Source organism: Nonomuraea sp. NPDC049725 (assembly GCF_040674795.1).
Taxonomy (GTDB): Bacteria; Actinomycetota; Actinomycetes; order Streptosporangiales; family Streptosporangiaceae; genus Nonomuraea; species Nonomuraea ceibae.
In genome coordinates, this window is sequence record NZ_JBFANJ010000003.1 from 394,794 (window position 1) to 510,136 (window position 115,343).

Annotated in this window: 93 protein-coding genes and 1 riboswitch (2 of these 94 cut by a window edge); of the genes, 59 read left to right on the plus strand and 34 right to left on the minus strand. The window is 74.8% G+C overall.

What is annotated here, in order from left to right:
• The 3 genes in view from AB0J53_RS09885 to AB0J53_RS09895 are tightly spaced (at most 1 nt apart) and all read left to right on the plus strand, a layout consistent with a single transcriptional unit that may run on beyond the window.
• A protein-coding gene (locus AB0J53_RS09885; protein WP_364170618.1) for an extracellular solute-binding protein crosses the window boundary here: on the plus strand, positions 1-1,094 show its 3' portion. 211 nt of this gene lie to the left of the window's left edge; only the last 1,094 of its 1,305 coding nucleotides appear in the window; the start codon falls outside the window, past its left edge; it ends in the stop codon at positions 1,092-1,094.
• The gene (locus AB0J53_RS09890; RefSeq protein ID WP_308125910.1) at positions 1,091-1,972 is read left to right on the plus strand and encodes a sugar ABC transporter permease; all 882 of its coding nucleotides are present in this window, start codon (positions 1,091-1,093) and stop codon (positions 1,970-1,972) included. Before AB0J53_RS09885 ends, AB0J53_RS09890 begins: the two co-directional genes overlap by 4 nt.
• Before the next feature lies 1 nt (position 1,973).
• Entirely contained in the window at positions 1,974-2,813 is an 840-nt protein-coding gene (locus tag AB0J53_RS09895) for a carbohydrate ABC transporter permease (protein WP_364170621.1), read from the plus strand.
• A gap of 33 nt (positions 2,814-2,846) precedes the next feature.
• Here AB0J53_RS09895 and AB0J53_RS09900 read toward each other — a convergent pair whose 3' ends face one another.
• Positions 2,847-3,686, minus strand: a complete 840-nt coding sequence (locus tag AB0J53_RS09900; RefSeq protein ID WP_364170623.1) for a PaaX family transcriptional regulator C-terminal domain-containing protein — start codon at positions 3,684-3,686, stop codon at positions 2,847-2,849.
• A gap of 109 nt (positions 3,687-3,795) precedes the next feature.
• Between AB0J53_RS09900 and AB0J53_RS09905 the strand changes: the two genes are divergently transcribed.
• Entirely contained in the window at positions 3,796-5,109 is a 1,314-nt protein-coding gene (locus AB0J53_RS09905; protein ID WP_364170625.1) for an MFS transporter, read from the plus strand.
• Here AB0J53_RS09905 and AB0J53_RS09910 read toward each other — a convergent pair.
• The 6 genes from AB0J53_RS09910 to AB0J53_RS09935 all read right to left on the minus strand — a co-directional run bounded on the left by AB0J53_RS09910 (position 5,102) and on the right by AB0J53_RS09935 (position 10,170).
• Complete coding sequence (locus AB0J53_RS09910) at positions 5,102-6,577, minus strand: long-chain fatty acid--CoA ligase (RefSeq protein WP_364170627.1); 1,476 nt, start codon at positions 6,575-6,577, stop codon at positions 5,102-5,104. The two genes, AB0J53_RS09905 and AB0J53_RS09910, sit on opposite strands and share 8 nt — an antisense overlap.
• On the minus strand, positions 6,570-7,457 hold the full coding sequence (locus AB0J53_RS09915; protein ID WP_364170629.1) for an amidohydrolase family protein: 888 nt from the start codon (positions 7,455-7,457) through the stop codon (positions 6,570-6,572). Before AB0J53_RS09915 ends, AB0J53_RS09910 begins: the two co-directional genes overlap by 8 nt.
• A 291-nt stretch (positions 7,458-7,748) precedes the next feature.
• Positions 7,749-9,005, minus strand: coding sequence for a sigma-70 family RNA polymerase sigma factor (locus AB0J53_RS09920; RefSeq protein WP_364170631.1), 1,257 nt, complete (start codon positions 9,003-9,005; stop codon positions 7,749-7,751).
• A gap of 2 nt (positions 9,006-9,007) precedes the next feature.
• On the minus strand, positions 9,008-9,313 hold the full coding sequence (locus tag AB0J53_RS09925; protein WP_364170633.1) for a YciI family protein: 306 nt from the start codon (positions 9,311-9,313) through the stop codon (positions 9,008-9,010).
• A gap of 5 nt (positions 9,314-9,318) precedes the next feature.
• Positions 9,319-9,675: a YciI family protein gene (locus AB0J53_RS09930; protein WP_357588153.1), complete on the minus strand. Its 357-nt coding sequence runs from the start codon at positions 9,673-9,675 to the stop codon at positions 9,319-9,321.
• A 159-nt stretch (positions 9,676-9,834) separates the two neighbouring features.
• Positions 9,835-10,170 (minus strand): rhodanese-like domain-containing protein, encoded by a 336-nt coding sequence (locus AB0J53_RS09935; protein ID WP_219508445.1) that lies wholly within the window; start codon positions 10,168-10,170, stop codon positions 9,835-9,837.
• Positions 10,171-10,206: 36 nt separating this feature from the next.
• Here AB0J53_RS09935 and AB0J53_RS09940 point away from each other — a divergent pair, with 36 nt between their 5' ends.
• On the plus strand, positions 10,207-10,848 hold the full coding sequence (locus tag AB0J53_RS09940) for a helix-turn-helix domain-containing protein (RefSeq protein ID WP_364170636.1): 642 nt from the start codon (positions 10,207-10,209) through the stop codon (positions 10,846-10,848).
• On the opposite strand, the gene AB0J53_RS09945 is transcribed toward AB0J53_RS09940, so the two are convergent.
• Positions 10,834-11,451, minus strand: a complete 618-nt coding sequence (locus AB0J53_RS09945) for a TetR family transcriptional regulator (RefSeq protein WP_364170638.1) — start codon at positions 11,449-11,451, stop codon at positions 10,834-10,836. The two genes, AB0J53_RS09940 and AB0J53_RS09945, sit on opposite strands and share 15 nt — an antisense overlap.
• 55 nt (positions 11,452-11,506) lie before the next feature.
• On the opposite strand from AB0J53_RS09945, the gene AB0J53_RS09950 reads away from it, so the two are divergent.
• Positions 11,507-12,652 (plus strand): FAD-dependent monooxygenase, encoded by a 1,146-nt coding sequence (locus tag AB0J53_RS09950; RefSeq protein WP_364170640.1) that lies wholly within the window; start codon positions 11,507-11,509, stop codon positions 12,650-12,652.
• An 80-nt stretch (positions 12,653-12,732) separates the two neighbouring features.
• Positions 12,733-13,182 (plus strand): hypothetical protein, encoded by a 450-nt coding sequence (locus tag AB0J53_RS09955; RefSeq protein WP_364170642.1) that lies wholly within the window; start codon positions 12,733-12,735, stop codon positions 13,180-13,182.
• Positions 13,183-13,215: 33 nt separating this feature from the next.
• Here AB0J53_RS09955 and AB0J53_RS09960 read toward each other — a convergent pair whose 3' ends face one another.
• Positions 13,216-13,749, minus strand: a complete 534-nt coding sequence (locus AB0J53_RS09960) for a DUF2165 domain-containing protein (RefSeq protein WP_246645691.1) — start codon at positions 13,747-13,749, stop codon at positions 13,216-13,218.
• 335 nt (positions 13,750-14,084) lie between these two features.
• On the opposite strand from AB0J53_RS09960, the gene AB0J53_RS09965 reads away from it, so the two are divergent.
• Entirely contained in the window at positions 14,085-14,507 is a 423-nt protein-coding gene (locus AB0J53_RS09965; RefSeq protein ID WP_364170644.1) for a hypothetical protein, read from the plus strand.
• On the opposite strand, the gene AB0J53_RS09970 is transcribed toward AB0J53_RS09965, so the two are convergent.
• From AB0J53_RS09970 to AB0J53_RS10005, 8 genes are all read right to left on the minus strand, one after another.
• Positions 14,494-18,384 carry a hypothetical protein gene (locus tag AB0J53_RS09970; RefSeq protein WP_364170646.1) on the minus strand — a complete coding sequence of 1,297 codons (3,891 nt, stop codon included), beginning with the start codon at positions 18,382-18,384 and terminating at the stop codon, positions 14,494-14,496. The two genes, AB0J53_RS09965 and AB0J53_RS09970, sit on opposite strands and share 14 nt — an antisense overlap.
• Before the next feature lie 657 nt (positions 18,385-19,041).
• On the minus strand, positions 19,042-20,037 hold the full coding sequence (locus AB0J53_RS09975) for a helix-turn-helix domain-containing protein (RefSeq protein ID WP_364170648.1): 996 nt from the start codon (positions 20,035-20,037) through the stop codon (positions 19,042-19,044).
• A 126-nt stretch (positions 20,038-20,163) separates the two neighbouring features.
• Positions 20,164-21,939, minus strand: a complete 1,776-nt coding sequence (locus AB0J53_RS09980; RefSeq protein ID WP_364170650.1) for a hypothetical protein — start codon at positions 21,937-21,939, stop codon at positions 20,164-20,166.
• Between the two features lie 186 nt (positions 21,940-22,125).
• Entirely contained in the window at positions 22,126-23,346 is a 1,221-nt protein-coding gene (locus tag AB0J53_RS09985; protein ID WP_364170652.1) for an NAD(P)/FAD-dependent oxidoreductase, read from the minus strand.
• A gap of 102 nt (positions 23,347-23,448) precedes the next feature.
• Positions 23,449-25,884, minus strand: coding sequence for a protein kinase (locus AB0J53_RS09990; RefSeq protein WP_364170654.1), 2,436 nt, complete (start codon positions 25,882-25,884; stop codon positions 23,449-23,451).
• Positions 25,885-25,963: 79 nt separating this feature from the next.
• Positions 25,964-27,694 (minus strand): ABC transporter ATP-binding protein, encoded by a 1,731-nt coding sequence (locus AB0J53_RS09995; protein ID WP_364170656.1) that lies wholly within the window; start codon positions 27,692-27,694, stop codon positions 25,964-25,966.
• Positions 27,691-30,327, minus strand: coding sequence for an ATP-binding cassette domain-containing protein (locus tag AB0J53_RS10000; RefSeq protein ID WP_364170658.1), 2,637 nt, complete (start codon positions 30,325-30,327; stop codon positions 27,691-27,693). Before AB0J53_RS10000 ends, AB0J53_RS09995 begins: the two co-directional genes overlap by 4 nt.
• 103 nt (positions 30,328-30,430) lie before the next feature.
• Positions 30,431-31,783, minus strand: coding sequence for a S41 family peptidase (locus AB0J53_RS10005; protein WP_364170660.1), 1,353 nt, complete (start codon positions 31,781-31,783; stop codon positions 30,431-30,433).
• 88 nt (positions 31,784-31,871) lie between these two features.
• On the opposite strand from AB0J53_RS10005, the gene AB0J53_RS10010 reads away from it, so the two are divergent.
• The 7 genes from AB0J53_RS10010 (at position 31,872) to AB0J53_RS10040 (ending at position 37,809) form a co-directional block, all read left to right on the plus strand.
• Positions 31,872-32,525: a response regulator transcription factor gene (locus AB0J53_RS10010; RefSeq protein ID WP_364170662.1), complete on the plus strand. Its 654-nt coding sequence runs from the start codon at positions 31,872-31,874 to the stop codon at positions 32,523-32,525.
• Positions 32,522-33,595 (plus strand): ATP-binding protein, encoded by a 1,074-nt coding sequence (locus AB0J53_RS10015; protein WP_364170664.1) that lies wholly within the window; start codon positions 32,522-32,524, stop codon positions 33,593-33,595. Before AB0J53_RS10010 ends, AB0J53_RS10015 begins: the two co-directional genes overlap by 4 nt.
• Before the next feature lie 6 nt (positions 33,596-33,601).
• The gene (locus AB0J53_RS10020) at positions 33,602-34,288 is read left to right on the plus strand and encodes a pentapeptide repeat-containing protein (protein WP_364170666.1); all 687 of its coding nucleotides are present in this window, start codon (positions 33,602-33,604) and stop codon (positions 34,286-34,288) included.
• A 33-nt stretch (positions 34,289-34,321) separates the two neighbouring features.
• Entirely contained in the window at positions 34,322-34,927 is a 606-nt protein-coding gene (locus AB0J53_RS10025) for a sugar O-acetyltransferase (protein WP_364170668.1), read from the plus strand.
• Positions 34,924-35,493 carry a TetR family transcriptional regulator gene (locus AB0J53_RS10030; protein WP_364170670.1) on the plus strand — a complete coding sequence of 190 codons (570 nt, stop codon included), beginning with the start codon at positions 34,924-34,926 and terminating at the stop codon, positions 35,491-35,493. Before AB0J53_RS10025 ends, AB0J53_RS10030 begins: the two co-directional genes overlap by 4 nt.
• A gap of 37 nt (positions 35,494-35,530) precedes the next feature.
• On the plus strand, positions 35,531-36,730 hold the full coding sequence (locus tag AB0J53_RS10035) for an MFS transporter (RefSeq protein WP_364170672.1): 1,200 nt from the start codon (positions 35,531-35,533) through the stop codon (positions 36,728-36,730).
• An 86-nt stretch (positions 36,731-36,816) separates the two neighbouring features.
• The gene (locus AB0J53_RS10040) at positions 36,817-37,809 is read left to right on the plus strand and encodes an alpha/beta hydrolase (RefSeq protein WP_364170674.1); all 993 of its coding nucleotides are present in this window, start codon (positions 36,817-36,819) and stop codon (positions 37,807-37,809) included.
• A gap of 24 nt (positions 37,810-37,833) precedes the next feature.
• Here the strand turns inward: AB0J53_RS10040 and AB0J53_RS10045 are convergent, their stop codons facing one another.
• On the minus strand, positions 37,834-38,340 hold the full coding sequence (locus AB0J53_RS10045) for a DinB family protein (RefSeq protein ID WP_364170676.1): 507 nt from the start codon (positions 38,338-38,340) through the stop codon (positions 37,834-37,836).
• Between the two features lie 92 nt (positions 38,341-38,432).
• Here AB0J53_RS10045 and AB0J53_RS10050 point away from each other — a divergent pair, with 92 nt between their 5' ends.
• Entirely contained in the window at positions 38,433-39,011 is a 579-nt protein-coding gene (locus tag AB0J53_RS10050; protein ID WP_364170678.1) for an XRE family transcriptional regulator, read from the plus strand.
• A 7-nt stretch (positions 39,012-39,018) separates the two neighbouring features.
• Here AB0J53_RS10050 and AB0J53_RS10055 read toward each other — a convergent pair whose 3' ends face one another.
• Entirely contained in the window at positions 39,019-39,981 is a 963-nt protein-coding gene (locus tag AB0J53_RS10055) for an alpha/beta hydrolase (protein ID WP_219508469.1), read from the minus strand.
• A gap of 122 nt (positions 39,982-40,103) precedes the next feature.
• Between AB0J53_RS10055 and AB0J53_RS10060 the strand changes: the two genes are divergently transcribed.
• The 9 genes from AB0J53_RS10060 (at position 40,104) to AB0J53_RS10100 (ending at position 48,725) form a co-directional block, all read left to right on the plus strand.
• Complete coding sequence (locus AB0J53_RS10060; protein ID WP_364170680.1) at positions 40,104-40,301, plus strand: hypothetical protein; 198 nt, start codon at positions 40,104-40,106, stop codon at positions 40,299-40,301.
• Positions 40,302-40,370: 69 nt separating this feature from the next.
• Entirely contained in the window at positions 40,371-40,718 is a 348-nt protein-coding gene (locus tag AB0J53_RS10065; protein ID WP_219508471.1) for an NADH-quinone oxidoreductase subunit A, read from the plus strand.
• Positions 40,715-42,190, plus strand: coding sequence for a hypothetical protein (locus tag AB0J53_RS10070; protein WP_364170682.1), 1,476 nt, complete (start codon positions 40,715-40,717; stop codon positions 42,188-42,190). Before AB0J53_RS10065 ends, AB0J53_RS10070 begins: the two co-directional genes overlap by 4 nt.
• Entirely contained in the window at positions 42,187-43,089 is a 903-nt protein-coding gene (locus AB0J53_RS10075; RefSeq protein ID WP_364170684.1) for an NADH-quinone oxidoreductase subunit H, read from the plus strand. Before AB0J53_RS10070 ends, AB0J53_RS10075 begins: the two co-directional genes overlap by 4 nt.
• A complete protein-coding gene (locus tag AB0J53_RS10080) occupies positions 43,089-43,592 on the plus strand; it encodes an NADH-quinone oxidoreductase subunit J (RefSeq protein ID WP_219517880.1) in 504 nt (167 codons plus the stop codon). Before AB0J53_RS10075 ends, AB0J53_RS10080 begins: the two co-directional genes overlap by 1 nt.
• 9 nt (positions 43,593-43,601) lie before the next feature.
• Positions 43,602-43,907 carry an NADH-quinone oxidoreductase subunit NuoK gene (gene nuoK / locus AB0J53_RS10085; protein WP_364170687.1) on the plus strand — a complete coding sequence of 102 codons (306 nt, stop codon included), beginning with the start codon at positions 43,602-43,604 and terminating at the stop codon, positions 43,905-43,907.
• Positions 43,904-45,874, plus strand: coding sequence for a proton-conducting transporter membrane subunit (locus tag AB0J53_RS10090; RefSeq protein WP_364170689.1), 1,971 nt, complete (start codon positions 43,904-43,906; stop codon positions 45,872-45,874). Before nuoK ends, AB0J53_RS10090 begins: the two co-directional genes overlap by 4 nt.
• Entirely contained in the window at positions 45,871-47,352 is a 1,482-nt protein-coding gene (locus AB0J53_RS10095; RefSeq protein WP_364170691.1) for an NADH-quinone oxidoreductase subunit M, read from the plus strand. Before AB0J53_RS10090 ends, AB0J53_RS10095 begins: the two co-directional genes overlap by 4 nt.
• Positions 47,349-48,725 (plus strand): NADH-quinone oxidoreductase subunit N, encoded by a 1,377-nt coding sequence (locus tag AB0J53_RS10100; protein ID WP_364170693.1) that lies wholly within the window; start codon positions 47,349-47,351, stop codon positions 48,723-48,725. Before AB0J53_RS10095 ends, AB0J53_RS10100 begins: the two co-directional genes overlap by 4 nt.
• A gap of 4 nt (positions 48,726-48,729) precedes the next feature.
• Here the strand turns inward: AB0J53_RS10100 and AB0J53_RS10105 are convergent, their stop codons facing one another.
• Complete coding sequence (locus AB0J53_RS10105) at positions 48,730-49,671, minus strand: serine hydrolase (RefSeq protein ID WP_364170695.1); 942 nt, start codon at positions 49,669-49,671, stop codon at positions 48,730-48,732.
• A 12-nt stretch (positions 49,672-49,683) separates the two neighbouring features.
• Positions 49,684-49,834, minus strand: a riboswitch (cyclic di-AMP (ydaO/yuaA leader).
• A 56-nt stretch (positions 49,835-49,890) separates the two neighbouring features.
• Positions 49,891-50,463: a TetR family transcriptional regulator gene (locus tag AB0J53_RS10110; RefSeq protein ID WP_364170697.1), complete on the minus strand. Its 573-nt coding sequence runs from the start codon at positions 50,461-50,463 to the stop codon at positions 49,891-49,893.
• Between the two features lie 75 nt (positions 50,464-50,538).
• Here AB0J53_RS10110 and AB0J53_RS10115 point away from each other — a divergent pair, with 75 nt between their 5' ends.
• Positions 50,539-51,453 (plus strand): SMP-30/gluconolactonase/LRE family protein, encoded by a 915-nt coding sequence (locus AB0J53_RS10115; RefSeq protein WP_364170699.1) that lies wholly within the window; start codon positions 50,539-50,541, stop codon positions 51,451-51,453.
• On the opposite strand, the gene AB0J53_RS10120 is transcribed toward AB0J53_RS10115, so the two are convergent.
• On the minus strand, positions 51,446-54,637 hold the full coding sequence (locus tag AB0J53_RS10120; RefSeq protein ID WP_364170701.1) for a GH92 family glycosyl hydrolase: 3,192 nt from the start codon (positions 54,635-54,637) through the stop codon (positions 51,446-51,448). The two genes, AB0J53_RS10115 and AB0J53_RS10120, sit on opposite strands and share 8 nt — an antisense overlap.
• Before the next feature lie 195 nt (positions 54,638-54,832).
• Here AB0J53_RS10120 and AB0J53_RS10125 point away from each other — a divergent pair, with 195 nt between their 5' ends.
• Positions 54,833-56,266, plus strand: coding sequence for a carboxyl transferase domain-containing protein (locus AB0J53_RS10125; RefSeq protein ID WP_364170703.1), 1,434 nt, complete (start codon positions 54,833-54,835; stop codon positions 56,264-56,266).
• A 1-nt stretch (position 56,267) separates the two neighbouring features.
• On the opposite strand, the gene AB0J53_RS10130 is transcribed toward AB0J53_RS10125, so the two are convergent.
• Positions 56,268-58,973 (minus strand): AAA family ATPase, encoded by a 2,706-nt coding sequence (locus AB0J53_RS10130; protein WP_364170705.1) that lies wholly within the window; start codon positions 58,971-58,973, stop codon positions 56,268-56,270.
• Positions 58,974-59,118: 145 nt separating this feature from the next.
• Positions 59,119-60,957 carry a 2-isopropylmalate synthase gene (locus AB0J53_RS10135; RefSeq protein ID WP_364170707.1) on the minus strand — a complete coding sequence of 613 codons (1,839 nt, stop codon included), beginning with the start codon at positions 60,955-60,957 and terminating at the stop codon, positions 59,119-59,121.
• Positions 60,958-61,235: 278 nt separating this feature from the next.
• On the opposite strand from AB0J53_RS10135, the gene AB0J53_RS10140 reads away from it, so the two are divergent.
• Positions 61,236-62,156, plus strand: a complete 921-nt coding sequence (locus AB0J53_RS10140) for a UbiA family prenyltransferase (protein WP_364170709.1) — start codon at positions 61,236-61,238, stop codon at positions 62,154-62,156.
• Between the two features lie 156 nt (positions 62,157-62,312).
• Here AB0J53_RS10140 and AB0J53_RS10145 read toward each other — a convergent pair whose 3' ends face one another.
• Positions 62,313-62,501 (minus strand): hypothetical protein, encoded by a 189-nt coding sequence (locus tag AB0J53_RS10145; RefSeq protein WP_219509608.1) that lies wholly within the window; start codon positions 62,499-62,501, stop codon positions 62,313-62,315.
• A gap of 45 nt (positions 62,502-62,546) precedes the next feature.
• On the opposite strand from AB0J53_RS10145, the gene AB0J53_RS10150 reads away from it, so the two are divergent.
• Positions 62,547-63,332, plus strand: a complete 786-nt coding sequence (locus AB0J53_RS10150; protein ID WP_219509609.1) for a sensor histidine kinase — start codon at positions 62,547-62,549, stop codon at positions 63,330-63,332.
• Positions 63,322-63,981 (plus strand): response regulator transcription factor, encoded by a 660-nt coding sequence (locus tag AB0J53_RS10155; RefSeq protein ID WP_364170712.1) that lies wholly within the window; start codon positions 63,322-63,324, stop codon positions 63,979-63,981. Before AB0J53_RS10150 ends, AB0J53_RS10155 begins: the two co-directional genes overlap by 11 nt.
• Here AB0J53_RS10155 and AB0J53_RS10160 read toward each other — a convergent pair.
• The gene (locus tag AB0J53_RS10160; protein WP_364170714.1) at positions 63,957-64,922 is read right to left on the minus strand and encodes an aldo/keto reductase; all 966 of its coding nucleotides are present in this window, start codon (positions 64,920-64,922) and stop codon (positions 63,957-63,959) included. The two genes, AB0J53_RS10155 and AB0J53_RS10160, sit on opposite strands and share 25 nt — an antisense overlap.
• Positions 64,923-65,202: 280 nt before the next feature.
• On the opposite strand from AB0J53_RS10160, the gene AB0J53_RS10165 reads away from it, so the two are divergent.
• On the plus strand, positions 65,203-65,913 hold the full coding sequence (locus AB0J53_RS10165; protein WP_219509612.1) for a 4'-phosphopantetheinyl transferase superfamily protein: 711 nt from the start codon (positions 65,203-65,205) through the stop codon (positions 65,911-65,913).
• Entirely contained in the window at positions 65,910-66,746 is an 837-nt protein-coding gene (locus AB0J53_RS10170) for a TIGR03621 family F420-dependent LLM class oxidoreductase (protein WP_364170716.1), read from the plus strand. The genes AB0J53_RS10165 and AB0J53_RS10170 overlap by 4 nt, the downstream gene beginning before the upstream one ends.
• Here AB0J53_RS10170 and AB0J53_RS10175 read toward each other — a convergent pair.
• Positions 66,727-68,223, minus strand: a complete 1,497-nt coding sequence (locus tag AB0J53_RS10175; protein WP_364170718.1) for an NDP-hexose 2,3-dehydratase family protein — start codon at positions 68,221-68,223, stop codon at positions 66,727-66,729. The genes AB0J53_RS10170 and AB0J53_RS10175 overlap by 20 nt on opposite strands.
• Before the next feature lie 24 nt (positions 68,224-68,247).
• On the opposite strand from AB0J53_RS10175, the gene AB0J53_RS10180 reads away from it, so the two are divergent.
• Genes AB0J53_RS10180 through AB0J53_RS10190 form a run of 3 tightly spaced genes read left to right on the plus strand, consistent with a single transcriptional unit; the run spans position 68,248 to position 70,678 of the window.
• Entirely contained in the window at positions 68,248-68,844 is a 597-nt protein-coding gene (locus AB0J53_RS10180; RefSeq protein ID WP_364170720.1) for a DUF1707 domain-containing protein, read from the plus strand.
• Between the two features lie 10 nt (positions 68,845-68,854).
• Positions 68,855-70,075 (plus strand): class I SAM-dependent methyltransferase, encoded by a 1,221-nt coding sequence (locus tag AB0J53_RS10185; RefSeq protein WP_364170722.1) that lies wholly within the window; start codon positions 68,855-68,857, stop codon positions 70,073-70,075.
• Positions 70,076-70,078: 3 nt separating this feature from the next.
• Positions 70,079-70,678 carry a dTDP-4-dehydrorhamnose 3,5-epimerase family protein gene (locus AB0J53_RS10190; protein WP_364170724.1) on the plus strand — a complete coding sequence of 200 codons (600 nt, stop codon included), beginning with the start codon at positions 70,079-70,081 and terminating at the stop codon, positions 70,676-70,678.
• Here AB0J53_RS10190 and AB0J53_RS10195 read toward each other — a convergent pair.
• Positions 70,650-71,750: a DegT/DnrJ/EryC1/StrS family aminotransferase gene (locus AB0J53_RS10195; protein WP_364170726.1), complete on the minus strand. Its 1,101-nt coding sequence runs from the start codon at positions 71,748-71,750 to the stop codon at positions 70,650-70,652. The genes AB0J53_RS10190 and AB0J53_RS10195 overlap by 29 nt on opposite strands.
• A gap of 171 nt (positions 71,751-71,921) precedes the next feature.
• On the opposite strand from AB0J53_RS10195, the gene AB0J53_RS10200 reads away from it, so the two are divergent.
• Both AB0J53_RS10200 and AB0J53_RS10205 read left to right on the plus strand, forming a co-directional pair.
• On the plus strand, positions 71,922-73,109 hold the full coding sequence (locus AB0J53_RS10200) for a macrolide family glycosyltransferase (RefSeq protein WP_364170728.1): 1,188 nt from the start codon (positions 71,922-71,924) through the stop codon (positions 73,107-73,109).
• On the plus strand, positions 73,109-74,524 hold the full coding sequence (locus AB0J53_RS10205; RefSeq protein WP_364170730.1) for an AfsR/SARP family transcriptional regulator: 1,416 nt from the start codon (positions 73,109-73,111) through the stop codon (positions 74,522-74,524). The genes AB0J53_RS10200 and AB0J53_RS10205 overlap by 1 nt, the downstream gene beginning before the upstream one ends.
• A 17-nt stretch (positions 74,525-74,541) precedes the next feature.
• On the opposite strand, the gene AB0J53_RS10210 is transcribed toward AB0J53_RS10205, so the two are convergent.
• On the minus strand, positions 74,542-76,179 hold the full coding sequence (locus AB0J53_RS10210; protein WP_364170732.1) for an FAD-dependent oxidoreductase: 1,638 nt from the start codon (positions 76,177-76,179) through the stop codon (positions 74,542-74,544).
• A gap of 161 nt (positions 76,180-76,340) precedes the next feature.
• On the opposite strand from AB0J53_RS10210, the gene fabG reads away from it, so the two are divergent.
• From fabG to AB0J53_RS10300, 18 genes are read left to right on the plus strand one after another with little or no spacing between them, the layout of a single operon-like run.
• A complete protein-coding gene (fabG, locus tag AB0J53_RS10215) occupies positions 76,341-77,069 on the plus strand; it encodes a 3-oxoacyl-ACP reductase FabG (RefSeq protein WP_308125978.1) in 729 nt (242 codons plus the stop codon).
• Between the two features lie 40 nt (positions 77,070-77,109).
• A complete protein-coding gene (locus tag AB0J53_RS10220) occupies positions 77,110-77,400 on the plus strand; it encodes a phosphopantetheine-binding protein (protein ID WP_219509622.1) in 291 nt (96 codons plus the stop codon).
• Positions 77,397-77,873 carry a 3-hydroxyacyl-ACP dehydratase FabZ gene (fabZ, locus tag AB0J53_RS10225; RefSeq protein WP_219509623.1) on the plus strand — a complete coding sequence of 159 codons (477 nt, stop codon included), beginning with the start codon at positions 77,397-77,399 and terminating at the stop codon, positions 77,871-77,873. The genes AB0J53_RS10220 and fabZ overlap by 4 nt, the downstream gene beginning before the upstream one ends.
• A 2-nt stretch (positions 77,874-77,875) precedes the next feature.
• Positions 77,876-78,940 carry a glycine cleavage T C-terminal barrel domain-containing protein gene (locus AB0J53_RS10230; protein ID WP_364170735.1) on the plus strand — a complete coding sequence of 355 codons (1,065 nt, stop codon included), beginning with the start codon at positions 77,876-77,878 and terminating at the stop codon, positions 78,938-78,940.
• 31 nt (positions 78,941-78,971) lie between these two features.
• Positions 78,972-81,536: a beta-ketoacyl-[acyl-carrier-protein] synthase family protein gene (locus tag AB0J53_RS10235; RefSeq protein ID WP_364170737.1), complete on the plus strand. Its 2,565-nt coding sequence runs from the start codon at positions 78,972-78,974 to the stop codon at positions 81,534-81,536.
• Positions 81,533-82,261: a nitroreductase family protein gene (locus AB0J53_RS10240; protein ID WP_219509626.1), complete on the plus strand. Its 729-nt coding sequence runs from the start codon at positions 81,533-81,535 to the stop codon at positions 82,259-82,261. Before AB0J53_RS10235 ends, AB0J53_RS10240 begins: the two co-directional genes overlap by 4 nt.
• A complete protein-coding gene (locus tag AB0J53_RS10245) occupies positions 82,258-83,502 on the plus strand; it encodes an FAD-dependent oxidoreductase (protein ID WP_364170740.1) in 1,245 nt (414 codons plus the stop codon). The genes AB0J53_RS10240 and AB0J53_RS10245 overlap by 4 nt, the downstream gene beginning before the upstream one ends.
• Positions 83,499-84,368: an alpha/beta fold hydrolase gene (locus AB0J53_RS10250; RefSeq protein WP_357588069.1), complete on the plus strand. Its 870-nt coding sequence runs from the start codon at positions 83,499-83,501 to the stop codon at positions 84,366-84,368. Before AB0J53_RS10245 ends, AB0J53_RS10250 begins: the two co-directional genes overlap by 4 nt.
• 12 nt (positions 84,369-84,380) lie before the next feature.
• The gene (locus AB0J53_RS10255; protein WP_364170742.1) at positions 84,381-85,286 is read left to right on the plus strand and encodes an ACP S-malonyltransferase; all 906 of its coding nucleotides are present in this window, start codon (positions 84,381-84,383) and stop codon (positions 85,284-85,286) included.
• Positions 85,283-85,819, plus strand: a complete 537-nt coding sequence (locus AB0J53_RS10260) for a phosphopantetheinyl transferase (protein WP_364170744.1) — start codon at positions 85,283-85,285, stop codon at positions 85,817-85,819. The genes AB0J53_RS10255 and AB0J53_RS10260 overlap by 4 nt, the downstream gene beginning before the upstream one ends.
• The gene (locus AB0J53_RS10265) at positions 85,819-86,661 is read left to right on the plus strand and encodes an ester cyclase (RefSeq protein WP_364170746.1); all 843 of its coding nucleotides are present in this window, start codon (positions 85,819-85,821) and stop codon (positions 86,659-86,661) included. The genes AB0J53_RS10260 and AB0J53_RS10265 overlap by 1 nt, the downstream gene beginning before the upstream one ends.
• An 11-nt stretch (positions 86,662-86,672) precedes the next feature.
• Positions 86,673-87,458 (plus strand): alpha/beta hydrolase, encoded by a 786-nt coding sequence (locus tag AB0J53_RS10270; RefSeq protein ID WP_364170748.1) that lies wholly within the window; start codon positions 86,673-86,675, stop codon positions 87,456-87,458.
• Entirely contained in the window at positions 87,455-87,991 is a 537-nt protein-coding gene (locus tag AB0J53_RS10275) for a hypothetical protein (protein ID WP_364170750.1), read from the plus strand. The genes AB0J53_RS10270 and AB0J53_RS10275 overlap by 4 nt, the downstream gene beginning before the upstream one ends.
• A complete protein-coding gene (locus tag AB0J53_RS10280; protein WP_364170752.1) occupies positions 87,982-88,998 on the plus strand; it encodes a right-handed parallel beta-helix repeat-containing protein in 1,017 nt (338 codons plus the stop codon). The genes AB0J53_RS10275 and AB0J53_RS10280 overlap by 10 nt, the downstream gene beginning before the upstream one ends.
• Positions 88,995-89,933, plus strand: coding sequence for an ABC transporter ATP-binding protein (locus AB0J53_RS10285; RefSeq protein ID WP_357588059.1), 939 nt, complete (start codon positions 88,995-88,997; stop codon positions 89,931-89,933). The genes AB0J53_RS10280 and AB0J53_RS10285 overlap by 4 nt, the downstream gene beginning before the upstream one ends.
• 1 nt (position 89,934) lies before the next feature.
• Entirely contained in the window at positions 89,935-91,113 is a 1,179-nt protein-coding gene (locus AB0J53_RS10290) for an ABC transporter permease (RefSeq protein ID WP_357588057.1), read from the plus strand.
• Positions 91,110-92,267: an ABC transporter permease gene (locus tag AB0J53_RS10295; protein ID WP_364170755.1), complete on the plus strand. Its 1,158-nt coding sequence runs from the start codon at positions 91,110-91,112 to the stop codon at positions 92,265-92,267. The genes AB0J53_RS10290 and AB0J53_RS10295 overlap by 4 nt, the downstream gene beginning before the upstream one ends.
• 17 nt (positions 92,268-92,284) lie before the next feature.
• The gene (locus tag AB0J53_RS10300) at positions 92,285-93,265 is read left to right on the plus strand and encodes a hypothetical protein (protein WP_219509635.1); all 981 of its coding nucleotides are present in this window, start codon (positions 92,285-92,287) and stop codon (positions 93,263-93,265) included.
• Here AB0J53_RS10300 and AB0J53_RS10305 read toward each other — a convergent pair.
• The 3 genes from AB0J53_RS10305 to AB0J53_RS10315 are packed head-to-tail and all read right to left on the minus strand — an operon-like array spanning position 93,252 to position 96,964.
• Complete coding sequence (locus AB0J53_RS10305) at positions 93,252-94,430, minus strand: cysteine desulfurase family protein (protein WP_364170757.1); 1,179 nt, start codon at positions 94,428-94,430, stop codon at positions 93,252-93,254. The genes AB0J53_RS10300 and AB0J53_RS10305 overlap by 14 nt on opposite strands.
• Before the next feature lie 4 nt (positions 94,431-94,434).
• A complete protein-coding gene (locus AB0J53_RS10310; protein ID WP_364170758.1) occupies positions 94,435-95,325 on the minus strand; it encodes an LPD16 domain-containing protein in 891 nt (296 codons plus the stop codon).
• A gap of 4 nt (positions 95,326-95,329) precedes the next feature.
• Positions 95,330-96,964, minus strand: a complete 1,635-nt coding sequence (locus AB0J53_RS10315) for a condensation domain-containing protein (protein WP_364170759.1) — start codon at positions 96,962-96,964, stop codon at positions 95,330-95,332.
• A gap of 176 nt (positions 96,965-97,140) precedes the next feature.
• On the opposite strand from AB0J53_RS10315, the gene AB0J53_RS10320 reads away from it, so the two are divergent.
• Positions 97,141-97,410, plus strand: a complete 270-nt coding sequence (locus AB0J53_RS10320; protein WP_219509639.1) for a phosphopantetheine-binding protein — start codon at positions 97,141-97,143, stop codon at positions 97,408-97,410.
• 20 nt (positions 97,411-97,430) lie between these two features.
• Here AB0J53_RS10320 and AB0J53_RS10325 read toward each other — a convergent pair whose 3' ends face one another.
• Together AB0J53_RS10325 and AB0J53_RS10330 are read right to left on the minus strand one after the other, a co-directional pair.
• Positions 97,431-98,963: an AMP-binding protein gene (locus AB0J53_RS10325; RefSeq protein WP_364170760.1), complete on the minus strand. Its 1,533-nt coding sequence runs from the start codon at positions 98,961-98,963 to the stop codon at positions 97,431-97,433.
• A gap of 24 nt (positions 98,964-98,987) precedes the next feature.
• Positions 98,988-100,352, minus strand: coding sequence for a condensation domain-containing protein (locus tag AB0J53_RS10330; protein ID WP_364170761.1), 1,365 nt, complete (start codon positions 100,350-100,352; stop codon positions 98,988-98,990).
• A 264-nt stretch (positions 100,353-100,616) separates the two neighbouring features.
• Between AB0J53_RS10330 and AB0J53_RS10335 the strand changes: the two genes are divergently transcribed.
• The 3 genes in view from AB0J53_RS10335 to AB0J53_RS10345 are tightly spaced (at most 28 nt apart) and all read left to right on the plus strand, a layout consistent with a single transcriptional unit that may run on beyond the window.
• Entirely contained in the window at positions 100,617-109,187 is an 8,571-nt protein-coding gene (locus tag AB0J53_RS10335; RefSeq protein ID WP_364170762.1) for a type I polyketide synthase, read from the plus strand.
• Between the two features lie 28 nt (positions 109,188-109,215).
• On the plus strand, positions 109,216-114,591 hold the full coding sequence (locus AB0J53_RS10340) for a type I polyketide synthase (RefSeq protein ID WP_364170764.1): 5,376 nt from the start codon (positions 109,216-109,218) through the stop codon (positions 114,589-114,591).
• Positions 114,592-114,595: 4 nt separating this feature from the next.
• A protein-coding gene (locus AB0J53_RS10345; RefSeq protein WP_364170766.1) for a type I polyketide synthase crosses the window boundary here: on the plus strand, positions 114,596-115,343 show its 5' portion. 4,559 nt of this gene lie beyond the right edge of the window; 748 of the gene's 5,307 nt are visible here — the first part of the coding sequence; the start codon lies at positions 114,596-114,598; the stop codon falls past the right edge of the window.

Sequence of the window (115,343 nt, forward strand, 5' to 3'; positions counted from 1 at the left end):
ACGACGCCTACAAGGCCAAGATCAAGACGGCGATCGGCGCGGGCCAGGCGCCCACGCTCATCTGGGGCTGGGGCGGCGGCACGCTGCGCAGCTACGTCCAGGCCGGGCAGGTCGAGGACCTGACGCCGTGGTTCGGCGAGAACGCCGCCGTCAAGGACCGGCTGTTCCCCTCCTCCTTCGGCGCGGCCACCATCGACGGCAAGATCTACGCGATGCCGTGCGAGACCGTCCAGCCGATCGTCCTGTTCTACAACAAGAAGCTGTTCGACAAGATCGGCGCCGAGCCGCCCCAGAGCTGGGGCGACATCATGGCCCTGGTGCCGAAGTTCAACGCGGCCGGCATCGCGCCGTTCTCGCTCGGCGGGCAGTCGCGCTGGACGAACATGATGTGGCTGGAGTTCCTCTTCGACCGCATCGCCGGCCCCGAGGTCTTCCAGGCCGTCTTCGACGGGCAGAAGGACGCCTGGTCCAACCCGGCCGCCATCGACGCGCTCACCAAGATGCAGGACCTGATCAAGGCCGACGGCTTCATCAAGGGCTTCTCCTCGATCACCGCCGACTCCAATGCCGACCAGGCCCTCCTCTACACCGGCAAGGCCGCCATGATGCTGCACGGCTCGTGGACGTACGGCATGATGGCCGCCGACGGCGGCGACTTCGTCTCCGGCGGCAACCTCGGCTTCATGAACTTCCCGCCCGTCGAAGGCGGCAAGGGCGACCCCTCCAACACCGTCGGCAACCCCGGCCAGTACCTGTCGATCTCCTCCAAGGCGACCGCCGAGCAGAAGGAGATCGCCAAGAAGTTCTTCGCCACCGGCGTGCTCGACGGCGAGGAGGTGAAGGGCTGGGTCGGCACCGGCGCGGTGCCGATCGTCCAGGGCGCCGACAGCAACTTCGCCGGCTCCAAGGACGCCGACTGGCTCAACTTCGTCTACGGCGTCGCCAGCAAGGCCGGCAGCTTCCAGCAGTCGTGGGACCAGGCCCTCAGCCCGACGGCGGCCGAGACGCTGCTGGACAACATCGCCAAGCTCTTCCAGCTCTCGGTGACGCCGGAGGAGTTCGCCACCAACCTGAACGCGGTCATCGGCAAGTGAGCGCACCCCCGCGGCACGGCTCGCTCGCGTGGCTGGCCGTGCCCGCGTTACTGCTTTTCGGCGCCTTCGGCGTGGTCCCGCTCGTGGGCGTGCTCGTGCTCAGCTTCACCTCGTGGGACGGGCTCGGCGACATCCACTTCACCGGCCTGGAGAGCTGGGCCGCGGTGCTCGCCGACCCGGGGCTGCCGCACGCCCTGTGGGTGACGTTCCTGGTCATGGCCGTCTCCTGGCTGGTGCAGACCCCGGCCAGCATCCTGCTCGGCGTGTTCCTGGCCGGTCACCAGCGCTACCGCGCGGTGCTGTCGGTCGTGTACTTCGTGCCGCTGCTGCTCAGCTCGGCCGCCATCGCGATCACGTACAAGGCGCTGCTCGACCCGAACTTCGGGCTCGGCGCCGGGCTCGGGCTGGAGATCCTCGCCCAGGACTGGCTCGGCGAGCCCGCACTCGCCTTCGGCGTCGTCATCTTCGTGGTGTCCTGGCAGTTCATCCCGTTCCACTCGCTGATCTACCAGGGCGGCGCGCGGCAGATCCCGCGCTCGATGTACGAGGCCGCCGAGCTCGACGGGGCCGGCCGGATCCGCAAGTTCTTCAGCATCACCCTGCCGCAGCTCAAGTACACGATCGTGACCTCCTCGACGCTCATGGTCGTCGGGTCGCTGACGTTCTTCGACCTGATCTTCGTGCTGACGGCGGGCGGGCCCGGCGACGCCACCCGGGTGCTCGCCCTCGACATGTACAAGCGCGGTTTCCAGGCCAACCTCATGGGCCCGGCCAGCGTGATCGCCGTCATCCTCGTCCTGGTCGGCCTCGCCCTGGCCCTGCTGCTGCGCCGGCTCGGCGGCGGGACCGGCAGCGACAGCAGGCTGGAGGGAGCCTGACATGGCCACCAGAACCCCCGGGCGCGAGCGTCCCAACTGGGTCGCCGGCGCCGTGAGCCTGGTGTGGCTGGCGATCGTCGTCATCCCGATCTACTGGATCGTCATCACCAGCTTCAAGACGCAGAGCAACTACTACGCGACCAACCCGCTGGCGCCGCCGACGGAGCCGAACCTCGACGCCTACCGGCTGGTCATCGAGTCGGACTTCGTCCTGTACTTCGCCAACAGCCTCATCGTCACCGCCGGCGCGGTCATCCCCGCGGTCACGGTCTCGTTCATGGCGGCGTACGCGATCGTGCGCGGCGGCAACGGCAGGTTCCTGCGCTCGGTCAACTGGCTGTTCCTCATGGGGCTGGCCATCCCGCTGCAGGCGACCGTCATCCCGATCTACCTGATCATCATCCGGCTGAGCCTGTACGACTCGCTGCTGGCGCTGATCCTGCCGTCGATCGCGTTCGCGATCCCGCTGTCGGTGCTGATCCTGGCCAACTTCATCCGCGACGTGCCCAAGGAGCTGTTCGAGTCGATGCGGCTCGACGGCGCCAGCGAGTGGGGCACGCTGTGGCGGCTGGCCTTCCCGCTGACGCGGCCGGCCGTGGTCACGGTGACCGTCTACAACGCGCTGACGATCTGGAACGGGTTCCTGCTGCCGCTGATCCTCACCCAGAGCCCGGACAAGCGCGTGCTGCCGCTGGCGCTGTGGAGCTTCCAGGGCCAGTACAGCATCAACGTCCCCGCGGTGCTCGCCTCCGTCGTGCTGACTACGCTGCCCATCCTGGTCCTGTACGTGGTCGGCCGCCGCCAGCTCCTCAGCGGGCTGACGGCGGGCTTCGGCAAGTAGGCGCCGCCGCCGGGTAGGTGTCCGGCCTGACCTTCACTGGCCGACGGGCAGCTCGTCCAGGACGGCGGCGGCCAGGGCACGGGCGGGCTCCTCCCAGGCGCGGGCCAGCTCGTGGAAGGCGCGTTCGGCCCGGATGGCGGGCCAGTCGGCCGGCAGGTGCTCGGCCGGCAGGTGCGGGTCCTGGCGGACGAGCCCCAGCCAGTCGGTGTGGAGCAGGAGCTGCCGGGCCAGGTCGTCGGGCAGCCCGAGCCGCGTGCCGCCGTCGTGCCAGCGGTCGAGGAAGGCGCGGTAGCGCTCGGCGATGCGCGGCGTGTCGAAGGCCCGGACCAGGTCGGCCGACTCGGTCGGCTTGAGCGCCCGCGCGGCCAGCACGGTCACGTGCTCGTGCAGCCCCAGCTCCGTCACCGTCTCCGTCACGTCCTTGACGCCGGGAGCGATCCAGAGCCCGCTCTGCAGGAGCCCGAACCCGGCCCACACGAGCCGTGAGCGCAGGTCGTGGCGGGCGCCGCGCAGGCTGTCGGGCAGCGAGAACCCGACCAGGGTCCAGGTGCCGTCCCAGTCGCGGTTGACGGCGCCGGTCTCCCAGACGCGGCGGCGGCCGTCCTCCAGCACGCCGGTGGCCTTGGGCGTGAGCCCGAAATAGGTCTTGCGGCCCTGCCGGTGGCGGGCCAGCAGCCCCCGGTTGACCATGCGCGTCAGCGTGGAGCGCACCGCCTCCTCGGTCACGCCGAGGCGCGCGAACACGTCGATGACGCTGCCGGAGTAGACGGCGACGCGGCGGCCGAGCACGTAGACGCCGAGGAAGCTGAACATCAGCGACTGGGGGCGCGGTGAGGAGGAGTGCGCGGCGCCGTCCCCGTCGTCGGAAGTCACGAGTAGAGGGTAGACGGGTCCCATTTGTTGGGCAAAGCTATGACGCAGATCGGGAGTTTGCCCCGCGTTCAATGGTGTTCCGTCACCCCCCTGCGAAGGAACCAACGCCATGACCGAATCGCCGGCCTCCGCGCAACCCGTCCAGCTCCGCCGCGCCGTCGCCTCCAGCTACCTGGGCAGCGTCATCGAGTACTACGACTTCCTGCTGTACGCCACCGCCTCCGCCCTGGTGTTCGGCAAGGTCTTCTTCTCCGGGCTGCCCCCGCTCGCGGCCACCGTCGCCAGCCTCGGCACGTTCGCCACCGGCTACCTGGCGCGCCCGCTCGGCGGCGTGATCTTCGGCCACTTCGGCGACCGGCTGGGCCGCAAGCGCATGCTCATCCTCACGATGGTCCTCATGGGCGTGGCCAGCTTCCTCATCGGCCTGCTGCCCACCTACGAGCAGATCGGCAGCCTCGCCCCCATCACGCTCGTCCTGCTCCGCGTCGTCCAGGGCGTCGCGGTCGGCGGCGAGTGGGGCGGCGCGGTGCTGATGTCCGCCGAGCACGCCACCGGGCGGCGCGGCCTGTGGGCGAGCTTCACCAACGCCGGAGCGCCCTCCGGCATGCTGCTGTCCACCGCCGTGCTCAGCGGGAGCGCCGCCGTCCTGGGCGAGCGGGAGTTCCTCAGCTGGGGCTGGCGCGTCCCGTTCCTGATCAGCATCGCGCTGCTGGGCGTCGGCCTGTTCGTCCGCGCCCGCGTCGAGGAGACCCCGGTCTTCACGGCCGCCCGGCGGCAGGACGCCTCCGCGCCGCTGCTGGACGTGCTGCGCCACCACCCCAGGACGCTCCTGCTCGGCGTCGGCGTCGGCCTGTCCGCGTTCGTCCTGCAGGGCACGCTCACCACGTTCCTGCTGGCCTACGGGGTGGAGGCCGGCTTCGCCCGGCAGGAGGTGCTCAACGGGCTGACGCTCTCCTCGGGGCTGGCGATCCTCGGCATCCTCGGCTGGTCGGCGCTGTCGGACCGGGTGGGCCGACGGCCCGTCGTCCTGGCCGGCGCCGTCCTCGCCGCCGTCTACAGCTTCCTGCTCTTCCCGGTGGCCGACACGGGCAGCGTGGCCCTGCTCACGCTCCTGCTCGTGCTCGGCCAGTCGGTCATCCACCCGATGATGTACGGGCCGCTCGCCGCCCTGTACGCCGAGCTGTTCTCCACCCGCAGCCGCTACACCGGCGCCTCGCTCGGCTATCAGCTCGCCGGGCTCGGCGCGGGACTCGCCCCGGTGGTCTTCGCGCAGATCCGGGCGGCGAACGATGGCGGCGGCACGATGGTCATCTCCGCCGTCATCGCCGCCTTCTGCCTGCTCACGGTCGGGTGCGCGCTGGCGCTGCGCGAGACCAGCCGCACCGACCTGGCGGAAGGGCCGATCAGCGAGGGCGTCAGGTAGCCGTACGCGACCGGCCGGCCCCGTGGAGGGCGCGCAGCGCGGGTTTCACGATCTTCCCCGAGGCCGTGCGCGGGATGCTGTCGGCCCAGACGACCGACCGGGGGATCTTGTACCGGGCGAGCCGCCCGTCCAGGTAGTCCAGCAGGTCCCCGGCCTCGGCGCCCGGCTCGCGGACGACGATCGCCAGGCCCGTCTCGCCCCACGTCGGGTCGGGGACGCCGATCACGGCGCAGTCGGCGACGCCCGGATGGGTCGCGATCACCGCCTCGACCTCGGCCGGGTAGACGTTCTCGCCGCCGGAGACGTACATGTCCTTGATCCGGTCGACGATGTAGGCGTAGCCGTCCGCGTCGGCGCGGGCGACGTCGCCGGTGCGCAGCCACCCGTCCGGGGCGGCAGGGGGACCGCCCCAGTAGCCGGTCATCACGTTCGGGCCCCGGACCAGGACCTCGCCGGGCTCGCCCGGCGCGGCGTCGCGGCCGTCGGGCAGCGCGATCCGCACGTCGGTGAAGAAGTGCGGCACGCCCGCCGAGCCCGCCCTGGCCACCGCCTGGTCCGGCGGCAGATACAGCACGCCGGGGGAGGCCTCGGTCATCCCGTACCCCTGGCTGAAGGCCAGCCCGCGCGCCAGGTACGTCTCGATCGTGCGGAGCGGGACGGGCGCGCCGCCGCAGTTGAGCGTGCGCAGGCTCGACAGGTCCGCCCCGGCCCAGCCGGGGTGCGCGGCCAGCGCGTCGTACATCGTGGGCACCCCGAACAGGTACGTGACCCGCTCGGCGGCGATCGTCTCCAGCACCCGGCCGGGGTCGAACGCGTCCATGAGCACCACCCGGCCGCCCTTGAGCAGCGTCGGCAGGCACGTCATGTTCAGCCCCGCGGTGTGGAACAGCGGCGCGACCACCAGCGTCACCTCGTCGGCGGCCAGGTCGACGTCCACGAGCACGTTGAGGCTGTTCCAGGTGACGTTGGCGTGGGAGAGCACCGCGCCCTTGGGCCGCCCCGTCGTGCCGGACGTGTACATGATCATGCACGGGTCCTCGGCGGAGACGGCCTCGCCGGCCGCCTCGGGTTCCGCCTCGGCCAGCAGCTCCTCGTAGTCGCCGAGCGGGATCCGGCACGGCACGTCCAGCTCCGCCGCCGGCGGCGCGTGCACGAGCGCCGCCGCGCCGCAGTCGGACAGCACGTGGGCCAGCTCGGGAGCGGCGAGCCGGACGTTGAGCGGCACGAACACCGCCCCCAGCGTCCCGGTGGCGAACAGCGTCTCCAGGAACGCCGGATGGTTCGCCCCCAGGTACGCCACCCGGTCGCCGCGCCCCACGCCCCGCCCGCGCAGCACGCGGGCCAGCCGCAGCACCCGCTCGTGCAGCTCCCGGTACGTGACGCGCCGCCCGCCGTGGACGACGGCCACCCGGTCCGGCGTCCGGCGGGCCCGGCGCTCCGGCCAGGAGCCGACGCCGCCGTCACGCATCGCTCTTGTCCAGGTCGAGCAGCCGGGCCGCGTTGTCCTTGAGGATCAGCGGCCGTACCTCCGGCTTGATGTCCAGCTCGGCGAAGTCGGCCAGCCACCGGTCCGGGGTGATCACCGGATAGTCGGAGCCGAACAGCACCTTGTCCTTCAGCAGCGTGTTGGCGTAACGGACGAGCTGCGGCGGGAAGTACTTCGGCGACCAGCCGGACAGGTCGATGTGCACCGACGGCTTGTGCGTGGCCACCGCCAGCGCCTCGTCCTGCCAGGGGAACGACGGGTGCGCCAGGATGATCGTCAGGTCCGGGAAGTCGGCGGCCACGTCGTCGACGAGCATCGGGTCGGAGTGCTTCAGCCGGATGCCGCCGCCGCCCGGCACGCCCGCGCCGATGCCGGTCTGCCCGGTGTGGAACAGCGCGGGCACGCCCAGCTCCTGCAGCGCCTCGTACAGGGGGTAGGCCATCCGGTCGTTCGGGGCGAAGCCCTGCAGGCTGGGGTGGAACTTGAAGCCGCGCACGCCGTGCCCGGCCACCAGGCGGCGGGCCAGCCGGACGCCCGCCCGGCCCCGCCACGGGTCGACGCTGGCGAACGGGATCAGCACGTCGGGATGCTCGGCGCAGGCGGCGGCGACCTCCTCGGACGGGATCGGCGGGTGCCCGGTCGCGTGCTCGGCGTCCACGGTGAACACCACGGCGGCCATCTTGCGCTCGCGGTAGTAGGCCGCGATCTCGGGGATGGCGGGCTCGCGGGCGCCGCGCACCTTGAAGTAGGCGGCGGAGGCGGCCGACAGCTCCGGGCTGAGCGACGGGTGCCCGGAGGCGGAGATCTCGGCGTGGGTGTGGACGTCGATGGCGGTGAGTTCGTCCAGGTCGAGCGCCGTCATCGGGACTCCTTCCGCGAATCGGGGCTGCCGGGGCCGGCCCTGCGGCCGACGTTAGACAGATTCGCGTCGCCGGTCAACAATGTGCGCCAGGTTGGATCTGTCCGTGAATCTGGCCACGCTTGACCGGGGGATTACGCCGGGCGGGGTAGCAATACGGCGAGGTCAGAGCCGCGCGGAGGCTGACGGCGATGACCGGGCGGCCGTTCGCCTATCGGGGGGTTGGCGAACGGAACGCCGGACGAGAAGGTGGGGCCGGGCGGCGCTGTCCGCCCGGCCCCCTTGGCGTCCCGGTCAGCCCGCCTCGCCGTGCGCCTCGGCCTTCTGCCGCAGGTAGCGCTGCTCGGGCAGGCTCGTGGTGAGCCGGGCGGCCAGCCGGTAGTTCTCCCGCGCGGCGTCGTGCTCGCCGGCCAGGTCCTGCAGATGCGCCCGGACGGCGTGCAGCCGGTGGTGGCGGGCCATCCGGGGATCGTCGTCGAGGCTCTCCAGCAGGTCCAGCCCGGCGCGCGGGCCGCGCGTCATCGCCACCGCGATCGCGTGGTTGAGGGTCACCATCGGGTTCGGCGCGATCCGGCCGAGGACCCCGTACAGGATGCGGATCTGCTCCCAGTCGGTGTCCTCCGGGAGCGGCGCCTGCACGTGCAGCGCCGCGATCGCCGCCTGGAGCTGGTACGGGCCCAGGGGCGAGGTCGACATCGCGGCGGTCACCAGCGCCGTGCCCTCCTCGGCCAGGGCCGCGTCCCACAGGCCGCGGTCCTGCTCGGCCAGCGGCACCAGGCCGCCGTCCGGGCCGGTGCGGGCCGGCCGCCGGGCCTCGGTCAGCAGCATCAGCGCCAGCAGCCCGGCCACCTCGCCGTCGCCCGGCAGCGACCGGTGCACCAGCCGCGTGAGCCGGATCGCCTCCGCCGTCAGCTCGCCCCGGTGCAGCTCCGGGCCGGAGCTGGCGGTGTAGCCCTCGTTGAAGATCAGATAGAGCGTGTGCAGCACCGCGTCCAGCCGGTCGGCCCGCTCGCCCGGCGGCGGCAGCTCGAACGACGCGCCCGCCGCCTTGATCCGCTGCTTGGCGCGGCTGATCCGCGGCGCCATCGTCGCCTCCGGCACCAGGAACGCCCGTGCGATCTCGGCCGTGGTGAGGCCGCTGACGGCCCGCAGCGTGAGCGCCACCTGCGACGCGGGCGTCAGCGCCGGATGGCAGCACAGGAACAGCAGCGTGAGCGTGTCGTCCCGGTCACCCGGCCCCTCCTCGCCCGGCGCCGGGGCCAGGTCGGCGTCCGGCGCCTCCCGCACGGCCGCGGCCACCTCCCGGCGCCGGCGCGCCTGCTCGCTGCGTACGTGATCGACCAGGCGGCGGGAGGCGACCGTGATCAGCCAGGCGCGCGGGCTGTCCGGCACGCCCTCGGCGGGCCACTGGGACGCCGCCGCGAGCAGCGCCTCCTGGACCGCGTCCTCGCACTCCTCGAACCCGCCGTAGCGGCGCATGAGCACGCCGAGGACCTGCGGCGCCAGCTCGCGCAGCAGGTCCCCGAGCCGTTCTGTGGCGCTCGCGTCCACCTTCACATCTCCAGTCCGGCCGGGTCCATCAGCGGGCGCACCTCCACGCCGCCCGGCAGCAGCGCGGCCAGCTCCAGCGCGCGCTCCCGGCTCTCACAGTCGACAACGTACTGGCCGGTGACGTGTTCCCCGGCGCCCGCGTACGGGCCCTCGGTCACCGCCGGCACGCCGTCCACCACCCGGACCACGGCGCTGAGGGACGGGTCGGCGAGCGCGTGCCCGCCGACCAGCTCGCCCGCCTGCCGGGCCGCGGTCACGAACGCCTCGTGGCCCGCCGCGTCCCCGTAGAGGCTCAGTAAGAACTTCATCGCGCTCAGCCCGAGAAGACGACCGGCCGCACCTCGATGCCGAGGCCCGGCACGCCGGCGTCGGGGATGAGCGCGGCCAGCTCCAGCGCGCGCTCCCGGCTCTCGCACTCGACGAGGTAGTAGCCGCCGAGGTACTCCTTGGCCTCCAGGTACGGGCCGTCCGTCACGGCCGGGACGCCGTCGCGCACCCGGACGACGGCGCTCTGCGCCGGCTCGGCCAGCGCGGTGGTGCCCAGCAGCTCGCCGGACCGCTTCACGGTGTCCATGAAGGCGCCGTGGCCGTTCATCACCTCGTCGCGTTCCTCCTCGGTCAGCGAGTCCCAGATCAGCGGGTTCACATGCATGATCAGCAGAAATTTCATGACATCTCCTTCGGTGGCCAGGGCGCCCGGTGGCGCCCTCCGACTGATGGTCGGAGCCGTCCGCGCCGTCTTGACATGCCCCGCGCACACGTTTTCCCCGGCCTCCCGAAGGCGGGTCCCGCCCCGGTCCGCTGAGGCGCGGGCCGGGGCGGGGCGGGGTCAGACGCGCAGGCCGGTCTCGACCGGAAGGCCGGCTTCGACCCAGTCCTGGATCCCCTCACGGTACTTGCGCACGGCCGTGTAGCCGAGCGCGGCCAGCCGCCGGGCGACCGCCTCGCTGTTGGGGCAGGCCGGGTTGGAGCAGTAGGTCACGATCGCCGCGTCCTTGTCGGGCAGCAGTTCGGCGGCCCGCTCGGCCACCTCGCTCTCCACCAGGGGGATCGCGCCCGGCAGGTGCTGCTGGGCGTAGTACTCGCCGCCGAGCGCGTCCACGACGACGACGGTCCCGGCGTCGATGGCGGCCTTGAGCTCGTCACGGGTGATGAGTGCGGTCATTGCGACCTCCGAATAACTGGACTACAGTCCGTTTCTGTGGATGATTCGGAAGTTAGCGGACCGCAGTCCGCTTCGTCAAGCGAGCCGCTGGAGATCCTCCGGAACAGGCCGCCCAAGGAACGGGCCGACGCCGCGCGCAACCGCGAGAAAGTGCTGGCCGCCGCCGCGAAACTGTTCCGCGAGCAGGGCGTGGAGAACGTCTCCATGGACGCCGTGGCCGCCGAGGCCGGAGTGGGCAAGGGCACGGTCTTCCGCCGCTTCGGCGACCGGTCCGGCCTGGCCGTGGCGCTGCTCGACGAACGCGAACGCGAACTGCAGCAGCGCGTCATCTCCGGCCCGCCGCCGCTCGGCCCCGGCGCGCCCGCCGCCGACCGGCTCGCCGCCTTCGCCGACGCCTACCTCGACTACCTCGCCGGCCACCTCGACCTGGTGCGCATGTCGGAGACCGCGGGCCCCGGCGCCCGCTACCGGATCGGCGCCTACCGGTTCTGGCACCGGCACGTGGCCATCCTGCTCGGCCAGACGCGCCCCGGCTGCGACGCCGACGCCCTGGCCCATGCCCTGCTGGCCCCGCTCGGCGCCGAGACGGTCACCGCCGTCCGCGCCGAGGTGGGCGACGACCGGGTCCGGCAGGCGGTCCGCGCCGTCGTGCTCGCCGTGGCCTCAGCGCCTGACTGACCCGCCGCCCCCGGACTCCCGTGCGACGGCGCCGTCCACGATGACCTCGGCCACGCGGCGGACAGCCTCCCTGGTGACGGCCTCCGGCGGCCCCGTGACCAGCGTGAACAGCGCGCCCCCGTAGAGCGCGAGCATCGCGGGGACGCGCTCGCGCGGGATCGTCACGCCGACCTTGCCGTGATGGCCTGCGGTGATCCGCAGCGCCGACCCGTGGAGGCGCGCGAGCGCCGCCGCCAGCGCCGGGCGGCGGGCCGCCTCGAGCTGCAACTCGAAGATCGCCAGGTAGCGGGTGCGCAGCGTGGTCGCCGCCGTCAGCAGCGACTCGGCCAGCAACTCGACCATGCCGGCGGCCCGGTCGGTGTCGGCGGCCTGGTCGGTGTCGGCGGCGCGGTCGGTGTCGGCGTGGTGCAGCTCGGCCACCCGTTCGGCGGCGGCCACCAGCAGCGCCTCCCGGCTGCGGAAGTAGTTGGACGCCGTGCCCGGCGGCAACCCCGCCTCCTTCTCCACCGCCCGATGGGTCAGCCCGTGCGCGCCCGCCGACGCCAGCAGCGCGATGGCGGCGTCGGCGATGGCCCGGCGCCGGGCCGGATTGGTGGGCGGCACACCCCCATGCTACCAATAAACGTACTAGTACGATCGTAGTGAATGGGGAGGGCGCATGAGGATCGCCGTCGTCGGAGCGGGGCTCGGGGGAGTGGCGGCCGCCGTCGGCCTGCACCGCGCGGGCCACGAGGTGACGCTCTTCGAGCGCGCCGCCGAGCTGCGGGAGGCCGGCACCGGGATCGTCGTCATGCCGAACGGCCTCCGCGCCCTGGACATCCTGGACCTGGCCGCGGACGTGCGCCGGCACGGCCTGCACGCCGCGAGCGGCGGCCTGCGGGACTGGCGCGGCCGGCCGCTGCTGGTCACCGACGCGGTCCAGGGCCAGCGGAAGGTGGGCAGCCTCGCCATCCTCGACCGCGCCGAGCTGCACCGCGCCATCCGCGCCCCGCTGCCCGCCGACCTGGTGCGCACCGGCGTCCCGGTCGACCGCGTGGAGGCGCGGGACACCGGCGTGACCGTCATCGCCGACGGCGCCCCCGTCGCCACGGCCGACGCCGTCGTCGCGGCCGACGGCATCGGCAGCAGGCTGCGCGCCCAGCTCTTCCCCGGGCACCCGGGGCTGCGCCGGACCGGCCGGATGGACCTGCGCGGGATGCTGCCCCGCCCGCCCGGCCTCGACCCGAGCCTGCTCGCCGGCCAGTTCGTCGACCGGCGCAGCGGGGCGATGTTCGGCCTGTTCCCCGTCGGCCCCGACCGGCTGTACTGGTTCACCGACTCCGCCCTCGACGGCCCGCCGCCCGGGGCGGACGAGGCACGGCGGCGGATGCTGTCCCTGATGGCCGACTGGCACCCGCTCGTCACGTCCCTCATCGAGGCCACCCCGCCCGGCGACGTCTACGTCGACCCGATCGCCCGCCTCGCCGAACCGCTCCCCTCCTACGCCGCCGGCCGGATCGCGCTCCTCGGTGACGCCGCCCACGCCATGCCGCCCGACCTCGGCCAAGGCGCGAGCCAGGCGTTCGAGGACGCCGCCGCGCTCACCCGCTGCCTGACCGGCGCCGGACCCGGCGACGTCGCCGCGCGGCTGCTGCGCTACGACGCCGAGCGGCGGCCCCGCGCCGACCGCGTCATGCGCGCCGCCTCCCGGCAGTCGCGCCTGACCAGCCAGACCGGCGCCCCCGCCTGGCTGCGCGACGCCCTGCTGCGCGCCATCCCGTCCTGGCTCGCCACCCGGCAACTGGCCGCCCTCTGGCACGCCTAGAGCCGCCGCGAGAAGGGGCATCGACAGGCCCCCACCGGGCAGGGGAACCGGAGATCCGGCTCGGCGCGGAGGTGGCCGACATGAACGTCCTGCTCAGAAGCTGGCTCGCCGGCGCCGCCGGCACCAGCGCGCTCAACACCTGCTCCTACCTGGACATGGCGATCCGCGCCCGTCCGGCCAGCGGGACACCCCGCCGGGCGATAGCGGACCTGGCCGCACGCGCGCACGCCGACCTCGGCGACGACGAACGGGCCGGCCATCGCAAGGACGCCCTGGGTGCGCTCCTCGGCTACGGCACCGGCGCGATGGCGGCGCTCTGCTACGGCCTGCTCACCTCGGGCAGGCGGCCGGCCTGGCCCGTCGGCGTGCCCATGCTCGCCGGGCTGGCGATGATCGGCTCGACCGGGCCGCTCACCGCGCTCGGGATCACCGACCCGCGCACCTGGTCGGCCGCGGACTGGATCTCGGACGTGGTCCCTCACCTGGCGTACGGGGTGGCGGCCTATCTGGCCTACGCGTCACTCGGCTGACACGGCCACGAGCCGCCACCCCTGCCGCTCCGATCAGGCGCTCTCGCGGGCGTCGTTGCGGAGGCTGAGGAAGATCAGCACGATCCCGATGTACGTGCACAGCCGCACCGCGTCGGGGATGCCGTTCCAGGTGCCGTTCATCCACATGCCGAACCATTCGCCGCCGATGGCCTGGAAGCCGAAGAACCACAGCAGCAGGCCGACCGTGCAGCCGACGACGCCCCAGCGCTTGGCCCGGTGGAAGGCGGCGTCGTCGCGGCCGACGGCCCTGATCTGCTGCCAGGCGGAGATCAGGCAGGTCACCATGATGACCGCCTCGGTGAGGATGACGCCGATGTAGGCGGCGTGGTGCGCCCACGTCCACGGGATGGCGCGGTAGTTGATCTGGCTGACCGCGGCGAGCTCGGGCTTCTGCGCGTCCATGGCCAGCACGTGCCGGACGAACTCGAAGTTCGTGCCGTAGTCGGTGAGGTTGCCGAACACGACGAGCAGCGCGAAGCCGCCGACGGTGAAGGTGAGCAGCGCCTTCGCGATGCGAAGGGCGGCGATGGTGTCGAAGCGGGCCAAGGTTCTTTCCTTTGACATCTCTGATCGAATGAGCACACGGGCCCAGGGGAGGTGTCCTGAAAAGGGGGGAAAGATCCACGGGGCCCGCGCGCCCGGCGTGGAGGAACTCGCCGGGCCGCTCCACTGGCTCCGTCACTGGCCGTGACGTCGCGGGCCCCTCAGCCTGAGGTGGAGCAACGTGACTCATGGTAGCCGAAGTCGCACCATGCCGTTCCTGCCGTTCCGCTTGCCCCCGGCGTTTTGTTTGCCCTGGTGAAACGGGGCTGGCAAACAATTCCCCAGCCCGAAGACTGCGATGCGGAAACACGAACGTTCCCTTACACACGAGGAGAATGATGCGAGTCAGCAAGGCTCTTCTGGCAGGCGCCTTCGGTGCGGCACTGCTTCTGTCGCAGTCCCCGGCGGCGCAGGCCCAGGCCGTCGCTTCGGCGGCGGCGGACGGCGGATGCCGCGCGGCCTACACCGGCAACGGCTTCGTCAGCGTCTATCCGTGCATCTCGAAGAGCGGAACCACCGTCATCGCGGACGCGTACGCGGATGAGATGCCATCGGCCTGCGCCTACTACAAGGTCTCCATCGTCAGCGGCGCGTACGACACGGTATGGAAGACCGGTCCGGAGGAGGCGTGCAGCCGGGCCCGCTCGGGCAACGTCTACCTCTACAACGCCCGGGGGACGTTCAGGTCGAAGATCACGACCTACGACCGCAACGACAGATCGATCGGCTCGCTCGAGAGCCCGAACATCACCGTTCCCTGACGCGTCCCGGAGGGACGGCAGAAGGTGACGCCGTCGCCCCGGTGACCGGCGGGCACGTCCGCTGGTACGGCAGCCGCGGAAAGTAGGTCCGCCAGTCCGCCGCCGGCAGCCCGCCTCCGGCGCGACGGCACACGGCAGCCGCCGAGGCGGCGGGGCCGACGTCGTAGCGCTGGACGGGCACGTGCTGTCCGGCGGCGTACAGGGAGTCGCCGCCGGCGCCGAAGGAGAGGGCCAGGATGGCGTCGCCGGGGGTGGGCAGGGGCGCTCCGATCGGCAGCCGGGAAGCGACATCCCACAGTCGCAGGGTGCCGTCCGCCGTCCCGACGGCCAGCACGGACTCGTCACGGGAGAACGCCAGCGCGGTGACATCCCGGCTCGGATCGGAGCCGCTCGCCGCGAACGCGTTCAGCACGCCGATGCGGCGCCGCACGGCACCGTCCCACAGGACGGTCTTGCCCGAGGCGTCCCCCGTGGCGAGGTACCTGCCGCCGGGGCTGAAAGCCTGCGCCTCGATGAGGCCGGGCCCGGCCGAGGGCGCATTCTTCGCGCCCGACCGTAAGTCCACGACATCACCCGCTGACGTGACGACGAGCGGCCGGACGGGGTGCACGGCGATCCGGTCCGCGGTGACGTCGGGCAACGCCCTCGTGATGGTGCGCCGGCGCAGGTCCCAGACCATCGTGGCTCCTCCCTGGTGATGCTGCGCGTCCAGGAGCGACCTGTCGCCGGGCCCGAAGGCGATCGCGCCGGTCGGCGGCTTGTTCTCCGTGCTCAGCACGAGCGAGTCCGTCGTGCGCCGGCCGGCCACGTCCCACAGGGACACGCGGGTCGGCCCCGTGGCGGGATACGACTCCGAACTGCCGAAGGCCAGCGTTCTCCCGTCGGAGGCGAAGGCGAGCAGGATCGAGCAGCCCGGCATGGCGTGCTCCTTCGGGGGACACGCAACCTCCGGGAGGTCGGCGGGTGGCCCGGCGGACAGCGTCCGGTGGAGCCGGAACAGCACGCTTCCCCGCTCGCGCGCCTCGTAGGCGAGCGCCAGCCGGGTCCCGTCCGGGCTGAACACCGCCTGGCCGGCCGCGTCCTCCTGCCACTGCGGGGTGGGGGCGGCGCCCAGATCGAGCGTGCGTACGGCAGCCGGCCACGCCCAGCTGGAGCCCGCCAGGTAGCGGATCCGGTTCGCCTGCGTGTCGATGCGCAGGTCGGCGACCTGCTCGCCCATGAGCGAGTGGCGGAAGACCGGTCTGCCCGGCCAGGAGACTCGCCACAGCAGGAGGTCGGCCCCGTCGGAAGCGGCCAGGAAGGCCCCGTCCGCGCTGAACCCGATCTCCTTGACGTTCCGATGGGCGATGGAGGCCATCTCGGCGCCCGATGCGAGGTCCCACAGGCGGACCCCCTCATCGGTGACGACCGCCAGGCGACGGCTGTCGGGCGTGAACCGCACGAACTGGTACTGGCACTGACGCCGGCCAAGAACCGGCGCCCAGGCGGTGTCCGTCTTCCTGCCCGTCCGCACGTCCCACACCTGCAACCGCCGCCCCGGAACACACAGCGCCAGGTACCGATCGTCCGGGCTGAGCGTCGCGTCCGGGAAGTCCGGTGCGGTGACCGTCCGCCTCTCGGCGTAGCTGCGCGCCATGGCGGGCGCGGCATCCCACGTCGACTCCAACGGCGCCGAGGGCTCTCTGGGGACGCTCACCCGCAAGAGCTCACGCCTCCGGGCGAGGTCCCACGCCAGGATCCGGTAGCGGGATCCCTCGGCGTTGTACCCGATGACGCTGCGCCCGCTCGTCCCCATCTCGAACCCGTCCTTCGCCGGGCCCAGCTCCCTGTCGTCGCGGCGTCCGGTGGCCAGATCCCACGACACCACGGCTCCGTCCGGCGTGAGGATGGGCAGCGTCCACGCGTCGCCCGTCCTCGCCCCTGCCCGCGGGTGCTCGGCGCCGAGCCCCGGCAGGAGAGCCGTCCGGCGGCGAGTGTCCACGTCCCAGGCGGAGACCTGGGCGGCGCCCACGCTGACCAGGGTGCGGCCGTCGGTGCTGAGGTGACGCATGGTCCCGGGGGCGCCGTCGGGATCGGTGAAGACGTCCTGGTGGCGTTGCGTGGCCGCCGCCTGCAGGGCGGACCGGGTCTCGGGCAGGTCGGCGACCCGCCAGGCGGCCAGGCCGAGGCGCATCGCCCTGACCGGGTCCGTCTCGCGCAGGCTTTCCGCGATGCCGGCGGCGCGCCGGGCCTCGGCCTCGCGCTGGCGGGTCTGGCCGGTCGTGTTCTGCTGCCAGGCCAGCAGGGCCGCCACCAGCGTCAGCACGAGCAGTCCGGAGATCGCCGCCGTCCGTCGGGTGCCCGAGCGCCGCTCCCGCTCCCCGGCCGCCAGCCCGGCGGCCAGGAACTCGCGCTCCAGCGGAGTGAGCTCCTCCGAAAGCTGCTCCGGCCGCCTGCCGAGGAACCTGCCCGGGCCGCTGCCCCGGCTCTTCCCGGAGACGGTGAAGTGCTCGCGGGCAGCCGCCAGAGGCGCCCCGCGATACAGGCCGCCCGGATCGCGGTCGTGATCCCGCCAGGCCGTGGCCGCTTCGGTCAGGCGGCGCTGCAGCCGGATCCGCTCCCGGTCCGCCTCGATCCAGCCGCGCAGCCGTGGCCACGCGGTGAGCAGCGCCTCGTGGGCGAGGTCCACCTGCGCGTCGCCGAGCGTGAGCAGGCGGGCCGCGGCCAGCCGGTCCAGGAGCAGCCGGGTGTCGCCGTCGGCGGGCAGCTCGCTCCGGCCGATGGGGCGGCGGGTGTCGGGCGTGCCACGGCCGGGCTCGACCAGGCGCAGCAGCAGGTGCCGCAGCCGCTCCCGCTGCGGCGGGCTGAGATCGGCGTAGCAGGCTTCGCAGGTGCGGGCGATGGCGGCGTGGATGCCGCCGGACGCCTCGTACGCGGCCGTGGTCAGGGCCTTGCCGCTGCTGCGGCGCCAGGTCTCCAGCAGCGCGTGGGACATCAGCGGCAGCCCGCCGGGCTCGCCGTCGACCTCGGCGATGATGCGGGCGGTCAGCTCGCGTTCGACGATCAGGCCGGCGGCGGACGCGGGCCTGACGATCGCCTCACGTAACTCGGCCGTGCTCATCGGCCCGACCAGCAGCGTCGATCCCTGTACGGCCTCGGCCAGGGAGCGGTGCCCGGCGCAGTGGCCGAAGAAGTCGGCCCGCACGGCGATCACCACCCGGGCGCCGTTCTCGCGCCGCGCCTCGGCCAGGAGCGCATCGACGAAGGCGTCCCGCCGCTCCGCGTCGGCGCACAGGGTGAAGAGCTCCTCGAACTGATCGACGATGATCACCTCGTCGGCCTGCCCGGGGCGGATGCGCTGCGGATCCGCTCCCGGCGCCAGCACGCGAACCGTGGGGGGCGGCCGATCCTCCCGCTCGCGCAACCGGGGGAGCAGGCCCGCGCGCAGCAGCGAGGACTTCCCGCTGCCCGAGGGGCCGACCAGGAGGACCAGGCGGTGCGCGCCGACCAGCGCGGCCAGCCGGTCGGCCGTCGCGTCACGGCCGAAGAACCGGCCGTGGTCGGCTTCCTCGAAGCGGGCCAGCCCGAGATAGGGGGCCCGAGCGTCGTCCCGGCCGGCCGCGGCGAGCTCGCGCGCCTCCTCACCGGCCTCCTCCCAGCGTCGCCTCCAGTGCTCGGCGTCGCCGTCGCACGCCCGGACGTAGGCCAGCGCCACGTCGAGCGACGGCAGCCTTTCACCCGCGGCGGCCTGCGCCAGCGTCGTGACGGAGTAGTGGGCGCGGGCGGCCATCATGCGGTACGTGGGCGTACCGGCCTTATGGCGGAGCTCGCGCAACTCGTGGGCGAAACGGGCGATCGGCCCGTCCGCCGGATCCAGCGGCTGCTCACGACGTCCCAACTCTTCTCCTCCAAGCGGTGAACACGTCCGGTGTCCGGGAATTCTTCGCACCGGCGAAAAGGGGATGCGGAACAATCCGCCGGGGCTCTCGCGCGAGGAGAAAAGATGCGAGCCGGCAGGCGCTGCTTCGGCGGTCGCCGGGCGCCCTGCACCGACAACGGCGGATGAGATTTCCCTCCCGGAACATACAGGTCGAAGCTCCTGGTCTACAACCGGAGCGGCGGAGCGCAGCGCCTTTGACCTGCGTGTTCCTGCTCAGGCCGGAACTGGGTGACGATCTCCGGGCCGATGGGATGTACTGACTCCGCGCCCAATCGGCTATTCAGCCACGAGCGAGGAGAATTCATGCTGAAGAAATTCATTCCGGCAGCCGTGGCTGCCATTTCCCTGGCAGGGCTGACATTCACGCCTGCATACGACTGAGGTCGCCATTACCGAGGACCACGTCCTGGTCACGTACATCCGGGGTGACACCGGATCCAGGCACACGACGTGCGTTCACCGCGCCGAGGACGGCGATCTCGGGTCGGGACATGAGTGGCCCAGCGGGCGCGTCTACGTGACCGTCATCAAGATCGACTGGGTCAACCGCTGGACGTCGCCGTGCAACGGGTAACCCGGGGACGACCCTAGGCGTTCACCGGGCCGGGGACGCGATCACTGCTGCCGGTGGATCAGGTCGCCGCCCAGCCGGGTGAGCTGGTGGATGACCATGTTCGCGTGCCGGGTGCTGGTGATCAGCCCGGCCCGTTGCAGCACCTGCGCGTGCGCGCTGGCCGACGACAGGGAGGCGCCGGTCCTGCGGGCGAGTTCGCTGGTGGTGCAGCCGGTGGTGGCGGCGATGCAGCGCAGGATGCGGGCCCGGGTCGCGCCGAGCAGGTCGGGCAGCGGGTCGGGACCGGGGCCGGGTTCTGGTGTTCCGTGCGGGGTCGGGAACACCAGGACCGGCGGCAGGCTGGGGTCGGCCATCGCGACCGGGGTGAACCGCCCGAAGTAGGAGGGGATGAGGGTCAGGCCGCGGCCTCGCAGGTGGATCTCGTACCGGCCGGTGGCGTAGTCGGTCTCGAGCACCGGGGGCCGCCACCGGATCGACGGTCCGAGGCCGGCGAGCATCGTGTCCACGCCCTGGTCGGTGAGCAGGCGGGCCAGCCTGGCGCGTTCGCGGCCGAGGGTGTGCTCCATCGCGGTCCGGCGGGGGCCGAAGGCGACCTGGCAGTACCGCTCGCTCAGCCGTGCCAGGTCGCGGATCGCGTGCCGGCTGCCGCGGGCGAGGTCGTCCAGCGTCGCGGGGACGGGCGCGTGCGGGCGCAACTGGTCGAGCTCGTGCCGCACGCGCGCCGACGGCGTGTCGGCCAGGACGTCCAGGCCCTGCTGGAACCCGTTCGTCGACTCGTAGGGGGTCAGGAAGTCGGGGAAGTACGCCTTGATCGGCGCCAGCGGCACCAGCTTCTCCCGTACCGGTGTGAGCAGCCCGGCCTCGGCCAGGTCTGCGCGGACCTGCCGCCGCCAGCCGGACATCGCGCCGGTGCCGCCTGGCCGCTGCAGTGTGTGCAGGCTGAGCACCATTTCCCACATGATGTCCAGTCGGCTGGCGATGCGCACGCGAGCCAGGTCCTCACCGGTGAAGACGATCCGCAGGGTCCCCTTGATCATGATCGCATGTTCGGCCGCCAAGGTCACAGACAGATCAAAAGCCGATCGACGGGCCCTGTCCGGTGGGCCGACAACTCTGCCGCCGTCCGGCGGTGCGGTGCGGCGCCGCCGCCGGACGGCGGTGGGTCACGCGGGCGCCGGGGCGCAGCCGGAGGACTTGCCCTTGCCCGGGTGGCAGTGCCGGGGCTTGACCGCGACCTTGATGGTGGCGCGGGCCTGTGCGGAGGTGAGGCCGCCGGCACTGGCGCGGGCCGTGTTCGTGATGGCGCGGTGGCAGTGATGGCGGTGCCGGCACTTCGGCGCGGGGCCCGGCGGGACGGCCGGGACCACGTACGTGCCGGTGCAGACCGTGCTCGCGCCGGGCGCGAGGGTCGTTTCCCGGCAGGTGACGCCGGTGATGTGGCTGTCGTCGATCCGCAGCCCGGTCACGGTGCGGGAGGAGTCGTTGCGCACGAGGTAGCGGTAGGTGACCCGGTCGCCGGGCCGGTACGGGTGCGACGCGTCCACCTTCTTGACCAGCTTGAGGGTTCCGCCGCCGCCCCCGGCCCGGACGGTGACCTGCGCCTCGGGGGACTCGACGGCGTGGGACTCGGCGGTGCCGCGCGCCACGGCGGTGTTGGTGACGGAGCCTCGGGCGGCGTCCTCCTCGGTGATGGTGTGGCTGCCGGTGCAGACGATCGACGCGCCCACCGCCAGCGTGTTCTGCCGGCAGGCGACCATCGGGACCACGTCGTCGGTCACGGTGAGCCCGGTGATGTCCATGTTGCCGGTGTTGGTCACCACGTACTCGTACCGGACGACGGTGCCGACCGGCGCGGGGTCGGGCACGGTCGTGCCCGTGGCCAGCCGCTTCTCCAGGCTCAGCGCGGGCAGCTCGGCCACCGGCCGGACGACCACGTTGCGGACGAGGTGCACGTCGGTGTACATGCCGGTGGAGGCGGCGAACCCGAACTTGTACGTCTCGGGCACCGGCGTGGGCGCGGGCGTGGTGAGCACCTGCTGCGGTCCGGCGCCGTCGTTGAAGTCGATGGTGACGGTCAGCACCGGGTCGGGCGCGGGGGTGATGCGCACGTTGACGGTGCGGCGTGACGGCGTGAGAAGCCGCTCGGCGTCCTCGGGGGTGACGTCGTCGGGCAGCGTCGTCGTCGGCCCGTGCAACTGGCCCGGCAGCGTGGACGTCCACGGGCCGCCGGTGTCGAGGCCGGTCGCGGTGGCGGTCAGGAAGCAGTAGCCCTGGGTGCCGTTGCCGGGTCCGCGCACGGTGACCATGTTGGGCCCCGGCGCGGGGTTGCGGAACCCGGTCCCGGCGGGGGAGCGCTCGGCGCAGCCGAGGCCGCGCTGCTCCCAGTCGCCGAAGAAGTTGCCGAGCACGTCCAGCCCGACGCCGACGTACCCCTGGTTGACGCCGGGCTGGAACGGGTTGCTGGGAAGGTCGTCGGGCAGCTTCTGCGCGTAGCCGAGGCTGCCGCCGAACGCGCCGGGCGCGGTGAGCGTGGCCGAGCCGTCGATGAGGAAGAACGAGATGCCGTCGGCCGGGGGCGTGGTGCCGCCGTACTGCCACTGCTCGAACGTCACGTCGATGCCCTGGTCGGCGCGGATCGGCTCGTTGTAGAGCGCTGCTCCGGCCTGGTCGTTGCCGGCGCTGGTCAGCTGCAGATAGCCGTACGGGGCGCCGCCGGTGGGCGGGACGGGCCCCACGGAGTCCGCCGGGCAGCCGGTCAGCGGGTGACTGCCCGCCGGTGGCTGGGCGGCCGGGGCGCCGGTCAGGCAGGCCGTGCCGACGGCGATGAACTCCGGGATCGCGCTCGCCCCGGTGAAGTCCTCCTCGACGAGCGGGACGGGCTGGGCCGCCGCGATGGGCATCGGGGCCAGGACGGCCGCCATCAAACCGACGAGTGTCACTCCGCATATGGCGCTCACACACTGTGTCTTCACGGACACAAACCGTAAATCTATGCATGCGTGAGGCGGCTCAGCGACACGGCAAACGATCGGGCAGGAAACGCCGGTTCCGGCCCCTCGGCCAGGTTATGGTGAGCGGTTCGACCCGCTCCGCCGGCCGTGCTCCATCCCCTGCTGAGCGCGCGGTCAGCGGGAGACGCTGGTGGCGCTGCGGCGCGGCCCGGCGTAGCGCCAGAAGAAGTTGAGCAGCACGCTGGCCCGGTTGCGCCCGCCCAGCAGGTAGGACACGTGGATGAAGATCCACACCAGCCAGGCCGGGAACCCGCGCACGGTCAGCCCGTTGGGCAGTTGCAGCACCGCCTCCCCCTTGCCCACGGTGGCCATGATGCCCGGGTCCCGGTAGGAGAACCGCTGTGGCGGCCGGCCCTGGATGGCCGCGGCGATCTGCCGGCCCGCGTGGTCGCCCATCTGGATCGCCGGCTGGGCGAGCTGCGGTTGCGCTTCGGGCTGCCCCGACAGGTCGCCCGCGACGAAGATCTCCGGGTGGCCGGGCACGTTCAGCGCGTCGGTGAGCGTGATCCGGCCGCCCTTGCCCTGCTCCAGGCCCCAGCTCCCGACCTGCTCGGGGGCTGTCACGCCGAGCGCCCACACGGTCAGGTCGCTCGGCAGCCGCGTGCCGTCGCTCAGCAGCACCGCGTCCTCCTCGACCGCCGCGACCGTGGAGCTCAGGCGCAGCTTGACGCCCCGCCTGCGCAGCGCCGCCGCCGTCGCGTCCCGCAGCCTCGGCTTGTACGGGGCCAGCACGTACTCGAAGCGCTCCACCAGCGTCACGCTCGTCCGGTCGGGGCCGATCTCCGGGTGCGTGAGCGGCAGCGTGCGCCGGCGCAGCTCGGCCAGCGTGCCCGCCATCTCCACCCCGGTCGCGCCCGCGCCCACCACCACGACGTGCGTGCTCTTGCGGCGGCCGAGCGCCGTGTCCTCCAGGTACTGTCCCAGCCGGTCGCGCAGCGCCGCCGCGTCGTGCAGCGAGTAGATCGGCAGCGCGTTCGCCTCGGCGCCCTCGATGCCGAGCCAGTTGGTGGTCACGCCGGTGGCCAGGACGAGATAGTCGTAGTCCAGCCCCGTCCCGTCCTCGAACTCCACCCGCCGCTCGTCCGCCAGCACCCTGGTGAGCGTCGCCCGGCGGGTGCGCACGTTCGGCCACTTGGCGGCGAACGTGCGGATCGGGTACGACACGTCCGACAGGCCCATCCCGGCGGTGGCGACCTGGTAGAGCAGGGGCTGGAAGGTCGAGTACGGGTTGCGGTCGACCAGCGTCACCAGGGCGCCGGCGCGGGCCAGCCTCTTCGTGGCCGCGAGCCCCGCGAACCCCGCACCGACGACCACGACCCGCGCTCTCTTCACCATGATCCGGTCCTTCCCTGAAACGCCGATCCGGAAAATCGTCCAATACCCTTTGTTTTCCGGTATGTGCGTCTTTTGGTGGACCAGGGTCGGCAACCGCGCGGGTCACGTACCTCCCAGACTCCACACGTACAGGACCCCGCCCGCCGCGCCCGCGACCACGGGACGGCCGGCGACCTCCGCCAGGGCCAGCGCGCGGACCTCCGGGCCGGTGGTGAGGAGCTCGCCGATGACCTCGCCCGTGTCGAGGTTCCAGACGCGCACGTACGTGCCGCCGCCAGGACTGTGCGCGACCACCGCGACCGGCACCCCGTCCAGCAGGCCCGCGACCAGGGCGGCGGTCCCGCGCGCCCCGAACGACCACTTCCCCGACCGCTTCCCGCTCGCCAGGTCGTAGGCCCGCAGGGTGGCGTCGAGGTGCGTGGAGATGAGCAGCGTGCGGCCCTCCCGCTCGACGCAGGCCAGCCGTTCGACGCCGCCGATGTCCCCGGTGCGGAAGTCGTGCGCCACCCCGCCGCCGGACAGGTCGCGGACGCGGACCCGGTTGCGGCCGTCGGCGGTGACGAGCACGTCGCGGCCGTCCAGCCTGCCGAACGCCAGCGCGTCGATGCCCTGGAAGTGCTCGCCCATCGGCTTGCCGAGCTGCTCGCCCCCGGCGACGTCCCACAGGCGGGCGACGCTGTAGAGGTCCCTGACGAGGTCGTACTTCTGGGAGATCGCCACCGCCTTGCCGCCCGCGAGCGTGACGCCGATGATCGGGTCGCCGGCCCCGTGGCGGGCGTCCGGGCCCCACACGCGCATCCGGCCGTCGGCGTGCCCGGACACCACCCGGTCCCCGTCCTCGCACGCGACGCACGTCACGGCCGCGCCGCCGTCGCCCAGCCTGGCCACCCGGGCGGCGGTGGCGGTCGTGCTCAGGTCCCAGGTCAGGACCGTCCCGTTGTCGGTGCCGCACGCGACCCGCGCGCCCGAGGCGGCGAGCGTCACCGGCGTGCCGCTCCCGCGCGGCAGGGTGACGGGCTCCACGACGAACGACCCGAACGGCACGGGCTGCGGCGCCGCCGTGGCGGGCGCGGTGGCCGCGCCCGGGGTGCCGTCGGTAGCGGTGGGCGTCGCCCCGTCGGTCGCCGTGCCGGTCGTGCCCGTAGTGCCGGTCGTGCCACTCGTGCCGGTCGTGCCGGGGCTCGCCGTACGGGCGGTCCCGGTCGCCGTGGGGTCCGCCGGTCCGTTCGCCTCGAAGACGCCGCTTCCCGGCCGGAGGATCGCGAACGCGGACACCGCCGCGGCCGCCGTCGCCGCGACTCCCCCGATGAGGACCCGCCGGCTCACCGCCCCACCCCGCCCCGCCACCGTCTCGGGCCCGCCGGAGGACGACGCGGTATGAGCTCCGGGCCCCGGCGGCAAGGCCCGCTCCGGACCACCCGCCCCCGGCGGCCCGAACGGCCGCACGGGCGCCCCGGGCCCGTACGGCCCCTGCGCATGCGGCGCCCCGGGCGCGGCGCCGTACGCCCCCTCCGGCTGCCGGTCCGCCCGCCCGGCGTGGCCGCCCCCGCCTTGAGCCGGTCCCTGCCCGGCGTCCTGGGGCGCGCCGTACGGGCCCTGCCCTGACGGCCGCGCCTGCCCGGTGCCCGGGGCCGGGACGTACGGACCGTGCGGCGTCGGGGTGTGCGGGGCCGGGGTGTGCTGGCCGGCGGGGTGGTCCGGGCGGGGGATGAGGCGCTGGGCGGCATCGGGGGCGCCGGACTGGGTGAGGGTGGCGAGCAGGTCGGCGGGAGCCGGGCGGGCGGCGGGGGACTTGGCGAGGCACGCGCGGATCGGCTCGGCGAGGTGCGGCGGGACGCCGGTCAGGTCGGGTTCGTCGGTGAGGATCGCGTTCAGGATGACCGGCACCGTGTCACCCGCGAAGGGCGGCCGCCCGGTGGCCGCGAACACCATGGTGCCCGCCCAGCTGAACACGTCGGACGCCGGCCCGACCCGCTCCCCGGTGAACTGCTCCGGCGACATGTACGTGGGCGTGCCGACGGGCCCGGACGCGTGCGTGGTGGCGTCGAGCGCCTTGGCGATGCCGAAGTCGATGACGGTCGGCCCCTCCGGCCCCATCAGCACGTTGCCCGGCTTGAAGTCGCGGTGCACGATCCCGGCCCGGTGGATGGCGGCCAGCGCGGTGAGCGTGGCGATGGCGAGCCGGTCCAGCCCGCCGCCGGTGCGCGGCCCGGAGGAGCGCACCAGTGCCTGGAGGGTGTCTCCGGCGACGTACTCGCTGACGATGTAGGGCCGCTCGTCCAGCGTCCCGACGTCCAGCACGGCCGCCGTGCAGAACGCGGCCACGCGGCGCGCCGCCTCCACCTCGCGCAGGAAGCCCCGGGTGACGTCGTCGTCGTGGCCCAGGTGGCTGTGCAGCAGCTTGATCGCGACCGGGCGGCCGTCGTCGGCGGTGCCGTGGTAGACGACGCCCTGGCCGCCGGAGCCGAGCACCCCGGTGAGGCGGTAGCCGCCGATCCGCTCGGGGTCGCCCGGGCGGAGCGGCCGGATGTCCGGCATCCCACTCCTTTCCGGACCTTTCATGAACGACCACACGATAGGCCCGGCCGTACCCGGGGCGGAAGGCGGCAGCCCGCAGTCAGGCGAGCGTCCAGGCGGCGGCCTGCTCGCGCTGCCGCCAGTAGGCGGCGAAACGCCCGCCCCGGGCCAGCAGCTCGGCCGGGGCGCCCGCCTCGGCCACCCGCCCGTCCTCCAGGAAGACCACCTGGTCGGCGCGGGCGATCGTGCTGAGCCGGTGGGCGACGACGACGGTGGCCCGCCGCCCCGCCGCCGACTCCAGCGCGGCGACGACGGCCCGCTCGTTGGCGGCGTCCAGGGCGGCCGTGGCCTCGTCGAGCAGGAGCAGCGGCGCGTCCTTGAGCAGGGCGCGGGCGATGCTCACCCGCTGGCGCTCGCCGCCGGACAGCGCCGTGCCGCGTTCGCCCACGCGGGTGTCCCAGCCGTCGGGCAGCCGTTCGATCACCTCGTCGAGCCGGGCCGCCGACGCCGCCTCGCGGACCCGCTCGTCGGGCGCGTCCGGGTCGCCGAGCCGGACGTTGTCGCAGAGGCTCGCGTCGAAGAGGTAGACGTCCTGGAAGACGATGCCGAGCCCGCCCATCAACGCGGCCGGGTCGTAGCGGCGCACGTCGTGCCCGGCGACCAGCACGCTGCCCTCCCGGGCCTCGTGGAAGCGGGCGACGAGCGCCAGCAGCGTCGACTTGCCCGCGCCCGACGGGCCGACGATCGCCGTGGTGGTGCCGCGCTCCACCGTGAACGAGACCCCGGCCAGCACGTCCCGCCCCGGCTCGTGGCCGAAGCGTACGTCGCGCAGCTCCAGGGCGGGCGCGCCCGGGTCGGGCACGACCGGGGCGGGGGCGTCCGCGCCGAGCACCGGCGCGTCGAGCACACTGCGGACCCGCGTCAGGGTGCCGCGCAGCGCCTCCATCGCCGGGGAGAGCTCCGCCAGCGTGGCGAACGGCTCGGCGAAACGCACCGCCACGATGACGAGCGCGACCACCTGCGCGCCGCCGAGCTCGCCGGTCACGCCCAGCATGACCGCCGTCGCCACCAGGCCGAGCAGGGCCGCCTGGGTGGCCAGCCCGAACAGCACCTGCCCCGGCAGGCTGAAACCGATCAGCCGCAGCGCCGCCGACCGCTGCCGGTCCAGCGCCCGCCCCACCGCCGTGCCGCGGACGCCGGTCCGCCCGGCGGCGCGCAGCGCGGGCTGGGCCTGCGCCAGCTCGATGACGCGCTGCCCCGCCTCGGCGGAGGCCGTCGCGTAGGCGTCGTCGGCCGCGCGCAGGCACCGGCCGCTCGCCCACATGGCGCCCAGCAGCACCGGCGCCGCCGCCAGCGCCACCAGGCCGAGCGGCCAGGCGACCAGCAGCAGCCCGGCCCCGATCAGCGGCGGCGTGATGAGCGCCCCGGCGACCGGCGTCAGCAGGTGCGCCACCCCCTGGCACAGCTCGCGCCCCGACGAGGTCAGCGCCCGCTGCGCCTCGGCCCGCCGCCCGGCGGTGAACCAGCCGAGCGGGATGCGCTGGAGCCGGTCCACCACCCGCGCCTCCATGCCGGACAGCAGCTCGAAGCCGATCGCGAACCCGGCGACGGCGACCGCGCGGTCGGCGGCCCAGCCCGCCGCCACCAGCGCCGCCAGCAGCGCGATCCAGCCCGCAGCGGCGCCGGGCCCGGCGGAGAACAGCGCGCCGAGCAGCGGCACCAGCGTGAGCACCGCCCCCGCCCGCACCGCCGCGCTCACCACGAGCAGGACCAGGTAGCGGACGACGGCGGCCCGGTCGCCGGCCAGCCGGAGCACGTCGAAGATCATCATGTCAGGGTCTCCAGGGGAGCGGCGGCCTGCCACAGGTCGCGGTAGAGGCCGGGGGCGGCCAGCAGGCTCTCGTGCGTGCCACGCTGGACGACCCGGCCGCCGTCCAGCACCACGATCGCGTCCGCGCCCGTGATCGTGTACAGCCGGTGCGCGATGACCACGACGGTACGGCCCGCGACCAGCTCGCTGATCGCCCGCTGCACCAGGTGCTCGGACTCCGGGTCGGCGAACGCCGTCGCCTCGTCCAGCACCAGCACCGGCGCGTCGGCCAGCAGGGCGCGCGCGATCGTCAGCCGCTGCGCCTCGCCGCCCGACAGCCGGGCCCGCTCGCCGAGCACCGTGTCGTAGCCGTCCGGCAGCCGGGCGATCCGGTCGTGCACGTGCGCCGCCCTGGCCACCCGTTCCACCTCCTCCCGGGAGGCGTCCGGCCTGGCCAGCGCGATGTTGTCGTGGACGCTCGCCCGGAGCAGGGACACGTCCTGGAAGACGAACCCGACCGTACGGTGCAGCTCGTCCTGCGACAGCTCGCGCAGGTCAACGCCGTCGACGGTGATCCGGCCGGCGTCCACGTCGTGGAAGCGCGCCAGCAGCGCGGCGAGCGTCGACTTGCCCGCGCCGCTCGGCCCCACGAGCGCCGTCACCGTCCCCGGCGCGAACTCCAGGTCGACGCCCGACAGCACCGGCCGCCGCGCGTCGTAGCCGAACCCCACCCCCTCGAACCGGACCGTACGGCCCGCCGCCCCGGGAAGCGGCCGGGGCAGCCGCGGCTCGGGCAGCTCCGGCTCCACCAGCAGCAGGCCGATGCGCCGCGCCGCCGCCAGCGCGTCACGTACCGAACCCAGGCCGAACGCGGCGGCCAGCAACTGGCTCCCGAACGTCGCGCCGAGCAGCAGGAACGGCAGCAGGTCCGCAGCGGCGAGCAGGCCGCCCGCCACCATCGGCGCGCCCGCCACGACGATCAGCAGCAGGCTCGTCAGCGGGCGCGTCACCAGGTCGACCGCCGTCCTGCGGCGGATCAGCGGCCGCTGCCACCGCTCCAGGAACCGCGCCCGCTCGCCCAGCAGCGCCCGGAAGCCGCCCGCCGGGCCCGCGTCGTACGCCCTGACCACGGTCAGACCGTCCACGTACGAGACCGCCTCCGCGCCCACCCGCCGCTCCCACACGGTGAACCCGGCCAGCTCGGCGGCCGACGCCTGCACCATGCGCGCCGACATGACGAGGTAGGCCAGCAGCGGCGCCAGCAGCACCGCCGCCAGCGCCGGCGAGACCGTGAACAGGTAGGCCAGCACCGCCAGCGGGGCCACCAGCGCCGCCACCACGTCCAGCACCGCGTGCGTCACCAGGTAGTGCACGCTCTCCGCGTCGTCCTGGACCGCCTGCTTGACCCGGCCGGACGAGCGCTCGGTGAACCAGCCCAGCGGCAGCCGCGCCAGCTTGCTCACCACGTCCGCGCGCACCCGGTGACCGAACCGCGCGTCGAGCACGTGCATCGCCGCCACCAGCAGGCCCGCCAGCGCCGCGCCGCCGCCCATCAGCGCCAGCGCCCCCACCCCCAGCCCGGCCAGTCCCGCCGCCTGCGGGCCGGCAGTGAGCAGGCGGCGGCACAGCTCGACCAGCAGCAGGTAGGGCGCGAGCTGCACCAGGCTCACCACGGCCTGGAACGCCCCGGCCAGCAGGAGCCGGCCCCGCAACGGCGCCAGCAGCCGCGCCCCCGCCCGCGACCGCCACCCCACCGAGCCCGCAGCGGACCCTCCCGAGCCCGCGCGTGCGGCGGGGCCGCCCGCCGTCGCGCCCGCCGTCGCGCCCGCCTCCGCGAGGCCCGCCTCCGCGCCCGCCGCCGCACCCCCTGCGGGGGGAGGGGGTTGGTTTCGGGCCGGGCGGGTGCCGGTGGGGGTTTCCTCGCCGGGGGTGTGGTCGCGGCCGGTGCCCATCGCCTGGCCGCGGATCCAGTACGCGCGGGCCTTGACGTCGCCCCGGGGGAAGCCGAGGTCCTTGAGCCGGGCGCGGACGTGCTTGGTGGCGGCCGATTCGGCGGTGACCCAGGCGTACCAGTTGGACCAGTCGCGCTCCTCGATGGCGTCGGCGAGCGCGGCGGGGTCGCCGGTGGCGGGCAGCCAGGTGACCGTGGCGCGGGGGTGCGGCGTGACGGGGATGAGCGTGTCGTGCTCGTGGTGGCGTTCGAGGTGGACGCGTACCTCGGCGGTGCCGGGCAGGGCGGCGAGGATGGCGTTGATGCCGGGCAGCGAGGCGGCGTCGCCGACGAGCAGGTAGCCGTCGGGGGCGGGGTCGGGCGGGGTGAAATGCCCGGAGGCCCAGCGGGTGACCTGGACGGTGTCGCCGGTCCCGGCCCGGGCGGCCCAGGCGCTGGCGGGCCCCGCGGGCTCGTGGATGAGGAACTCGATGCTGACCCGCCGCGTCTCCGGATCGGGGTCGAGCAGCGTGTAGCCGCGCTGGTGCTCGCGCCCGGGCCGGCGGGGGTCGGGCGCCCAGAGCCGTACCCAGCTCGCGGGCTCGATCGGCTGCCCGTCGAACAGCGTCGGCGCGTCGAAGGTGATGCGACGGTAGTGCGGGGTGACGTCGTCGACGGCGGCGACGGTGAGCGTGTGCTCCACGGCGCCGAAGGTCTTCATCATGGCCCCGGCGTAACCCCTGCTCGCCACTCGCTCTCCCAGGTAAGGCTTACCTTAGTTATGGGGCATAACATAGAAGAGCGAGCGGCACGGGCGCAACCGGCGTTCAGCGCAGCAGGTCCAGCGCCTTGGCCAGGCCCGGGTCGCGGTCGGTGGCCAGCGCGAGGGCGGTCATCGGGGCGTGGTGGTCGGCCGGCGTGCCGATCGTGTCGATCATCTCCCGGTTCGGGCCGAGGTGCCGGACCTTGGGGAGCCCCAGCACGGTGCCGTCGTCCAGCAGGTAGCCGGCGGCGGGCCCGGAGACGGCGCCCGCGGTGCGGGTCCCCACGATCGTCCCCAGCCGCAGCCCCTTCACCGCGGCGCTGAAGTCGTCGCAGGCCGACGCGCACCCCCGGTCGGCCAGCACGACCAGCCGGGCGCCGAGCAGCGGGACGCTGTCGTTGGTGCGGTTGGCCGCGCACTCCCCGTTCAGCGGGCAGAAGTAGCTGGTGACCTCGCCGTGCGCGAACGCGCCGAGCAGCCGCGTCACCTCCCGGGGCGACCCGCCGCCGTTGCCGCGCAGGTCGAGCACGACCGCCTCCGGCTTGTCCCGCAGCTCGGCCAGCACCTGGTCAGCGGCGCCGGGGAAGAACCCGGGCAGCTTCACGTACACGGCGCCGCCCGGCAGCTTCCTCGACGTGACCTCGTCGCGCGGCGGGTCGAGGGGGCCTTCGACGAGCCGTACGGTGCGGACCTGCCCGGACGTGGGCCGTTTGAGCGTCAGCCGGACGGACGGGCCCGGCAGGACGTCGAAGACGGTCGTGTTGGGCCGGTCGCCGACGAACACCGGGATGCCGTTGACCTTGAGCACGATGTCGCCCGGCCGGATGCCGGCCCGGTCGGCGGGGCTGCCGTCCAGGACGCGGGTGATGAACAGCGGCGGCCGGGCCGCGGGGTCGAACCTCGGCCCCTGCGCCGCCGACAGGCCCGCGATGCCGGTGCCGACCGGCCCGTCCCCCGGCCCGCCGTCCGGCGGCGGCGACGGGCGGGCCGTGCGGGCGTGGTTGTCCTGCAGCGAGTCCACCATGCCGGTGATCGCGGCCCGCAGCGCGGCGGGGTCGCCGTCGCCGAGGACCTTCGCGAACGCCGCCCAGTCGCCGTCGCGGTCGCCGGTCAGCGCGGGCAGGTGCAGCCCGGGCCGGTCGGCGCCGCGCCGCATCAGGTCCTGCGTGTAGGCGGAGAACGCGCTCTTCAGCAGCTCGCGCGGGTCCATCGCGGGGCCGCTGTAGTAGTGGTCGAGCACGCAGTGGTACGCCATCCGCAGGGTGTTCACGGTGGTGGGGGGCGGCGGCTGCGGCGGCGGCGCGGTCGCGGGGGCGCACCGGCCGCCGGGCTCCGAGGGACTGGACGGGCCGGGAACGGGTGCCGGGGACAGGGCGCAGGCCGCGGCGAGCGCGGCGGCGCAGAGTGTTCTGATCATGGCCGCCAGCGTGGCGGCGGCCCCGTTGCGCGGCTGTGAACGCGATCGTTAACGCCGCTGTTACGCCCGCCGCGATACGAACGGCGGCATGCGGGTTCTGGTGGCCGAGGACGAGCGGGATCTGGCCGATCTGGTGGCGGTGGGGCTGCGCCGCCACGCGATGGCCGTGGACGTGGTGTACGACGGCATGGCCGCCTCGCAGCGGCTGGCGGTCAGCGACTACGACGTGCTCGTGCTCGACCGGGACCTGCCGGGGACGCACGGCGACCTGGTCTGCCGTGAGCTGGTGGCGCGCGGCTGCCGGACCCGGATCCTGATGATGACGGCGGCCGGGTCGGTGCCGGACCGGATCGAGGGGCTGGGCATGGGCGCCGACGACTACCTGCCCAAGCCGTTCGACTTCGCCGAGCTGGTGGCGCGGGTGCGGGCGCTCGGCCGGCGCAGCGTCCCCGGGGTGCCGCCGGTGCTGACCAGGCACGGCATCATGGTCGACACGCACCGCCTCCAGGCCGCCCGCGACGGCCGCCACCTGCACCTGTCGCTCAAGGAGTTCGCCGTCCTGGAGACGCTGATGCGCGCCGACGGCGCCGTGGTGAGCGCCGAGCGGCTGCTGGAGGAGGCGTGGGACGAGAACGTCGACCCGTTCACCACCGTGGTCCGGGTCGTGGTCAGCCGGCTGCGGGCCAAGCTCGGCGACCCGCCGTGCATCCAGACGGTGCCCGGCGCGGGCTACCTGCTGTGACGACGATCCGGGTCCGGCTGACGCTCGTCTACTCGGGGCTGTTCCTGCTGACGTCGGTGGTGCTGCTCGTCACCGTCAACCTGCTGCTGAGCCACGCGCTGTCCACCCGGGTCGGGCGGCTGCCCGTCCCGCCCCCCGCCGCCGAGGTCCCGCCCGGCGGCAGAGGCGGCGACGGGGTGCGGCCGCCGCTGCCCGAGCTGGTGGACGACGTGGTCGGCTATCAGTGGGAGGTGACGTGGCTGGCGGTGGGCGTCCTGGCGCTGGTGTCGCTGCTCGCGGGCTGGCTGGTGGCCGGCAGGCTGCTGCGGCCCCTGCACCGGATCACCGCCACCGCCCGGCGGCTGTCGCTGTCGACGCTGCACGAGCGGATCGCGCTGACCGGGCCGCAGGACGAGCTCAAGGAGCTCGCCGACACCTTCGACGCCATGCTCGACCGGCTCGAACGCTCGGTGGACGCGCAGCGGCGCTTCATCGCCAACGCCTCGCACGAGCTGCGCACCCCGCTGGCCGTGCAGCGGGCCGCCATCGAGATCGGGCTCCCCCCGGACCTGGGGGAGATCCGCGACAAGCTGCTGACGCACAACCGCCGCAGCGAACGGCTCATTGACGCCCTGCTGCTGCTCGCCCAGGCCGAGCACGGCCTGCGCGAACGCGCCCCCGTCGCCCTGGACGAGGTGACCCGGCTGGTGCTGGCCGAGCAGGCGGGCGGCCCGGTGAGCGTCACGGCGCGGATCGAGCCGTGCGTCGTGGACGGTGACGCCGTCCTGCTCAACCGACTCGTCACCAACCTCGTCGACAACGCCGTCCGCTACAACCGGCCCGGCGGGACCGTCGAGGTGACGCTCGCCGGGCGCCGCCTGACCGTCGGCAACACCGGCCCCGAGGTGCCGGCCGACCGGCTCGGCGACCTCTTCCTCCCGTTCCGCCGCCTGGGCACGACCCGCGAGCAGGGCGCCGGGCTCGGCCTGTCGATCGTCGCCTCCATCGCCGCCGCCCACGGTGGCGACGTCCGCGCCCGCCCCAACCCGGGCGGCGGCCTGACGGTGACCGTCACCTTCCCACCCGCCTGACCCGGTGTGCCTGCCCCCGGCCCGGCCCGCCTGACCCGCGCCCGCCTGACCCGCGCCCGCCTGACCCGCGCCCGCCTGACCCGCGCCCGCCTGACCCGCGCCCGCCTGACCCGCGCCCGCCTGACCTGGCATGGCGCGGCACGGTATACAGGGCGGATGACGTTCGGGGTGCGCCAGTTCGAGCTGGCCCTGATGCACCGCATGCGCGACCTCAACCCGGCGCGGGTGGAGGAGGCGCTGGCCGCGATGGGCGCGACCCGGGCCGAGCTGCGCGACGCGCACGCCCGCTGGACCCGGATGGCGTACGCGCCCGGGGCGCCGAAGGGCGTCGCCGCGCTGTGCCGCACCCTCGGCCCGCCGGCGCACCGGGGCGTCCGGCAGGCGGGCAGCCTGACGTGCGAGGTGTTCCGGTGGGCGCTGCCGTCGTGGCCGGGCCTGGAGTTCGAGGCGCTGGCGGGCCCCGGCGGCGAGGTGTGGAACCAGTGGTTCGTCCGGCCGAGCCCCCGCGCCGCGCCCGCCTTCGGCGAGCTCGTCCCGTGGGCGTGCGTCGTGGCGGACCTCGCCGCCTTCCCCGGCGCGACGCAGGGCGAGGGCGGGGCGCCGCACCACTGGACGGCCGGTTTCACCCACGAGGGCGCGGGCTACCGGGCGCTGTTCGTGTACGGGCTGCTCCAGCGGCTCGACCGCGCCTGATCGGCAAAAATCGGCATGTGTACGCTTGTACGTATGATGCCTGATGCGGATGGCCGGACGATGCGCGAGCGGATGCTGGCCGGTGACCTGTACATCGCCGACGACCCCGAGCTGGCCGAGCACCTCATGCGCGCCGCGGAGCTGACGGAGGCGTTCAACGCCACACCGGCCCGCGACGCCGGTGAGCGCCGCCGCCTGCTCACCGAGCTGCTCGGCTCGGTCGGCGAGGGCACGGAGATCCGGCCGCCGCTGCACGTCGACTACGGCGGCCACATCCGCATCGGCGCCCGCTGCTTCGCCAACTTCGGCCTCGTCGCTCTGGACGTGGCGCCGATCACCATCGGCGACGACGTCCAGATCGGGTCGTACGTCCAGCTCCTGACCCCTACCCACCCGGTCGACCCGGAGCTGCGCCGCGCCAGGTGGGAGGCCGCCGCGCCCATCACCATCGGCGACAACGTGTGGCTGGGCAGCGGCGCGATCGTCCTGGCCGGGGTCACGATCGGGGACAACACCGTCGTCGGCGCCGGGGCCGTGGTCACCCGCGACCTGCCCGCCAACGTCGTCGCCGTCGGCAACCCCGCCCGCGTGATCCGCACCGCCGGACCCGCCGCCGGCTCCGATCCCGCCGCCGGATGACCGGTGCCACGCCGTCGCCCGGCCGGCGGCGTCCGCGCCGGCACGACCCCGGGCGGCGCGACCGGCTGATCGACGCCGCGCTCACCGTCATCGCCGAACGCGGCGTCGCCCGCACCACCCACCGCGAGATCGCCCGCGCCGCCGACGTGCCGCTCGGCTCGATGACCTACCACTTCGCCTCCCTGGAGGAGGTCCTGGCCGAGGCGTTCACCCGGCACTCCGACGCGGTCGCCCGCGTCTTCGACGAGCGCCTGGCGGCCGCCGCCGACCGCGACGCCGCCGCCGAGGCCGTCATCGCCCTGGTGTCGGACGACCTGCTCGGCTCCCGGCGGGACTTCGTCCTGAGCGTCGAGCTGTACGTGGCCGCCGCCCGCGACCCCGCCCTGCGCGCCGTCACCCAGGCGTGGATGGCACGCAGCCGCCGCGCGCTGGAACGCCACTTCGACCCCACCACCGCGCGGGAGCTCGACGCGCTCATCGAGGGCCTGGTGCTGCACAGCGCCCTGTCGACCGACCCGATGACGCCGGAGCAGATCCGGCACGCCGTCCACCGCTTCCTGCGCTGACCGCGCCTCCCGCCCGTGCCACCTGATCGGAATCTCCATGCCCGCCGCGCCCCCCACCGCCCAGGCCCGCCGCGCCCGCGCCGCCGTCGCGGCCCTGTTCCTCACCAACGGGGCCGTCTTCTTCAACCTCGTCCCCCGCTACCCGGAGCTCAAGGCCGACCTCGGCGTGAGCAACGCCGTGTTCGGCACCGCCGTGGCCGGGGCCCCGCTGGGCGCGCTCGTGGCCGGGCTGCTCGCCGGGGCGGCCATCCGCCGTCTCGGCTCGGCGCGGGTGGCGGCCTCCGGGATCGCCCTGACCGGCCTCGTGACGCTGCTGGTCTGCTTCGTGCCGAACTGGGTGACCTTCGCCGGCGTGCTGTTCGCCTTCGGCGCCCTGGACGCCGTCGTGGACGTCGCGCAGAACGCCCACGGCCTGCGCGTCCAGCGGCTCTACGGGCGTTCCATCGTCAACTCGCTGCACGGACTGTGGAGTGTCGGCGCGGTGCTGGGCGGCCTGATGGGCGCGGCCGCCGCCGGGCTGCGCCTGCCCCTGCCGGTCCATCTGACGATCTCGGCGGTGCTGTTCAGCGTCGTCGCGCTCGTCGCGTACCGGTTCCTGCTGCCCGGCGCCGAGGACGCCGAGCGGCCCGCCGGAAGGCGAAACCCTGGCGGGCGCGGGTGGCGGGAGGCGTTCCCCGGGGCGGCCGTGCGGATGCTGGCCGTGCTCGGCCTGCTGGCCGCCTGCGGCGCGCTCGTCGAGGACGCCGGCGAGTCCTGGGGCGCCCTTTTCCTCAGCGGCGACCTGGGCGCCGACGCCGCCACCGCCGGGCTGGCCGTCGTCGCCCTCCAGGCGGCCATGACCGCCGGCCGCCTGACCGGAGACCGCGTCGTGGACCGGTTCGGCCGCCGCGCCGTCGTCCGCGCCGGGGCGGTCCTGGCCGCGGCCGGGATGGGGGCCGCGCTCGCCGTGCCGTCGGTCCCGGCGGCGCTGGCCGGGTTCGCGCTGGCCGGGCTCGGCTTCGCCACCGTCGTGCCGGCCGCCATGCAGGCCGCGGACGAGCTGCCAGGACTGCCCGACGGCACCGGGCTGACCGTCGTGAGCTGGCTGCTGCGCGGCGGGTTCCTGCTGTCGCCGCCCCTCGTCGGGGTGGTCGCCGACCTCGTCAGCCTGCGCGCCGGGCTGCTCACCGTCGTCGCGGCCGGCGCTCTCACCGCCGTCCTCGCCCGCGCCCTGCCGCGCCGGGAACCCGGGGGGTGAGCGGGATCACCGGGAACGGCCGTCACACCCTGGACCGTCCGCCCGTCCGGACCATGAACGACTCGACGACAGAGACCGAGGATGACATGGTCCGCCCTGACGACACACCCCCGACCCGGGCCCGGCGGCCCGGACGCAGGCGCCGCTGGCCGCGCGTGCTGGCGGCGGCGCTCGCGCTGCTGGTGGCCGTGACGCTGTTCGGCGCGTACGGCTGGCAGCCGGCCGAGGACGGCCGCGCCTTCCGCTCGCCCTTCCTGGCCCAGGCCGGGTCCCGCTACGCCGACACCCCGATCGCCGCCTTCCACTACGTGAAGGCCGGGTCCGGCAGCCCGGTGATCCTGCTGTCACCCGGCGGCACCTCGGTCATCGGCTGGAAGGACCAGCTGCCGGCGCTGGCCCGCGACCACACCGTGTACGTGGTCGACCTGCCCGGCCAGGGCTACACCCGGCTCAAGGACCCCGGCTTCGCCTACGACCTGGACGCGATGACCGCCGCCGTCGGGTCGTTCATGGACGCCGTCGGCGTGCGGCGGGCCGCCCTGGCGGGCAACTCCTGGAGCGGCGGCTGGGCCCTGGCCTTCGCCCAGCGTCACCCCGCCCGCGTCAGCAGGCTCGCGCTGCTCGACGCCACCGGCCTGGACCTGCCCGGAACCTGGATGTGGGAGTCGCTGAAGCTCCCCGTCGTGGGCGAGCTGGCCGTCAAGCTGTCCTCCGGCCGGTCAGCGGTGGAGAGCCTGGCCGAGGGCATGATGGTCAACAAGGAGCGCGTCACCGCACAGCTGGTCGACGAGTGGTGGGCGCCGATGACCTTCCACGAGAACATCCGCGCCACGTACCTGCTGGAACGCCGCCTCGACTGGGGGCCGACCGAGCGCGCCCTGCCCGCGACGAGGACGCCGGTCCTGGTGCTGTGGGGGGAGCAGGACACCGTGCAGCCGGTCGAGCGGGCCCGCCGCTTCGCCGAGCTGCTGCCCGACGCGCGGCTGGAGATCCTCAAGGGGTGCGGTCACGCGCCGCAGCTCGACTGCCCGGAGCCGGTCAACCGGCACCTGCGCGCCTTCTTCGCCGCCTCCGGGTGACGAGGGCGGCCGGTCAGCGGCCGGTCAGCGGCCGGTGGCGCCGTCGATCCGCTCGCGCAGGATGTCGGCGTGGCCGGCGTGCCGCCCGGTCTCCTCGATCATGTGCACCAGCACCCAGCGCATCGACGGCGTCCCGCCCCGGCCCGGAGGCCGCGGGGCGGGCAGGTCCAGGTCGGGGCAGGCGTCGATGACCCGGTTCGCCTGCTCGACGGCCCTGCGGTAGCGGGCGAGCACGCCGTCCACCGTGTCCTCGGCCGTGGGCCGCATGGTCGCGGCCCAGTCGCCGGCGTCCTCGCCGAGGAAGTAGAAGCGTTCGACGTACGCCAGATGCCTGACCAGGCCGAGCAGGCTCGTGCCCGACGGCACCCCGGCGGTCCTGACCTGGGGCTCCGGGACGCCGTCGACCTTGGCGGCGACGGCGTCGCGCAGGCGGTCGAGGAAGCCCCGCAGCGTCGCCTTCTCACCGGCGGGCCGCGCCCGGGAGAGCACCGCGTCCTCGCCGCCCGGCCGCTGGGTCCGGGTGGAATCCATGTGGGTCGCCCCCTTCGTCGGTGATGTATGGCCAGCATCGCCGCCGCTCTTCCCGGCTTGCAAGGAAAGTTGCGGATCCGCATCATCAGGGGATGGAACGCCCTGAAGAAGACGTCCTCGCCGGAGTCGGGCCGAGGCTGCGCGCCCTGCGCAAGGCGCGCGGCGCCACGCTGGCCGCGCTCGCCGGCGAGACCGGCCTCACCGCGAGCACCCTGTCCCGCCTGGAGAACGGCAGGCTCCGCCCCACGCTGGAGCAACTGCTGCCGCTGGCGCGGGCGCACGGCGTCCCGCTCGACGACCTCGTCGCCGCGCCGCCCACCGGCGACCCGCGCATCCACCTGCGGCCGGTGCGGCGGCACGGGCTGGTGATGGTGCCGCTCACCCGGCGGGCCGGCGGCGTCCAGGCGTACAAGGTCGTCTACCCGCCCGCCGGGCGGGAGTCCACGACGAAGCTGCAGGCCCACGAGGGTTACGAGTGGTTCTACGTCCTCGACGGGGAGGCCAGGTTCGTGCTGGGCGAGCGGGAGTTCCGGCTCGGCGCCGGCGAGGCCGCCGAGTACGACACCCGCGTCCCCCACTGGATCGGCAGCGCGGGCAGCCGGCCGGCCGAGGTGCTCACGCTGTTCGGCGCCCAGGGGGAGCGCGCCCACCTGGCCCCGGCCAACTCCTGACCCGGCGTCACAGACCGGCCAGCCAGCCGGTCAGGATGCGGTTCACCTCCTCGGGACGCTCCTGCTGCACCCAGTGCCCGCAGTCGTCCAGCAGGTGGGAGGCGACCAGGCCGGGCAGCGTCACGGGGAACGCCTCGACGGCGGCCGACAGCCACGTGGTGGTGGCGTCCAGCGCGCCCCCGACGAACAGCGACGGCTGCGCGATCGGCGCGCCCGCGTGAGCGGCCAGGTCCTCCCAGTCGCGGTCCATGTTGCGGTAGCGGTTGAGCCCTCCGGTCAGCCCCGTCCGCTCGAACTCGGCCGCGTACACGTCGAGGTCGGCCTCGCTCAGCCAGCCCGGCAGCGGCCCGGACGGGAACCGGTCGCGCATCCGGCCGCCCCGGCTCACGAAGTGCGGGTCCGGCGCGCCCGGCGGCGGCATGGTCCCGGCCGACAGGGCGGCGTAGACGCCGGCGAGCCAGCCGCGCACGTCCGGCTCGATCTCCGCCTCGGCCCGGCCGGGCTCCTGGAAGTAGGCGACGTAGAACTCCTCGTCACCGCCCATCCGCGCGAACGCCTCACTGGGCCTCGGCCCGCCCGGCGGCGTGTAGGGCACGCTCAGCATCGCGACGGCGGTGAACACGTCCGGCCTGAGCAACGCGGCGTGCGCGGCGATCCCCGCACCCCAGTCGTGGCCGACGATCGCCGCCGTGTCCTCGCCCAGCCCGCGCACCGCCGCGACCGCGTCCTCCACCAGGTCGACCATCCGGTACGCGGCCACGTCCGCCGGCTTGGACGAGCGGCCGTAACCGCGCACGTCCACCGCGGCCGCCCGGTAACCGGCGGCGGCCAGCGCGGGCAACTGGTGCCGCCAGGAGTACCACGACTCCGGGAACCCGTGGACCAGCAGCACGAGCGGCCCCGCCCCCTCCTCCACCAGGTGGATCCGGCCCGCGGGCGAGGGAACGAGACGGTGGGCGTATTTCGGCATGTCATCCTCCAAGTGGTTCCCGCCGATCATCGGCGAAGCGGCGCGGTCACCGTGAATCCTGTTGCCGAACCGGCAAAAACACCCGTAGCCGCGCCCAGAGGAAAGTTCCTCTGCCCGCGTGCGTGCACGGCGCCGGCGTCTCCAGCAGGGAACTGCGCCCGCTGGCCGCCGAGCTCGGCGAACGGCTGCCCGCCTGGACGGTGTGGACGCTGCGGACCGGGTCGGTGCCGTTCACGTATCCGATGCCCCGGCCCCTGCCCCTCGACCGCGTCGCCGACGCCCTGACCGCCCGCGACGACGTGACCTGGTCCGACCTCTGAGGCTGGCCGTTTCCGCGGGCTGGTTTCGGGGGCCGTTTCGGGGGGCTGGGTCCCGGGAAGCGACAGCGCATGGAAGCCTGGGCGGCCGTGCTCGGCCTGTTGCTGCTGCTCGCCGCCGGGATCGGCGGCGTGTACGGGGTCGCCGCGCTCCTGCGCCAGCCGCCCGCGCTGGACACCGGGCCGTTCCTGTCGGGCGGGCGGCCCGCCGAGCACGCGCTGTCCCGCTTCCACGTCCGCTGGTACGCCGTGACGCTCGTCTTCCTGGCCTTCGACATGGAGATGATCTTCATGTACCCGTGGGCCCTCGTCGTCGCCGAGATGGGCGCCATGGCCGTGGTGGAGATGTTCGCCTTCCTGGCCCTGCTCATGACCGGCGTCCTGTACGCCTGGCGCGAGGGCGCGTTCCGATGGGCATGAGCGAGTGGCTGGTGCGCCGGGCCGCCGTGCGTCCCCTCGTCGTCGCCGTGCCGTACGGCACCCGCGCGCGGCTCCTCGCCGAGGCCGCGCTGGCCGAACGCAACTGGCTGGCGGCCGGCTCGCCCGCCGCCGCGAACCTGCTGGTGGTGTGCGGACCGCCGTCGGGCCGCCTGGCGGACGCCGTCGAGACCGTCTGGGCCGCCATGCCCGGCCCCCGAGCCCGCGCCGACCTCCCCGCCGCCCCCACCCCCGCCCAGGTCACCACCCTCCTGACCACCCCCCTCCACCACCCCACCCTCCAGACCCACCCCACCCCACCGGATACCACGTACGGCGGAGGGCACGACCCCGGGCACAACCCAGGGCATGGCACCGGACACGGCGCCGGGCACGGCGGGAGGAACGGTGGCGAGCCTGGCAGGGCACCCGGCGGAGACCACGACGGCGGGGCCGGTGGCAGCGAACACGGCAACGGGCATGGCGCCGAGCATGGCGGGGCTCACGGCGGCCACGGTGGGGCCCACAGCGGTCACGGTGGGCATGGTGGAGGGCATGAGCATCACATGGGGAGTCCCGGTGGGCTGGCGATGGCGGAGAGGGGGCCGGATCGGGACGGGCTGACGCTTGACCGGCTGCACGTGCCGCTGGGGCCGGTGCTGCCCGACTGGCCGGCCGGGCTGGTCATCGAGACGACGATGCAGGGTGACGTGATCCAGGAGGCGGAGGCGCGCTTCGACGGCCCCGCGGACGGGGAGCGGTTCTGGGACGCGCCCTGGCTCGCCGCGGCGGCGGGCCTGCCGGTGACCCGGGGCGAGGCCGAAGCCCACCGGGCCGCCGCCCACCTGGACAGCCTCGGCCGCCTCCTGGCCGTCGCGGGCTGGCCGGCCGCCGCCGCCGAGGCCCGCCTCCTCCGCGACCACCTGGTCACCCGCGCCCTCCACCTCCCGCCCACCAGCCCGCCCCCACCCCCGGACCACCACCTCATCGGTGAGGGAAACCCGCCCCACGCCGACCAGGTGGCGGGCGGGGAAGGGTGGTCGTTTCGCCCCGGCCACCTGCCGAGCGGAGAGTGGGCTGCGGGTCGTGGGGTGGGCGTGGGGGGAGGGCCGGGTGGGGAGGGGTGGGTGGTGGGGAGGTTCGCGCGGTTCGCGCGGCGGGTGCGGAGGTCGTGGGTGCTGCGGTGGATGCTGCGCGGGGTGGGGCGGGCCGACGGGGCGGCGCTGGGGCTCCGGGGGCCGGCGGCGTGTGACGGGGATGTGCTGGCGCGGATGGAGGCGTGGCTGGCGGCGGTCGAGGGGGCGCTGGGCCTGCTGGGCGATCGGTCGCCGCTGGCCGATGACGTGGGGCCGAGGGGGCCGGTGGGGGAGGGCGGCAGGCTGCTGGAGGTGCTGCCGTCGCTGCTGGCCGGGTGTGAGCTGGCGCAGGCGCGGCTGGTCGTGGCGGGGTTCGATCCTGACGGCGGGCGGCCGTGACCGTGGGGCCGCTGGTCGGCTACGCGGTCACGCTGGCGGTGCTGGCGGTGGCCGCGGCGGCGTTCGACGCGGCTCTCGCCGCGCGGCCGGCGGCGTGGGGGAGCGCCGCGACGGCGCCGTTGCGGGAGGTGGCGCGGCTGCTGACCCAGCAGCGGCGGCGCACGGTGCTGCCGGACCTGGTGCTGCTCAGGGCGGGGGTGTGGAGCCTGCCGGCCGCGGCGGTGCTGGCCGGGGTGGTGCTGCCGCTGGGGGAGCGGCCGGTGGTGGAGTCGGCCGTCGGGGTCGTGTGGTTCAACGCCATGGAGGTGTGCGTCTGGGGCGCGGTGTGGCTGACGGGCTGGGCGCCGAACTCGGTGTTCCCGCTGGTAGGCGGCTACCGGTTCGTGGCGCAGGGCCTGGCGTACGAGCTGCCGCACATGTTCGCGCTGATCACGGCGGCGCTGGGGGCGGGGTCGCTGAGCGTGATGGAGGTCGCGGCCGCCCAGCGGGAGGTGTGGTTCGTGGTGTGGATGCCGGTGGCGTTCGTGATCTACCTGGTGTCGGCGCTGGCGATGGCGTTCTGGGGGCCGTTCGGGCAGCCGGTGGGCGGTGAGGTGGCGGGCGGGGTGCGGGCGGAGCTGGCGGGGCCGGATCGCCTGGTCTTCCAGGCCGGGCGGTACGCGCTCCTGGTGGTGGCGTCGGCGGCGGCCGTGCCGCTGTTCCTGGGCGGCGGCGCGGGGCCGCTGCTGCCGTCGTGGGCCTGGACGCTGACCAAGACGGTGGCGGTGCTGGGCGTGCTGGTGTGGGCGGGCCGCCGGGTGCCGGCGGTGCGGATGGACCGGTTCACGCAGGCGTCGTGGCTGGTGCTGATCCCGGCGGCGCTGCTGCAGATGCTGGTCGTCGGGCTGGTGGTGATCTGATGGCGGTGGTGGCGTTCTGGGCGCTGGCGGTGCTGTCGGTGGCGGGCGCGGTGGCGGTGTTCACGGTCGACTCGATGGCGCGGGCGACGTTCGCGCTGCTGGTGTCGCTGGCCGCCGTGGGCGTGCTGTTCCTGCTGATCGATCTCGCGTACCTGGGTGTGCTGATCGTCCTGATGATGGTGATGGAAATGATGATCATGGCGGTGTTCATGATCATGTTCATGATGAACCCGGCCGGGCTGATGCCGATGACGATGGTGCACGGCAGGCGGTTCGCGCTGGCGGTCTCGGGGGCGGTGTTCGCCGGGCTGGCGGCGCTCGCGCTGCTCACCCCGTGGCCGGCCCGCCGGGGGACGCCGCCGCCCGACCCGGCGCACGCCCTCGGCATGTCGATCATGGGTCCGCAGATGCTGGTCATGATGGTCATCGGGGTGGCCATCCTGGCGACGATGATCGCCACCGTCGTGCTGGCGACCGACCGCGGCCGTTACGACCGCCGTTAGGGAGGCTCGATGGGGCTGGAGGCGTTCCTGCTGCTCGCCGCCGCGCTGTTCGCGGTGGGCGTGTACGGGGTGCTGTCGCAGCAGTCGATCGTGATGCTGATGATGGGCCTGGAGCTGATGATCAACGGCGTGATCGTGGCCGGCGGCGCCTTCTGGTACCACCTGGCGCCGGCCACCGCGGACGGGCAGGTGCTGGTCCTGGTGGCGGTGACCGTGATGGCGCTGGAGATGGCCGCGGGGTTCGCCGTCGTCACCGCCCTCTACCGGGCCCGGCAGGTCGACACCACCGACGAGGCGGGGGACCTGAAGGGATGAGCGCTCTCGCCTGGCTCCTGCCCGCGGCCCCGGGCGTCGCGGGCGCGCTGCTCGCGCTGGCCGGGCGGCGCGCGGACCGGGTGGCGGCGGCGGTGGCCGTCGCGGTGACGGCGGTGACGCTGACCCTCGCGGCGCTCGCCGCGGCGGTGCGGCCGGTGTGGGGGACGACGCTGGTCGCGGTGGCGGCCCCGCCGGGCGGCACGCCGGCCGGGATCGCGGTGGACGGGCTGTCGGCGGTGATGGCGGTGACGGTGGCGGCGATCGCGCTGGCCGTGCTGGTGTTCGCCGCCGGAGACCTGCCGTCCGGTGCGGCGCGGGGCCGCTTCTTCGGGCTGATGCTGCTGTTCACCGGGGCGATGCTGCTCACCGTCACGGCCGCCGACCTGATGCTGCTGCTGACGGGCTGGGAGATCATGGGCGCGGCCTCGTACGCGCTGATCGGGTTCTGGTGGCGTGAGCACGGGCGGGTGCGGTCGGCGGGGCTGGCCTTCGTCACCACCCGCGCCGGGGATCTCGGGCTGTACGTGGCGGCGGGGTGCGCGTTCGCCGCGACCGGGACGCTGGAGCTCGCCGGGATCGCGCAGGCCGGGCAGCCGTGGCGGGACCTGGCCGCGGCCGGGATCGTGCTGGCCGCGCTGGGCAAGTCGGCGCAGCTCCCGTTCTCGTACTGGCTGTCGGGGGCGATGGCGGGGCCGAGCGCCGTGTCGGCCCTGCTGCACTCGGCGACCATGGTGGCGGCGGGGGCGTACCTGCTGCTGCGGGTGCAGCCGCTGCTCGCGGCCACCGGGTGGGCGGCGGCGGCCGTCGCGTGGGCGGGGGCGGTGACGGCGCTGCTGCTGGGCGCGGTGGCGCTGGCGCAGCGCGACCTCAAGCAGCTGCTGGCCGCGTCGACGTGCGCGCAGGTGGGGTTCATGGTGCTGGCGGCCGGGGCAGGGGCGGTGGCCGGGGGGACGGCGCACCTGGTCGCGCACGCGGCCGTGAAGAGCCTGCTGTTCCTGTGCGCGGGGGTGTGGCTGACGGCGCTCGGCACCGAGGCTCTGGCCGGGCTGCGAGGGGCCGGGCGGTGGCGCCGCCCGGTGGGCGTGGCGTTCGCGGTGGGGGCGCTGGCGCTGGCCGGAGTGCCGCCGCTTTCGCTCTGGGTGACCAAGGACGCCGTGCTCACGGCGGTGCCGTCGCCGGGCCTGTACGCGGTCGCGCTGGCGGCGGCGCTGCTGGCCGCCGCGTACGCGGCCAGGGCGCTGGCCGCGGTGTGGCGGCCGGGGACGTTCCCCACGGCGGCGAGGGAGCGGCGGGTGCCCCGCGCGGTGACCGGGCCGCTGCTCGCGCTCGCGCCGGTGGCGGCCGGGCTGTCGGTGCTCGGGCTGCCCGCCGTGTACGCGGGCTGGCGGGAGCTCGTCGGCGCAGGCGGCGAGCCGGGGCCCGAGGCCGCGGGGCTGGTGGTGACGGGCCTGGTGGCGAGCGCCGTGACCGCCGCCGGATGGGCGATCGGCGTACGGGCGCGTCAGGGAACCGCGTGGCGCAAGCGGGCCGCGGAGCTGGGACAGGGCAGGCTGGCGGTGGGGCTGCGGGGGTGGCTCGGATTGCGGCAGGGGGCGATCGGCGGGGTGTGGGAGCCGGTGAAGGCGCTGGCGGGGGCGCTGGCGCGGTTCGACGACCGGGTGCTCGCGCGTACCGGGGAGTGGCTGGCGGCCGGGGTGACGGCGGCGGCCGGGGTGGCGGGACGGCGGGCCGAGGGGCTGCTCGACGGGGTCGTGCGCGGCGCCGCCGGGGCGCTCGGCGGGGCGGCGTGGCTCGGGCGGGGCCGGGTGGAGCGCCCGCTGGAGCATCTGGTGCACGCGGTCGCGGCGGGCGCCGGGGCCCTGGGCCGGGCCGCGCGGCGCCCGCAGGCCGGGCAGGCGCACCTCTACCTGGCCCAGGCGGCGGCCGCGTTCCTGCTGCTGGCCGTCGTGCTGATGCTGGTGCGGTGACCGTGCTCACCGTGGTGATCTTCCTGCCGCTGGCCGCCGCGCTCGGCCTGCTGGCCGTGCCGCGCGTGCGCGGGCGGGCCGCGACCTGGGTGTGGATCGCGGTGTCGGCCGCCGACCTGGCGCTCGTGGCGGCCATGTGGGCCGGGTACCGGGGCGGGATCGGGTACGAGACGCGGCTGCGCTGGATCCCGACGCTGGGCGCCGGCTACCACGTCGGCGTGGACGGGCTGTCGCTGCCGCTGATCGCGCTGACCGCGCTGCTGTTCCTCGTGTGCGGCGTCCACTCGCTGGGCGAACGGCGGCGCGAGCGGGCGCACGCGGCGCTGTTCCTGTTCCTGCAGTCGGTCTCGCTCGGCCTGTTCGCCGCGCTGGACCTGCTGCTGTTCTTCGTCTTCTTCGACCTGTCGATCGTCGGCATGTACTTCGTGATCGCCGGATGGGGGCACGGCGACCGGGCCAGGTCGGCGCTGACGTTCTTCCTCTACACCTTTCTCGGCTCGCTGGCGCTGCTGCTCGGCTTCGTCGGCCTGTTCCTCGGCGGCGGCACGTTCGACCTGGTAGAGCTGGCCCGCAATCCGCCCTACGCCGGGTCGCCCGGCGTCGCCTCGCTGGTGCTGCTGGCCGTCGGAGTGGGGCTGGCGGTCAAGACGCCGGTCTTCCCGGTGCACACCTGGCTGCCGCCCGCCCACACGGACGCGCCCGCCGCCGGGTCGGCGATCCTGGCCGGCATCCTGCTCAAGATGGGCACCTATGGCCTGGCCCGCGTCGCCATGCCCGCGCTGCCCGACGCCTGGCGCGCCCACGCGTGGCTGATCATGGCGATCGGGCTGGTCAGCGTGCTGTACGGGGCGCTGGTCGCGCTCGCCCAGCCGAACCTCAAGCGGCTCGTCGCCTACACCTCGGTCAACCACATGGGCTACGTCGTGCTCGCCCTCGGCGCCGCCGGGCTGGCGCCGGGCGGCGGGCGGGCCGGGGAGCTGGCCGTGTCCGGGGCGGTCACCCAGATGGTCAGCCACGGCCTCATCACCGGGGCGCTGTTCCTGCTCACCGGCGTCCTGTGGGACCGGGCCGGCACGTACGACATGGACCGGTTCGGCGGCGTCGCGGGACGCGCCCCGGTGTTCGCCGCGCTGCTGGCCGTGGCCGCGTTCGCGTCGCTGGGGCTGCCCGGGTTCTCCGGGTTCATCGCCGAGTTCCAGATCTTCGTCGGCGTGATCGGCGCCGGGGCCGTCGTCCTGGGCGCCGCAGCCGTGCTCGGCATCCTCATCACCGCCGCGCTGTTCCTGCGCGCCCTGCAACGGGTGCTGCTCGGCGGGCCGGGCGAGCTCACCGGCCGCGTCACCGACCTGCGGCCCGCCGAGACCGCCGCCGTGGCGCCGCTGCTGGCGCTGTCGGTGCTCATCGGCGTCGCGCCCCGGTGGCTGCTGGACCTCATCGAGCCCGCCGCCGCCGCGCTCTCCTCGCTGGCCGGCCGGTGAACGACGACCCGGCCGCGCTGCTGCCCGAGCTGCTCCTGCTGGCCGGGGCGGTCGCCGGGCTGCTCACCGGCATGTTCGTGCCGCGCGGGCGGCAGCGCGCGGTCGCGTGGATCTGCGCCGCCGCGCTCGCCGCCGCCCTGGCCGCAACCGTCACCGCCACCGTGACCGCCACCGGGGGCGCCGCGTTCGGCTCGTACGCGCCCGACGCCCTCACCCAGGCGGCCCGCGCCGTCGTGGCGGGCGGCACGCTCCTGGTGATCGCCCTGGTGGCCGCCGAGGCGCGCGGGCACCGCCGCGAGGCCGAGGCGTACGTGCTCGTCATGCTCGCCGCCCTCGGCTCGGTGCTGCTGGCCGGGGCCGGTGACCTGCTCGTCCTCGTCCCGGCGTACCTGCTGGCGAGCATCCCGGCCTACGCGCTCGCCGGGTTCGGCAAGGACGCGCCGGGCACCGAGGCGGCGCTCAAGTACTACCTGATGGGCGCGTTCCTGGGCGTGCTGATGCTGGCCGGCGTCACCCTCCTGTACGGCCTGGCGGGCGCCACCGGCTACCGGGCGGCCGGGGCGGCGCTCGCGCTCGCGCCCGGCGCGGCGGCGGCCTGCGGTGTGGTGCTGCTGCTGGCGGGGCTGCTGTTCAAGGCGGGCGGGGTGCCCGCGCACTTCTGGGTGCCGGACGTGGCCGAGGGCGCCCCCGTCGCCGTCGCCGCGTTCGTCACCACCGTGCCCAAGATCGGCGCGCTGGCGGCGCTGCTGCGCGTCGCGGACGAGCTCGGGCCCGGCGGGTGGGACGTCCTCGTCGCGATCGTCGCCGCCGCCACGATGACGCTCGGCAACCTGGCCGCCTTCCACCAGGACGATGTGCGCCGCCTGCTCGCCTACTCCACGATCAGCCAGGCCGGGTACGTGCTCGTGCCGGTCGCGGTCGCCCAGCACACCGCGCTCGCCCGCCCCGCCGTGCTGTTCTACCTGGCCGCCTACGCGGTCACGAACGTGGGCGCGTTCGCCGTGGTGGCCGCCACCGGGCGCGGCACGCTCGACGGCTACCGAGGGCTGGGGCGGGCCGCGCCGGGGCTCGGGCTGGCGCTCGTGGTGTGCCTGCTCGGGTTCGCGGGCATCCCGCCCGCCGCCGTGTTCGTCGCCAAGGTGCTCGTGTTCGCCGCCGCGTGGGACGGCGGTTACGCCTGGCTGGCCGTGCTCGTCCTGGTCAACACCGTGGCGAGCCTGTACTACTACCTGCGCTGGGTCGCTGTGGTGTTCCGCGGCGACCCGCCGGCCGCGCCGCCCCCGGGCCTGGCGCGCGCGGTCGCCTGCGTGGCGGCCGTCGCCTCGCTCGCTCTCGGGGTGGGCGGCGGCGTCCTGCTCGGCCGGGCCGCCTGAGCCGTCACGCCTTCCCGGCGGTGGCGGCCCAGTCGAGCAGCGCCTGGGCGGTGTCGAAGCGGCGGCCGGAGTCGCTCTCGCCGAGGATCACCCCGACCAGCAGCCGGCCGTCCCGCTCGGCGGCGAACGCCAGCGTGTAACCGGCGGCGCGCGTGTAGCCGGTCTTCACGCCGACCGCGCCCGGCTGGGCGAGCAGCCGGTTGGTGTTGCGCCACGAGTAGGAGCCGTGCTCACTCGTCGCCTCGACCGAGTGGTGGCGCGTCGAGGTGATCGACTTCAGCGTCTCGTTCCCCAGCACCGCCTCGGCCAGCCGTGCCTGGTCGGCCGCCGTGGAGTGGCCGCCGCCGTTCGTGGGCATGCCGTCGGCGTTGACGTACAGGGTGTCGGCCATGCCCAGCTCGCGGGCGGCCGCGTTCATCTTCCCGACGAACCCCTCGACACCCGGCCCGTACGTGCGCGCCAGCACGTGGGCGGCGTCCGCGCCGGACGGCAGCATCAGGGCGTGGAGCACGTCCCGCACCGGCAGCCGGTCACCGGCGCGCAGCCCGGCGACGGCCGCGCCGCCCCGGGCCGCGTAGCGCACGTCCTCGGCCGTCACCTCGACGACGTCGGCCGGGTCGGCCTCCTGGAGCACGACGTGGGCGGTCATCATCTTGGTCAGGCTCGCCACGGGAAGGCGCTCGCCGGCGTCCTTGCTGTAGCGGACCTCGCCGGTGGACGTGTCGACGACCAGTGCGGCCCGCCCGAGCACGGCGGGCGCGTCAGCGGGCGCGTACGACGCCGGGCCGGCGAAAGAGGCTGTGGTGGCCGTGGTGGCTGTGGTGACGGGTGTGGCCGCCTGGGCGGCGGTCGTGCCGGTCGTCAGGACGCCGGCGGCGAGGGCGGCGCCGGCCAGGGCGCGGCCCCAGCGGCGCGGCCGGGCGCTGGAGAAGAGGGAGGTGGGCATGAGGGGCTGTGCTCCTTGCTTCCATGCCGCCTACCGGGTTAGCTGACGGGTTCGGGCCTGGAAGTGCCCTACGGGCGCGGCCGGGGGGAGCCGGCGCGCCGATTCACCCCACGAGAGAGTGGGTCCCCGGTTCCGCGTGACGCGGATTCGGCGGCCGCGGGCCCCGCGAACGGGCCCACGGTCCGGGCATTGCGCGCATAAGGTACGAAACTTGACAAACTATGGCAAATCGCCCGTCAAATAGTGTTGCACCACCGGCCCCACGCTGCGCGCCAGTTCCTCGGCGGACATCGCGACCACGGGTGGCAGCCGTACGACATAACGGGTGAAGGCCAGCCCGAGCAGCTGCGTGCTCACCAGCCCGGCCCGCCGCGCCGCCTCCTCCGGCCCGCAGCCGAGCGCCCGGCCGACGAACGAGGCGACCTGGGAGGTGAACACGTCGCGCATGCTCTGCGCCGCCAGCGCGTTCGTGGACGACGAGCGCAGCAGCAGCATGATCGCCTCGTCCGACAGGTCGCCCTCCCAGCGGGACAGGAAGTGGCGCGCCATCGCCTCGCCGAGGCGCTCGCGCGGCGGCGCGGGCAGCTCCTCCAGGTTGAGCCGCAGGTCCACCGCGGCGCGGAAGAGACCCTCCTTGTTGACGTAGTAGCGCATCACCATGGACGGGTCGACGCCGGCCAGCGAGGCCACCTTCCGGATGGTGGTGCCCGCGAACCCCTGCTCGGCGAAGAGCTTGCGGGCCGCGCCGAGGATCGCCGTGCGCGTGGCCTCGGACCTTTCCGTGAACGCCATGCCAACAAGTGTAGACCAACGCTTGTGGTCAAAAAGGTGCTGGCCGGGCGGGGCAGATCTTGGTAAGAAGAGCGGGTGGACCTCATCCCCGTGGAGTTCGAGGCGTTCGACCGCCGCATCGCCGACGTCACCGGTGACCGCAACCTGGAGCGCCTCCACCGGGGCACCCGCTGGGCCGAAGGGCCCGTCTACGTCCCCGCGGGCCGCTACCTGGTCTGGAGCGACATCCCCAACGACCGGATGCTGCGCTGGGACGAGCTGACCGGCACCGTGGGCCCCTTCCGCCAACCGGCCGGCTACGTCAACGGCAACACCCTCGACCGCGAGGGCCGGCTGATCTCCTGCGAGCACGGCGCCCGCCGGGTGACCCGCACCGAGCACGACGGCTCCGTCACCGTGCTCGCCGACCGGTGGCGCGGCAAGCGGCTCAACAGCCCCAACGACGCCGTCGTGCGCTCCGACGGGTCCGTCTGGTTCACCGACCCGCCCTACGGCATCCTCGGCGACTACGAGGGCCACCGGGCCGAGCCGGAGATCGACGGCTGCCACGTCTACCGGATCGACCCCGGCAGCGGCGAGGTGAGCATGGTGGCCGGCGACTTCGCCCGCCCCAACGGCCTGGCGTTCTCCCCCGACGAGCGGCTGCTCTACGTCGCCGACACCGAGCGCCGCCACGTCCGCGTCTTCGAGGTCACCCGCGACGGCACGCTCACCGGCGGCAAGGTGTTCGCCGAGCAGCAGGGCGACGCCGACGGCAGCTACGACGGCATGCGGCTCGACGACACCGGCCGCCTGTGGGCCGCCGTCGGCCGGTCCATCCACGCCTACCACCCCGACGGGACGCTCCTCGGCAGGCTGCACCTGCCGGAGAGCGCCTCCAACCTCGTCTTCGGCGGCCTCAAGCGCAACCGCGTCTTCATCACCGCGACGACGTCCCTCTACTCGATGATGCTGAGCCTGAGGGGCGCCGCCCCGGTGTGGGCTACCTGAACGCCCAGGTGAACAGGTGCAGCTCGCCGTCCTCCGGGTCGGAGAAGGCGAAGCTGCGCACCTTCTTGCCCGGGTCCAGCGCGATCGGCTGCGAGGCGTACACGTGCGCCGGCACCGGCTGCAACGCCCACGAGCCCCAGAACAGCCGGTGCGGCGTGCGCGCCACGACCTCGTTGCCGAACTGCGGCTGCCCGCCGCCGAAGTCGAGGATCCAGTCGCTGAAGCCGAGCCTGCCGGTGCTGGTCGTGCCGTCGGCGTAGGTGACGGTGACCTGCGACTCGGGCCAGCCGTTCACGCCCGTGCCCAGGAAGGCGACGCTCGTGGCGCCGTCGGGCGCGGCCACCTCCAGCGCCTTGCCGCCGGTGCGCACGTTGTCCCACTCGCCGCGCCCGCGGTCGGGCCAGGTGAACGAGTAGTCCCGCCACGTCACCGTGCCGCCCGGCGTGAGCCCCGCCTCGGCCAGCGCCTGCGCCGACAGGCTGAAGCCCGGCCCGTCGATGTTGGCCTCGCCGGGAGCGGTCATGTCGCCGACGCCGACGTTGTTGTGATGCCACTCGGGGGTGCCGCGCGCCGCCACGTTGAGCCGCACCGACGCCCGCCGCTCGCCCACGACGACCGGCACGCTGACGAAGCCGCGCGGCACGTCGCCGGACACCGACACCTCCAGCGCCTGACGCTCCTGCCCGCCCGCGCCCACGGTGAGCGTGCCGCGTGACGGCGACACGGTGACGCCGTCCGGCGGCCTGGCCTCCCAGGTCAGCGTGGCGGCCGGGCCCGTCGAGCGCACCGCCAGCTCCGTCGCGAACGTGCCGCCCGGCTCGACCGGGCCGCTGCCCCGGCTGAAGCCCGCCAGGTACGGCAGCGTCCCGTCGCCGAACGACGGCGGCGCGTCCGCCGGGTCCGCGCCGAAGCTCCGGTCCGGGGACCAGCCGACGGCGAAGTCCAGCCGCCCGCCGCCGGTGGCGAACGACTCCGGCAGCCACGCCCGGTCCGTCTCCGCGCCGTTCACCCGCAGGGACCGCACGTACGAGCCCTGCCCCCAGGAGTTGACGACGATGTCGCCGCCCGGCCGGTCGATCGTGATCCGGTCGAACAGCGGCGTGCTCACGAGCAGCTCGGCCCGGCCCGGGATCGCCGGGAACAGCCCCATCGCCGACCACACGTACCAGGAGCCCATCGCGCCCAGGTCGTCGTTGCCGACCAGCCCGTCCGGGCCCGGCCCGAACAGCTCCCGCTGCACCCGCCGCACCAGCTCCTGCGTCTTGTACGGCTGCCCGGCCCACGCGTACAGCCACGGCGACGGCAGCGACACCTCGTTGCCCAGGTAGGCGCGCGCCACGGCGGGTCCGGCGTTCAGCTCGCCGAAGTACTCGTCCAGCCGGGGCACCACCTTGCCGGCGCCGCCCATCGCCGCGAACAGCCCGGCCGGGTTGTGCGGCACCAGCCAGTGGTACTGCGCCCCGTTGCCCTCCATGTACACGTCGGGCGCGGCCGGGTCGAACGGCCAGGTGAACGAGCCGTCGCCCATGCGCGGCTGGATCCACCCGCTGCCCGGGTTGTAGATGTGCTGCCACGCCTGCGAGCGGCGCATGAACTCCGCCGCCGTGTCCCGCTCGCCCAGCCGGGCGGCGAGCTGCGCGATCCCGAAGTCGGCCACGCCGTACTCCAGCGTCGCCGACGGGTCGTACGGCACGTGGCCCTCGCGCATGAACGCCGCGTTGCCGGGCCGTTCGTCGTAGGCGAGCAGCGGATGGCCGATGTCGCGCGGCCCGGTCCGCCTGGCCGCCTCGGCCATCGCCTTCAGCGCCGCCTCCGCGTCGAAGCCGCGCGCGCCGAAGGCGTACATCGTGGACACGATCGAGTGGAACGGGTCGCCGACCATGACGCCGGTGATCGCCGTCTGGTGCGACCAGCGGTCCCACACGTTGCCGACGGCCTGCGCGTTGTCGTACATCGACTGCGCGATGTCCCCGGCCACGTCCGGCGCGAGCAGCGCGAGGAGTTGCACCTCGCTGCGGTAGATGTCCCAGCCGGAGAACGTCGCGTAGTGGTGCTCGCCGGGCCGCACCTGGTGCGGCTTCTGGTCGAACCCGGTGTAGGCGCCGTCCACGTCCTCCGACACGTGCGGCTGGAGCAGCGCGTGGTAGAGGTTGCTGTAGAAGGTGCGCCGCTGTGCGTCGGTGCCGCCGGCGATCCGCACCTTGCCGAGCCGCTCGTCCCACACGCCGCGCGCCTCGCGGGCGACCTGGTCCAGGCTCTTGGCGGCGATCTCGGCGCGGAGGTTGCGCTCGGCGCCGTCGACGCTCACGTACGACAGGCCGACCCGCATCTGCACCGGCCGCGCCGGGTCGAACTGCAGGTACGCGCCCGAGCCCGGCCCGTTGACGGCCACGTCGTCCGACGTCACCACGTCACCCCGCACCCGGGCGGGACCGGCGTTGGCGACGGCGGTGCCGCCGGGGCGCACCTCGTCGTCCTTCCACGTCCCGTACACGGTGACCGGCTGGTCGAACGTGGCGTGGAAGTAGATCTTGTAGCGGGTGGGCGGGCCGCAGAAGCCGCCGGTCTGCACCCAGCCCTCGACGGTGTTGCCGCTGATGCGGGTCTCGCCGTCGTCGACGCCGTTGACCGAGCCGCTGGTGTTGAGCAGCACGGTGCCGGGCTTGCCTGCCGGGAAGGTGAAGCGGGCGACGCCCGCGCGCATCGAGACCGACAGCTCGGTCTTGACGCCGCTGTCGAGCGTGCTGGAGTAGAAGCCGGGCCAGGCCCGCTCGTTGGCGTGCGAGAACGTCTGCACGTAGTCCTCGCCGTGAGTGGCGGGCGAGCGGCCGACCGCCCCGGAGAACGGGGTCACCGGGAAGTCCTGCGCGCCCGTGCAGCCGGGGCCGGAGATGTGCGTCATCGAGAAGCCGCGCAGGCGGTTGTCCTCCCAGCGGTAGCCGCCGCCGGCGTCCTCCACCGTGTCGGGGCTCCACTGCATCATGCCGAACGGCAGGACGGCGCCGGGGAAGGTCATGCCCCCGCCGCCGCCGTGGTCGAAGTCGGGCGCCGCCTCCTTCGTCCCGTGGAAGACGTTGACCAGGGAAACCGGATCGCGCTCCACCGTCACGTCCTGGGGGGCGCCATAGGGAAAGGTCGTCGCCGCGACCAGCGCGGTGACGACGGGTAAGGACCAGAGAGCCACGACAGTCCTCCAGATAAGGGGATCGCCGTATCGAACCCCGGGGCGAACGGGCCGGTCAACGGCCGGAAACCACGGCCACAACAGGTCACGGGCGCCGCCGTGGACAGGGGTTGGCAGGCGGCCGCGGCGTTGCGAGATTCGCCGTGACCCCGTCCCCGAACCGTCCCCGTGACGAGCATGTGAGGGATGTCAGCGATGACCGTCGTGTCCACGATCGAGACCTCCGAAGCCCCCGTCGCCGGACCCGCCCCCGACCCGCGCGCCCCCGCCGTCCGGCTGGCGGGCCTGCTCGACCCCGGCTCCATGACCGCGCCGCACGACGAGGACGCCACCGGCGTGACCGCCGTGCGCGGCCTGGTCGAGGGCGCGCCGGTCGTCGCCTACTGCACCGACGCCCGGCTGATGGGCGGCGCGCTCGGCGCGGCCGGCGCCGCCCGGATCGTCGAGGCCGTCGAGGACGGCGTGCGGTCCGGCTGCCCGGTGATCGGGCTGTGGCACTCCGGCGGCGCCCGGCTCGCCGACGGCGTGGAGTCCATGGACGGCGTGGGCCGCATGTTCGCCGCCATGACCAGGGCGTCCGGCGTCGTCCCGCAGATCTCCGTCATCCTCGGCCCGGCCGCCGGCGCCGCCGCGTACGGGCCCGCGCTCACCGACGTGGTCGTCATGGCCGACGCCGGGCGGGTGTTCGTGACCGGCCCGGAGATCGTCCGCAGCGTCACCGGCGAGCGCATCGACATGGCCGGGCTCGGCGGGCCCGAGGCGCACGGCAGGAAGTCCGGCGTCGCCCACGTCCTGGCCGCCGACGAGGCCGACGCCTGCGCCAGGGCCCGCCGCCTCACCGGCCTGCTCGGCCGCCCCGGCACGTGCGCCGCCGCCGGGGCCGGGGCGGTGGCCGATCCGCGCGCACTGCTCCCGGCCTCGCCGCGCCGCGCCTACGACGTGCGGCCCCTGGTGCGGGCCGTGCTCGACGACGGGCTGATGGAGGAGCTGCAGCCGCGCTGGGCCGCCAACGTCCTCGTCGCGCTCGGGCGGCTCGGCGGCGCCACCGTCGGCGTGCTGGCCAACAACCCGATCCACAAGGGCGGCTGCCTCGACTCGCTCTCCGCCGAGAAGGCCGCCCGCTTCGTCCGCATGTGCGACTCGTTCGGCATCCCGCTCGTCGTGCTCGTCGACGTCCCCGGCTACCTGCCCGGCGTCGGCCAGGAGTGGGGCGGGGTCGTCCGGCGAGGGGCCAAGCTGCTGCACGCCTTCGCCGAGTCGGTCGTGCCCCGCGTGACGCTCATCACCCGCAAGGCGTACGGCGGCGCCTACATCGCGATGAACTCCCGCTCGCTCGGCGCCACCACCACGTTCGCCTGGCCCGGCGCCGAGGTCGCGGTCATGGGCGCCGAGTCGGCGATCGGCGTCCTGCACCGCAAGGCCCTGGCCGCCGCCCCCGAGGAGGAGCGCGAGGAGCTGCGCGCCCGCCTCGCCGAGGAGCACCGCCGCACCGCCGGCGGCGTCGGCCGGGCCGTGGACCTCGGCGTCGTCGACGAGGTCATCGCCCCCGAGACCACCCGCGCCCGGCTCGCCGACGCGATCGCCCGCGCCCCCCGCGCCCGGGGCCGCCACACGAACATCCCCCTGTGAGTCAGAGCTGCTGGGCCGACAGGGTCTCCGGCAGGTCCGCGCGGCGGGTCACGCTCAGCTTGCGGTAGACGCGCGTCAGGTGCTGCTCCACCGTGCTCACCGTGATGAACAGCTTGGCGGAGATCTCCCGGTTGGAGTAGCCGTCGGCAGCCAGCGACGCCACCCGCCGCTCGGCGTCGCTCAGCACCGGCCGCGCGCCGGCCTCGCCCGCCTCCCACGCCCCGTCCGGCAGCGCCCGGCTCAGCGCGCCGGCCTGGCACTCGTGCGCCAGCACCCGGGCCCGGCGGCCCATCACGGCCGCCCGCCGGAACTCGCCGACCGCGTGGTACGCCTCGGCCAGCCCCGTCATCGACCTGGCCAGCTCGTACGTGTCGCCGCCGTCGCGCAGCAGCTCCGCCGACTGACGCAGCAGCATCACGCGGTGGCGCTTCTCGGCGGTCGCGGCCAGCACCCGCAGCGCCATCCCCTGCACCCGCCGCGACCCGGCGGCCCGCGCCAGCTGCTCCTCCACGAGCAGCCGCGCCTCGTCCGCCTCGTCGAGGGCGATCAGCGCCTGCGCCGCGTCCAGCCGCCAGGCGATGAACTCGGCGCTGTCGAGCTGCCACTCGCCCATCAGCTCGCCGCACAGCCGCAGGTCGCGCAGCGCCTGCCGCGCCTGCCCGGCAGCCAGGTGGAAGCGGCCCTTGCCGTACAGGTAGTGCAGCCCGAACCGGGTCTCCAGCATCGCCTCCAGCATCGCCTCCGGCACCGGCCTGGTGACCGGCGGCAGGCACTCCTCGTACCGGCCCATCGCCGCGCCCGCCAGCAGCAGGCTGCCCAGCGGCCCGCCGACGGCGACGCCCCAGCTGTCCGGCGGGATGAGCTCCAGCGCCAGCCGGGCGTCCGCCGCCGCGGCGGCCGGGTCGCCGCGGCGCAGGCCGATCTCGGCGCGGATCGCCGACAGCCGCGCCTGCCGGCCCGGCGCGCGGCGCGAGGCCGCCTCCGCGATGAACGAGTCGCACCAGGGCGCGGCCAGGTCGGCCCGGCCCGTGTACGTCAGCGCCAGCAGCGCGCTCTCCACCGTGTCCAGCGTCATCTCGTCCAGCCGGGAGCCGCGCAGGATGCGCTCGGCCGTCGTCGCCGTCTCCGGCAGCGGCCCCTGCGTCAGAGCCCGCACCAGCGCGCCCACCGCCTCGGTGCGGCGGTCCGCGCTCAGCGAGTACGCGGCGCCGCCCGCCTGCTCGTCGCTCAGCTCCGGCAGGTCGGCCAGGAACGGCGGGCAGCTGCTGCGGAACCAGGCGTGCGCCGCCGTCACCTCCGCCACCGCCTCCCGGTCCAGCTCGTCCAGCTCGTCCAGTTTGCGCAGGTGGCCGAGCACGCTCCTGGCGTCGGCCGCGTGACCGTGCCACAGCAGCGCCTTGGCCAGGGTCACCGCGTCGCCGCCGCTCAGGTGCCCCTGGCGCAGCGCCTCGGTCAGCTCGCCGAGCTGCCCGGCGGGCGTGCCGGGGTCGATCCGCCAGCGGGCGCGCACCAGCGTGGTCGCGATGCCCGCCCGCCGCCGCTCGTCCGGGCAGGACCGCAGCGCCAGCTTCAGGTACTCGATCGCGGACTCCACGCCGTCGTCGCGCAGCGCCTGCGCCGCCGCCTCCTCCAGGATCGGCAGCGCCCACAGCCGGCTCGCGTCACCGGCGCGCAGCAGGTGACCGGCCACCACGGGGGCGGGCGCGCCGTCGTGGTAGGTCAGCTCGGCCGCCCGCAGGTGCAGGCCGACGCGCTCGCCGTCGTCCAGCCCGGCCAGCACGGCGGACCTGGCCGCCTCGTCGCGGAACCGGCCGCCGTCCAGCAGCCCCGCCCGGGTCAGGGCCAGGACCTCCTTGGCGGTGGCCGCCTCGTTCGCGCCGAGCAGCCGGGCGACCGGCCCCGCCTCGCCGAGCACGGCCAGCGCCCGCGCCACCCCCGGCGCGGCCTCACCCGCCCGGTGCAGGCAGGCGAGCACGGCCTCGGCGTAACGCTCGCCCCGGCCGTCGCCGATCCGGTGGTCCTCCAGCAGCGCGTCCACCAGCAGCCGGTTGCCGCCCGTCAGCTCGTGCCAGCGGGCCGCCTGCCCGGCCCCGGCCTCCCCGGCCGCCAGCCGCGTCACCTCCGCCGCCGACAGGTGGGCCAGCCGGACCGCGCGGCAGTGCGGCTGCCGCAGCATCTCCGCGTGCAGGCCGCCGAGCGCGTGCGGGTCCCGGACGGTGACCGCCAGCATGACCGGCGCGTACGCGATCCGCCGCGCCAGATGCGACAGGCACAGCTGCGAGGCGCGGTCGGCGTGCTGCAGGTCGTCCACGACGACGAGCAGCGGATGCCGCTCCGCCAGCTCCAGCAGCACCGTGCAGAGCGCGTCCACGATCAGCACGTCCACGTCGTCGCCCGGCCCGGCCGCGCCGCGCGACCCCTCCCGCAGCAGGCTCGCCACGGTGGCGCGGTTGTCCTCCGACATCCGCGCGCCGAGCAGGAGCTGCGACAGCACGCCGAACGGCAGCGCGCTCTCGGCGGGCGAGCCGGTCGCCGTCAGCGGGACGGCGCCGTGGTCGCCGGCGTGCTCGGCCAGGCCGTACAACAGCGCGCTCTTGCCGGTGGCGATCGCGCCGGTCACCATCGCGACGCGGCCCCGGCCGGCGGCGGCCTCGTCCAGGAGTTCCCGGAGCGTGGCCATCTCCTGGCGCTCGACGTCCTCGGCCATGGCGGCCCTCCTTGCTCAGCACTCGGTCGGTCGGGTCAGTAGGGGAGCCGGCGCCCCGACGGGGTGCGCAGGTCGAGGCCGGCCTCGGGGCCGGGGCGGCGGTGCGGGCGCGGCTTCCTGGGGACGACGCGGGCCATCGCCGGCCTCACCCCGCGGCCGCGAGCGGAAGCTGCTCCACCTGACGCTGCTCCCTCGGCCGCGGCTCCCTCGCGCTCGGCTCCAGGGGGCGCGGCTCCAGAGAGCGCGACTCCAGGGGGTGCGGGTTCAGGGGGTGGGCGGGGCGGTGGTGGGCGCGGCCGGCGAGGCGGGCGCTCGCCGCGCGCACGGCGGAGAACGCCGCCGCCGTCACGTCGGCCCCGGCCCCCACCCCCCACGCGACCTCGCCCGTGCCCCCGCCCGTGCCCTCGCCCGTGCCATCACTCTCCGTGCCGGCGCCGCACTCGGCGTAGACGACGGCGTCGTGCGGGGCGCGGCGGACCAGGGGCCGCCGGCCGATCGCGCCGTGACGCGACAGCGGGGGAGCGGCCCGGTGCACGGCCCGCACGTCGATGCCCCACGGCGCGAGCGACTGGCGCAGGCCGTGCGGCACCGCGCCGTCGACCCAGAGCGTCGCCGTGACCGGCGCGAACAGCTCCGCCGGCGCGCCGTCGTCGGCGTACGCGTCGCGGAACAGCTCGCCGATCCGGCCGGGCGACAGCTCGCCGCCCTCGGCGTCGGCCCGCGCCTGCACGCGCGCCGACAGGTCGGCCTGCAGGCCGCGCGGCAGGGCGAGCCCGTGCCAGGCGCTCATCACGTACGCGACGCCGCCCTTGCCGGACTGGCTGTTGACCCGCACCACAGCCTCGTACGTGCGGCCGACGTCCCGGGGGTCCACGGGCAGGTACGGGGTGCGCCACGGCAGCGCGGCGGCCGGGGCGCCGGTCGTGACGGCGCGGCGCTCCAGCTCGTCGAACCCCTTCTTGATGGCGTCCTGGTGCGACCCGGAGAAGGCCGTGTAGACGAGGTCGCCCGCGTAGGGGTGGCGCGGGTGCACCGGCATCTGGTTGCACTCCTCGGCCGTGCGCCGCACGTCGTCGATGTCGGACAGGTCGACGCCCGGGTCGACGCCGTGGGTGAACAGGTTCATGCAGAGCGTCACCAGGCAGACGTTGCCGGCCCGCTCGCCGTTGCCGAACAGGCACCCCTCGACGCGCTCGGCCCCGGCCAGCAGCGCCAGCTCGGCGGCGGCGACCCCGGTGCCGCGGTCGTTGTGCGGGTGGACGGACAGGCACACGTGCTCGCGCCGCGACAGGTTGCGGCCCAGCCACTCGATCTGGTCGGCGAACACGTTCGGCAGCGACCGCTCGACCGTGGTCGGGAAGTTGAGGATGATGCCCCGGCCCGCCTCCGGCTGCCAGGCGTCCATGACCGCCTCGCACACCTCCAGGGCGAAGTCCGGCTCGGTCTCGTTGAAGAGCTCGGGGGAGTACTGGTAGCCCAGGTCGCAGCCGGGCAGGGCGCGCCCGGCCTGGTCCATCAGCACGTGCGTGGCGCGTACCGCGAGGTCGCGGCAGCCGGCCCGGCCGACGCCGAGCACCAGGTCGCGGAAGAGCGGCGAGGTGGCGTTGTAGACGTGCACCGTGGCGCGCGGCGCGCCCTTGAGGCTGTCCACGGTGGCGCGGATGAGCTCCTCGCGGGCCTGGGTCAGCACGGTGATGCGCACGTCGTCGGGGATGTGGTCGCGCTCGATGAGCAGCCGGACGAAGTCGTGGTCGTCCTGGCTGGCGACGGGGAAGCCGACCTCGATCTCCTTGAACCCGATCCGCACCAGCAGGTCGAACATCCGGAGCTTGCGCTCGGGCGACATGGGGCGGGCCAGCGACTGGTTGCCGTCGCGCAGGTCGGTGGAGAGCCAGCGGGGGGCGGAGTGGATGCGCCTGCCCGGCCAGGTGCGATCGGGCAGATCGAGGGGCGTGAGACCGGTGTAACGTCCGGCACCCTGCATGGCGGAATTCCTTTCGTGGGTGACCCTCGTTTTCCTCGGAACAGGGGTTGGAATTCACCGGAGTCGTTTCTAAGGTGAGGTCCGGCCCCCGCGGTTCGGCTTTCCCGGCGTTATGGCCGGACGTTATAAGGGGGCTCGCGGGCCGGGCAAGACGGGGCATCAGGAGTTCTCCGGTAATAGCCCCGGGTACCACCCCCCGTATCGAAAGGCGCAGTCCCGGCTACAACCTTCGGATCGCCCCTATGTCAGGCCCGGCGCGGGCCGCTCACAATGCGGACATGGCAGCCTTGTCCGCGCGTGCCCTCGGTCTCTGCGTCGCAGAGGCCCGACCTCTGGTGCTGGCCGTCTCGGCCCTGCGCTACCTCACCGGCGTCGCGCTCGCGCTGCCGGCCGCGACCGCCGCCGCCTCCTTCCCGCAGGTCGCCCAGGGTGCCGCCGCCTGGGTGCTGTCGATCTTCGCGATCTACCTCTTCAACGGGGTGACCGACGTCGCGGAGGACCAGATCAACGGTTCGGGCCGGCCGATCGCCCGGGGTGACCTGGACGCCCGGCTGGCCGCCGTGGTGGCGGCCGGGGCCGGGTGTCTCTCGCTGGTGGCGACGGCGGGCCTGCCGGGGCAGATGCCGTGGATCATCGCCGGCAACCTGGTGCTGGGCTACCTGTACTCGGGCCCGCCGCTGCCGCTGAAGGACACCTCGGGCGGCACGGTCGCGGTGCTGTGCCTGTCGGGGCTGCTGTCGTACCTGGCGGGTTTCACGGTGGCGACCGCGGGCGGCGGCGTGGCCGCGCCGACGGCGCTGGTGCTGTTCGCCGGGGTGGCGATCGGCTGGATGGTGTTCGTCGGCGTGCCGGCCAAGGACCTGTCGGACATCGAGGGCGACACGGCGGCCGGCCGGCGCACGCTCGGCGTGCTCATCGGGGAGCGGATGTCGCGGCAGGTCATGGTGGGCGCCGCGGTGGTGCTGCTGGTGGCCTTCGCCCTGGCGGTGGCGCTGGCGCGGGCGCCGCTCGGCGGCGTCGTGGCGGCGCTGGCGGCGGGCGTGGTGGCGGTGGCGGCGGCGGGGCTGCCGGCCGCGCGGGGCCCGGAGGGCGGCGCCGGCGGCGGGGACGGCGGGCGGCGGCGGGCGCGCCGCCCGTATGGAGCGTTCATGGGAACGCAACATCTTCTTCACCTGACCGCGTTTTTGTCATGGATCTGACCCAAATGTTGCATGTGTCTCCTGGTCGCGCGATAGTTTGGAGAACGCTCAACGCGCGGCGGCGGAGGGGGGACATTGGAGGCGGCACACGGGGCCACGGGGGACCCGGCGGAATTAGTCGAATCGTGTCGTGATTTAATCCTCAACGAATTCGAATCAGCCCTTCAGACCGCCGGTAACGTCGTCTTCGCAGATCAGAGCGCGCGCGAGCTCGCGCTCTCCACCGCCCGTCAGGTGCTCGACGACGTGGCGGCCACGCTCCGTGCCGGAAAGGTGCAGGTGGGCGAGCTCTATCAATTTCACGCGCGCGAGGTGGGAAACGCGCGGGCCGCGGGCGGCGTCCATCCCAAAGCCTCACTTGAGGCGGGCTCACTTTTCTTCCGTGCGGCGTTGCGGCATTTGACCCGGGGGCTGGCGGACGCGTACGACTCGCCCGCCGACCTGATCACGCTGGCCGTCAGCGGCATGGAGGAGAGCCTGTCCCGGCGCGTGCGCGAGTCGGCCGACAGCTACCACAGCTTCCTGCTCAACCAGGTCCACGAGGCCCAGGACGACGAGCGCCGCCGCATCGCCCGCGAGCTGCACGACCGCATCGGCCACGGCGTCAGCGTCGCCCACCAGCAGCTCGCGCTGTCGGAGGTCTACCGGCCGGTGGACGCCGCCCGCGCCGCCGCCAAGATCAGCCTCGCCCAGCAGGCCGTCCAGGAGACGATGGAGAACCTGCGCCAGATCACCTCCGAACTGCACCCGCAGGTCCCGGTCAAGAGCCTGGAGAAGGCGCTGCTCGGCTTCATCGAGACCGTCGAGGACGACGTGGTCTCCGTCGGGCTCGACGTGAGCGGCGACGAGTCGTGGGCCCCGCCGCGCGTCCTCGACGAGGCGTTCCTCATCGTCCGCGAGGCCGTGCGCAACGCGCTCGGCCACGGCCGCCCCAAGCTCGTCGTGGTCCGGGTCAACATCGCCCCGCACGAGCTGTCGGCCTCCGTCCAGGACAACGGCCACGGCTTCGACCCCGCCCGGGCCCGTGAGCACGACGGCGTCGGCCTCACCTCCATGCGCGAGCGCGCCGAACTCCTCGGCGGCCGGGTGCTCATCTCCAGCGAGCCGGGCCGGGGCTGCCTGGTCCAGCTCTTCGTCCCACTCAAGAGGCGGCCCGGTGGACAGCGTGACGCCTGACACCCGGATCTCCGTGGTCCTGGTCGACGATCACGCCCTGTTCCGGGAGGGCCTGCGGGAGATCCTGGAGTCGGTCGGCGACATCAGCGTCGCGGGGGAGGCCGGCGACTCCGCCACCGCCGTGCGCGTGGTCGCCGAGACGCTGCCCGACGTGGTGCTGCTCGACGTGGAGATCCCCGGCGACGAGGTGACCGAGACCGTCGGCCGCATCCGCGCGCTCTCGCCGGAGACCGGCATCATCATCCTCAGCATGTACGACGGCCCGCACCTGCTCACCCGGCTGCTGGCCGCCGGCATCCGCGGCTACCTGCTCAAGAGCGTGCACCGGCACGAGCTGATCTCGGCCGTGCGCAGCGTCCACGAGGAGCCGTCGCGGCTCGTGCTGGCCGTCTCCCGCAGCAGCCTGGCCCGCGTCGAGGCGCCCTCGACCGGCGTGCTGTCGGACAAGGAGCTGGAGGTGCTGCAACTGGCCGCGCAGGCGCTCAGCAACAACCAGATCGCCCGCCGGCTCGGCCTGGCCGAGGCGACGGTCAAGCGCCACATGCGCAACATCTTCGTCAAGCTGAACGCCGCCTCCCGCATCGACGCCGTCAACAAGGCCCTGGCCGCCTCGCTCATCCCGCCTCAGAGCAGGGGCGGCGACGACTGACCCGACGGGCAGGCCGGGAAGAGCTCCGCCAGCGCGTCGCGGGTCGCCGACGGCACCTCGACCGACGAGGCCGCCAGGTTCATCTCCAGGTGCACCGGGTCGCGCGTGCTCGGGACCGGCACCACGTAGTCGCCCTGCGCCAGCAGCCAGCTCAGCGCGAGCCGGCCGGCCCCCACGTCGAGCCGGGCGGCCATCGCCTCCAGCGACTTCAGCTGCGGCGCGCACGCCTCGCGCTGCTCGGCGTCGAAGCGCGGATCGGCGTGCCGCCAGTCGCCCGCCCCGAGCGCCGGGCGTGACCCCATCCGGCCGGTGAGGAACCCGCGGCCCAGCGGCCGGGCGGCGACCACGGCGATGCCGAGCTCCCGCACGGTGTCGAGCAGCCCCTGCGACGGCCGCCGCCCCCACAGCGAGAACTCCACGGCGACCGCGCTGATCGGGTGCACCGCGTGCGCCCGCCGCACCTGCTGCGGGGTGCCGCCGGTCAGCCCCACATGGGCGATCTTCCCGGCCGCCACCAGCTCCGACAGCCGCTGCACGCCCGCCTCCACGGGGACGCGCTCGTCCTGGCAGTCGAGGTAGAACAGGCCGATGCGGCCGGTGCGCAGCCGCCTGAGCGAGGCGTCGCAGTCACGCTCCAGGGAGCCGGGCCGCCCGTCGGACTCCACGGTCCCGCGCGGGCCGTGACGGCGAACCCCGCCGCGCGTGGCCACCACCACGCCGTCGCCCCGGCGCGCGACCGCCTTGCCGATCATGCTCTCCACGTGGCCCGCGGCGTAGAAGCCCGCCGTGTCGAGAAAGGTCACGCCGGCGTCGAGCGCCGCCCGGAGCAGCCGGTCGGCGTCGGTGTCGCCGACGGGCCCGTAGGCGCCGGACAGGGCGAGCGAGCCGAGCCCGACGCCGGAGATAACCGGCCCCGACGGGCCGAGCCTCGTGTACCGCACGAATCCCCTTACATTCCGTCGCTTTCCACGTGTGCGCCTTCCTATCAAAAGGGGCTTCAAATCGCGTGGCAACCCCGTACTTCACAAAGTGTGGGATTGGTCAGTCAACCCCCGATGTGCCCCTGCGCATGATAGGGGACCTCCCGGCTTCCCGGCCACGCCGGAACCCCTGTCCCTACCCCAGAAAATCCGGCGGCACCCATAAAGATGATTGGCCTTCCTTTCGGCCACCCTGGACGGCGGCTAATGTGCCGGTTATACGGGGTGCGAGGAGGATTAGGTGATCGAGGAGATCCTGCCGGTGACGGTCAAGTCTTTCGACACCTTCACCGACCCGGCCGGCGTCATCCTCTTCCCGGAGGAGGCCGCGCTGGTGCGCCGCGTGGCCGTCAAGCGCCGGGCCGAGTTCACCACCGCCCGCGACTGCGCCCACCGGGCCATGCGGCGGCTCGGCCTCGACCCCGTCCCGATCCTCAGCGGCTCCTACGGCGAGCCGCTCTGGCCGCCCGGCGTCATCGGCAGCATCACCCACTGCGCCGGCTACCGGGCCGCCGCCGTCAGCGCCGAGCCCGGCGCCGTCGGCATCGACGCCGAGCCCGACGCGCCGCTGCCGCCCGGGGTGCTGGAGGTCGTCTCCGTCCCCGGCGAGCGCGACATGCTGCGCCGCCTGGCCGAACGCCACCCGCGCACGAGCTGGGACCGGCTGCTGTTCAGCGCCAAGGAGTCCGTCTACAAGGCGTGGTTCCCGCTGGCCGGGCGCTGGCTCGACTTCCAGGACGCCGTGGTCAGCGTCGACCCGCTGCGCGGCACGTTCCGGGCCGAGCTGCTGGTGCCGGGGCCGCGCTGGATGGGCCGCCCGCTCACCGGGTTCAGCGGCAGGTGGCGCACCGGCGGCGGGCTCATCGTCACCGCCGTCGCCGCGATCGCCGCCGCGCACACCGTCCCGCCCGCCGTCCCGCCCGCCCGCGGTCACGAGAGCACGCTGCGATGAGGTTCGGCGTCGTGCTCATCGCCGAGGACTGCTCCAGGAACGCCTGGGTGACCCGGTGCCGCCGCGCCGAGGCGCTCGGCTACGACGTGATCGCCGTCCCCGACCACCTGAACCTGCTCGCGCCGTTCCCCACCGCGCTGCTCGCCGCCGAGGCCACCGAACGGCCGCTCATCGGCACGTACGTGCTCAACGCCTCCTTCCACCGGCCCGCCCTGCTCGCCCGCGACGTCGTCACGCTCGACCGGCTCATGGACGGGCGGCTGGAGCTCGGGCTCGGCACCGGCTACGTGCGCGCCGAGTTCGAGGCGGCCGGGCTGCCGTTCGGCGCGGGCGCCCGTACGCGCACGCTGGAAAGGCTCGTCGCCGAGCTCGACCGGCTGCTGGACCGCAAGCGCCCGCCCCTCATGATCGGCGGGCACGGCGACCGGGTGCTCGCCCTGGCCGCCCGCACCGCCGAGATCGTCAGCTTCACCGGCGCCCCCTACCGGCCCGAGTACGGCAGGACCGCGCTCGTCGACGCCGCCACGCTGCTGGAGCGGGTCGCGCACGTGCGCGCCGAGTCGGCCGGGCGGGCCGCGCCGCCGGAGCTCAACGTGCTGTCCAAGGCCACCGTGCTGACCCGCGACCGCCGCGCCGGGCTGGAGGGCCTGCGCCGCTACGCCCCCGACCTCACCACCGGCCAGCTCCTGGACGTGCCGACGCTGTTCGCCGGCACCCCGGCCCAGATCGCCGAGCAGGTGCGGCGCGACCGGGAACGGTTCGGCTTCACCTACGTCACCGTGATGGACTCCGCGATGGAGGACTTCGGCGAGGTCATCGCGCACCTCCGCTGACCGGCTCGCTCGCCAGCCCGTGCAGGCAGGCGTTCAGGCTGCGCGCCTGCACGTTCAGGTAGTAGCTGTGCCGCAGCAGCGCGTCGAGCTGGTGCAGCGCGAGCCAGCGGAAGGACGGGTGGCCGGGCAGCGGGTCCTCGTCCGTCTCCACCACCAGATAGCGGTTGCGCGCGTGGAAGAAGCGCCCGCCCTCCTCCGACAGGACGGTGTCGTAGCGCACCCGCTCCGGCGGCGCCGCCAGCACGTGCGCCAGCAGCGGCGGCCGGGCCGACGCCGGCAGGTGGTCGTAGTTGCCCGGCGTGCACTGCACGGTCGGGGCCAGCTCCACCACGTCGGTGTAGCCGGGCTCGACGCGGGCGTGCACCAGCGCGTGCAGCACCCCGCCGATCGGCCGGACGAGGAAGGCGACCAGCCCGGTGCCCACCGGCTCGATCATCGGCTGCGTCCACCGGTCGACCTCCCGGCCGCGCGCCTCCACGCGCACGCCGATCACGTCGAAGAACCTGCCGCTCTCGTGCGTGATGCGGCCCGCGTCCCGGTGCCAGCGGCGCAGCCGGTTCAGCGGCAGCGGGCTGGCCTGCACGTCCACCGTCGAGCGGATGCCGCTCAGCCAGCTCAGCACCTCCTGCACGTCGTGCCGGGCGCCCGCCAGCGGGTCGCGCGAGCGGGCCAGCAGGCCGCCGAACCCGTCACCGCCGAACCCGTCACCGCCGCCCGGCTCGTCCAGCGCCGGCAGGCACGCCAGCACCGTCCGCGCGTCCATGTTGACCAGGTCCGGCACCGACAGCAGGTCGCGCACCAGCCGCAGCGGCAGCCACCGGAACCCCTCGGCCGCCGCCACCTCCTCGCCGACCTCCACGACCATGTTCCGGTTGCGCTTGCGGTAGAACCACGCGCCCTGCTCTGACTGGCGCACGTCGGCCAGCACCCGGCCGCGCCGCTCCCGGAAGAAGTCCAGGTACGGCACCGCCCGCCCCCGGTGCACGCCCGTGTAGTTGCTCCTGGTCGCCTGCACGGTGGGGGAGAGCTGCGGCCCGTCGACGTTGCCCGGCTCGTTCTTGGCCTGCATCAGCAGGTGCGGCACGCCGCCCGGCCGCTTGAGCAGGATGCCGAGGATGCCCGCTTCGGGCTGGTTGATGATGGGCTGTGTCCAGGCCGGCACCGCCCACCCGGGGCGGCGCACGTCCAGCCCCTCGACGGTGAAGAACCGGCCGCTGCGGTGGTGGATGTTGCCCGTCGCCGGGTCCTCGCGCCAGCCGGCCAGCTCCTCCAGGGGGAGCCGGGTCACGCTCATCGACGTGTGCCCGGCCATCTCGCGCAACCACTCGTGTACGTCGCTGATGGCAGGCTCCTCACAACGGTTTTCCCACCGCCGACGCTGCCACCGGCCACGCGAGCCGCTCAACCCCTGCCTTGCGTGCCCACCCCTGTCCCGCGCGAGGTCAGAGGATAGGGGTTCTGCACTGGGCCGCCGCATTCCTACCCTTCTAGGGTGGACGCCATGACCGATCACCGGGAAGTGCGGGCCAGTGACCACGACCGCGAGAGAGTCGCCGAGATGCTGCGCGTGGCCGTCAGCGAGGGACGCATCAGCCTGGAAGAGCTGAACGACCGCGTCGACCGCACCTACTCCGCCCGCACGCTGGGCGAGCTGGACGACGTCGTGGCCGACCTGCCGCACCCCGGCCCGCCGTCCGCGGCGGTCGCGGCGACCGCGGCGCTGCCCGCACCCGTGGGCGGCGCGTTACAGCTGCACACGACCAGCGGCAAGCTCGCCCAGGTGGGCCGCTGGAGCGTGCCCGCCTACCTGAGCGCCAAGGCGGGCCGGTGGGGCAAGGTGCGCGTCGACTTCACCCGGGCCGACTGCCCGCACCGGGAGGTCCAGCTCGACATCGAGATCACCTCCTGGTTCGGCGACATCACCGTGGTGGTGCCGCGCGGCTGGATCGTCCGGGACGAGGAGGTCGTCCGCCGGTGGATGGGCGCCGTCTACAACCGCCCGCCCGTGCCGCTCGCGCCCGACGGCGTGACCGTGCGGCTCACCGGATACGTGCAGACCGGCGACGTCTGGGTGCGCTATCGCCGGGACACCGACTAAGGAGGAGCGCATGGCGTGCCGGATCTGCTCGGGCCGTCTCCACCCTTTCGCCGACTTCGGCCGCCAGCCGGTCTCCGACGCCTTCGTCCTCCCCGCCGACCCCGGGGAGGAGTTCTTCTTCGACCTGGCCGTCGGCGTGTGCGAGAGCTGCGCCATGGTGCAGCTCCTGCACGAGGTGCCGCGCGAGCGGATGTTCCATGACGGCTACCCGTACCTGTCGTCCGGCTCCGCCGTGATGCGCGAGCACTTCCGCGCCCTGGCCGGGCGGCTGCTCGCCACCGAGCTGACCGGGCCCGACCCGTTCGTCGTCGAGCTGGGCTGCAACGACGGCACCATGCTGGCCACGATCGCCGCCGCCGGCGTCAGGCACCTCGGCGTCGAGCCGTCCGGCGGCGTCGCCGACCTGGCCGCCGCCCGCGGCGTGCGGGTGCGCAAGGACTTCTTCGAGGCCGCCACCGCCGCGAGCATCCGCGCCTTCGACGGGCCCGCGGACGTCGTCTACGCCGCCAACACCCTGTGCCACATCCCCTACCTCGACTCGATCATGAAGGGGGTCGCCACGCTGCTGCGGCCCGGCGGCGTCTTCGTCTTCGAGGACCCGTACCTCGGCGACGTCGTCGAGCGCGCCACCTTCGACCAGATCTACGACGAGCACTTCTACCTCTTCGCCGCCACCTCCGTGCGCGCGATGGCCCGCCGCCACGGCTTCGAGCTCGTCGACGTCGAACGGCTGCCCGTGCACGGCGGCGAGGTCCGCTACACGCTCGCCCGCGAGGGCGCCAGGACCCCCACGCCCGCCGTGGCCGAGCTGCTGGCCGCCGAGGAGGCCGCCGACCTGGCCACCCCCGCGACGCTCACCGCCTTCGCCGGCCGCGTCGCCGGCATCCGCGACAGCCTCGTGGACCTGCTGACCGGCCTGCGCGCGCGGGGCGCCACCGTGTACGGCTACGGCGCCACCGCCAAGAGCGCCACCGTGCTCAACTACTGCGGCATCGGCCCCGACCTCGTCCCGCTGATCTGCGACACCACCCCGGCCAAGCAGGGCAGGCTCACGCCCGGCTCGCACATCCCCGTCCTCGGCCCGGAGGCGTTCGCCGACCCGTACCCCGACTACGCGCTGCTGTTCGCCTGGAACCACGCCGAGGAGATCATGGCCAAGGAGACGGCGTTCCGCGACGCGGGCGGCTCCTGGATCCTGTACGTGCCGGACGTCCACCTCGTCAGGGGATGACCCGTGCGCCACCGTGAGCTCGCCGTGACCGGCGCCTTCGCCTTCGAGCCCGACGTCTACCCCGACCGGCGCGGCAGCTTCGCCTCCCCCTACCAGGAGAGCGCGTTCGCCGCCGCCGTGGGCCGCCCGCTGTTCACCGTCGCCCAGGCCAGCCGCAACGTCTCCCGGCGCGGCGTCGTGCGCGGCGTGCACTACACGCTGGTCCCGCCCGGCACCGCCAAGTACGTCTTCTGCGCCGGCGGCCGGGCCCTGGACATGGTCGTCGACCTGCGCGCCGGCTCGCCCACGTTCGGCCGCTGGGACGCGGTCGAGCTCACCGCGGGCAACGGCCGGGCCGTCTACCTGCCGCCGGGCGCCGGGCACGCGTTCGCCGCGCTGGAGGACGACACCGTCATGTGCTACCTGCTGTCGTCGGAGTACCGCGCGGCCGACGACCTCACGCTGTCGGTCCTGGACGAGGACCTGGCGCTGCCGCTGCCGGCGGGGGAGACGCCGCTGCTGTCGGAGCGCGACGCCGCCGCCCCCACCCTGGCCGAGGCGGCGGCGCTCGGCCTGCTGCCCCGCTACGCGCCCGCTACAGCACCTTCAGCAGCGCCGCGATGACCCGGTCCTGCAGCTCCACCGGCAGCGACGGGTACATCGGCAGCGAGAAGATCTCCCCGGCCAGCGCCTCGGTCACCGGCAGGCTGCCCGCCCCGTGACCCAGATGCGCGAACCCCGACATCGTGTGCACCGGCCACGGGTAGCTGACGTTGAGCTGGATGCCGAAGCCGCGCAGCGCCTCCAGGATCTCGTCCCGGCGCGGATGGCGCACCACGTACAGGTAGTAGGCGTGCTCGTTGCCCGGCGCCGTCTCCGGCAGCACCAGCCCGGTGCCGGCCAGGGCCTCGGCGTAGCGGGCGGCGACCGCCCGGCGGCCGTCCACGTAGCGGTCGAGCCGGCGCAGCTTGCGGCGCAGGATCTCCGCCTGCACCTCGTCCAGCCGCGCGTTGTGGCCGGGCGTGCTCACCACGTAGTACGTCTTCTCCATCCCGTAGTAGCGCAGCCGCCGCAGCGCCCGCTCCACCTCCGGGTCGGAGGTGATCGTCGCCCCGCCGTCGCCGTAGGCCCCCAGCACCTTCGTCGGGTAGAACGAGAACGCCGCCGCGTGCCCCATCGAGCCGGCGACCCGGCCGTGGTGGCGGGCGCCGTGCGCCTGCGCGCAGTCCTCCAGGATCACCAGGTCGTGCTCGGCGGCCAGCCGCTCCAGCGGCTCCATCTCCACGCACTGCCCGTACAGGTGGACCGGCAGCAGGCAGCGGGTGCGCGGCGTGATCGCCGCCGCCACCCGCTCCACGTCCATCAGGTACGTGCCGGCGCGCACGTCGACGAAGACCGGGACGGCGCCCACGGCGTCGATGGCCACCACGGTCGGCGCCGCAGTGTTGGACACCGTGATCACCTCGTCGCCCGGCCCGACGCCCAGCGCCTGCAGCCCCAGCTTGACCGCGTTAGTCCCGTTGTCGACGCCGACGCAGTGGCGCACCCCGTGGTAGGCGGCGAACTCCTCCTCGAACGAGCGCACGCTCTGCCCCAGCACGAGCTGCCCCGAGGCGAACACCGTCTCCACGGCGTCCAGGATGTCGGCTCGCTCGGATTCGTATTCGGGCAGATAATCCCAGACGCGCGTGACCATTCGTCCTCCTGCTGGCTCCGGCGGCCCCAGAATAAACAGCGGGGCCCCGATCGGGGGAACCCCTAGAAAGCGCCGCGAAGGTGAGGGGGAAGCTAGGGGTGACCGATTCTCCCGCCCGTCCATAGATTGGGCAGCGCACGTAAATGCGCAATCATTGCGGGGAGGCCTCACATGACGGGGCGTTTTCTTTTCATGTGCCAGCCCGACCACGGACATGTCATTCCCGGCCTCGCCGTCGCGGCCGAGCTCGTCCGACGGGGCAACCAGGTCACCTATCTCACCTCGCCCGCCATGGCCGGGCTGGTGACGGGAGCCGGCGCCACCCTGCTCCCGTACGAGTCGATCTACCGGGACGTCGACCTGCGCAAGCTGGAGGACGACCCGCTCGGCCTGCTCTCGCTCTTCCTCGACGAGAGCGCGGCGATGCTCGCCGCCGCAGGCCCGGAACACCGGCCCGACGTGATCGTCTACGACGTGTCCGTCCTGCACGCCGGCCGCGTCCTGGCCAGGAAATGGGACGTGCCCGCCACGCAGTTCATCCCGGTGTTCGCCGCCAACGAGCACTTCTCCTTCCTCACCGCCGTCTACGCCGAGGACGGCGGCGGCGGGCCCGGCCCCGAGCTGCCCGGCTGGGTCGACGGCATGCTCGCCAGGACCCGTGACCTGGCCGCCGCCCACGGCGTCACCGCCGACCCGGCCGAGCTGTGGTGGCAGGTGCAGGACTCCAACGTGGTCGCGCTGCCGCGCGCCTTCCAGTACGCCGGCGACACCTTCGACGAGCGGTTCGCCTTCGTCGGCCCCTGCCTGGACGAGCGCCGCTTCCTCACCGGATGGCAGCCGCCGGGCGACGGCCTGCCGATCGCGCTGCTGTCCTTCGGCACCGTGCTCACCAGCCGCCCCGAGCTCGTCCGCACCTGCGTGCGCGCCTTCGCCGAACTGCCCTGGCGGACCGTCGTCACCCTCGGCGACGGCCTCGACCCCGCCGAGTTGGGCCCGCTCCCGCCCACCGTCGAGGCGCACCGCTGGGTGTCGCACCTCGACGTGCTGCGCCATGCCCGCGTCGCCGTCACCCAGGGCGGCATGGGCACCGCTATGGAGGCGCTGCACTGGGGCCGCCCCGCCGTCGTCGTCCCCGCCACCGCCATCGACCGGGTCAGCGCCCGCCGCATCGCCGAACTCGGCCTCGGCCGCACCCTCGACCCCGCCGCCCTCACCCCCGGCCTGCTGGTCGAGACGGTCCTCGACGTCGCCGCCGACGCGACCATGCACCGGGCCGCCGCCGCGATGCGCGGCGAGATCGCCGCCGCCGGGGGCACCGCCCGCGCCGCCGACGTGCTCGAAAGCAGGCTGACCGCCTGATGGACACCGCCTTCGAGTTCCGCGTGCTCGGCCCGCTCACCGTCGTCAAGGACGGCGCCGAACTGCCCATGAGCGCCCACCGCGAGCTGGTCATCCTGGCCAGCCTGCTCCTCAACCCCAACCGCGTGATGAGCGTCGAACGGCTCGTCGAGGCCGTGTGGGCCGGATCCGCGCCACGCAGCGCCTGGCGGCAGGTCGCCATCTGCGTGTCGCGGCTGCGCCGCACGCTCGGCGCCGGGCTCATCGAGACCTCCAGCCCCGGCTACCTGCTGCGCGCCGCCCCGGCCAGCATCGACTGGCTCCGCTTCCGCGACCTCGTCGGACAGGCCCGGGGCCGGGCCGACGCCGCCGCCCGGGAGGACGCCGTCCTGCTGCTGCGCGACGCGCTCGCCCTGTGGCGCGGGCAGCCGTTCGAGGACATCCGCGGGCTGCGCTACGACGCCGCCCGGATGGCCGAGTCACGGCTGGAGGCGCTGGAGACCTGCCTGGAGCTGGAGATCGAGCTGGGCCGCCACCACCAGGTGATCCCCGAACTGCTCGCCCTCGTCGCCGAATCGCCCTTCCGCGAGCGCGTCCGCGCCCAGCTCATGCTCGCCCAGTACCGGGCCGGCCGCCGCGCCGACGCGCTGCGCACCTACCAGGAGACCCGCCGCTACCTGCTGGAGCAGATCGGCCTCGAACCCGGCCCCGCGCTGCGGCGGCTGCACGAGCAGATCCTGCGCGACGAGTCCGCCCTCATGCGCCCGCCCGCCGCCCCGGCCTCCGCCCGGCCGGCCGCCCGCGTCGTGCCGTGCCAGCTCCCGCCGCGTGTCCTGCCGTTCGTCGGCCGCGAGGCCGAGCTGGTCGCCCTCGACGCGATCCTCGGCTCCGCCCGCGCCCCCGGCCCCATGGTGCTCAGCGGTCCCGCGGGCGTCGGCAAGACCACCCTGGCCGTGCACTGGGCGCACCGCCGCCTCGACCGCTTCCCCGACGGCCAGCTCTACGCCGACATGGGCGGCACCGGGCCCGGCCCGGTCCTGGACCGGTTCCTGCGCGCCCTCGGCGCCCCCGACCTGCCTGCCGACCCGGCCGAGAAGCTCGCCCTCTACCGGAGCTGCACCGCGCGCCGGCGCGTCCTCGTCGTGCTCGACGGCGCCGAGAGCGCCGACCAGGTGCTGCCGCTGCTGCCCGGCGGGCCCGGCTGCCGCGTCATCGTCACCAGCGCCGACGCGCTCGACGACCTCGTCGCCCGGCAGGGCGCGCACCGGGCGTTCCTGCGGCCCCTCGCCGACGAGGCCGCCACCCGCCTGGCCGACCTGCTCGTCGGCGCGGCCCTCGGCCCCCAGGCGGTCGCCGACCTGGTCGGCACCTCGGGCGGCAACCCGCTGTCCCTCCGGCTCGGCGCCGCGCGCCTCCGCTCCCGCGCCGCCGCCTGACGCCCCGGCCCCGCGGCTCACCGTCCGTGCCCCAGTACCCCGGCCAGCGCCTCCGCGAGGGCCCGCGCCGACGCCGGGCCCGCCGCGGACCGCCAGGCGACATGCCCGTCCGGCCGCACCAGCACCGCCCCCTCCGGGCCGACCCCGTACTCCTTGGCCCACGTCGCGGACACGTACGGAGCCCGGGCCGATCCACCCGCGTCCGGCGGCGCGGTGAGGTCGTCGGGGGCGATCTCCACCACCGAGAGGGACGCGGTGAGGTGGGCGGACGCCGCGAGCCAGCCGCTGCCCGGCGGGGTGAGCAGGGTGAAGCGGGGGCCGAGCAGGTCCAGGGTCGACAGGCGGCCGCCGGGGCCGGACAGCCAGACGTGCGGCGCGCGGTGCCCGGGACGCGCGGCGGGGACGTACGTACGGTATGGGTCGGCGGGGGCGGGCGGCGCGGTGCCGTCGGGCAGCACGGCGGCGGAGTCGTAGGCGAACCCCAGCACCAGGCCCTCGTTGCTGCGCCGCCCCGCCTGCCGCTCGATCGCCTCCCGCATCGACAGCCGCCCCTCCATCATCTCGAAGGTGATCAGCGCGTTGTTCAGGCTCTCGTCCACGGTACGGACGGCCACGGGCCGGCGCTCGGCCTCGTAGGTGTCCAGCAGCGCCTCACCCGCGGCGCCGCGCAGCACGGCGGCGAGCTTCCAGGCCAGGTTGTGCGCGTCCTGGATGCCGCAGTTCATGCCGAACCCGCCCTGCGGCGTGGCCACGTGCGCGGCGTCGCCCGCCAGGAAGACGGGCCCGGCGCGGAAGGCGGCGGCGACCTTGGCCTGCTGCAGCCACGGCATCACGCCGAGCAGCGTGACCGGCAGGTCCGGGACGCCGACGGCCGCGCGCACCGCCGCCAGGCACACCTCCTCGGTGAAGTCCGCCGGGCTGCCGCCCAGCTCGGGCTCGTAGCCGGTCTGCACCATCCAGCGCCGTTCGTGGTCCACGGCCTCCACGGCGCACGGCGGGTCGCGCAGGAACGACAGCGCGGCCCGCCGGTCGGGCGGCAGGAAGCCCAGGTCGGCCTCGAACATGATGCTGATCATGTGCCCGAGCGGCGGGGGGCCCTCGACGGCGATGCCGAGCGCGTCGCGCACGCCGCTGCGGCTGCCGTCGGCGGCGACCACGTACCGGCAGGTCACGGACGTCTCGCGGCCGCCCTCGTCGCGCAGGCCCGCCGTCACGCCGCCGGGGCCGGGCCGCAGGCCGGTCATGGTGACGCCGAACCGGATGTCGGCGCCGGGCAGAGACTCGGCGTGGCGGCGCAGGATCACCTCCAGCCGGTCCTGCGAGCACAGGAACGTGTACGTGGGGCTCTGCGGGGCGTCGCGGTCCAGCTCGGCGGCCGAGCGGACGAAGTCGGGCGCGGTCAGGGAGCTGCCGACGCCCACCGCCAGGTACTCCTCACGGGGCATGCCGGCGCGCTCGACCTCCTCCTGGAGGCCCCAGGCGCGCAGCAGCTCCATCGTCCTGGTGGTGATCAGGCGGGCCTTGGGGAAAATCGCCGTGCCCGCGTGCCTTTCCACCAGGAGCACCGATATTCCGTGGCGGGCGAGCTCAATGGCGGCGCACAGCCCGACGGGCCCGCCACCGACGACCAGAACTTCCGCATTGAGCTCATTCATGGCCCCAGAGTCATATATCGCGATTATTCAGGTCAATGCGCAGATATCTGCGTGATACAGGGGTGATATCGGGGCTTAGTAGCTTATGGGGAGAAGATCCAGTTGATCGATCCGGTGATTATCGAATTCCTGGAGAGATGATGCTCTTTGCCCCAGGATCCGTGGCCGTGGTGACGGGCGGGTCGCGCGGCATCGGCCGGGCCGTCGCCCTCGACCTGGCCCGCGAGGGCGCCCACGTCGTCGTGAACTACGCCCGCTCCGAGCACGACGCCAAGGAGGTCGCCGGCCTGATCACGGCGGAAGGCGGCAGCGCCGCCGCCGTACGCGCCGACGTCACCGACGAGGACGAGGTCAAGCGCCTCTTCCGCGACGTCCGCGCCGAACACGGCCGCCTCGACGTGCTCGTGACCAGCGCCGGAGTGACCCTGGACCGCTACCTCATCGCGATGAGCCTGGAGCAGTTCCGCACCCCCGTGGACACCAACCTCGTCGGCACCTTCCTCGCCTGCCGCGAAGCGCTCAAAATCATGCAGCACCAGCGGAGCGGGTCGATCGTGACGATCTCCTCCTCCAGCGGCCTCGACGGCGGCTTCCCCGGCCAGACCAACTACGTGGCGTCCAAAGGCGCGATCATCGCCTTCACCCACGCGCTGTCCAACGAGGCCGCCCCGCACGGGGTGCGCGCCAACGTCGTCGCCCCCGGCTTCGTCTCCACCGACATGACCCGCAAGGTGCCCGCCGACATCAAGAAGCGGTACGAGTCGCGCATCCGCCTGGGCCGCATGGGCCGCCCCGAGGAGATCGCCGCCATCGTCAGCTTCCTCGCCTCGGACAAGGCCTCGTACATGTCCGGCTCAGTGGTCGTCGCGCACGGCGGCGGCCTGCAGTGACCCGCCCGACCAGCAGCAGCCCGGCGCACAAGGAGAACCCATGACCATCGACGAACTGCGGGCCAGGGCCGCGCAGCGGCAGCAGACCTGCAGCCAGATCAAGAAGATGATCGTCTCGCGGCTCGACCTGGAGATCGAACCCGGCTGGATCACCGACGACCAGCCCCTGTTCGGCCGCGGCCTCGAACTCGACAGCCTCGACGTGCTCGAACTGTACGTCGCCATCGAGGCCGAGTTCGGCGTCGCGCTCTACGACAGCGACATGGCCGTGTTCGGCTCGGTGTCCCGCCTCGCCGACGAGGTCGACCCCAGCCTGCGGGCCACGGCATGACGGTCGCCGAACAGGCGCCGCCCGTCTCCGGGCTGAACCACGACCAGATCCGCGCCGTCCTGCCGCACCGCTGGCCGATGCTGCTCCTCGACCGCGTCGGCAAGGTCGTCCCCGGCGTCAAGGGCACCGCCACCAAGAACGTCACCGGCACCGAGCTGTGGTTCCAGGGACACTTCCCCGGCGAGGCCGTCCTGCCCGGCGTCGTCATGGTCGAAGCCATGGCCCAGCTCGCCGGCGTCGTCTTCGCCCTGGCCGGCGCCAGCGAGATCAGCTACCTGGCGGGCGTCAGGGCGATGCGCTTCCGCCGCCCCGTCGTGCCCGGCGACCAGCTCGTGCTCACCGCCGAGCGCACCGGGGGCGGCGGCGGGTTCGCCGAATACCGGGTCTCGGCCCGCGTCGACGGCCAGATCGCCGCCGAAGGAAACCTCACCATCGCCGACCCGGCGAACCAACGTTCCGTGCGAAAGGTGTGAACATGGCAAGCGTCCTCGCGACCCGGCATCCGGAGGACACCGTCTACGGCCAGGTGGGCGACGTCACCGTACCGCTGCGCTTCTCCACCCTCGCGGGGGAGTACCAGGTGCTGCGCGAACGGGCGGCCGTGCTCGACCTCGGCGGGCACCGCCTCATCGAGATCACCGGCCCCGCCGCCGTGGACTTCGCCCAGCGGATCCTCGCCCGCGACGTGGAGTACCTGACCTCCGACCGCTGCATGATGAGCCTCGTCCTCGACGACTCCGGCCAGGTCGTCGACCAGGTCATCGCCTTCGGCAGGGAGGACGGCCTGCTCCTGGAGAGCTCCTGCGGCGCCGGCTCCAAGCTCCTGGACCACCTGAACGCCCACGCCGTCGACGGCGCCGAGATCACCGACCGCTCCGCCGAGCTGACCGTCATCGGCCTCGAAGGGCCGTACGCGTGGGGCGTCGTCGGCCGGCTCATCGACGGCGAGCTGGCCTCCCTGCCGTTCGAATCGGTCGTGGACGCCACCTGGGAGGACGTGGACATCGTCTTCGCCAGGACCGGCTACACCGGCGAGTACGGCTACCAGATGATCGTCCCGCGCGAGGCCGCGTCGCGCCTGTGGGCCGGCGCGCTGGAGCACGCCCAGGCCGCCGGGCAGGAGGCGCTGGAACTGGCCATGCTGGAGGTGCGCCAGCCCATCCCGCGCCACGAGGCCACCCCCGGCGCCACCGTGATCGAGATCGGCGCCAACTGGCTGGTCGACATCACCAAGGACGACTTCGTCGGACGCGAGGCCGTACTCGAGGCGTTCGAGAGCGGGGACGGGCGGCGCACGGTCGGCTTCACCGGCTGCGAAGGCGTCCCCGCGCCCGGCACCCGCGTGCTCGCCGGCGGCCAGGACGTCGGCGAGGTCGTCCACGCCGTCCACAGCACCGGCCTCGGCGCCACCCTCGGCCTGGCCCGCGTCGACCCCGAACTCGCGGCCGCCGGACTGGACCTGACCGTCGGCGGTCTCGGCGTCACCACGCTGACCAGCCCGTACATCGTGCCCAAGAGCTGGAGCATCCCGATCATCTGATCGGCCGGTCACGCTGAGAAGGAGGCAGAGCATGGCGCTGCGGCCCGTCGTGGTCACCGGTCTGGGCATCATCTGCGCGGCCGGCAGGGACCCCGCGGAGTTCTGGACGCGGCTCACCACGGCCAGGGGCGGGCTCGCCCCCATCGAGGACCCGGCGTACGCCGTGTTCGCCGCCAGGCACGCCGGGCAGGTGCCCGACGCCTGGATCGACACCCAGCTCCCCGCCGGCGTCGAAGCCGGCGACCGTACCGCCAGGCTCGCCCTGGTCGCCGCCCGCCAGGCGATCGAACAGGCCGGCCTGCCCCTCCCGGACCCCGGGCCGGGCGCCGGCCCTGGGTTCGGCTCCGGCGTCGGCGGGCCGGGCCCGGCGGGGCCCGATCCCGGGCGGTTCGGGATCATCCTCGGCAAGTGCCAGGCGACCCCCGGGCCGCAGGGGCGCTACCAGCCGATGCACCACACCGCCGACGTGGTCGCCCGGCGGCTCGGCCTCGGCGGCCCGCGCGTCCTGGTCTCCACCGCGTGCGCCGCCGGAGGCAACGCCGTCGGCCTGGCCCGCGACAAGATCCTCACCGGCGAGGCCGACGCCGTCCTCGCCGGCGGGGTCGACCCGCTCCTGTTCGGCACGTACGCGGGCTTCGCCGGGCTCCAGGCGCTCAGCACCGGGCCCTGCCGCCCCTACAGCCACTCCGACGGGCTCAACCTGGGCGAAGGCGCCGCGTTCCTGCTGCTGGAGCCGCTCGACCTGGCGCTCGCCCGCGGGGCCACCCCGCTCGCCGAGGTCGCCGGCTACGGGCTGTCCGCCGACGCCTACCACGCCACCGCCCCCGACCCCACCGGCCGAGGCGGCGCGGGCGCCGTCCGCCGCGCGCTCGCCGACGCCGGGCTCACCCCCGCCGACGTTCACTACGTCAGCGGCCACGGCACCGGCACCCCCGCCAACGACGCCATGGAGGCCAAGGTCATGCGCCTGGTCTTCGGCGAGCGCGCCCCCCAGGTGCCCACGAGCAGCATCAAGTCGTTCGTCGGCCACACCCTCGGCGCGGCCGGAGCCGTCGAGGCCGTCGCCTCCGTCCTCGCCCTGCGGCACGGCGTCGCGCCCCCCACGATCGGCTTCGACGACGACTCCCGCGCCGACCTCGACTACGTGCCCAACGACGCCCGCCCGATGACCATCGACACCGTCGTCTCCAACAACTACGCCTTCGGCGGCAACAACGTCTCCCTCGTGCTGACCCGGCCCCGCACCGGCCCGTCCGGCGAAGCCCGCCCGCACGACCCGCCGCCCCGCCGCGACGCCGTCATCACCGGGCTCGGACCGGTCACCGGCGCCGGCACCGGCATCGCCGAGACCGCCGCCGCCATCACCGCCGGCCGCCGCGCCGACGGGCGCGCCCCCTCACTGGAAGGCCGCACGTTCGCGCCCCGGTCGCTGTGGCGGCACATGAACCGGCTGTCCCGCCTGGCCATCGCCGCCTCCCGGCTCGCCTGGGAGGACGCCGGGCTCAAACTGCCCCGCCGGGCGCTCGACGACGTCGCGCTGGTCTTCGCCACCGGCGCCGGGTCCGCCGAGAGCACCGGCGGGTTCGACGACAGCATCGCGCTCAACCCCAACAAGCCCGCCGTGCTCAGCTTCTCCAACGTCGTCCTGAACGCCACCGGCGGCGCCGTCTGCCAGACGCTCGGACTGCGCGGGCCCACCACGACCATCTGCAACGGCGCGGCGTCGGCGTCCATCGCCCTCGACTGCGCCCTGGAGATGATCGCCGCGGGCAAGGCCGACGTCGTCCTGGTGGTGGCCGCCGACGAAACCCCTGCCCCCCAGGCGACCGCCACCCCGGCGGGCGCGGGCTCCGCGTCCGCCGCCTCCGCTCCGTCCGCGCATTCGGGCTTTCCGTACGGGCTCCCAGCCCCGGCTTCCGGTGCCGAGGGGGGCGTCCCCGGGGAGGCCGGGGTCGCGGGCGGTGAGGGGGAGGCCGGGGTCTCCGGGCCGGTGGCTCAGGGGGCCGGGTCGGGGGCGGTGGCGTTCGTCGTGGAGTCCGCCGCGCACTGCGCCCAGCGTGGCGGCAGGCCGTACGCGCGGGTGGCCGGGACGCGGCATGTGGCGGGCGAAGGGGCCGAGCCGGTGGCGCGCAGCCTGGAACTGCCCGGTGCGGCGCCCGGCCTGGTCGTCGGCGCCGCCACCGGGCTGCCGCGCGACGCCGAGGAGGCGGCGGCGGTCCGGGCGCGCATCCCGGGCGCGCTCCTCACCGCCTCGGCGGCCCTGATCGGCGACTGCCAGTCGGCGACCGGCGCCATGAACATCGCCCTGGCCGCCCTCGCCGTCCGCGACGGCATCACCCCCGCCCTCACCACCCCCGCCCTCACCACCCCCGCCCTCACCACCCCCGCCCTCACCACCCCCGCCGCGCACACCCTCGCCCTGGCCGGAGCCTCCGGCCCCGAGCGGGCGCCGGAGCTTGCCGGGTCCTCGGACGGTGAGGCGGCCGGCGGGCCGTATGTCGCGGGGCCGGAGCTGGCCCGGGCGGTGGAGCGGGCGGTGGCGCTGACGGCGGCGCACGACTCCCTGCGCGGGGCCGTACTGCTGGAGGCGGTGTGAGCGAGAGGCCGTTCGACGTGGCCGAGACGGACAGGCTGCTGACCACGACCAGGTCGGTGCGCCGGCGGCTGGACCTGGACCGGCCCGTGCCGCGCGAGATCGTGCGGGAGGCGCTGGAGGTGGCGGTCCAGGCGCCGACCGCGAACAACCACCAGAACTGGCGCTGGCTGGTGATCACCGAGGCGGGCGTCAAGGAGAAGCTCGCCGAGATGATCCGCTCGTCGTGGACGTTCCACCGCAACGACATGTGGACCAACGCGGGCCGGCGGCGCAACGACGCGCAGGCCCGGCGCAACTTCGACTCGGCACGGGCGCTGACGGAGACGATCGCGGCCGTGCCCGTGCTGGTGATCCCGTGCGTCCTGGGCCGGCCGCCGGACATCGCCGAGATCAACGCCCGCTGGCGGGAGCGCATGGCGAGCAAGGTCGCCGAGGACCCCGGCCACCTGGTGCAGCACGGCGAGACGCGGGCCAGCATCTTCTACGGCTCGATCTTCCCGGCGATCTGGTCCTTCCAGCTCGCCCTGCGCAGCCGGGGCCTCGGCAGCACGATCACCTGCCTGCACGTGCCGCACGAGCGGGAGACCGGGCGGCTGCTCGGCATCCCGTCCGGGGTCACGCAGGTGTGCATGATCCCCGTCGCCTACACGCTGGGTGACGGCTTCCGCCCGGCGGCCCGCTACAGCGCCGGTGAACGCACCTATTGGGAGAGGTGGGGGCAGTGACCCGACCCGAGCAGCCCGACGTCGTCATCGTCGGCGGGGGCATCGCCGGCGCCTCCGCCGCCTGCAAGCTGACCGCCGGCGGGTTGTCGGTGGTGCTGCTGGAGAAGCAGGCGACCTACCACGATCTCGTACGCGGCGAGTGGCTGGCGCCGTGGGGGATCGTGGAGGCGCAGCGCCTCGGCGTGGACGACTGCTTCTCGGCCGGTGGCGCCTGGGAGATCCGCGAATGGATGACCTGGGACGAGGCCGTCACCGAGGACGAGGTCGAGGCGGTGGACATGACCCGGTTCATCCCGGGTGTCGGCGGCCCGATGTCGTTCCCGCATCACGCGGTGTGCGCGCTGATGGCCGAGCAGGCGGTGGCGGGCGGCGCCCGGCTGGTGATGGACGCGGCGAGGATCCGCGTCGTCGCCGGCGAGCGGCCCGTCGTCACCTACCGGACGGAGGAGGGCGAGCACGAGCTGCGCCCCCGCCTCGTGCTCGGCGCGACGGGACGCGGCTGCACCGTGGGCCGCCAGATCGGCGTCACCATGCGCAACTCCATGCACCACTGGGGCGGCGGCATGATGGTCGAGGGCATGGACGGCTGGCCGCCGGACGTGCAGGCGATGGGCACCGAGGGCGACGTCATGTTCATGGTGTTCCCGCAGGGCTACGGCCGGGCCCGCCTCTATCTGAACTTCCCCGTGGCCAACAAGCACCGCTACCGGGGCCCGGGCGGCGTGGAGCGGTTCCTGGCCGCGTACGCGCTGAAGTGCCTGCCCGACCGCGGCAGGGCGGTGACCGGGGCCAGGCCCGCGGGCCCGCTGTCGGTGTGGCCGTCGGTGTCGAGCGTGCCGGAGGGGCCGCCGCTGACCGACGGCGTCGTGCTCATCGGCGACGAGGCGGGCAACGCCGACACGGTGCTCGGCACCGGCCTGTCGTGCGCCATGCGTGACGCCCGTACCGTGTGCGACATCCTCCTGGCCTCCTCCGACTGGTCCCCGGCGGCGTTCGAGCCGTACGTGAAGGAGCGGGGCTCGCGGCTGGAACGGCTGGACTTCGGCGCGTCCATCATCAGCAGGCTGCACGTGGAGTTCGGGCCGGCCGCGGTGGAGCGCAGGCGGCGGGTCCGCAGGCTGATGGCGCGCAACTTCGCCGCCCAGGTGACCGGGCTGCTCAACATGGTCGCGCCCGAGGACGTACCGGAGTTCGGCTTCAGCGAGTTCTTCGCTGAGCGCCTGTTCAGGGAGACCGCATGACCGAGAAGAAGACCGTAAGCGTCAACGACATCGAGCTCGCCTACATCGACGAGGGGGAGGGCGACCCCGTCATCCTCCTGCACGGCTTCCCCGACTCCTCCTACCTGTGGCGGCACCAGATCCCGGCGCTGGTCGAGGGCGGCTTCCGCGTGATCGCGCCGGACCTGCGCGGGTTCGGCGACTCCAGCAAGCCGCAGGAGGCCGAGGCGTACGGCATGCAGACGATCGTCAACGACGTCGTGGCGCTCACGCTCAAGCTCGGGATCAAGCGCCCGCACCTGGTCGGCCACGACTGGGGCGCGGCGATCGCGTGGATGTACGCCTTCCTCATGCCGCGCAGGCTCGACCACCTGGTGGTCCTGTCGGTCGGGCACCCGGGCGTCTTCGCCACGCCGTCGCTGGAGCAGCGGGCGGCCTCCTGGTACATGCTCTTCTACCAGTTCCCCGGCGTGAGCGAGGAGCTGCTGCGGCGCAACGGCTGGCGGCTGTTCAAGGAGATCATGGGCCGCGACGGCGACTACGACCGCTACCTGCGCGACCTGGCCCGGCCGGGCGCGCTCACCGCCGGGCTCAACTGGTACCGGGCCAACCGCTCGCCGGAGGCCGAGCTGCGCCCGGCCCGGCCGTTCCCGCCCGTGTACGCGCCGACCCTCGGCATCTGGGGCGCGGGTGACAAGGCGCTGCTGGAGGAGGGCATGACCGCCTCCGGCAAGTACGTGAAGGGCCCGTGGCGCTACGAGCGGATCGAGGACGCCGGTCACTGGCTGCCCCTGGACGCCCCCGACGAGGTCAGCAAGCTGCTGCTCGGTTTCCTCGGCACCGAGCGGCCCGCGCACGAGGAGCGGCGCCCCCGGCGCCGGCTCTAGAGGGGACGGCACATGCTCGGCTATCTCTTCCCCGGGCAGGGGACGGTCCGCGTCGGCATGGGCGCCTGGCTGCGCCGCAGCCCGGCGGCCCGGCGGCGGCTCGACGAGGTCGACGCGCTGCTGGCGCGGCCGATCGCGCCGCTGTGCGCGCGGGGGCCGCTGGACCGGCTGGTCGCCACCGAGCACGCCCAGATCGCTGTGACGGCGTGCAACCTGGCGGCGCTGGCCGTGCTGGACGAGGAGGGGTACGAGCCCGCCGTCGTGGCCGGGCACAGCGTGGGCGAGCTGAGCGCGCTGCACGCGGCGGGCGTCCTGGACCTGGCCGCGACCGTGCGGCTGGTCGAGCTGCGGGCCCGGCTGATGGCCGGGGTGGCCGCGTCGGGCGGGATGCGGGCGGTGATGGGCCTGCCGGTGGAGCGGGTCGAGGAGCTGGCCGGGGCCGCGTCGGAGCCGGGGGAGCCGGTCGTCGTGGCACTGGAGAACGCGCCCGGCCACGTGGTGGTGTCGGGCGCGCCGCCCGGCCTGGACCGGCTGGCCGGGCTCGCCCCCGACGTCAAGATCGTGCCGCTGAAGGTGGGGGACGCCTTCCACTCGCCGCTGATGGCCGGGGCCGAGGCCGCGTGGGCGGCGGCGGTGGCCGGGGCGCCGCTGCGGCAGCCGCGCGTCCCCGTCGTCCCGAACGTCACCGGCGAGCCCACCACCGACGTGGACGTCCTGCGCCGCGCCCTGGTCGCCCAGCTCACCGGCCGGGTCCGCTGGACCGCCACGATGGCGGCGGTCGCGCCGCTCGCGCCGTCCCTCGTCGAGGTGGGCGACAGCAAGGTGCTCGCCGGGCTGGCCCGCCGCGCCGGGGTGCGCTGCCTGAGCATGGCCGACCCGGCCACGCCGCGACGCCTGGCCAAGGGGGTGGCGGCGTGAGGCGGTGGGGCAGCGCGATCGTCGGCCACGCCGGGCTCGGCGGCCCGCGCGACCTGGTCGCCGGCATGCCGCTGGAGGTCGTCTTCACCCGCGCCGAACGGGTCAGGTCGGGCGGGCGGACGCTGCAGCGCTGGGCGGGCCGGCTGGCCGCCAAGCGGGCGGTGCTGCGCCTGCTCGGGCTGCCGGCGGACGCCGAGCGGCTGGGCCAGGTGGAGATCCTGCCGCTGCCGACCCCGGCCTGCGCCGCGGACGCGGCCTGCCGTGACGGGCATCCGCCGTCGGTGCGCCTGCTCGGCGACCTGCCGGCGCTGGCCGCGTCCGTGCCCGGGTGGATCCGGGTGTCGGTCAGCCACACGGACCTGCGCGCCCTGGCCCTGGCCGTCCGCACCCCCCGCCTCCCCGAGGACGGACCCCGGACCGAGCGGACGACCCGCCTCCCTGGCGAATCCCGGACCGAGCCCACGACCCGCCTGCCCGAGGACGAGGCCCGGGCCATGCGGACGAACCGGTTGATCGAGGGCGGGGGCCGCTGATGGACGCCAGGAAGCTCGCCGAGGCGCATCTGGAGGCGTGGGGGTCCGGTGACGCCGAGGCCGTCGCGGCCACCGCCGCCACCTACGCCGACCCCGACACCGGGGCCCCGCTGGCCGGGGAGGCGCTGGCCGCGCACGCCGCCGCCACGCTGTCCCGCTTCAGGAACGCCCGCTTCGACGTGGAGCGCGTCACCGGCGACGAGAGCGCCGCCGCCGTGTCGTGGCGGCTGACCGCCGACCACCGCGAGCCGTACCTGGGCATGCCCGCGACCGGCGGCGCCGTCGCCGTCGACGGCGTCGACCTGGTCACCGCCGGCGCGGACGGCCCGCACGTGCGGCGCACGTTCGACCGGCTCGCCCTCGCCGCGGCGCTCGGCCACACGGCCCGCTTCATCCCCGGCTCCGACGGGACCCGCGAGTTCGGCGTGAGCGCCAGGGCCGCCACCGGCCGCACCGAGCGGCCCGGCGCGCTCGTCCTGACCTGGCTGGAGATCCGCGACGACGCCGAGGCCGCCGACGTGGACCTGCTCAGCGTCGAGATCGTCAAGTCGCTGCGCGCCACGCGCGGATTCCTCGGCGTGACCACGTTCGACGTCGGCGGGCGCAAGTTCACGCTGAGCGCCTTCGACCGGCCCGAGTCGATGCGCGCCGTGCACGCCCGGCCGCACCAGCGGGCCATGCGCCGCTTCTTCAGGAGCGGCCTGTGCACCCGCGTCCACACCAGCGTCTGGTACCCCGCCTCCGCGCGGGACTACGCCCGCTGCCCGACGTGCGAGCAGGTCGTCGCCTCGGGGGCGGCCTGCGGGTGCGGCTGGACCCCCGACGACGCCCCGACGCTGTGACTGGAGCCACGATGAGGGAATTCACCACCGAGCACCGGCTCGGCGACGCGGACACCGCCGTGGTGTTCATGTCCGCGCTGTTCGCCGGCGGCTGGATCTGGGACCACCCCTACCGCAGCCTGGAGCGGGCCGGCGTGCCGGTGCTGCGGACGAACGAGCCGATCTGCGGCCTGGACCGGCGGCTGGCCGGCTCCATCGAACGGCTCGGCGACGCGCTGCTCGACGCCTGCGACGCCGCCGGGGCGGACGGCCAGGTCGTCGTCTGCGCCAACTCCCTCGGCGGCCTGGTCGCGATCGACCTGGCGGGCCGCCGCCCCGACCGGGTGCGCGGCATCGTGGTGAGCGGCGCCCCCGGCCTGTCCGCCGACCCCGACGTCGGCCTGAGCTTCGACCGGCGCGGCAGCATCCGGCCGACCGGCGAGGACTTCGGCCGCCGCATGGTCGCCGCCCTGTTCCACGAGGGCTGCCACTTCTCCGCCGAGCGCATGGCGGAGGCGGGCGAGCTGCTGGCCCGCCCCGAGTCGATGGTGTCGATGGCGCGCAGCCTCAAGGCCACCCGCGCCTACCGGGTGCCGCCCGCGCTGGACAAGGTGACCTGCCCGGCCCTGTACGTGTGGGGGCGGCACGACAGGATGACGCCCGTGGCGCCGTGGGCGGAGGCGCTGGCCGGGCGCGACGGGCACGAGCTGCTGCTCGTCGAGGACAGCGGCCACATCCCGATGGTGGAGCGGGCCGAGGAGTACACGGCGGCCCTGACGTCCTTCGTCGCGGGGACCGGCGCGGGGGCGCTCGCGTGAGCGCGCCGGCCGTCCTGCTGGGCGTGGACATCGTGGAGGCCGACCGGCTGGCCGCGGCCGTCGGCCGGGGCGGGCACCTGCTGGCCCGGCACGTCGCCACCGCCGCCGAGCGGAGCCTGGGAGCCGGCCCGGTCGCCGTCTCGGTCAAGGAGAGCCTGATCAAGGCCGTCGGCGGCCGGCCGCCCGGCTTCACCTGGCACGACTTCGAGGCCGTGAAGGAGTCCCCGGCCGCGTGGGCGCGCCCGCTGCTGGACGAGGCGGCCTGCGAGCTGGCCGACTCCACCGGGCTGCCCCTGACGGGCGGGGCGGCGTACCGGGTGCGCGGCGCCAGCGCCCGCGCGGCCCTGCTCCGGCTGGCGGCTCCGGAGAACGCCCCCGAGAAGGCTCCGGCGACCGCCGCCGGGAGCAGCTCCCCCGGCGGCGCGCCCCGGTCGCGGACCGTGGCCGCCGCCGCCCGGTGGGGCGAGGGCGGCGGCGTGTTCGTGTCGCTGGCGATCGTCTACCTGGCCGAGAAGGGGAACGCATGTCCGTGACGAGAACGGTCCGCCCCGGCGAGCCGATCCAGCGCGCCCTCGACGAGGCGGGCCCCGGCGCCCGCGTCGTCCTGGAGGAGGGCACGTACCGGGAGAGCGTCTGGATCAGGCACCCCGGCGTGACGCTGACCGGAGCCGGGGCCGGGCGCACGGTGCTGGAGCCCGGCGGCGGCGGCCCGGCCGGCGCCCCCCGGCTGCACGACGCCGCCGAGGACGTGGTCAGCGGCGTCACCGTGTACGGCGAGTCCGCCGGCGGCGTGCGCGTCGAGGCGCTGAGCGTGCGCGGCTTCTCCGGCGCCGGCGTCTACGCCCACACGGTCGCCGGGGTGAGCGTGCGGGACGCCGAGCTGCGCGGCAACGCCGTCTGGGGCGTCTACCTGCGCGAGTCCACCGGCTGCCGGGTGGTGCGCTGCCACGCCTCCGGCAGCCAGTACGGCGGCGTCGCGCTCAGCTTCTGCCCCCGCTCCGACGCGGAGATCACCGGCAACGAGTGCACCGGCAACGCCTTCGGCGTCTTCGTCGACAACTCCTCGCAGGCGCGCGTGACGGGCAACTCCTGCCACGGCAACGCGATCGGCATCCTGCTGCTCAACCAGGTGTACGAGGGCGAGCCCGAAGGCGGCGTGCGCGACTGCCTCGTCTCCGGCAACGACCTGTACGGCAACGTGCTCGCCGCGGGCGCCGAGCCGGACGGGCTGGGCGCGGCCGGGCCGCCGATCTCCGGCGTCGGCCTCGCCCTGATCGGCGCGCACCGCGTCACCGTCGTCGACAACCGCATCCACGACAACCACCCCAGCGGCGAGTCGGTGATGGGCGCCGGGCTCGTCCTGGGCTCGTCCAAGGACTTCGGCGGCGACGACGTCGACGGCTGCCACCTGCTGTGGAACCGGGTCACCGGCAACAGCCCGCTGGACTACCAGCTCGGCGCCGACCCCGCCCGGCAGGTGTACGCGGGCAACACGGCGGGCAAGGGCGACCCGCAGGACGCGCCCGGGTGGCGGCGATGACTGCCGCACTCGCCTGCCGGGGCCTCGGCAAACGCTATGGCGACCTGGTCGCCGTGGACGACGTGGGCCTGTCCATCGCCCCCGGGCAGGCGTACGGGCTGCTCGGCCCGAACGGCGCCGGCAAGACCACCACGATCTCCATGCTCGTCGGCCTGCTCCGCCCCGACGCCGGCGAGGTGCTGGTCGGCGGCGTCGACCTGGCCCGCGAGCCGCTGCGCGCCAAGGCGCGGATCGGCTACGTCCCGCAGGAGATCGCCCTCTACCCGGAGCTGACCGGGCGGGAGAACCTGCGCTTCTTCGGCCGCCTGTTCGGCCTGCCCCGGCGTGGCCTGGCCGCCCGCGTCGACGAGGTGCTCGACCTGATCGGCCTGGCCGACCGGGCCGACGGCAAGCTCGGCGCCTACTCCGGCGGCATGAAGCGGCGCGTCAACATCGGCGCCGCCCTGCTGCACCGCCCCCAGGTGCTCATCCTGGACGAGCCGACCGTCGGCGTCGACCCGCAGAGCCGCAAGGCCATTCTCGACGGCCTCGAACGCCTCGTCGCCGACGGCATGGCGCTGCTGTACACCTCCCACTACATGGAGGAGGTCGAGCGCGTCTGCGACCGGGTGGCGATCATCGACCACGGCCGCATCGTCGCCGACGGCACCCGCCGCGAGCTGGTCTCCCTCGTCGGCGGCGCCGACACCGTGGAGCTGGTGCTGGACGGCGACGTCGCCGCCGCGTTCGGGAAGCTGCGCGCCGTCGAGGGCGTGAGCGAGGCCGCCAGGACCGGGGAGTCGTCCGTGCGGCTGCTCGCCGACGGCGGGCGCTACCTGCTGCCGTCGCTCATCACCGCCGTGGAGGGACATGCCACCGTGACCGCCGCCCAGGTCGTCGAGCCCGACCTGGAAGCCACGTTCCTGCACCTCACCGGCACCACCTTGCGGGACTGACATGGGGCGGGCCCTGCTCACGGTGAGCGCGCACGAGCTGCGCACCAGGCTGCGCGACGGCACCGCGATCGTCATCGCGCTGATCGTCCCCGTCACGCTGGCCACGCTGTTCGGGCTGGCGCTCGGCGGCGACGACCCGCCGCTGCGCGCCACCATCGGCCTGGTCGACCTGGACGGCGGCGAGTTCCCGGCGAGCGTGCGCCGCGAGGTGGCGGGCGCCGAGGAGCTGAAGGGCAGCGTGACGCTGCGCGACCTGCCGGACGGCGGGGAGGCGCGGCGGGCGCTCGACGCCGGCGAGATCGGCGCGGCCATCGTCTTCCCCGCCGGGTTCAGCGCCCGCGTCGGCGCGGGGGAGGGCGGCGACGTCACCGTCCTCACCTCGGCCGGATCGCCGCTGGCCGGCGTGGTCGCGGGCGCGGTCGTGGACCGCATCTCCGCCGTCGTGGACGCCAGGACCCTCGCCGTGCGGGCCGCGCTGCTCGCCGGGGTGCCCGGCGACGAGGTCAAGGAGCTGGTCGAGCGCAACGGCGCCGCCGGTCCCGCGCTCGCGCTCACCGGCGACCCGCTGGCCGGCGGCAAGGTGGACCTGGCCGTCTACTACGGCTCCGGCATGGCGGCGCTGTTCGCCTTCTTCGTCGTCGGCGCGTCCTTCCGCAGCCTGCTCACCGAGCGCAAGCTCGGCACCCTCGACCGGATGCGCGCCGGGCCGCTCGCCGCCTGGGTGCCGGTCGCCGGGAAGGCCGTCGTCGGGTTCGGGCTGGCGATGGTCAGCGTCTGCGCCACCTGGGCGTCCGGCACGCTCATCTTCGGCTCCTCCTGGGGCGACCCGCTCGCCGTGCTGACCGTGCTGACCGCGCACGTGCTCGCCGCCGCCGCGATCACCATGCTGGTCGCCGCCCGGGTCAGGACCGACGCCCAGGCCGACGGGGTGATCATGGTGATCTCGTTCGTGGCGGCGTTCCTCGGCGGCAGCCTCGTACCCCTGCACAGCCTGCCCGGCCCGCTGCAGACGGCGGCGCTGCTCACCCCCAACGGCTGGACCGCCACGGCGCTGGCCGAGCTCGCCGGGTCCGGCGCGGGCGTGGCCGCCGTCGCGGGCCCCGTCGCCGTCCTGCTGGCGATCGCGCTCGTCGCGGGCGGCCTGGCCGTCCTCGGCCTCAGGAAGGGGATGCTGCTGTGACGCCCCCGCAGGCACCGCACCGGCCCAGGCCGGTGGCCGCGCTCGTGGCCGCCAACCTGCGCAGGCACGCCCGCGACCGCACCGGCCTGTTCTTCATGGTGATCATGCCGTTCGTGTCGATCCTGTTCGTCGGCATGGCGTTCGGCGGCGGCGCCTCCGGCAAGCTGCCGGTCGGCGTCGTCGCCGAAGGCTCCGACCCCGTCACCGCCGCCCTGCTCGCCGAGCTGCGCGCGCACGCCGACCTCGACGTGCGCGCCATGACGGAGACGGACGACGTACGCTCGGCCGTGCGGTCGGGGGAGCTGGCCGCCGGTCTGATCATCGGGCCCGGCGCCGGCCGCCTCGACCTCGTCATGACCCAGGCCAACGGCAGCGGCCTGGCCGCCCGCGGCGCCGTCGACGGCGCCGTCGCCAAGGTCGCCGCCGTCCTGGAGGCCACCCGCGCCGTCAGGGCCGCGGGCGCCACCGCCGAGGAGGCCGCCGCCCACGTACGCCGGGCGCAGGCCGAGTCGGGGCGCGTCGGCGTGACCGGCACCGCAACCGGCAGCGGCGACCCGGGCGGCTTCGCCTACACCGCCCCGGCCAACCTGCTGCTGTTCACGTTCATCAACTCGATGGCCGTGGCCGCCGCGCTCGTGGAGAGCCGCCGGCTCGGCATGCTGCAGCGGGCGCTCACCGCGCCCGTGACCCGCCGGTCGGTGCTGCTCGGCGAGGCCGTCAGCCGCCTGATCGTCGCGCTCGCGCAGGCGGCGCTCATCGTCGTGGTCAGCGCGCTGCTGTTCGGCGTCTCGTGGGGCGACCCGGTCGGCGTGGCGGCGGTCGTGGGCGTGTTCGCGCTCGTCGCCACCGGCGCCGCGATCCTCACCGGCACCCTGCTCAGCTCGCCCGACCAGGCCCCCGCGATCGGTCCGCCGCTCGGCGTCGTCCTCGGGATGCTCGGCGGCTGCCTGTGGCCGCGCGAGTCCTCGCCGGACGTCCTCAACGCGATCGGCCATCTGTTCCCGCACGCCTGGGGCATGGACGCGCTGCTGCGGCTCGCCGAGCCCGGCACCGGCCTCGGCGCGGTGCTGCCGCAGCTCGGCGTGCTCGCCGGGATGGCGGCCCTCCTGCTGTCCGCCTCACTTGTCCTGTTCAGCCGCCGCACGCCGGCGTGAGAGAAGGAGTGACGACCATGTCCATGACAGCGCTGTTCACCGGCAGGTCCGCCTCCGACGGCGGGCACGAGACCGACGTCTACCACTACGCGGCCCGCAAGGGGGCCATCGAGGCCGTCGACGTGGCCGCCGCCGACCTGGGCATCGACGTCCACCTGGTCAGCCAGGCCGTCCAGCACCTGGTGGAGAACCGGCTGCTGCGCGCCGACGCCGCCACCATCGGCCGGTACGTGCCCGTCGACCCCGATCTCGCGGTCGCCTCGCTGGTCTCCTCCGTCGAGCGGGAGATCTACCGGCGGCGCGAGCTCATCGACCAGATCCGCGAGGGCGTCGGCTTCCTCGGCGGCGGCGACGCCGCCCGCAGCACCGTGGACTACCTCGTCGGCGACCTGGAGGTGCGCGGCTTCCTCAAGACGGCCGGAGACGCCTGCCGGGACGAGCTGCTCGTGCTCCAGGCCGGGATCGGCGAGGCGGGCGACCTGTCGCAGATGTACCTCGTGCTGGTCGCCAGGGGCGTGACGGTGCGCGTCATCTGCCAGCACCGCAGCCGCGCCGACGTGGCCACCCGGCTGGCGATGAAGCGGCTCACGGACGCCGGGGTCGAGGTCTACACCGTCAGCAACGTGCCCCGCTCGGCGATCGTCTTCGACCGCTCGCTCGTCGCCCTGTTCGGCGACGGCGACGGCGACGTGTCACTGGCCCGGGTGCGCAACCAGGGGATCGCCCGGTTCTTCCTCGACATGTTCAACCACCTGTGGGAGAGCGCGACCCCGCTGGAGGGCGTCGAGTTCGGCTACGGCACCGTCGCCGACGACCTCCAGCAGTCCATCGCCGCCCTCATGGCCAAGGGCTACACCGACGAGGTGGTGGCCAGGAAGCTCGGCATGTCGGTGCGCAGCTGCCGCCGCCACATCGCCACGCTCATGCGCGACCTGGACGCCACCAGCCGCTTCCAGGCAGGGGTGGAAGCGGCCAGGAAGTTCCTCAAGACGGGCTGAAGGGGGCCTGAGCGCCCGTGGCGACGACCACGCCGGCCAGGTCGCGGGCCCGCTCCACGACCAGGTCGAGCCCGAGCACCAGATCCTCGAACGGCATCCGGGCGTCCAGGCAGATCCGGACCGTGCTGTTGGCGTCCTCCGCGTCCAGGCCGATCGCCGTCAGCACGTGCGACGGCTCCTGCGACCCTGAGTTGCACGCCGACCCGGTGGCCAGCGCCACCGACGACAGGCTCGACACCAGGCTCTCCCCGCGCACGCCGGGCAGCACCACGCTGAGCACGTGCGGCACGCCGTGGCGCGGGTCGCCGTTGACCCGCACGCCCGGCAGCCCCGCCCGCAGCATGTCCAGCGCGGTCGCGCGCAGCTCGGCGGCCCGCGCCCGCTCGGCCTCCAGCCGGGCCAGCGCCAGCTCGCACGCCTTGCCCAGCCCCACCACCAGATGCGCCGGGATCGTCCCGCTGCGCAGCTCGTACTGGCCGCCGCCGAACATCACCGGCCGCAGCCGGTGCCGGATCTCCGGCCGCACGTACAGCGCGCCGACGCCCTTCGGGCCGCGGATCTTGTGCCCGGAGATCGACAGCGTGTCGGCCGCCGCCTCCCGCACCCGCATCGGGATCCGCCCGGCCGCCTGCGCCGCGTCCACGTGCAGCAGCGCGCCCGCCTCGTGGCAGAGCGCGGCCAGCTCCGCCACCGGCTGCACGGTGCCGATCTCGCTGTTGACCCACGCGGCGGTCGCCACCCGCGAGTGCAGGTCGAGCCGCCCGGCCAGGTGCTCCAGGTCGATGCGGCCGTCCGGGCCGACCCGCATCGCCCGCACGTCCACGCCGCGCCCGGCCAGCGCCCGGCCGATCGCCAGCGACGACTTGTGGTCCGTCGGGCAGAACAGCCCGTTGACGGGCGCCCGGTCGTCGTGGCCGAACACGCCGAGCAGCGCCAGGTTGTTGCTCTCGGTCGCGCCCGAGGTGAACACCACGTCGCCAGGGTCGGCGCCCAGGAGCGCCGCCACCGACGCGGCCGCCTCGTCCACCGCCCGCCTGGCCCGCTTGCCGAGCACGTGCGGGGACGACGGGTTGCCGTACTCCTCGCGCAGGAACGGCAGCATCGCGTCCAGGACCTCGTCGTCCACCCGCGTCGTCGCGCAGCCGTCCAGATAGATGACCTTCATGGCGTCAGCTCCCGAACGTGCTGACGGTGACGAGCTTGCCGTAGATCTCCTCGGCGGACATCTCGCCGCTGCCGCCAGGATCGGCGATCACCACCCGCATGCCCGGCAGCTCGTACAGGTTGAGCGCGATGTCCACGCCCGTCTGCACGGGCATCAGGCACTCGCCCGGCGCGAAGATCAGGATGGCCCGGTAGCCCGCCCGGTACACCTCGGAGACCATCTCGGTGATCTCGCCGGCGCAGCCGGTGATGCCGCAGCTGATGAGCGTGCGGTAGTTGCCGTCGGCGTCGAGGAAGGCCACCTCGCTGTCGCCGTTCCCCGAGTCGAGGTAGCGCTTCTCCAGCCGGCCCTGCTTGACCAGCCGGTCGGCGGCCTTCTGGAAGCGGTACTTCAGCCACGTCTCCGGGAACGCCAGCGGGTGCTTCCTGCTGGGCAGCACGTCCTCGGCCGACAGCCCGGCCTCGCGCAGGATCTTCTCGTACGAGCCGGGCAGCTCGGCGAAGCCGGCGAAGAACTCCGCGCGCAGCTCGGAGGCCGGGCGGCCCGCCGACGGCACGTACTGCCAGTCGTTGACGAGCAGCAGCAGCCGGGTGTCGACGCCGGCGGCGGCGTAGTCGCGCAGCAGCCCGGCCGACAGCTCCCAGGTGTAGCCGGGGAAGATGCCGACGCGGCCGGCGATCCGGCGGCGCATCGTCTCGTCCGCCTGCTCCTCGATGACGCCCGGGACGAGCCGCCCCGACGCCGCGTCCTCGAACAGCATGAAGTGGCCGCCCATGACGACCAGGTTGGCGAGGTCCTCGCCGGGCAGTTCGCGTGCTATCGCGTCGCGGAGCTCCCGCTCCGAGGCGACCAGGCGCTGTGACCTGGTCACCTGGCCGGTGGATGCGTGGTTCATGGTCTCACTCCGAGTGTGCCTGGTTCTGGTGAAGGCGCCCCTGGGCCAGCCGGGAGGCCAGCGCGCCCAGCGGTGCGGGCCCGGCGAGCTGGTTGAGGGTCAGACCCTCCCAGCCGCGCCGCGCGAGCTCGGCCAGCACCTGCGGGATGCGCAGGGCCTGGCCTCCGGCGAGGGTGTAGCTGTCGGAGAGATCGAGGGGGCCGAGGCCGTGCGCCTCCCGCACGGCGTCGGCCAGGGCGCGGGCGGCGGGGCCGGCGTGACCGTCCCACGTCTCCAGCGGGACGGGGTCAGACGGCGCGCCCGCCGGGGCGAACCCGGCGATCCGGGCCGCCTCGCCGAGCGTCGGACCGGGCGCGCCCTCTTGCGACGCGCGGGCGTCGCAGGCGAGGACCAGCGCCTCCATGCCGCGCAGGAACCGCTCGACGGCGCCGGCGTCCATGACGGACGAGGCGGCGTGCAGCGACAGCGCGACCGCGTCGCGCCACTCGTCCACCCGCAGGTACGTGTCGTCGCCGTGGTGCGCCCACGCCCACGGCACCGGGTTCCAGGTGAAGGCGGTGCGCCGGCCGCCGTACTCGCGGGTGCGCTGCTTGATGAAGTTGATCTCCGAGCCGAGCCGTACGGCGGCGCCGCGCCGCGACCCCTCCCGCGACACCATCTCCACGACCTTGTCGTAGGGCACGTACGCGTGCTCCCCGGCCCGCCCGTACGCGGCGGCCACCCGGCGCAGCAGCTCGCCGAACGAGGGGTCGCCCGCGCAGCTCACCCGCACCAGCATCGGTGAGAACATGCACGTCAGCACGTCGGGGCACGGGTGCGACTCACGGTTGCTGACGAACGCCAGGTGCGCCACGTCGGCGCGCCCGGTGTAGAGGGCCGCCATCGCCGTGTAGGCGGCCACGTGCACCAGCGACGGCCACACGCCGTGCCGGGCGGCGATCCGCCGCGACGCCGCCAGCATCGGCGGCGAGATCAGCGTCGCGTGCCCGGCCGGAGGGCCGTCGGCCCGCTCGGTCCGGCGCGCCGCGAACGGGTCGGCCGGCAGCGCGCCGACCTCCTCCTGCCAGTACGCCATCGCGCGCGACGCCACGATGGCCGCGTCCGCCGACGCCTCGTGCCGGGCGAGGTCGGCGGGCTGGTGGCGGACCGGCGGCAGCGCGGCCGGGCGCCGGGCGACGACGCCCGCGCTCTGCGTGCGCAGCTCCCGCTTGATCTCCCCGAGCGTCCACATGTCGACCGCCAGGTGGTTGAACACCAGCACGCAGTGCCGCGGCGCCCCGCCGGAGGTGATCAGGCACGCCCGCACCGGCCACTCCCCGGCCAGGTCGAACGGCCGCGTGCTGAGCTCCTCGACCACCTCGGCGGGCGTGGCGCCGCCGTCGCGCTCGGCGGTCACCACCGTGACCGGCAGCGGCGCGGGCGGACACACCCGCTGCTCCGGCCCCGGGCCGAAGGTCGTGCGCAGGATCTCGTGCCGCCGCGTCAGGTACGTGAGCATCGCCCGGCAGGCCGCGACCGTCAGCCCCGCGGGCAGGTCGAACCGCAGCACCACGTGCGTCTCGTGCTGGTGGCCGGGCGGCAGCTGGTGGACCCGCAGCCACATGTAGCGCTGCCCCCAGCACAGGCTCGCGGATTTCATTTTCTCCCACCCCCGGCGGTCGGCGGACACATTCGAGAATCGGCTTTCGGGACAGCCGGCACAACCGCTGTTCAATGGCAGGTTCCGGCCGTGGGAAACGGCCAGGAGCGCCATTGTTGACCGATGATCCGCCGTTCGGCAGCCTGAATATTCACCACTGGATTGGGGGTAACGCGATGCTGGAAATTCCGGACCGGTTCCAGAGCATTCTGCGCGCGCATCTGCCGTACGCGGAGTCGGCCGGGCTCACCGCCCGCGACGAGCTGTCGGCGCTCGGTCTCGACTCGATGGGCGTGGTGCGGCTGATGGTCGACATCGAGAACGGCTACGCGGTCGAGCTGCCCGACGAGCTCCTGGACGAGTCCACGTTCGCGACCGTCGGCTCGCTGTGGCTGGCGCTGTCCACGCTGATGACGACCCGCCCGGACCGTCCCCGGCCCTTCTGAGCGGGGCCGTCCCGCAGCCGTCACCCGCGCAGGACCGCCGCCACGGCCCGGCGGTCCACCTTCCCGTTGGCGTTGAGCGGCAGCTCCGCCACCGGCGTGACCGAGCGTGGCACCATGTAGCCGGGCAGCACCTGCGTGACCCCCTTGACCAGCGCCACCGGGTCCAGCGCCGCCCCGTCGAGCCCGGTGCAGGCGGCGGCCAGCTCCGGCTCGCCGTCCGGGCCGGGCAGCGCCAGCACGACCGCCTCCTGCACGCCCGGCTGCCCGCGCAGCGCGCACTCCACCTCGCCCAGCTCCACCCGGTGGCCGGAGATCTTCACCTGCTGGTCCAGCCGGCCCAGGTGCACCAGCACCCCGTCACGCCAGGCCACCCGGTCCCCGGTGCGGTACCACAGCTCCGGCGCCGCCGTCGCGCCCGTCTCCGCGCCGGTCGCGACCCGCCCGTCGAACGCGGCGAACCGGCCCGCGTTCACCGCCGGATCGGTGTAGCCGGGGAAGCGCTGCACGCCGCGCAGGCACAGCTCGCCCTCCTCGGCCGGCCGCCCGTCGCCGTCGATCACCAGGTGCTCCACGCCCGGGTACGGCAGGCCGATCGGCACCGTCCCGTTGGCCGTCGCGGGCCAGCGCGCCGGGTCGGCGGGCAGGCGGTACTCGGTGCAGCTCAGCGTCAGCTCCGTCGGCCCGTACACGTTCTCCAGGACGCTGTCCGGCGCCGCCGCCCGCCACGCCTGCGCCTGCCGCAGCGTCAGCGGCTCCCCGCAGAACAGGCTCCACCGCAGCGACGGCATCGACCCCGGCGCCAGCCGGCGCAGCCGCATCGCCACCGATACCACCGACGGCACCGAGAACCAGTGGGTCAGCCGCTCCCGGGAGACGAACGCGACGGGCTTGAGCAGGTCGTAGCGGCCCGGCACGACCAGCGTCGCGCCGCTGCCCCAGGTGGCGAACAGGTCGAACACCGACAGGTCGAACGTCAGGTCGAAGGTCTGCGACACCCTGCACCCCGGCCCGAGCCCGTACCGGGGGATCACGTGCCGCAGGTAGGCGTCCACGCTGCGGTGACGGATCGGCACGCCCTTCGGCGTCCCCGTCGAGCCCGAGGTGAACAGCACGTAGGCGACGTCGTCGGCCTGCGCCCGGGCGGTCGGCGCGGGGCCGGACGGATGCGGCTGCCCGGCGCCGGCCCGCACCACCCGGACGCCGTCCGGCAGTCCGGGCGGCTCCAGGCCCGCGTCCGACAGCACCGCGCCGAGCCCGGCGGACGCGGCCACCAGCCGGTTGCGGGCGGGCGGCGCGGCCGGGCTCAGGGGTACGGCCGCCGCGCCGAGCCGCTGGATCGCCAGATACCCGGCGTAGGCCAGCGGGCCGCGGCCCGCGTGCAGCCCCACCCGCGACGGCGGCCCGTCGCAGGCGCCGGCGATCAGCGCCGCCAGCCGCCCGGACAGCTCCTCCAGCTCGGCGTACGTCCAGCGCTCGCCGCCGGCCTCCAGGGCGACCCGGTCGCCGTGACGCGCCGCCGACGCGGCGAACCACTGGTGGAGGGTGCGTGCCATGGCCTCTCCCTCGATGACGGCCCGCTACCGGGACGACCCGGCCGGGCCGGGCGGGCCGGGCGGGTTCGCCGGGAACAGCGCCGGGGGCAGCTCGGCCCCCGCGCTCCACAGGTCCTTCAGCGCCCGGTCCGGCTCCGTCAGCGCGAGCTGGATCCCCATCGGGATCGTCCGCATGAGGTCCGTCATCGCCTCGGCCGGCAGCACGTCGGGGTCGCCCAGCATGAGCACGCCGGTGCGCCCGCCCCGCACCTCCACCCGCACCCGGAACGCCTGCCCATACGGCTGGGCGACGGGCGTCCAGGCCAGCTCGGCCGGCGTCTGGTCGGCCGGGTCGCTCGGCCGCCGGTCCACCTGCACGTAGTTGAACCAGGCGCGGAAGAAGTGGTTGACCCAGCAGCCGTGCTCCGGCGCGGGCCCGGCCACCTCGGTGACGCGGTCGAAGTCGTAGCTGCCGTGCCGGTAGGCCCTGGCCCCCGCCCAGTGCAGCCGCTTGATGTGCTCGGCGAGCGTGGCTCGCCGGTCCACCTCGGTCACGACGGGGACGAGCTGGTTCATGGTGCCGATGAGGTGCTGGTCCTCCGGGGCGAACCGGTTGGACGACATCAAGCTCATCGTCACCCGGTCGGTGCCCAGGTGCCGGGCCAGCCCGGCGGCGACGAACGCCATCACCACCGCCGGCGCGGTCACGCCGTGCCTGCGCGCGGCCTCCGCCGCCAGGCCGCCCAGCCGCCGCGAGTGCAGCGTCAGCTCCAGCCGCTCGCGCTTGACCCGCGCGGGCAGCGTCGGCAGCTCGTCGGTCAGCCCCTCGGCCAGCACCGACCGCCAGTAGCGCTCGGCGCCCTCCTGACGGGGCCGCCAGGCGTCCGCGCGCTGCCGCCGCGCCACCTCGCGCGGCGGCGGGCCCGCGGGCGCCGGGCGGGCGCCCGACGTGAGCGCCTTGAACTCGTCCTGGAGGTGGTGGATCGACCACAGGTCCACGATCAGATGGGAGAACACCAGCGTCAGGTACACCGGGGCGCCGCGCGAGCACACCAGGCGGCCCCGCCAGTTGAGGTCGCCCGCCATCGCGAACGGCACCGCCACCAGCTCCGCCTTGGTCCGCTCGTGCTCGGCCGGGTCGGTCACCACCCGGTCCACCCGCTCGATGGGCAGCGCCACGCTCTCGTGCACGCGCTGCACCGGCGTGCCGCCGCCCGGGTCGTACGTGGTCCGCAGGGCCTCGTGCCGGGCGACGAGCCGCTCCAGCGCGGCGGTCACCTGCCCGATGGACAGGCCGCGCAGGTCCCAGGTGGCAGGCAGGTTCGCCTCGGCCAGCCAGTCCTCCGGATACCGCTCGATCTCCCGCCAGCTGAACAACTGGCCGTGACTGAGCGGAGACTCGACGGGCATGCGCCCTCCTCCCGCGGCTTCGTCCGTCCGTCATTCATCCCCGACCGCCGCCGCCCGGGTCAAGGGGCCGGACGGCCGGCGGCGATGGCAACAAATGGCGGCAACAAGGTGCCGCCTGCGACCTGTGCCCGCGGTCCGAACCGCCAATTAGGGTCTCACTCACTATGCAATGGCCGCGAACTCGTCCGGCTGTCGGTAAATGCTTCACAGCCGTTCGGATAAACGGCGTCAATTGGACGCCCGAGGCTTTGGGGTGGCGCATTGATGGGTGAGTCGGGACAGCGGAGCGAGCCGGACGCGATCGCCGTCATCGGCATGGCGTGCAGACTGCCGCGGGCAACGGATCCGGACAGTTTCTGGAGACTCCTGCGCGATGGCGAGGACGCGGTCACGGACGCGCCCGAAGGCCGATGGCCCGAGGCGGCCGAGTACCGGCGGGGCGGGTTCCTCGACGACGTCGACGGCTTCGACGCCGCCTTCTTCGGCATCTCGCCGAACGAGGCGGCCGCGATGGACCCGCACCAGCGGCTGGCGCTCGAACTCGGCTGGGAAGCCCTCGAGCACGCCCGCGTCGTGCCCGCCGCGCTGCGCGGCAGCGCCGCCGGCGTCTTCCTCGGCGCGATCTCCCAGGACTACGCCGCCCTGCGCGACCGGGCGCCCGGCCCCGGCCGCCACGCCTACACGGGCGTCAACCGGGCGCTGATCGCCAACCGGATCTCGTACGCGCTCGGCCTGCGCGGCCCCAGCCTCACCCTCGACACCGGCCAGTCGTCGTCGCTCGTCGCGGTCCAGATGGCAGCGGCCAGCCTGCGGCGCGGCGAGAGCGACGTGGCGCTCGCCGGCGGCGTCAACCTGAACCTGCTCGGCGAGACCACCGCCGCCATCGGCGCGTTCGGCGCGCTGTCCCCGGACGGCCGCTGCCACGTCTTCGACGAGCGGGCCAACGGGTACGTGCGCGGCGAGGGCGGCGCCGTCGTCGTGCTCAAGCGGCTCGCCGACGCGCTGGCCGACGGCGACCGGGTGCACGCGGTGATCCTCGGCGGGGCCGTCAACAACGACGGCGGCGGCGAAGGGCTGACCGTGCCCAGCGCGCAGGCCCAGGAGGAGGTCATCAGGCTCGCCTGCGCCGAGGCCGGGGTGACGCCCGGCGAGGTGCGTTACGTCGAGCTGCACGGCACCGGCACCAAGGCCGGCGACCCGGTGGAGGCCGCCGCACTCGGCGCCGCCTACGGGGCCGGACGGGCCGAGCCGCTGCTGGTCGGGTCCGTCAAGACGAACATCGGCCACCTGGAGGGCGCGGCGGGCATCGCCGGGCTGCTCAAGGTCGTGCTCGCCGTCAAGCACCGCGAGCTGCCCGCCAGCCTGCACTTCCGCACGCCGCCCGCCGACATCCCCCTGGACGCGCTGCGCCTGAGCGTCGTCGCCGAGACCCGCCCCTGGCCGGACGGCGGCCGCCTGCTCGCGGGCGTGAGCTCGTTCGGCATGGGCGGCACCAACTGCCACCTCATCCTCGCCGAACCCCCGCCGCTCGCCCCCGGCGCGGCGGCACCCGCCGAAGCCGAAAGCGATGCCGAAGCCGGGGCCGTTACGGGAGCGGGCGATCAGGCGCCGTGGGTGCTGTCCGGGCGAGCGGAGGGGGCCGTGCGTGAGCAGGCCGCCCGGCTGGCCGCGCTCGCCGCGGACCCCGCCGTCGCGCCGGTGGACGTGGCGCTCAGCCTCGCCGCCACCCGGACGCCGTTCGAGCGGCGCGCCGTCGTCCTCGCCACCGGCCGCGAAGCCCGGCGGGACGCGCTCGCCGCCCTGGCCGAGGGGCGTCCCCACGACTCCGTCGTCACCGGCGCCGCCGTGCCCGGCGGGTGCGCGTTCGTCTTCCCCGGCCAGGGCTCCCAGTGGCCCGGGATGGCGCGCGAGCTGATCGACGCCTCCCCGGTGTTCGCCGCCCGCCTCGCCGAGTGCGCCGACGCCCTCGCGCCCTTCGTCCCGTACGCGCTGATGGACGTCCTGCGCGAGCGCCCCGGCGCGCCCGGCCTGGACCGCGTCGACGTCGTGCAGCCCGCGCTGTGGGCGGTCATGGTCGCGCTGGCCGGGACGTGGCGTGCGCACGGCGTGCACCCCGCCGCCGTCGTCGGCCACTCGCAGGGCGAGATCGCCGCCGCCGCCGTCGCCGGGGCGCTCACGCTGGGCGACGCCGCCAGGGTCGTCGCCCTGCGCAGTCGCGCCATCGCCGGCATCACCGGCAAGGGCGGCATGATGTCGGTCGCCGCCCCGCTGGACGTGGTCGAGCCCGTGCTGCCCGACGGCGTGTCCGTCGCCGCCTACAACGGGCCGCGCTCGCTGGTCGTCTCCGGCCCCCGCGAGGCGCTGGCCGAGCTCGCCACCCGGCTGCCCGGACACCGCACCAAGATCATTCCGGTCGACTACGCCTCCCACTCGCCCGAGGTCGAGGCGGTGCGCGAGGACGTGCTGGCCGCGCTCGCCCCGATCCGGCCGGTGAGCGTGGAGACGACGTTCGTCTCGACGCTCACGGGCGAGCCGATGGACACCGCCGGGCTCGACGCCGCCTACTGGTACCGCAGCCTGCGCCGCCCCGTCCGCTTCGGCCAGGCGGTGCGCGCCGTCCTGGAGGAGTGCGCGCTGTTCGTCGAGTGCAGCCCGCACCCGGTGCTGGTCACCGGCGTGGAGGAGACGGCCGAGGACGCGGGCCGCGACGTCGCCGTGACCGGCACCCTGCGCCGCGGCGAGGGCGGCGCCGAACGGCTGACCCGGTCGCTGGCCCAGGCGTACGCGCAGGGCGCACCGGTGGACTGGGCCCGCCTCTGCCCCGGCGGACGCCCGATCGACCTGCCCACGTACCCGTTCCAGCACCTGGCCCACGGCGCCTCCGCCACGCCCCGCCGCACCGCGCCGGCGACGCCGGTCCCGCTGGACGCGGAGCCGCAGGAGGCGGCGCCGCGCGGCGGGACGTCGCGCGGCGAGGTGCGCGAGCTGGTGCTGGACACGACGGCGCGGCTGCTCGGCTACGGCGAGGCGGCGGCGGTCGAGCCCGGCCGCACGTTCAAGGACCTCGGCATGGAGTCCGCCACCGCCGTCGAGCTGCGCGACAAGCTGCGCTCGGCCACCGGGCTGCGGCTGCCCGCCGGGCTGCTGTACGACCACCCCACGCCCGACCGGCTGACCGCCTTCCTGCACGGGCTGCTCACCGGAACGGAGCCGGAGCCCGCCACCGCCGCCGTCGCCTCAGCGCGGGCCGACGACGACCCGATCGCGATCGTCGGCATGGGCTGCCGCTACCCCGGCGAGGTCGCCTCGCCCGAGGACCTGTGGCGGCTCGTCAGCACCGGCTCCGACGCCATCACCGAGTTCCCCGCCAACCGGGGCTGGGACTTCGGCACCCTGTTCGGCTCGGGCGGCTCCGGCACCAGCGACACCAGGCACGGCGGGTTCCTGCACGACGCCGACCGGTTCGACGCCGCCTTCTTCGGCATCAGCCCGCGCGAGGCCACCGCCATGGACCCGCAGCAGCGCCTCCTCCTGGAGATCTGCTGGGAGGCCGTCGAACGCGCCGGCATCGACCCGGCGGCGCTGCGCGGCTCCCAGACCGGCGTGTACGTCGGCGCGATGGCCCCCGACTACGGGCCCCGCCTGCACCAGCCGGACGGCGCCTCCGACGGCCACCTGCTCACCGGCACCGCGCTCAGCGTCGTCTCCGGCCGCATCGCCTACATGCTCGGCCTGCGCGGCCCCGCGATCACCACCGACACGGCCTGCTCCTCCTCGCTCGTCTCGATCATCCTGGCGATGCGGGCGCTGCGGCGCGGCGAATGCGCGCTGGCGCTGGCGGGCGGCGTGACCGTGATGTCGACGCCCGGCATGTTCGTCGAGTTCAGCAGGCAGGGCGGGCTGGCCCGCGACGGGCGGTGCAAGGCGTTCTCCGCACAGGCCGACGGCACCGGCTGGGCCGAGGGCGCCGGAATGCTCGTGCTCGAACGCCTCTCCGACGCCCGCCGCCACGGCCACCGCGTCCTCGGCGTGCTGCGCGGCGGCGCCGTCAACCAGGACGGCGCCAGCAACGGGCTCACCGCCCCCAGCGGGCAGGCCCAGCGCGAGGTCATCAGGCAGGCGCTCGCCGACGCCCGGCTCACCGCCGCCGACGTCGACGCCGTCGAGGCGCACGGCACCGGCACCCGGCTCGGCGACCCCATCGAGGCCGACTCGGTCATCGCCGTCTACGGCGAGGGCCGCGACCCCGGCCGGCCGGTCTGGCTCGGGTCGCTCAAGTCCAACATCGGCCACACCCAGGCCGCCGCCGGCGTCGCCGGGGTGATCAAGATGGTGAAGGCGCTGGAGCACCGGACCCTGCCGCCCACCCTGCACGCCGCCGACCCGACGCCGCACGTCGACTGGGCCTCGGCCGGGGTCAGCCTGCTCACCGAGCCGGTCCGGCTCACGGGGGACCGGCCGCCCCGGGCCGGGGTCTCCAGCTTCGGCATCAGCGGCACGAACGCGCACGTCATCGTGGAGGCCGCCCCGCCGCCCGCCGAGCTCCCGTACGAGGAGCCGGTGGCCGGCACGGACGCCGGGCCGATCGTCTGGGTCGTGTCGGCCCGCACCGAGGCCGCCCTGCGCACCCAGGCCGCCCGCCTCCACACCCACGCCGAAACCCTCATCACCCAGACCCCCACCCCCGAACCCACCGCCGGGTTGGCCACCCCTCTGGCGGAGGCCGCCGCCCCCGCAGAGGCCGCCACCTCCGCGGACGCCGACGTCCCCGCTGGTGAGTCCGCCGACGCGGTCGCGGGTGGTGTGATCGGGGTGCTGGTGGATGCGGGGCGGACGCTGGCGCGGCGGGCGGTGTTCGCGCACCGGGCCGTGGTGGTGGCCGCGGACCCGGGCGAGCTGCTGGCCGGGCTCGCCGCCCTGGCCGCCGGGACGCCGCACGCCGCCGTCACCAGCGGCGTCGCCCCCGCCGAGGTCAAGCCGGTGTTCGTCTTCCCCGGCCAGGGCTCCCAGTGGGCCGGCATGGCCGTCGACCTGCTGGACGGCAGCCCCGCCTTCCGCGAGCAGGCCGCCCGCTGCGACCGCGCCCTGTTCCCGTACACCGGCTGGTCAGTCATCGACGTGCTGCGCGGACGCCCCGGCGCGCCTCCGATGGAGGGCTCCGACGTCATCCAGCCGGTGCTGTTCACGGTCATGGTCGCGCTGGCCGGGCTGTGGCGCACGCTCGGCGTCCACCCCGCCGCCGTCGTCGGCCACTCGCAGGGCGAGATCGCCGCCGCGTGCGCCGCCGGGGCGCTCTCCCTGGAGGACGCCGCCCGCGTGGTCGTGCTGCGCAGCCGGGCGCTGACGAGGCTCGGCGACAAGGGCGGCATGCTCGCCGTGTCGCTGCCCGCCGCCCGCGTCGGCGAGCTGCTGGAGCCGTTCGCCGGACGGCTGTGGCCGGCCGTGTTCAGCGGCCCGTCCAGCACGGTCGTGGCGGGCGACGCCGACGCGCTCGACGAGTTCGCCGCCGCCTGCGGCGACGCGGTGCAGACCCGCCGCGTCGCCATCGGCTACGCCGCCCACACCCCGCACATCGACGAGCTGCGGGAGGAGATCCTGCGCGTCCTCGACGGGGTACGGCCCCGCGACACCGAGGTGGCGTTCTGCTCCTCGTACGCGGGCGAGTTCATCGACCCTGGCCTGCTCACGGCCGAGTACTGGTTCACCGGGCTGCGCAACCCGGTCCGGTTCCAGCAGGCGATCGAGGCGGTCGCGGCGGCGGGGACGCCGGTGTTCGTCGAGGCCAGCCCGCACCCGGTGCTGACCGGCCACGTCCAGGACACGCTCGCGGCGGCCGGCGCGCCCGGCGGCGCCACGGGCACGCTGCGGCGCGGCGACGGCGGCGCGCCGAGGTTGTTCAAGGCGCTCGGCCAGGCGTGGGTGCTCGGCGCGGGCGTCGACTGGGCCGCCGCGCTCGGCACGGCCCGCCGCCACCACGAGGCCCTGCCCGGCTACCCGTTCGAGCGGGCCCGGCACTGGCTCACCGCCCCCTCGGGCGGCTCGGGGGAGCTGTTCGGCCTCGGCGCGCCGGGCTCCGGGCACCCGCTGCTGGGCGCCGTGCTCCCGGTGGCCGCCGACGACGGGTTCCTGCTGGCCGGGCGGCTGTCCGTGCCGGCCGTGCCGTGGCTGGCCGACCACGCGATCGACGGCGGCGTCCTGCTGCCCGGCACCGCCTTCGTCGAGCTGGCGCTGCAGGCCGCGGCCGCCGCCGGCTGCGACGCCGTCGAGGACCTGACCCTGGAGGCGCCGCTGCCGCTCCCGCCGGAGGGCGCGGCGCACGTGCAGGTCAGCGTGTCGGGGCCGGACGAGCAGGGCCGCCGCGCCCTGACCGTGCACGCCCGCCCGGCGGGCGACGCCGACGCCCCCTGGACGCGCCACGCCACCGGCCTGCTCGGCCCCGGCGCCGGGGACGCCCCCGAGTGGCTGCCCGGCTGGCCGCCCGAGGCGAGCCCGATCGGCCTGGACGGCCTCTACGAGCTGCTCGCCGAGCGCGGTTACGCGTACGGTCCCGCGTTCCAGGGGCTGCGGGCCGCCTGGCGCGACGGCGGCGACGCGTACGTGGAGGTGGCGCTGCCCGAGCAGGCGCGCGCCGACGCCGGCCGGTTCGTGCTGCACCCGGCGCTGCTGGACGCGGTGCTGCACCTGGTGGTGCTGGAGTCGGCCGACGACCCGTCGGCGCTGCTGCTGCCGTTCTCCTGGAGCGGCGTGCGCGTCACCGCGCTGGGTGCCGAGACGGTGCGCGCCCGGATCACCGACCTGGGCGACGACCGGATCGCGCTGGCGCTGTTCGACGGGACGGGCGCCCGGATCGCCGCCGCCGAGCTGGCCCTGCGCCGGCTGCCGCGCGGCGCGGCCCGGCCCGCCGCCGGGGCCGCCGGGCACACGCTGGACTGGACGCCGCTGCCCGAGCCGTCCGCGGCCGGGGCCGGCGGCTGGGCGCTCGTCGGGTATGACGAGGCCGCCGACGAGCTGGCGGCCGAGCTGGAGCGGGCGGGGATCGCCGCGCCGCGCCACTACGACCTCGCCTCGCTGGCCGGCATGAACGCGGGCGGCGTGCCCGCCACCGTGCTGGCACCCGTCCACGTGGACGGCGACGACCTGCCGTACTCGGCGCACGACGCGCTGCGCGAGGTCCTCGACCTGGCGCAGGGGTGGCTGGCCGACGAGCGGTTCGCCGGGTCGCGGCTGGTGTTCGCCACCCGGCCGGGCGGGCCGGGGACCGCCGCCGTCTGGGGCCTGCTGCGGTCGGCCCAGTCCGAGCACCCCGGCCGCTTCGCCCTGGCCGAGATCGCGCCCGGCTTCACCGCCTGGGAACGCCTCGCCGCCGCCGTCGCCTCCGGCGAGACCCAGCTGGCCACGGCCGACGAGCAGTTGCTGGCGCCGCGCCTGACCCGGCAGGAGCTCACTCCGGGGACATTGCCCGAAATTTCGGGACCTGTGCTGGTGACTGGTGGCACGGGTGGTCTGGGCGCGCTGGTGGCCCGCCGTCTCGTGACAGGCCACGGGGTACGGGATCTGCTGCTGGTGTCGCGGCGTGGTGAGGCCGCTCCGGGTGCCGGTGAGCTGGTGGCGGAGCTGGAGGAGCTGGGCGCCCGGGTCACGGTCGCGGCCTGCGACGTGTCGGACCGCGACGCGCTGGCCGCCCTGCTCGCGGACGTGCCCCTGGCCGGGATCGTCCACACGGCGGCCGTGCTCGACGACACCGTCCTGGAAGGGCTGTCCGGGGCCCGGCTCGACGCGGTGCTGGCGCCCAAGGCCGATGCGGCCTGGTACCTGCACGAGCTGACCCAGGACCGGGATCTGGCGTTCTTCGTGCTGTTCTCGTCGCTGGCCGGGGTGCTGGGGAACGCCGGTCAGGGCAACTACGCGGCGGCGAACGCGTTCCTCGACGCGCTGGCCGCCCACCGGCGGGAGCTGGGCCTGGCGGCGGTGTCGATCGCCTGGGGCCTCTGGGACACCGCAGCGGGCATGTCGGGCGGTCTGTCGCAGGCGGACGTGGCCAGGCTGGCCCGCGCGGGCATCGCCCCGCTCACCGTGGACCAGGGCCTCGACCTGTTCGACACGGCCCTGACCAGCTCAGAGCCGCTGATCGTGGCCGCCCGCTGGGACACCGCCGGGCTGCGCGCCCGAGCGGAGGCGGGCGACCTGCCGCCCATGCTCCGCGGCCTCGTCCGCACCCCTCGGCGCGCGACGGCGGCGGCGAGCACGGCGGCCGTCGCCGGCCCCGGCGGGCTGACCGAGCGGCTGGCCGGGATGGCCGAGGCCGACGGCCGCGCCCACCTGGTCGAGCTGGTCCGCTCGCACGTCGCCGCCGTCCTGGCGCACGGCAGCCCCGAGGACGTGGACGTCGACCGGGCCTTCAACGAGCTGGGCTTCGACTCGCTCACCGCCGTCGAACTGCGTAACCGGCTCAACGCCGACGCCGGGCTCCGGCTGCCCGCCACGCTGGTCTTCGACCACCCGACCGTCACCGCGCTGGCCGCCTACCTGTTCGGCGCGCTGGCGCCCGAGGCGCCGTCGGCCGAGGACACGCTGCGGGCCGCCGTGGACCAGGCCGAGTCGATGCTGCGGACGGCCAACGGCGAGGCGGACGCCATGCGCGGCCAGCTCGTCGCCATCCTGCAGAGCGCTCTCACGAGGATCGGGGCCACCAGCGCCGTCCCCTCCGCCGACCTCGCCGGCAGCGGCGGCGCGGCGGAGATCGGCTCCGCATCGGACGAGGAGATCTTCGCCCTGATCGACAACCGGGCGATGACGTCCCCCCTGTCTATGGAAAGGCCAGAACGTGGCGAATGACGAGAAACTCCGTGCCTATCTCAAGCGTGTGACCGTCGAGCTGGCGGAGACCCGCCGGCGGCTGGCCGACGAGGAGGGCCGCCGGCACGAGCCGGTGGCGATCGTCGGCATGGCCTGCCGTTTCCCCGGCGGGGTGACGGGCCCGGAGGAGTTGTGGGACCTGGTGGCGTCCGGGGGCGACGCGATCACCGAGTTCCCCGCCGACCGGGGCTGGGACCTGGACGGCCTCTACGATCCCGACCCCGAGGCCGCGGGCAAGTCGTACGTCAGGCACGGCGGCTTCGTCCACGACGCCGGGGAGTTCGACGCGGGGTTCTTCGGCATGAGCCCGCGCAGCGCGCTGGCGACGGATCCGCAGCACCGGCTGTTCCTGGAGTCGTGCTGGGAGGCGCTGGAGCGGGCCGGGATCGACCCGGGCACGCTGCGCGGCAGCCGCACCGGCGTCTACGCGGGCAGCATGTACGAGCTCTACTCCACGCGCTTCCTCGACCGGGTGCCCGAAGAGGTCGAGGGCAGCCTGCTCACCTCCAGCACGCCGAGCGTCCTGTCCGGGCGGGTCTCGTACACGCTGGGGCTCGAGGGGCCGTCCATCACCGTGGACACGGCCTGCTCGTCGTCCCTGGTCGCGCTCCACCTCGCCACGCGCGCCCTGCGCCAGGACGAGTGCACGCTCGCGCTGGCCGGCGGCGTCACCGTGATCGCCGCGCCGGACATCTTCGTCGAGTTCTCGCGGCAGCGGGCGCTGTCGGCGGACGGGCGGTGCAAGTCGTTCTCGGCCTCCGCTGACGGGGCGGCGTGGTCCGAGGGCGTGGGCGTGCTGGTGCTGGAGCGGCTGTCGTCGGCGATCCGCAACGGACGGCGCGTGCTGGCCGTGATCCGGGGTTCGGCGGTCAACCAGGACGGGGCAAGCAACGGCCTGACCGCCCCCAGCGGCCCCGCCCAGGAGCGCGTGATCGGCCAGGCCCTGGCGGACGCGCGGCTCGACACGCGGGACGTGGACGCCGTCGAGGCGCACGGCACCGGGACCCGCCTGGGTGACCCGATCGAGGCCGGGGCGCTGCTGGCCACCTACGGGCGGGGCCGCGCCGACGACCGGCCCGTGTGGGTCGGCTCGGTCAAGTCCAACATCGGCCATACCCAGGCCGCCGCCGGGGTGGCCGGAGTGATCAAGATGGTGCAGGCCATGCGCCACGAGGTGCTGCCGCCCACCCTGCACGTCACCGAACGCACCCCGCACGTCGACTGGGAGTCCGGGCGGGCCGAGCTGCTGACCTCCGCCCGCGCCTGGCCCTCGGGGGAACGGCCGCGCCGGGCCGGGATCTCCTCGTTCGGCATCAGCGGCACCAACGCCCACCTCATCATCGAGGAGGCCCCCGCCGCCGAGCCCGCCGCCGAGCCCGCCGCCGAGCCCGAGCCCGATCCTGGGCCCGTGACGCCGGAGCCGCCGGAGCAGGTCGCCTGGCCGATCAGCGCCCGCAGCCCCCGGGCCCTGCGCGCCCAGGCCGCCCGGCTGCACGCCGCCGTCACCTCCGGCGAGCCGCCCTGGCCCGCCGACGTGGCGCGCACCCTCGCCGGACGCGCCGCCCTCCCGCACCGCGCCGTCGTCCTCGGCCCCGACCACGCCGCCCTCACCACCGCCCTCGCCGCGTACGCCACCGGCACACCCGCCCCGGCCGCGCACGCCAACGGGACGACCGCCTCCGCCGCGCACGCCAACGGGAGCTCCGCAAGCGGCGGGCCCGCCGGGGCGGCCGTGGTGGAAGGGGTGGCGGGGGAGCAGCCGAGGACGGCGTTCCTGTTCACCGGGCAGGGCGGGCAGCGGGCCGGGATGGGCCGCGAACTCGCGGCGGCGTCCCCCGTGTTCGCCGCCGCCCTGGACGACGTGTGCGACGCGCTGGGCCCGTACCTCGACAGGCCGCTGCGGGACGTGATGTGGGCCGAGCCCGGCAGCGCCACCGCCGCTCTGCTCGACCGGACCGCCTACACGCAGCCGGCGCTGTTCGCCTTCGAGGTGGCCGCCCTCAAGCTGCTCGCCTCGCACGGCGTGCGGCCGGACGCGGTCGCCGGGCACTCGGTGGGCGAGTACGCCGCCGCGTACGCCGCCGGGGTGTGGTCCCTGGCCGACGCCGCCCGCCTCATCGCCGCGCGCGGCCGGCTCATGCAGGAGCTGCGCGAGCCCGGCGCGATGGTGGCCGTGGAGGCCACCGCCGAGGAGGTCGCCGGGTCGATCGCCGGGCTGGAGTCGCGCGTGAGCGTCGCCGCCGTCAACGGCCCCGCCGCCGTGGTCGTGTCCGGCGCCGAGCGGGAGTGCCTGGCCGTCGCCGAGCAGTGGCGGGCCCGGGGCCGCCGCATCCGCCGCCTGCCGGTCAGCCACGCCTTCCACTCGCCGCTGATGGAGCCGATGCTGTCGGCGTTCGCCGCCGAGCTGGCGGGGGTGACGTTCGGCAGGCCGCACACCACGGCCGTCCCGGGAGCGGGCGGCACGTGGGCGAGCACCTCCTACTGGCTCGACCAGATCACCGGGCCGGTGCTGTTCCGGGCGGCGATCTCCCGCCTGGAGGACGAGGGCGTCGGCGTCTTCGTGGAGGTGGGGCCGCAGGCGGTGCTGTCCGGGATGGCGCACGACTGCGTCACCCGCGAGGACGCCGCGATCGTCCCCCTGCACCGCCGCGACCGTACCGAGACCGACGGGTTCGCCGGCTGCCTGGCCCGCGCCTGGACGGCGGGGGTGCGCGTGGACTGGCCCGCGCGGGCGGCGGGCGGCCGGCTCGTGGACCTGCCGACGTACGCCTTCGAGCGCGAACGCTACTGGCTCGCCCCGCCCGCGCCCGCCGCCGACCTGGCGGCGGCCGGGCTGCGCGAGGCCGGGCACCCGCTGCTGAGCGCGGCCGTCGACCTGCCCGAGGACGGGCCCGTGGTGCTGACCGGACGCCTGTCGGTGGCCACGGCGCCCTGGCTCGCCGGGCACGCGGTGTCCGGGACGGTCGTGCTGCCCGGGGCGGCGCTGGCCGAGCTGGTCCTGGAGGCGGCCGGGCGGGTGGACTGCGACGCGGTCGAGGAGCTGGTGTTCGAGTCGCCGCTGACGCTGCCGCCGGAGGGCGCGGTGGCCGTCCGGGTGGTCGCCGAGAGCGCCGACGACGCGGGGGCCAGGCCGGTACGCGTGTACTCGCGGCCCGCCGGCGACCCGGACGCCGACTGGACCCGCCACGTGTCCGCCACCGTCACGGCGGGCGGCGCCCCGCACGCGGCCGCGTACCCGTGGGCCGGGACCTGGCCCCCGGAGGGAGCCGAGCCGGTCGAGGTCGAGGGCGGCTACGAGCGGCTGGCCGAGCGCGGTTACGAGTACGGTCCGGCCTTCCAGGGGTTGCGCGCGGTGTGGCGGCGCGGCGACGAGCTGTTCGCCGAGGTCGCCCTGCCCGGCGACGTGGACCCCGAGGGGTTCGGCATCCACCCCGCGCTGCTCGACGCGGCCTTCCACCCGCTGCTCGTCGCCGGGGACGACGAGAGCGTGCGGCTGCCGTTCGAGCTGCGCGGCCTGCGGCTCCTCCACCCCGGCGCGGACCGGCTGCGGGTGCGACTGACCGGCGCGGGCGGCGACGAGTGCGCGCTGGAGGCCGCCACCCAGGCGGGACAGCCGGCGCTCTCCTTCGCCTCCCTGCGCGTGCGGGCGGTCCCGTCCGGGACGCCGACCGGGCCCGCGCAGGCCGTGTACGCCGTGGAGTGGTCCGAGACGCCGCCCGGCAGCGGCGTGGCCGAGGCCGTCGTCATCCCGTGCGTCAGCGACCGGCCCGGCGACGTCCCCGCCGCCGTCCGCCGGCTCACCACCCAGGTGCTGGCGGCGATCGGCGACGCGCGGATGGCCGAGTCGCGGCTGGCGTTCGTCACCCGCTCCGGCGACCCGGCGGGCGCCGCCGTGTGGGGGCTGGTGCGCGCGGCGCAGGCCGAGCAGCCCGGCCGGTTCGTGCTGGCCGAGGTCGAGGACGGCCACGCCGACTGGGGCAGCCTGGCCGCCGTCGCCGAGCCCCAGGTACGGGTCCGCGACGGCAGGGTGCTGGCCCCGGCCCTCGTCCGCCGCAAGCCCGAAACCCGCCCATTGCCGGAAATTTCAGGACCTGTGCTGGTGACCGGTGGCACGGGCGGTCTGGGCGCGCTGGTGGCCCGCCGTCTCGTGACAGGCCACGGCGTACGGGATCTGCTGCTGGTGTCGCGGCGTGGTGAGGCCGCTCCGGGTGCCGGTGAGCTGGTGGCGGAGCTGGAGGGGCTGGGCGCCCGGGTCACGGTCGCGGCCTGCGACGTGTCGGACCGCGCCGCGCTGGCCGCCCTGCTCGCGGACGTCCCGCCGGCCGGGGTCGTCCACACGGCGGCCGTCCTGGACGACGCGCTGATCGAGAGCCTGACCCCCGAACGCATGGACGCGGTGCTGCGCCCCAAGGCCGACGCCGCCTGGCACCTGCACGAGCTCACCCAGGACCGCGATCTGGCGTTCTTCGTGCTGTTCTCGTCGCTGGCCGGGGTGCTGGGGAACGCCGGCCAGGGCAACTACGCGGCGGCGAACGCGTTCCTCGACGCCCTCGCCGCCCACCGGCGGGAGCTGGGCCTGGCGGCGGTGTCGATCGCCTGGGGCCTGTGGGACACCGCGTCCGGAATGTCGGGCGGCCTGTCGCAGGCCGACGTCGCCAGGCTCGCCCGTACCGGCATCGCCCCCCTCACCGTCGAGCAGGGCCTCGACCTGTTCGACACCGCGCTCACCAGCCCCGACCCCCTCGTCGTCGCCGCCCGCTGGGACACCGCCGGACTGCGCGCCCGAGCCGAGGCGGGCGACCTGCCGCCCATGCTGCACGGCCTCGTCCGCACCCCCCGCCGCACCGCCAAGCCCGCCGGCGTGGCCGAGCTGATGTCCCGGCTCGCCACCCTCACCAGGGACGAGGCGCTGCGCCTGCTCACCGAACGGGTGCGCGGCCACGTCGCCGTCGTGCTCGCCCACGGCAGCCCCGACAAGGTCAGCGTCGACCGCGCCTTCAACCAGCTCGGCTTCGACTCCCTCACCGCCGTCGAACTGCGCAACCGGCTCAACGCCGACACCGGCCTGCGCCTGCCGCCCACGCTCGTCTTCGACCATCCGACGATCAGCTCGCTCGCCGAGTACCTGTTCAGCACCCTCGCGCCCGCGCCGCCCTCCCCGGAGGAGACCCTGCGCGGCGCGCTCGAACGTGTGGGATCCATGCTCACCAGCGCCACGGGCGACGGCGAGGCCATCCGCAGCAAGCTCGTCGCGGTGCTGCAGAGCGGCCTGGCCAGGTTCGGCGCGGCTCCGGACGGCGCGGGCCGTCCCGACACGGTGATGGACAAGATCGATTCCGCTTCCGACGAGGAGATCTTCGCCCTCATCGACAACGAGATGTGACGCCATGACCGAGACCGGAAGGGCCAGACCGATGGGCACCGAGGACAAGCTCCGCGCCTACCTCAAGCGCGCTACCGTCGAACTGGCGGACACCCGCAGGCAACTCGCCGACGAGGAGGGCCGCCGGCACGAGCCGGTGGCGATCGTCGGCATGGCCTGCCGCTACCCCGGCGGGGTGACGAGCCCCGAGGAGCTGTGGGACCTGGTGGCGTCCGGGGGCGACGCCATCACCGAGTTCCCCGCCGACCGGGGCTGGGACCTGGACGGCCTCTACGATCCCGACCCCGAGGCCGCGGGCAAGTCGTACGTCAGGCACGGCGGCTTCGTCCACGACGCCGGGGAGTTCGACGCGGGGTTCTTCGGCATGAGCCCGCGCAGCGCGCTGGCGACGGACCCGCAGCACCGGCTGTTCCTGGAGTCGTGCTGGGAGGCGCTGGAGCGGGCCGGGATCGACCCGGGCACGCTGCGCGGCAGCCGCACCGGCGTCTACGCCGGATGCATGTACGAGCACTACTCCACCCGGTTCCTGGAGCTGGCCCCCGGCTCGGTCGAGGGCACCCTGTTCACCTCCAGCGCCTCCAGCGTGCTGTCGGGGCGCGTCTCGTACACGCTCGGGCTGGAAGGCCCCAGCCTGACCGTCGACACCGCCTGCTCCTCCTCGCTCGTCGCCCTGCACCTGGCCGTGCAGTCGCTGCGGCGCGGGGAGTGCGCGCTCGCCCTGGCCGGCGGCGTGACGGTGATGGCGTCACCGG

Coding starts and splice junctions, on each gene's coding strand:
- AB0J53_RS09895 (WP_364170621.1), top strand. CDS start 1,974: ATGGCCACCAGAACCCCCGGGCGCGAGCGTCCCAACTGGGTCGCCGGC.
- AB0J53_RS09905 (WP_364170625.1), top strand. CDS start 3,796: ATGACCGAATCGCCGGCCTCCGCGCAACCCGTCCAGCTCCGCCGCGCC.
- AB0J53_RS09910 (WP_364170627.1), bottom strand. CDS start 6,577: ATGCGTGACGGCGGCGTCGGCTCCTGGCCGGAGCGCCGGGCCCGCCGG.
- AB0J53_RS09915 (WP_364170629.1), bottom strand. CDS start 7,457: ATGACGGCGCTCGACCTGGACGAACTCACCGCCATCGACGTCCACACC.
- AB0J53_RS09925 (WP_364170633.1), bottom strand. CDS start 9,313: ATGAAGTTCTTACTGAGCCTCTACGGGGACGCGGCGGGCCACGAGGCG.
- AB0J53_RS09930 (WP_357588153.1), bottom strand. CDS start 9,675: ATGAAATTTCTGCTGATCATGCATGTGAACCCGCTGATCTGGGACTCG.
- AB0J53_RS09935 (WP_219508445.1), bottom strand. CDS start 10,170: ATGACCGCACTCATCACCCGTGACGAGCTCAAGGCCGCCATCGACGCC.
- AB0J53_RS09950 (WP_364170640.1), top strand. CDS start 11,507: ATGAGGATCGCCGTCGTCGGAGCGGGGCTCGGGGGAGTGGCGGCCGCC.
- AB0J53_RS09955 (WP_364170642.1), top strand. CDS start 12,733: ATGAACGTCCTGCTCAGAAGCTGGCTCGCCGGCGCCGCCGGCACCAGC.
- AB0J53_RS09965 (WP_364170644.1), top strand. CDS start 14,085: ATGCGAGTCAGCAAGGCTCTTCTGGCAGGCGCCTTCGGTGCGGCACTG.
- AB0J53_RS09975 (WP_364170648.1), bottom strand. CDS start 20,037: ATGATCAAGGGGACCCTGCGGATCGTCTTCACCGGTGAGGACCTGGCT.
- AB0J53_RS09985 (WP_364170652.1), bottom strand. CDS start 23,346: ATGGTGAAGAGAGCGCGGGTCGTGGTCGTCGGTGCGGGGTTCGCGGGG.
- AB0J53_RS09990 (WP_364170654.1), bottom strand. CDS start 25,884: ATGCCGGACATCCGGCCGCTCCGCCCGGGCGACCCCGAGCGGATCGGC.
- AB0J53_RS09995 (WP_364170656.1), bottom strand. CDS start 27,694: ATGATGATCTTCGACGTGCTCCGGCTGGCCGGCGACCGGGCCGCCGTC.
- AB0J53_RS10000 (WP_364170658.1), bottom strand. CDS start 30,327: ATGATGAAGACCTTCGGCGCCGTGGAGCACACGCTCACCGTCGCCGCC.
- AB0J53_RS10005 (WP_364170660.1), bottom strand. CDS start 31,783: ATGATCAGAACACTCTGCGCCGCCGCGCTCGCCGCGGCCTGCGCCCTG.
- AB0J53_RS10010 (WP_364170662.1), top strand. CDS start 31,872: ATGCGGGTTCTGGTGGCCGAGGACGAGCGGGATCTGGCCGATCTGGTG.
- AB0J53_RS10025 (WP_364170668.1), top strand. CDS start 34,322: ATGATGCCTGATGCGGATGGCCGGACGATGCGCGAGCGGATGCTGGCC.
- AB0J53_RS10030 (WP_364170670.1), top strand. CDS start 34,924: ATGACCGGTGCCACGCCGTCGCCCGGCCGGCGGCGTCCGCGCCGGCAC.
- AB0J53_RS10035 (WP_364170672.1), top strand. CDS start 35,531: ATGCCCGCCGCGCCCCCCACCGCCCAGGCCCGCCGCGCCCGCGCCGCC.
- AB0J53_RS10040 (WP_364170674.1), top strand. CDS start 36,817: ATGGTCCGCCCTGACGACACACCCCCGACCCGGGCCCGGCGGCCCGGA.
- AB0J53_RS10045 (WP_364170676.1), bottom strand. CDS start 38,340: ATGGATTCCACCCGGACCCAGCGGCCGGGCGGCGAGGACGCGGTGCTC.
- AB0J53_RS10050 (WP_364170678.1), top strand. CDS start 38,433: ATGGAACGCCCTGAAGAAGACGTCCTCGCCGGAGTCGGGCCGAGGCTG.
- AB0J53_RS10055 (WP_219508469.1), bottom strand. CDS start 39,981: ATGCCGAAATACGCCCACCGTCTCGTTCCCTCGCCCGCGGGCCGGATC.
- AB0J53_RS10065 (WP_219508471.1), top strand. CDS start 40,371: ATGGAAGCCTGGGCGGCCGTGCTCGGCCTGTTGCTGCTGCTCGCCGCC.
- AB0J53_RS10070 (WP_364170682.1), top strand. CDS start 40,715: ATGAGCGAGTGGCTGGTGCGCCGGGCCGCCGTGCGTCCCCTCGTCGTC.
- AB0J53_RS10080 (WP_219517880.1), top strand. CDS start 43,089: ATGGCGGTGGTGGCGTTCTGGGCGCTGGCGGTGCTGTCGGTGGCGGGC.
- nuoK (WP_364170687.1), top strand. CDS start 43,602: ATGGGGCTGGAGGCGTTCCTGCTGCTCGCCGCCGCGCTGTTCGCGGTG.
- AB0J53_RS10090 (WP_364170689.1), top strand. CDS start 43,904: ATGAGCGCTCTCGCCTGGCTCCTGCCCGCGGCCCCGGGCGTCGCGGGC.
- AB0J53_RS10105 (WP_364170695.1), bottom strand. CDS start 49,671: ATGCCCACCTCCCTCTTCTCCAGCGCCCGGCCGCGCCGCTGGGGCCGC.
- AB0J53_RS10110 (WP_364170697.1), bottom strand. CDS start 50,463: ATGGCGTTCACGGAAAGGTCCGAGGCCACGCGCACGGCGATCCTCGGC.
- AB0J53_RS10125 (WP_364170703.1), top strand. CDS start 54,833: ATGACCGTCGTGTCCACGATCGAGACCTCCGAAGCCCCCGTCGCCGGA.
- AB0J53_RS10130 (WP_364170705.1), bottom strand. CDS start 58,973: ATGGCCGAGGACGTCGAGCGCCAGGAGATGGCCACGCTCCGGGAACTC.
- AB0J53_RS10135 (WP_364170707.1), bottom strand. CDS start 60,957: ATGCAGGGTGCCGGACGTTACACCGGTCTCACGCCCCTCGATCTGCCC.
- AB0J53_RS10140 (WP_364170709.1), top strand. CDS start 61,236: ATGGCAGCCTTGTCCGCGCGTGCCCTCGGTCTCTGCGTCGCAGAGGCC.
- AB0J53_RS10145 (WP_219509608.1), bottom strand. CDS start 62,501: ATGGACGCCGCCCGCGGCCCGCGCGTTTCCCACCTCGCGCGCGTGAAA.
- AB0J53_RS10170 (WP_364170716.1), top strand. CDS start 65,910: ATGAGGTTCGGCGTCGTGCTCATCGCCGAGGACTGCTCCAGGAACGCC.
- AB0J53_RS10175 (WP_364170718.1), bottom strand. CDS start 68,223: ATGCGGCGGCCCAGTGCAGAACCCCTATCCTCTGACCTCGCGCGGGAC.
- AB0J53_RS10180 (WP_364170720.1), top strand. CDS start 68,248: ATGACCGATCACCGGGAAGTGCGGGCCAGTGACCACGACCGCGAGAGA.
- AB0J53_RS10185 (WP_364170722.1), top strand. CDS start 68,855: ATGGCGTGCCGGATCTGCTCGGGCCGTCTCCACCCTTTCGCCGACTTC.
- AB0J53_RS10195 (WP_364170726.1), bottom strand. CDS start 71,750: ATGGTCACGCGCGTCTGGGATTATCTGCCCGAATACGAATCCGAGCGA.
- AB0J53_RS10200 (WP_364170728.1), top strand. CDS start 71,922: ATGACGGGGCGTTTTCTTTTCATGTGCCAGCCCGACCACGGACATGTC.
- AB0J53_RS10205 (WP_364170730.1), top strand. CDS start 73,109: ATGGACACCGCCTTCGAGTTCCGCGTGCTCGGCCCGCTCACCGTCGTC.
- AB0J53_RS10210 (WP_364170732.1), bottom strand. CDS start 76,179: ATGAATGAGCTCAATGCGGAAGTTCTGGTCGTCGGTGGCGGGCCCGTC.
- AB0J53_RS10220 (WP_219509622.1), top strand. CDS start 77,110: ATGACCATCGACGAACTGCGGGCCAGGGCCGCGCAGCGGCAGCAGACC.
- fabZ (WP_219509623.1), top strand. CDS start 77,397: ATGACGGTCGCCGAACAGGCGCCGCCCGTCTCCGGGCTGAACCACGAC.
- AB0J53_RS10230 (WP_364170735.1), top strand. CDS start 77,876: ATGGCAAGCGTCCTCGCGACCCGGCATCCGGAGGACACCGTCTACGGC.
- AB0J53_RS10235 (WP_364170737.1), top strand. CDS start 78,972: ATGGCGCTGCGGCCCGTCGTGGTCACCGGTCTGGGCATCATCTGCGCG.
- AB0J53_RS10250 (WP_357588069.1), top strand. CDS start 83,499: ATGACCGAGAAGAAGACCGTAAGCGTCAACGACATCGAGCTCGCCTAC.
- AB0J53_RS10255 (WP_364170742.1), top strand. CDS start 84,381: ATGCTCGGCTATCTCTTCCCCGGGCAGGGGACGGTCCGCGTCGGCATG.
- AB0J53_RS10265 (WP_364170746.1), top strand. CDS start 85,819: ATGGACGCCAGGAAGCTCGCCGAGGCGCATCTGGAGGCGTGGGGGTCC.
- AB0J53_RS10270 (WP_364170748.1), top strand. CDS start 86,673: ATGAGGGAATTCACCACCGAGCACCGGCTCGGCGACGCGGACACCGCC.
- AB0J53_RS10280 (WP_364170752.1), top strand. CDS start 87,982: ATGTCCGTGACGAGAACGGTCCGCCCCGGCGAGCCGATCCAGCGCGCC.
- AB0J53_RS10285 (WP_357588059.1), top strand. CDS start 88,995: ATGACTGCCGCACTCGCCTGCCGGGGCCTCGGCAAACGCTATGGCGAC.
- AB0J53_RS10290 (WP_357588057.1), top strand. CDS start 89,935: ATGGGGCGGGCCCTGCTCACGGTGAGCGCGCACGAGCTGCGCACCAGG.
- AB0J53_RS10300 (WP_219509635.1), top strand. CDS start 92,285: ATGTCCATGACAGCGCTGTTCACCGGCAGGTCCGCCTCCGACGGCGGG.
- AB0J53_RS10305 (WP_364170757.1), bottom strand. CDS start 94,430: ATGAAGGTCATCTATCTGGACGGCTGCGCGACGACGCGGGTGGACGAC.
- AB0J53_RS10310 (WP_364170758.1), bottom strand. CDS start 95,325: ATGAACCACGCATCCACCGGCCAGGTGACCAGGTCACAGCGCCTGGTC.
- AB0J53_RS10315 (WP_364170759.1), bottom strand. CDS start 96,964: ATGAAATCCGCGAGCCTGTGCTGGGGGCAGCGCTACATGTGGCTGCGG.
- AB0J53_RS10320 (WP_219509639.1), top strand. CDS start 97,141: ATGCTGGAAATTCCGGACCGGTTCCAGAGCATTCTGCGCGCGCATCTG.
- AB0J53_RS10325 (WP_364170760.1), bottom strand. CDS start 98,963: ATGGCACGCACCCTCCACCAGTGGTTCGCCGCGTCGGCGGCGCGTCAC.
- AB0J53_RS10330 (WP_364170761.1), bottom strand. CDS start 100,352: ATGCCCGTCGAGTCTCCGCTCAGTCACGGCCAGTTGTTCAGCTGGCGG.
- AB0J53_RS10335 (WP_364170762.1), top strand. CDS start 100,617: ATGGGTGAGTCGGGACAGCGGAGCGAGCCGGACGCGATCGCCGTCATC.